The following is a 115,343-nucleotide window of genomic DNA, read 5'->3' on the forward strand; positions in this document are numbered from 1 at the left end:
CGGTTTTTCGGCCCGCCTCCAACCCTTTGGGCTTTCCGTACCCCCCAAGGCGCAGTATCGCCCTTCGGATGCGAGGCCCTCAGGGCCGAAAACCCCGCGGCGCCAGCCGCTCTAACAAGCAGCGCCGAGGGCGCTGAAGGTGTTCTGCAGCAGGCAGGTCACCTTCGCGTTCACGCCCGAGGAGATGGTCGAGGTGCCGGTGGAGGTCCATTCCTCGCCGACCTGGGTGGTGGCCACCGGTGCGGCCTGCTCGTTGTAGGGCTCGAGCTGCAGGCCTGCGGCGGTGGCCGAGCCCGCGCCCGCGGTGATGGCGGCGGCGACGGCGGCGGTCGCGAGGGCAGCGCGAACGGTGGAGATGTGCATCGGGTTGTGCTCCTTCATCATTCTCTTCTGGTGCGGGCGACGCCCCGGGTCAGGGCAGCCGCCAGTCGACGGGGTCGGCGCCGAGTTCGTCGAGCAGTTCGTTGACCCGGGAGAACGGTCGTGAACCGAAGAACCCGCGCGAGGCGGAAAGCGGTGAGGGGTGCGCCGATTCGACGTAGGGCACCTCGGCGTCGACCAGTGTGGGCTTCAGTGAGCGGGCGTCGTTGCCCCACAGCACCGCCACGAGCGGCTCGTCACGGGCGACCAGCGCCCGGATCGCCTGCTCGGTGACCGCTTCCCAGCCCTTGCCCCGGTGCGAGGCGGGCGCGCCGGGGGTGACGGTGAGTACCCGGTTCAGCAGCAGCACACCCTGATCCGACCAGGGGCTCAGGTCTCCGCAGGTCGGCGTATCGAAGCCGAGATCCTTGCTGTATTCGGCGAAGATGTTGGACAAGCTGCGTGGAACCGGCGAAACCTGCGGTGTGACAGAGAAACTCAGCCCCATCGCGTGGCCCGGTGTCGGGTACGGATCCTGGCCGACGATCAGCACGCGCACCGCGTCGAACGGGCGCTGGAACGCGCGCAGCACGTTCTCCCCTTCGGGAAGATAGCCGCGGCCCGCCGCGTTCTCTTCGCGAAGGAATTCGCCCATTTCGCTGATGCGGTCGGTGACCGGCTCCAGTGCCCGGGCCCAGCCCGGATCGATGATCTCCGACAGTGGTTTGGCACCCATGACCGCACAACCTATCGTTCGCCGTCGGTGGGCGTGGCGTCCGCCCCACGGAACGATTCCCAGCCGGTGCCGCCGGTGGGTGTCACGCCGTCGACGGTGACGCCACTGCCTGCGGTTACTACGCCGATCGGCCGCCAGCCCGCGGGGAGCGCCACCTCGGCCGGCCAGGTTCCGGCGAAGGCGTGGTCTTCGCCGCCGGCCAGAATCCATTGCGCGGCATCGGCATCGAGCAATGTCGCGAGGGCCGCCAGTTCGGGGTCGGTCAGTGCCGCGCTGTGCACGTCGATCGCGACGTTCGAGGCGGCGGCGAGATGCCCGAGGTCGGCGAGCAGTCCGTCGGAGACATCGGTGAGGGCGGTCGGGGGGTGCGCGCCGAACGCGTCGATCACCGCCGCGTACGGCGGCTGCGGAACACGATGTGTCGCAAGGGCATAGGTGAACTCGGGATCGGCGAGGTCCGCGCCGCCGGTCAGGACGGCCAGCCCGGCGCCGGACCAGCCGAGTTCGCCTGCCACCGCGACGATGTCACCGGCCACCGCGCCCGAGCGGGTGATCGCGGGCTGTCCGCCGAGGTCGCCGAACGCGGTCACCGAGACGATCAGCTGATCGCTGCGCACCAGGTCGCCGCCCGCGATGGACCCCCCGGCGCGGCCGGCCTCGATCCACATCCCGTCGGCGATCCCTTCGACCACGGACACGGGGGTGTCGGCCGGGCAGCCGAGCGCGACCACGAACGCGGTAGGCCGCGCGCCCATCGCCACCACATCGGCGGCGTTCTGGGCGATGGCCTTGCGGCCGATGTCGACGGGCGAGGACCAGTCGAGGCGGAAGTGTCTGCCTTCGACGAGCATGTCGGTGCTCACCACGAACCGCCCATCGGGCGCCGCGACCAGCGCGGCGTCGTCACCGGGGCCGAGCAGCACGTGCGCGGCCTGCTCCCGACCGGCGTTGATCCGGTCGATCAAGGCGAATTCGCCCAGCTCACGCACCGTCTGCGGACGGCTGTCCTCGCTGATGACCGACCCCTTCCCGCTGTGCTGCTGACCGACGAAATCGCCCCGACGGTACCCTTTCGGAGGCGATCGGGCACCACCGACGGCGCAGGCGAACCAGCGAACGGAAGGACCACACAGCTATGGCGGACTCGACACCGGAGGATCGCGACGAGGCGACCACTCCCGACGACACCGCCGCTGCCGACGCGAAATCGTCCGGCGACGAGCCGACGTCCGACGACACACCGTCGTCCGGCGAAGGCGCCCACCCGGAACCCGCCGCCGAGCCGAGCCTCGCCGCCGACACAGACAGGGACGCGGGCGATTCGGAGTCCGACGACGAGGACGAGGACGAGGACTCCGACGATGCCGACCTCGAGTCACACCACTCTCCCGCGCTGATCGCCACCGCGGTCGCCCTGCCCGTCGTCTTGATCGTCGCCGTCCTGGTCGCCGCCTTCATCGCCCTGCGCGCCCCCGTCGAACGCGAGCCCCTCGCCCTCGGCCCGGTCCCGGCCCCCGCCGCCGACGGCCCCGCCTGTCAAACACTGCTCCCGGCCCTGCCCGCCGAGCTCGGCGACTACACCAAGTCGACCCTCGTCGAACCCGCCCCGCCGGCCACCCGCGCCTGGCAGCTCCCCGACGGCGGCGATCCGATCACGCTGCGCTGCGGCCTCGACCGCCCCCTCGAGTTCAACCGCGCGTCACCGTTGACGGTGATCGACGGCGTGAAGTGGTTTCAGGTCCGCGACGAGGTCGGCAAGACCGGCACCTGGTTCGCCGTCGACCGCGAGACCTACATCGCGCTGACCGTCCCCGACGGCTCCGGCACCAGCGCGGTGCAGACCGTGTCCGACATCATCAACGCGAATCTGCCTGCCCGCGAACCGACTCCGGGCGAACTCTGAGCTAACAGACTGGTGCCGTGGGCTTTCGCGCACAACTCCGCCGAAAGCCCTGCGGCCGAACAGGACTACCGCAGCCCGGTTCCGCGCGCGAGCGCCGTCTCGATCAGCGTCGACACCAGCGTCGGGTAGTCGATACCGGTCGCTTCCCACATCCGCGGGTACTGCGAGATCGGCGTGAAGCCGGGCATCGTGTTGATCTCGTTGATCACCGGACCGTTCTCGGTGACGAAGAAGTCGACCCGCGCCAGCCCCTGGCAGTCGAGCGCGCGGAACGCCCGCACCGACAGCTCCCGGATCTCGTCGGCGACATCGTCGTCGAGCTTGGCGGGCACATCGAATTCGCACACGTCGTCGAGGTATTTGGTGGCGAAGTCGTAGAACTCGGGTGCGGCCGCGTCGGCATCGGGCATGCGGATCTCGGAGACGACGCTGCCGCGCACCTCACCATCGGCGAATTCCAGTACGCCACACTCGACTTCGCGTCCGACGATGCCCGCTTCGATGATCACCTTGGGGTCGTGCGCACGGGCGGCGGCGATGGCCGCGGCGAGATCGGCCCAATCGGTGATCTTGGTGATGCCGATCGAGGAGCCACCGCGCGCGGGCTTCACGAAGGCAGGAAGGCCGATCCGGGTCCGGTCGGCCTCGGACAGGGTCTCGGTGCCCGGCCGCAGCACGACCTGCACGCCGACGGGCAGCGATTCGGCGGCCAGCAATTTCTTGGTGAACTCTTTGTCCATGCCCGCCGCGCTGGCCAGCACGCCCGCGCCGACATAGGGAATCCCGGCCAGTTCGAGCATGCCCTGCAACGTGCCGTCCTCACCGAAGGGCCCGTGCAGGATCGGGAACACGACGTCGACATTGCCGAGGACGTCGCTCGAGTCGAGGGCGACCAGCGCACCGGAGCGGCCGGGGTCAGCGGCGAGGGTGAGGGCGGTTCCAGACGCGTCGACCTGCGGTTGCACGCCGTGGCTCAGCGCCAGCTCGCCGATCCCGTCGGCCAGTACCCAGCCGCCGGTCGGGGTGATGCCGATCGGCACCACCTCGTAGCGGGTGGGATCGAGGTTGCGCAGCACACTGCTCGCCGACACGCACGAGACGGCGTGCTCGCTGCTGCGCCCGCCGAACACCACAGCCACCCTGATCCGTTCCGTCATGAACGTCACCGTAGTAGGTTCTCGCCGCCGTGGCGCTATCGCCCTTATTCGGGCTTGATCCGCCTGCCGAGCAGGCTGCCGACCGCCTCGCTCACCGATAGCCCCTCATGACACACCCTGTGCACCGCGTCGGTGAGCGGCATCTCCACCCCGTGCTCGGCGGCCAGGGCCCGCACCGATGTGCACGACTTCACACCTTCGGCCACCTGCCCATTGGTCGCTTCCTGCGCGGCGCTCATCGTGCCGCCCGCACCGAGCGCGTACCCGAAGGACCGGTTGCGCGACAGCGGCGAGGTACAGGTAGCCACCAGATCGCCGACACCCGCCAGCCCGGCCAGCGTCACCGGCTGCGCGCCCAGCGCCACCCCGAGCCGGATCACCTCGGCGAGCCCACGCGTGATCAGGCTGGCCGCCGTGTTGTCGCCCAATCCCATTCCCGAAGCGATGCCGCAGGCGAGCGCGATGACGTTCTTGCACGCGCCACCGATCTCGCAGCCGATCACATCGGTATTGGTGTACGGCCGGAAGTACCCGGTGGCACACGCGCGCTGCGCGACCCCGGCCCGCTCGGTGTCGGTGCAGGCGATCACGGTCGCCGCGGGCTGCCGTTCGACGATCTCGTGCGCCAGATTCGGGCCCGACAACACCGCGATGCGTCCCGGCTCGGCCCCGGTGACCTCCGCGATCACCTGACTCATCCGCAGCAGCGTGCCGGTCTCGATCCCCTTGGCCAGACTCAACAGCGTGGCGTCGGACCCGATATCGCCCTTCCACAGATCCAGATTGGCCCGCAACGATTGCGACGGCACCGCCAGCACCACCAGATCCGCCCCGTCCAGCGCGACCCGATGGTCATCGGTGCCCCGCACCGGTGGCAACTGCACGCCGGGCAGGTAGAACGGATTGCGGTGCTCGGTATCGAGCGCCTGCGCCACCTCGGGCCGCCTGGCCCAGATCGTCACGTCGGTCCCCGCCTCGGCCAACACCTTCGCGAACGCCGTACCCCACGACCCCGCACCCATAACCGCCGCCCTCGTCATCAGCCCAATATGCCATGCAAGGATCGGAACCATGCACACCGTGCACGCCGTGATGGCGGTCAAACACATCGGCCGGGCCAAGAGCAGGCTGGCGAACGTGCTGAGCACCGAGCAGCGGGCCCAGCTCGTGCTCGCCATGTTCACCGACACCGCCGTTGCCGCCACCGCGGTGCCCGAGCTGTCGTCGCTGACCGTGGTCACGCCCGATCCGCTGGTCGCCGCCCGCGCGCGCGAGCTCGGCGCGCACGTGCTCGATGAGCCACCGGCCGGTGCCGACCCGCTCAACACCGCGCTCGCCGCGGGCGCCGCCCACGTGCGCGATCGCCACGGACCCACCGCGCTGCTCGCGCTGCAGGCCGACCTGCCCGCTCTCCGCCCGTCCGAACTGGCCGACGTGCTCACCGTCGCCGTCAGCGCGCGATCGGTGGTGATCGATCACACCGGTACCGGCACCGCCGCATTGCTGATCCGCGACGCCACCGCACCGCTGTCGCCCCGCTTCGGCGCCGATTCCGCGCGCGCACACCGCGACGACGGCGCCGTGCCGCTGCTCGGGCACTGGCCGGGCCTGCGCTGCGATGTCGACACCCCCGAGGATCTCGATCTCGTCCGCACGCTCGGCGTCGGCGAATTCACCACCTCGACCCTGCGCGAATTCGGATTCTCATCGCACAGAAGTGATCCCGTTCGCACTGTGTGCTAGCTGATCGCCACAATCGGACCGGTCGGAACGAATCGTGCAATGTCGTGATGCGCGGCGCCCGTTCCTCGAGGGATGATTGATCTCGTGAGCGATACGGAAACCATCAAGCAGCTGCCCCCGATTTCCCCGCCACCTGCGGCCGCCCTCGCCTCGGGCGGTGACGCGAGCGCGCAGCGGTTGCCCAGAGATCGCTACCTCAACCGCGAGTTGAGCTGGCTCGACTTCAACGCCCGTGTCCTGGCCCTGGCCGAGGACGCCTCGTTGCCGTTGCTGGAGCGCGCCAAATTCCTCGCGATCTTCGCGTCGAACCTCGACGAGTTCTACATGGTGCGCGTGGCCGGCTTGAAACGCCGTGCCGAGACCGGCCTGTCGGTGCGCTCGGCCGATGGTCGCTCACCGTCGGAACAGCTGGAGATGATCACCGCCCGTGCCCAGGAGCTCGCCGAGCGGCACGCGAAGGTGTTCATCGACGCGGTGAACCCGGCGCTGGCCGTCGAGGGCATCGACATCATCGGCTGGAGCGACCTCGACGACGATGAGCGCCAACGCCTGTCGAACTACTTCACCGACCAGGTGTTCCCGGTCCTCACACCGCTCGCCGTCGACCCGGCGCACCCGTTCCCCTACATCTCCGGCCTGAGCCTGAATCTGGCCGTGACCGTGCGTGATACCGGCACCGGCGGTGAGCACTTCGCCCGCGTGAAGGTGCCCGACAACGTCGACCGTTTCGTGCGCGTACGCCGCACCGGCGCGCCGTCGGCGATCGCGGCGTTCCTGCCGATGGAAGACCTCATCGCCGCCCACCTCGACCTGCTGTTCCCCGGTCTGACCGTGGTGGAGACGCATTCGTTCCGGATCACCCGCAACGCCGATTTCGAGGTCGACGAGGACCGCGACGAAGACCTGCTGCAGGCGATGGAGCGCGAACTCGCCCGCCGCCGCTTCGGCAAGCCGGTGCGCCTCGAGGTCTCCGACGACATGACCGAGCACATGCTGGAACTGCTGTTACGTGAGCTCGAGGTCGACCCCGCCGATGTGATCCAGGTGCCCGGCCTGCTCGACCTGTCCTGCCTGTGGCAGGTCTACGGTGTCGACCGCCCCGAGCTGAAAGACGCGCCGTATGTTCCGGCCACTCCGGCGGCCTTCGGCGAGCGCGAGACTCCGCGCAACGTCTTCGCCGCGCTACGCGAGGGCGACGTGCTGGTGCACCACCCCTACGACTCCTTCTCCACCAGCGTGCAGCGCTTCATCGAACAGGCCGCGGCCGACCCGCAGGTACTGGCGATCAAGCAGACGCTCTACCGCACCTCCGGTGACTCCCCCATCATCAATTCGCTGATCGAGGCCGCCGAGGCGGGCAAGCAGGTCGTCGCGCTGGTCGAGATCAAGGCCCGCTTCGACGAGCAGGCCAACATCAAATGGGCACGCGAGCTGGAACAGGCGGGCGTGCACGTGGTCTACGGCCTGGTCGGTCTGAAGACCCACTGCAAGACCTGCCTGGTGGTGCGCCGCGAGGGTTCCACGATCCGGCGCTACTGCCACATCGGCACCGGCAACTACAACCCGAAGACCGCGCGCCTGTACGAGGACGTGGGGTTGTTCACCGCCGCACCGGAGATCGGCGCCGATCTCACCGACCTGTTCAATTCGCTGACCGGCTACTCCCGCAAGGAGGACTACCGCAATCTGATGGTCGCGCCGCTGGGCGTGCGCGCGGGCATCATCGAGCGGATCGATCGCGAGATCGAACTGGCCGGACAGGGCGCGGCCGCCCGGATCCGGATCAAGGCCAACGCGATCGTCGACGAGCAGATCATCGACGCGCTCTACCGGGCCTCCCAGGCGGGTGTGCCGGTGCAGATCGTGGTGCGCGGCATCTGCGGCCTGCGCGCGGGTGTGCCCGGTCTGAGCGAGAACATCGAGGTGCGGTCGATCCTCGGCCGGTTCCTGGAACATTCCCGGGTCATGGAATTCGGCGCGCAGGAGCAGACCTGGATCGGCAGCGCCGACATGATGCACCGCAATCTCGACCGCCGCGTCGAAGTGATGGTGCAGGTGAAGGATCCCAAACTCGTCGATCAGCTCGCGCAGGTGTTCGATTCCGCGCTCGATCCGGCGACCCGCTGCTGGATCCTGCTGCCGGACGGCACCTGGCAGGCCAGTCCGACCGATGTCGAGGCCGACCAGGTGCGTGATCACCAGGCCTTCCTCATGCGCCGGCGTCGTCCCGATCAGCCGTGAGCGCACAGAGCAAGGATGCGTCGTTGCGTGACCCCCGCGTACGGCCCAATATCCATGCCGCGGGGGCGGTCCTGTGGCGTGCGGGCGCGCTCGGCCCGGAGATCGGCGTGATCCACCGGCCGAAATACGGCGACTGGTCGCTGCCGAAGGGCAAGCTCGATCCCGGCGAGACCCCGGTGGTCGCGGCCGTGCGCGAGGTGGGCGAGGAAACCGGCCTCGCTGCCACGCTGGGGCGCTATCTCGGCCACGTCACCTACCCGATCCCGGGCCACCGTCAGCTCAAGCGGGTCGACTACTGGGCCGCCGAGGCGGCCGACGGCGACTTCGCCGTCAACGACGAAGTCGACCAGCTGCGGTGGTTCCCGTTGGCCCGGGTGATGGACCAATTGTCGTATCCGATGGATCGCCAGATCGTGCGGATCTTCGCGCGGCTGCCCGCCCGCACCAACACGGTGCTGCTGGTGCGCCACGCCAAGGCGGGCAAGCGCAACCGCTTCGACGGACCCGACGAGTTACGGCCGCTCGAGGCCGCCGGGGAACAGCAGGCGAAGGCATTGACGCCGAATCTGCTGGCGTTCGGCGCATCCGAGATCTATTCCGCCGATCCCCTGCGCTGCATCCAAACCGTGACCCCGTTGGCGGAACAGCTCAACACCGAAATCAATTGCGAGCCAATGTTTTCCGAGCAAGGTTACGATTCAGCGAAAAGCACGGCGCGGCAACGATTTCTGTCGTTGGTAACAGATCGGGGGGTGCCGGTCGTGTGTAGTCAGGGCGGGGTGATTCCCGATCTCACCCAGTGGCTGGCCGAGCAGGGCGGACTCACGCTGCCCTCGGCGCGCAATCGCAAGGGCAGCGTCTGGGCATTGTCGTTCGTCGCGGACCGATTGGTCGCGGCGGACCATATGGACCGTTCGTTGTCGACGGCAATCGTCACCACCTGAGTCACCCGGACCGGCTCGGAAACAGCCGAAACGGCCCCGGGATTCCCGGGGCCGTTCTCGGTCCAGTGGTGGGTGATGCGGCCTACGTGCACATTCCCCGACCTGATCCCGCTGCGGCAGGATCAACGAGCACGACGGGCGGCAGTCTTCTTAGCAGCAGTCTTCTTGGCGGCAGGAGCCTTCTTCGCAGCGGTGGTCTTCTTGGCGGCCGTGGTCTTGGCCGCCGTCACCTTCTTGGCAGGAGCCTTCTTGGCCGCCGTCACCTTCTTGGCGGGCGCCTTCTTGGCCGCCGTCACTTTCTTTGCCGCCGTGGTCTTCTTGGCGGCAGGTGCCTTGGTGGCGGCCTTACGGGCCGTGGTCTTGGCCGGACCCTTGGACGGCGTGGCCTTCTTGGCCGCGGTCTTCTTCGCCGCGGTCTTCTTGGCTGCCGCCTTCTTCGCCGCCACCGGGGCATTCACGCCCCGCTTGACGGCAGGCCCGGACGAGGCCAGCTTCTGCTTACCCGCGATGACTGCCTTGAACTGCGCGCCCGGCCGGAAGGCAGGCACCGAAGTAGCCTTCACCTTCACGGTTTCACCGGTACGCGGGTTACGGGCAACCCGGGGAGCACGCTTGCGCTGTTCGAACACACCGAATCCGGTGATGGTGACGCTCTGACCCTTGTGCACGGCACGGACGATGGTGTCGACAACATTCTCGACAGCCGCGGTAGCCGTCCGCCTGTCCGTACCCAACTTTTCGGTCAGAACGTCGATCAGTTCCGCCTTGTTCATTGAATCCTCCGCAGACTAATGGCCCGTCGTCGGACCGACTAGGTACCACGGTAAACCCAGTTTGAGCAAGAGTCTATGTGCCACGCCAAAATTCATGTGGTTTAGCACACGTCCAGCTACCGCCGCCCAGGATGCGCCCCTAAGCGCCCCAGCTGATTACGCCCGTGAAATAGGCTCCGGCAGCGTCACGGGTTTCCATGACGGCCTTCCCTTTTCGAACTCGCTGATCTCGTCGGCGCGGCGCAGCGTGAGGCCGACATCGTCCAAACCCTCCAGCAGACGCCACCGGGTGTAGTCGTCAATATCGAACGGCAACACGACGGTTCCCGCTGTGACGGTGCGCGCGGACAGGTCGACAACCAATTCGATGCCGGGCTGTTCCTCGATCAGCTTCCAGAGCATTTCGACATCGTTCTGTGACATCTGCGCGGCCAACAGCCCGCCCTTGCCCGCATTTCCACGGAAGATGTCCGCGAAACGCGACGAGATGACCACCCGAAAGCCGTAGTCCGACAGCGCCCACACAGCGTGCTCACGCGAAGAACCGGTACCGAAATCCGGGCCCGCCACCAGCACGCTGCCCCGGGTGTACGGCTCGGTGTTGAGAATGAACTCCGGATCGGCACGCCAACCGGCGAACAAGCCGTCCTCGAAACCCGTTCGGGTCACGCGCTTCAGGTAAACGGCGGGGATGATCTGATCGGTGTCGACATTGGACCGGCGCAGCGGTACGCCGATGCCTTTGTGAACGGTGAAGGCTTCCATAACGATTCCCTTTCGATCTGTAGGTGATCGGTGACTCAGGCCAGATCGGCAGGCGAGGACAGGGTTCCACGGACCGCCGTGGCGGCCGCGACCAGCGGCGAGACCAGGTGCGTGCGACCGCCCTTGCCCTGCCTGCCCTCGAAATTGCGGTTCGAGGTCGACGCGCAGCGCTGGCCGGGTTCGAGCTGATCGGGATTCATACCCAGGCACATCGAGCAGCCCGCCTGACGCCATTCCGCGCCCGCGGCGGTGAAAATCTCGCCGAGTCCTTCTTTTTCCGCCTGCGCGCGCACCCGCATCGAGCCAGGCACAACCAGCATTCGTACGCCCTCGGCGACCTGGCGTCCCTTCAAAACATCGGCCACCGCGCGCAAATCTTCGATCCGGCCGTTGGTGCAGGAGCCGACGAATACGGTGTCGACGCTCACCTCACGCAGCGGCATTCCCGGCGTCAGGTCCATGTAGCGCAAGGCCTTCTCGGCGGATTCGCGCTCGTTCTCGTCGGCGATCTGGGCCGGGTCGGGCACATTCGCGCCCAGCGGCAGGCCCTGGCCGGGATTGGTGCCCCAGGTGACGAACGGGGTGAGCGTGTTCGCGTCGATGTGGACCTCGGCGTCGTACTGCGCGCCTTCGTCGGTGACCAGCGCGTCCCAGGAGGCCACTGCGGCATCCCAGTCGGCTCCCTGCGGTGCGTGCGGGCGGCCCTTCAGGAATTCGTAGGTCACCTCGTCGGGGCCGATCATGCCGGCGCGTGCGCCCGCTTCGATGGACATGTTGCAGATCGTCATCCGCGCTTCCATCGACAGCTTGCGGATCGCCTCGCCGCGGTATTCCAGCACATAACCCTGGCCGCCGCCCGTGCCGATCTCGGCGATCACGGCCAGGATCAGGTCCTTGCTCGTGACGCCCGGCGCCAATTCACCGTCGACGGTGATCGCCATCGTCTTGAACGGGCGCAGCGACAGCGTCTGGGTGGCGAGCACGTGCTCGACCTCACTGGTGCCGATGCCCATCGCCAGCGCGCCGAAAGCGCCGTGGGTGGAGGTGTGGCTGTCACCGCAGACGACGGTCATGCCGGGCTGGGTGAGACCCAGCTGCGGACCGACCACGTGCACGATGCCCTGCTCCGCGTCGCCCATCGAGTGCAGGCGCACGCCGAATTCGGCGCAGTTGCGGCGCAGCGTCTCCACCTGGGTGCGCGAGATCGGGTCGGCGATCGGCTTGTCGATATCGGTGGTGGGGACGTTGTGGTCCTCGGTGGCGATGGTGAGATCGGTCCTGCGCACCGGACGGCCCGCCGCGCGTAGCCCGTCGAAGGCCTGCGGACTGGTCACCTCGTGCACGAGGTGCAGATCGATGTAGATCAGGTCGGGTTCACGGGAGGAACCATCGCCTTCACCAGTGACGACGACGTGCTGTTCCCACACCTTCTCGGCCAGTGTGCGAGCGCGCTCGGCCATAGCTTGATCACCTTTCGACGGGCATACTTGGTATCTCAGCATTTGAGACGTTAGTATCGTTCTATGAGACAGCATAGCGGTATCGGTGTTCTCGACAAAGCCGTGGCGGTGCTCTATGCCGTCGCCGACGAGCCCTGCGGTCTCAACGACCTGTGCACCCGCACCGGCCTGCCACGCGCCACCGCGCATCGGCTGGCGGTCGGGCTGGAGACGCACCGGCTGCTGGCCCGTGACGGCAACGGACTGTGGCGGCCGGGGCCCGCGCTCACCGAGTTGTCGGCGGGGGCGGCCGATCCACTGGTGGAGGCCGCCGGTGCCATTCTGCCCCGTCTGCGCGAGATCACCGGCGAGAGCGTCCAGCTCTACTGCCGCGACGGTCACGCCCGCGTCTGCGTCGCCGCGCTGGAGCCGCCCGTCGGCCTGCGCGACACGGTGCCGGTCGGTTCGCGACTACCGCTCACCGCGGGTTCGGCGGCGAAGGTGTTGCTGGCATGGGCCGATCCCGAGTTGCAGCGCACGGTCCTGGCCGACGCGGTGTTCGGCGACCGGGCATTGGCCGAGGTGCGCAAGCGCGGCTGGGCGCAGAGTGCCGCCGAGCGCGCGCAGGGGGTGGCGAGCGTGTCGGCGCCGGTGCGCGATGCGGGCGGGGTGATCGTGGCCGCCGTGTCGGTCTCGGGGCCGATCGATCGAATGGGCCGTAGGCCGGGCGCGCGCTGGGCCGCCGATCTGGTCGCGGCCGCCGAGGCATTGCACAAGCGATTGTAGAAACGAAGAAGGCCCCCGGTCGGATTCGACCGGGGGCCTTACTTTGCTTTGTAGCCCCGACGGGATTCGAACCCGCGCTACCGCCTTGAGAGGGCGGCGTCCTAGGCCGCTAGACGACGGGGCCAGGACGATCTCACAGAGTGAAACCTTGCTGGGGTACCAGGACTCGAACCTAGAATGGCTGTACCAGAAACAGCTGTGTTGCCAATTACACCATACCCCAAAGACCGAAACGCCCGGCCTTGCAATCCCCACCGAGTGGTTGTCGGTGTTGCGAGGCCGTGTTCCGCGGCGATGAGAAGATTACCAAACACTAGGGGGTAAACTACAAATCGCCTGGTCAGAAGCCGCTTTTCGGCCGTTTTCGACCCTGCTGGAGCGGATGCGGCGCAGGGCCGCACCCGCTTCCCACAGCTACTGCGCGGCAGGAGCCCAACCACGGGCGGCACGCAGTCGATCGAGTGAGGCCTCGCGACCCAGCAATTCCATCGACTCGTACAGCGGCGGGCTGATGTGCGAACCCGTCACCGCGACCCGCACCGGCGCGAACGCCTTACGCGGCTTGAGCCCCAGATCGTCGATCAGCGCCTTTTTCAGCGCCTCCTCCAGTGCCGGGGTGGTCCACTCGCCCAGCGGCTCCACAGCGGCGATCGCGGCGTCGAGCACGGGGTCGGCCTCGGCGCCGAGATTCTTGGTGCCCGCCGCCTGGTCGATCGCGAACTCCGCGGGAGCGACGAAGAGGAACTTCAGCAGGTCCCACGCGTCACCGAGCACCACGATGCGGGTCTGCACGAGTTCGGCGGCGACCAGGAATGTCTTCTCGTCGACTTCGGCCCCGATGTGGCCCTTCGCGGTGAGGAACTCACGCAGACGGTGACCGAAATCGCCGGGCTCGAGAAGGCGAATCTGCTCGGCGTTGATCGCGTCGGCCTTCTTCTGATCGAAGCGGGCCGGATTCGAATTCACCGAGGAGATATCGAAAGCCGCGACCATTTCCAGCATGGAGAACACATCGCGGTCCTCGCCGATGCTCCAGCCGAGCAGGGCGAGGTAATTCAGCAAACCCTCGGGGATGAATCCGCGGTCCCGATGCAGAAACAGATTCGATTCCGGGTCGCGCTTGGACAGTTTCTTGTTGCCCTGACCCATCACGAACGGCAGATGCCCGAACTCGGGCGTGAACTCGGCAACCCCGATACGCTGCAGCGCGGCATACAGCGCGAGCTGACGTGGTGTCGAGGAGAGCAGATCCTCACCCCGCAACACATGGGTGATCCGCATCATCGCGTCGTCGACCGGATTCACCAACGTGTAGAGCGGGTCACCATTGCCCCGGGTGAGGGCGAAATCGGGGACGGTGCCGGCCTTGAAGGTAGTTTCGCCGCGAACCAGATCATTCCATCCGAGATCTTCGTCGGGCATCCGCAAGCGGACCACGGCGGGGCGACCCTCGGCTTTGTACGCCGCGATCTGCTCGGCGCTGAGATCGCGATCGAAATTGTCGTAACCGAGTTTCGGGTCGCGGCCGACGGCGCGATGACGGGCCTCGACTTCCTCCGGCGTCGAGAATGCCTCATAGGCCTCTCCGGCCTCGAGCAGCCGGCGCACCACATCCAGATGCTGATCGCGGCGCAGCGACTGCCGGTAGGGCTCGTAGGGTCCGCCGACCTCGGGGCCCTCGTCCCAGATGAGCCCCAGCCAGCGCAGCGCGTCGAGCAGCGCGCGGTAGGAATCCTCGGAATCGCGGGCGGCGTCGGTGTCCTCGATGCGGAACACGAATTTGCCGCCGTGGTGGCGCGCGAACGCCCAGTTGAACAGCGCCGTGCGCACCAGGCCGACGTGCGGCGTGCCGGTCGGCGACGGGCAGAAACGGACCCGTACTTCAGTCATGACTCTCTTCTCCGCTGGTCTCAGCGCTTGGTGGCAACAGGATTGGTGAGGGTGCCGATGCCCTCGACGGTGACCGACACGTTCTGCCCGGCCTGCAGCGGTCCGACGCCTTCCGGTGTGCCGGTGAGGATCACGTCACCGGGCAGCAGGGTCATCACCGAGCTGATCCATTCGATGATCTTCGGAATATCGTGCAGGAACAGCGACGTGCGGCTGCGCTGACGGACCTCGCCGTCGACCTCGGTGACGATCTCCAGATCGCTTGGATCCAGCGCGGTTTCGATCCACGGGCCGAGCGGGCAGAACGTGTCGTAACCCTTCGCCCTGGTCCACTGGCCGTCGTGGCGCTGCTGGTCACGAGCGGTGACGTCGTTGGCGATGGTGTAGCCGAGGATCACCTCGGACGCCTTGGCCGCGGCCACGTCCTTGCACGGACGGCCGATCACCACGGCCAGCTCGCCCTCGTAGTCGACCTGAGAAGAGCTGGGCGGCAGGATGATCGATGCGTTCGGGCCGATGATCGAGGTGTTCGGCTTGATGAAGATCACCGGGTCCACCGGCGCCGCACCGCCCATTTCGGCCGCGTGGGCGGCGTAGTTCTTCCCGATGCAGATCACTTTGCTCGCCAGGATCGGTGCCAGCAGGCGGATATCGGCCAGCGGCCAGCTCCGTCCGGTGAACGTCGGCGAGCCGAACGGATGTTCGGCGATCTCCTTGGCGACGGCATCGCTTCCGTCGCCCTCGATGCTGACGAAAGCGACTCCATCGGGACTGGCAACTCGACCTAAGCGCATGCCCCGGAGTCTATCGAGACGGGGCTACCTGCCCGAACGCACCCGTGATGCGACACCGATCGCTCGATAGCCGCCCGGTGGAAGTGCGGGAAAGATCACACCGGTGTGATTCGAAGCCACTGCCCGCCTGCGGGATTCGCGCGTGCGCCGATGTGACCCGTCAGACACCTCGCCGGTGCGGAAATTCCACGGGTCACCGGTGTAGCGTGATCATCGAAGTTCAAAAAATGAGACATCAATCTCAGATAATGAGATGCAATCGTGCAATCCGGCGAGGTGAGAATCGTGACAGACACGCGGCCGATGGCCCCAGTGACGCGGATCGGTGACGGCAGACGCTGGATGATGCTCGCCCTCGGTGTCTTCGCGCAGACCTCGAGTTCGATCTTCATCCACGGCACCCCGTTCCTGCTGCCCGCGCTCACCGCTCGTGGCGATTCACTCGCGTCCGCCGGAGCCCTGGTGGCATTGCCGACCGTAGGTCTGGTCTGCACCCTGATCGCCTGGGGGTACGTGGTCGACCGGATCGGCGAACGCATCGTGCTGGTGGCGGGGACCCTGCTGATGTTCGTGGCAGGCGTCGCCGCGGCCGTGGTGGACAACCCGGTCGCGTTCGGTGCGCTGCTGTTCGTGGGCGGCATCGGCGCCGCCAGCTCCAACGGCGCCAGTGGCCGGGTGATCGTCGGCTGGTTCCCGCCGGACCGGCGTGGCCTGGCCATGGGTATTCGCCAGACCGCGCAGCCACTGGGCGTCGGCATCGGCGCGCTCACCATCCCGTGGGTGGCCGCGCACCACGGCATCCCCGCAGCGCTGCTGGTACCGGCCCTGATGGCCGGGGTCGCCGCGATCGGCTGCCTGGTCGGCATCATCGACCCACCGCGACCGGCCGCGAAGGCCGCCGACCGCGCCAATCCCTATCGCGGCGACTCCACCCTGTGGCGCATCCACGGCGTCTCGATCCTGCTGGTCGTCCCCCAGGCCACACTGTGGACCTTCGGCCTGCTGTGGCTCCACGTCGACCTGGGTTGGTCACTGGCCGCGGCGGGCGCCTTGATGACCGCCACCCAATTCCTGGGCGCCGCAGGCAGAATCGGCGCGGGAGCCTGGTCGGACCGAGTCGGCTCCCGCCTGGGCCCCCTGCGTCAGGTAGCCATCGCCGCCGCCCTCGCCATGGCCGCCCTGACCGTCACCGCCTGGACCGACTGGTGGTGGGCCGCCGTCCCGTTGATGGTCGCGGCGTCGGTGATCTCGGTGTCCGACAACGGTTTGGCGTTCACAGCCGTGGCCGAGATCGCCGGCCCCTTCTGGAGCGGTCGCGGCCTCGGCATCCAGAACACCGGCCAGAACCTCGCGATAGCCGCCGTCCCACCACTTTTCGGTGCGGTGATCACGGCGACCGGCTTCCCCGTGGTCTACGCCTTGGCGGCGGTCGCCGCAGTGGCGGCGGTGCCCTTGGTACCCAGAGAATCCCGAAAGTAACAGCACGGCAGTCTGGTTCATCGAGACACGGCGCCCCTACCCTGCTCGCACCCCTGCCCGCGAATTACGTTCCGGGACAGTCGAGTAGCCGTATCACCCACTCACCGGACACAATTCGATCCGCGCCACCAACGGCAAAGGCTCGCTCCGGCATTCAGCCGAAGCGAGCCTTGTTGCCGGGCTGTCAGAAGTCGATCAGCTGTTCGGGATCGAAGGACAATCGAACATCGCTGTCTCCCCGCAACACTGCGTCGAACATCGAGCCGGATCCGACCGCCGGATCGGCACGATAGGTACCTGCGCCCGCATCGAGCAGCAGCCGGATGACTCGAATGCTGGGCCGATGCTCCACGATCCAATATTCGGGAATCCCGAGCGCCGCATATTCACCGACTTTTCGCACCCGATCGGTACGTTCGCTCCCGCTGCCCGGCGAGACCACCTCGACAACGAGCAAGACGTCGAGTCCTGGAAGAATTTTCGGCACCTCGTCCACGATCACCGATCGTGCGACGTCACGAGGAACGATGAGAACGTCAGGCTTCCGTACACCGGAAGGGGTGCTGATCTCCCACTCACCGCCGTCGAGGACTACCAGTGAGTCGTTGGGCAGTGCGCCTCGCACTATTTGAGCCAGCCGGTGCGCGATCCAGTTGTGCCGAGCCCCCGCAGCCACCTCGACCAACCACCCGTCCTCGAGTTCGAACCCTTTGCCGTCCTCCGACAGGTCGTGCAGATCGAGCACAGTGTAGGGGCCGAAGCCGCTGTCACCGACAGCGCGGTCAACCGTCATCTCGCCTCCCGATCTGGGGCCTTCCACCCTTCATCTGCCTGACCGCCCGACTGGACACGCCACGATGTGATCAGTCTAATCACCACGGTCCGGGATAGACACCACCGTCGAGTCGCGTACAGATTCAGCGACCAATCACCCGAAACCTGGAAGGGCCTGCACCATCGAGCACCGGTGCAGGCCCTTCCCCGTCGAGTTGTCCTACACGATGGCCGCGATGCGGTCGCCGACCTCCACGGTGGACGCGGTGCCGGTGCGCGAGGCCAGGTCCTTGGCGACGGCGGATTCGATGCGCGCCGCGCCCTCGGTGTTGCCGAGGTGGTTGAGCAGCAACGAGACCGAGAGGATGGCGGCGGTCGGATCGGCCTTGGACTGACCCGCGATATCGGGGGCACTGCCGTGGACCGGCTCGAACATCGACGGGTTCACACCCGAGGCGTCGATATTGCCCGAGGCGGCCAGACCGATGCCACCGCTGACGGCGGCGGCGAGGTCGGTGATGATGTCGCCGAACAGGTTGTCGGTGACGATCACATCGAAGCGGCCCGGATCGGTCACCATGTGGATAGTGGCGGCGTCGATGTGCTGATACGCCGTGGTCACATCCGGGAATTCGACCGCGACCTCGTCGACGGTGCGCTGCCACAGCGAACCGGCGAAGGCGAGCACATTGTTCTTGTGCACCAGGGTGAGGTGCTTGCGACGGGCCCGCGCGGTGGCGAAGGCGTAGCGCACCACACGCTCGATGCCGAAGCGGGTGTTGTTGGAGACCTCGGTCGCCACCTCGTGCGGGGTGCCGACGCGGATCGCGCCACCGGTGCCGGTGTACGGGCCCTCGGTGCCCTCACGCACGACCACGAAGTCGATGTCCGGGTTGCCCGACAGGGGGCTGGTGACGCCCGCGTGCAGCTTCGACGGACGCAGGTTCACGTGGTGATCCAGCGCGAAACGGGTCTTGAGCAGCAGTCCACGCTCGAGCACGCCGCTGGGCACCGACGGATCGCCGATCGCGCCGAGCAGAATCGCGTCGTGCTGCTTGAGCTCGGGCAGCACCGACTCCGGCAGGATCTCCCCGGTGCGGTGGTAGCGCGCGGCGCCCAGGTCGTACTCGGTCTTGTCCACACCGGGCACCACCACGTCGAGCACCTTGAGCGCCTCGGCGATGACCTCGGGACCGATGCCGTCACCGGCGATTACTGCGAGTTTCATGAACTAGCTCCGTTCGAAGTCGGGGCGGACCGTGCCGCGCCGGGATACAGGTGCGCGCCGCCACCGTGAGGTGACGGCGCGCAGCTGCCGATGTCCCGGCTGTACCGGGACGAAACAACTCAGGCCAGGTCGACCAGGACGACCTTCGAGGCGCCGACGGCCTCGGCGATCGCGGTCTGCACCTCGGCGGACACCTCGGCGTTGACGCGCAGCACCACGGTGGCGCCTTCGGCGTCCACGTCCTGGCTCAGCTGCGCGGCCAGGATGTCGATCTCGGCCTCGCCCAGCAGGGTGCCGATCTTGCCCAGCGCACCCGGCTTGTCGCTGTAGTTCAGCACGGCCAGGTTCAGGCCCTCGGCGCGCATGTCGTAGTTGCGGCCGTTGATGTTGACGATCTTCTCGACCAGGTTGGGCTCGGTCAGGGTGCCAGCCACGTTCAGGGTCGAACCGTCGCCGAACACAGCGCGCAGGTCGACGACGCTGCGGTGAGTGGGGCTCTCCGACGCGGTGGTGACGGTGGCGGTGATGCCACGGTCCTTGGCCAGCGCCGGGGCGTTGACGAAGGTGACCTGGTCCTCGACCAGCGCCGAGAACACACCGCGCAGCGCGGACAGCTCCAGCACGGCGACGTCCTGTGCGGACAGCTCGCCGCGCACCTGGACCTCGACACTGACGGGCAGCTCGCTGGCGATGGCGCCGAGCAGCGCGCCCTGCTTGCGGACGACGTCGAGCCAGGGGGCGACCTCGTCGTTCACGGCGCCACCGGTGACGTTCACCGCGCCCGGCACGAACTCACCGGCCAGCGACAGCAGCACCGACTTGGCGACATCGGTGCCCGCGCGGTCCTGGGCTTCCGAGGTCGAGGCGCCGAGGTGCGGCGTCACGACGACCTGCGGGAGGTCGAACAGCGGCGAGTCGGTGCACGGCTCGGTCTCGAACACGTCCAGGCCGGCGGCACGCACGTGGCCGGACTTGATGGCGTCGGCGAGCGCCTGCTCGTCGATCAGCCCACCACGGGCGGCGTTGACGATGATGACGCCCGGCTTGGTCTTGGCCAGCGTCTCGGCGTTGAGCATGCCCTTGGTCTCGGGCGTCTTCGGCAGGTGGATGGAGATGAAGTCGGCGCGCTCGAGCACCTCCTCCAGGCTCAGCAGCTCGATGCCGAGCTGCGCGGCGCGAGCGGGCGAGGTGTAGGGGTCGTACGCGACGATCTTGGTCTCGAAAGCGGCCAGGCGCTGCGCGAACAGCTGCCCGATGCGGCCGAGGCCGATCACGCCGACAGTCTTGCCGAAGATCTCGACACCGTTGAACTTGCTGCGCGCCCAGGTCTTCTCCCGCAGGGTCGCGTCGGCGGCCGGGATCTGCCGGGCGGCCGAGAGCAGCAGCGTGACGGCGTGCTCGGCGGCGGTGTGGATGTTGGAGGTCGGCGCGTTGACGACCATCACGCCACGCTCGGTGGCGGCGGGCACGTCGACGTTGTCGAGGCCGACGCCGGCCCGGGCGACGATCTGCAGCTTCTTGCCCGCGTCGAGCACTTCGGCGTCGACGGTGGTGGCGGAGCGCACGAGCAGTGCGTCGGCCTCGGGGACCGCGGCGAGCAGCGCCGGGCGGTCGGGTCCGTCGACCCAGCGAACCTCGACACCGTCACCGAGTGCGTCGACGGTCGACTGGGCGAGCTTGTCGGCGATCAGAACTACAGGACGGCCTGCTTGGCTCACTGTGGGGTACTCCTGGGGAAGAAAGGGGGTCGGCAGTTACCGCCGACCAGGATAGTCGCCCGGACTTCGGCTGCCCTTACCCCCCTGCCCGAAAACCGGGTGAACCCTGGGCACCCACCGCTCTACGATCACCGCATGTCCTTGCGCACCGTCCCCGAATCGATGGACCCGGCCGTGGTGGCCGCCGTCGAGGCAGAGCTCGATCGGGTGGCTGCCGAGCACAACGTGTCCATCCGTCTGGCGATCGAAAGTGGCAGCCGTGCTTGGGGTTTCCCCTCGCCCGATTCCGACTACGACTGCCGTTTCGTCTATGTGGCCGGCCTGGAGACCTACCTGTCTCCGTGGCGCACCCGCGACGTGATCGAAACGCCGCTGATCGGGCTGCTCGACGTGAACGGCTGGGATCTGGCGAAGGCGCTGCGCCTGCTGGTGGCGGGCAACGCGGTGCTCGTCGAATGGTTGATGTCGCCGATCGTCTACCGCGGCGACGAGGCGTTTCGCGCCCGGCTGCGCGAGGTGGCGAGGGAGGTGGCCGATCGCGACCGGATCGCTCGGCACTACCTGCACCTGGGCGCGCGCCAGTGGGCGCTGTTCGAGCGCAACGGCGGTTTGAAGAAGGTGTTCTACGCGCTGCGGCCCGCGATGGCGCTGCGCTGGTTGCGTGAGCATCCGGGTGCCGCGGTGGCGCCGATGCATCTGCCGACGCTGCTCGCCGAGTGCGAGTTGCCGGTCGACCTGGTGGCGGCGATCACCGAACTGACCGATCTCAAGTCGAAGACGAGGGAGATGGGTTCGGCCGCCCCGCCCGCGTTGATCACGGCGTTCATCGACGCCGAATTCGACAGGGCCACCACGGAATTCAACTCCCGCGGGCCGCGTGATCTCACCGCGTCGATGGCCGTCACCGGCGAGTTCTTCCGCGCCGAGGCGCTGCGGTGACTACCCCCGGATAGCAGAAACTCCGCACCAACTGGTGCGGAGCTTCACATTCGTACGCTGGTCAGCGCAGAATCAGATGGCGCGAACGTCCTGAGCCTGGGGGCCCTTCTGACCCTGACCGACCTCGAACTCCACGCGCTGGCCCTCTTCGAGGGACTTGAAGCCGGAGCCGCCGATCGCGGAGTAGTGAACGAAGACGTCCGGGCCGCCTCCGTCTTGGGCGATGAAGCCGAAGCCCTTTTCGCCGTTGAACCACTTAACAACACCCTGTGCCATTTCAAAAACCTTCTGTAGATGAGCTAGGTCCTAATAGTCCGGCCCTGGTCTCGGTGTCCACCATGCCATGATCCGACGAATTCGGCCACATCGCACAGTGCAAAGTGTGCGAACTGTGAGGAAGGCAACCCCCAGATCCTGCCAGCAGCCACTGGCACGGAGGTGACGCGGGCTGCTTTCGGGATGGATGCTCGCCGTATGCCGAGGTAGTTGCTCCACGGATGCCGGATTAGCCGGGAGCGCACACCAAACCGACTGGAACGCTTCACCATCGAGAGCTCTATGCAATAGAGGCATGTCATCGTCAGCAACCCTAGACATTTTCGAGAAACACAGTACGGCAAATTCCCTACCAGCGTATTTTCCGAGATCGTGAGGGATCGCACGCCTCGCCGAGAAATCACGCTAGGAGTAGACGGTGCTGGATATCAACCATTTCACTTACGGCTGGGTGACCCCCCTGCTGGCCTATGTCATGTCGGTCGTCGGGTCGATGCTGGCGCTGCGTTGCATGGTTCGCTCGCGCGCTTCCGGCATGCACGGCGGTTGGCTCACGGCGGCCGCGATCGCACTCGGTGGCACCGGTATCTGGGTCATGCATTTCATCGCGATGCTCGGTTTTTCGGTACGCGGCGTGACCATCCGCTACAACGTTCCCGTCACCTTGTTCAGCGCCGCTGTCGCCATGGGTGTGGTGTGGCTCGGATTGTCCATCGTGGTGCGCCGCAGCTGGGACAGCGCCGCATTACCGGTCGGCGGCACGATCACCGGGCTCGGCGTGGGGGCCATGCACTACGCGGGCATGTACGCGATGAAAACCGACGCCGAGATCATCTACGACCCCGTCGTGGTCGCCGCGTCGCTCGCCATCGCGGTGGTCGCCTCGATCGCGGCGCTGTGGTTCGCCCTGCACATCCACGGCATCGTCGCCACCGCGGGCGCGGCCCTGCTGATGGGCGTGGCCGTCACCGGCATGCACTACACCGGCATGTTCTCGATGAGCGCGCACACCAGCGCCCACGTGGCCCATGCCAGCGGCGCCACCGCGGCCCAGCTGCTCACACCCCTGATCATCGGCATCAGCATGGTGACCATGATCCTGCTGATGCAGGTCGGCATCACCGAAGCCGAGGACCCCAACCTCACCCGCCCTGTGGACGGTCAACGCGCCAGCCGCTTCTGGCCCAGCGGCCAGAACTGAAACTTGTCGGACCCCGATGCGACAATGAAGGAGGTAGAAAACACCGGCATGAGCTGCGGCTATGCCGATTTCCGGGGGGAGTTACACGATGCCGATCATCATTGTCGCCACCATTGCCTGCGCGGTCCTCGGCGCACTGAGCCTGTACGCCGCCACCGTCGCCGAAACCCGCGCGAACCGCGCGTTGCACGACTCCCGGTCCTGCTTCGTCGGCGACGGTAACCCTACGAATTCCTTCTTCACGCATCGCGCCCGGCACGACCGGCTGCACCGTCGCACCAATCAGCTGCTCATCCTGAGCGCGGTCGTCTCACTGGCGGCAACGGGGTTGGCCGCCTACGCGGTGGCTGTCTTCTGATCACCCGGCCCGCACATCGTGTGCTTCGGGTCCGCGCCGGGTCTCGGTGACGGTGTATTCCACGCGCTGACCGTCGCGCAGCGTGCGGAACCCCGCACCGGCCAGCGCGGTGTATTCGACGAATACGTCGGGTCCGCCGGCGTCGGGAGTGATGAATCCGAATCCCTTGCCGCTGTCGAACCAGGCCACGATCCCGCTCGGCATCCACCGACCTTCCGACTCCTGTGCCTGCCAACCTGATTCGCTAATCGTCGCATGCCGCTGCCCGCGACACGACCGGCATTCGATTCGAGGAGCCGATCGCCCGGTGACGAAGTGGATATGCTCCGGACACGGTCCGACCGGACCGGCTCAGCCGCGAGAACGGGGATTCGGTGCAGCCTTCGACCGTTCGCTGCGCGGCCGAAACCGTGACGATCTTCGTCACCACCTCGGTGGCGGCGCTCGTGATCATGTTGCCGATCAGTTTCGCGTCCTTGGCGGCATCGCTGCACGTCGACCTGCTGGTGTTCAACATTCCGCGGGCGATGACCGGTGCGGCGTTCATCGCAGTGATCACCGCCGCCGTCACGGTGGCGATCGGCAGCGTGCGAACGGCCCGCTGGACCGCGCTGATCGCCCTGGTCGGCATCTTGGTGAACCATCTCGCGTTGCTCCCCGACAGCGCCGACGGTCACCTCGACATTCTGTCGCTGCCCACCTTGAACTTCATCGACGCACTACTGGCGGGGGCTGTCATCGGCGCGCTCGCGGTCGCGGTCTGGAACGAACCGCTCCTGCGCACCGTCTATCTGTTCGGCACACTCGGCGGCACCATCCTGGGCGACCTGACCCAGTCGCCCACCGACCCGAACTCCGACGGTTTCAGCGGTGCGCTCGGCGGCGCACTGCCCCTGTGGTTCATCGCCGCGAGCGTGCTCGCGCTCGCGTACTTCGCGCTCACCACCGTGGCCACGCCCCGCTGGACCACCGAAACCGCCATTCCGCTGGCGCCCGTGTTCGCCGCCGTCGTCGCCTTCACGACGACCATCATCACCGCGCTCGCCGTGGCATCGCACAAGACCAGCGCCCCCTATCTGATCGTCGCCTCGGTCGTCGCCATCGCGGCCGCGGTCGCCGCCGCGATGATCCTGCCGGGACGCGACGGGATTCTGGTCCTGCTGATGAGCAGCTTCTCGGTCGCGGGCAGCCTCGTCATCACGCTGCCGCGTTCCGGCTGGGTCGATCTCGCCACCCTCGCCGCCACCGCCGCAGGCCTACTGATCGGCATCCGCACACCGCGTCCACTGGTAGCCGCGACGAGTGTGCTCGCCCTGGCCTGCCTCGTCCTGGCCGCCGATATCTTCGACCCACCCGCCACGCTCACCGCGGCCCTCGGCTGCCTCGCCCTCGGCGCGGTCGCCGGGTATTGCCTCGGCACAGCTGTTCCACAAAGTCCCACGTCCGGGACCGTCGGACTGGCGATCCTGTTCGTGCCCTCGATCGGTGTCGCTTTGAGCGACACCGACTTCGGCCACCTCGCCTATTCGTCGTCCTGGTACCGCACCACCGATGTCGACCGCGGGATCGGCCCCGGCGCGGTTGCGATCGTCGTGGCACTCGGCTGCGCGATCGCCGTCCTGGCCCTGATGCGCCTGCGCTCCGAGACCTCCGAGATCGTCAGCCCCTAGCCGAATCCCAGCCGTATTCCGAGAACGCTTCCCCTGTCATCACCTTGCCGATCCCGACCCGGCAGTAGTCGACGATCTCCTCGGGCAGCGCTTCGGGCTCGAACCATCCCAGTTCCGAACATTTTTCGGGCTCCCGGTTGGCGACCCCGCCTGTCCAACGTCGTACGGTGAAGAACATCTGGACCCGCTCATCGCTGTGCAGCACATGCGCGAATTCCACGTCCCGAGCGTCGATCTCGACCCCCACCTCCTCGCGAGCCTCCCTGATCAACCCGGCCACCGCCGACTCGCCCGCCTCCAGATGTCCCGCGGGCACATGGAACAACCCATCGCCGAACCCCGTATTCGCCCTGCGCCCCAACAACACCCGTCCCTGTGCGTCGACCAACACGAGATGAACCCCCACGAGCACCCGGTACTTCTCCACTGTCACCCCTCCTGATCGAATTGCCCACCCAAGAACTTCGAGACCGCCGCTGTTGCAGATGTTTTCGGGGTATACCCACATCATGAGTTTCCCGGTTTCCTTCGGGTTCGCCCAGGTCGGTCTCCTGGCATTGATCGCCCTCGCCATCGCCCTACTGGTCATGGCCGCACTGGCCGCCACCCGCCGTCGCGGCCCCAAAGCCGTTCTCGGCCGCGCGGTCCCCGGCACCGCCCTCCTCCTCGTCGCGGTCCTCCTCCTCTGGATCGCCACCCTCCTCCAGACCTATCTCGGACTCACCGGCGAGATCAAGGCCGCCCACGTAGTCGCCAAACCCGTTGCCGGCCAGGAACACCAACTCGACCTCGTCCTCACCCAGTTCGACGAAGACGGAAACGCTGGTCAGCCGACAACCCATCGCATCGAGGGCGACATGTTCGCCCTCCAGTCCAACATCGTCGAACTCGAACCGTGGGTCAACGCCCTCGGCTTCCACTCCGGCTACAAGCTCAGCCGCCTGTACGGCCAGCGCCTCGACGGCAAATCCCCCGCCCAGGACCAGACCTTCCTCAACGGCGGCGACCGCGACTTCTTCGAAGACATGAACAAAAACCGCTGGTACACCAGCCCTTTCATCCGCTCCGCGTACGGCAACGCCACCATCGCCACCCCCGGCGAATACGACGTCTACATCTCCCGAGACGCCATCAAGGTCCGCCAGACGAACTGATCCTGAGACGCTCACGCATGGACCTGGGTGAATGAACGATGTCCGGTCTCGTCATACGCCGATGTAATTGATCCATGACTCAACGCGACTTGGCCATGATGTACGCAGCACACGACGCGTTCCGGCGCGATCTCCGAGCACTCGCCGCCGCCCCGGATCGCGAACGCTGGACGCAATTTCGCACCCAACTCTCCGTCCACCACACCGCCGAGGACGTCGTACTCTGGCCGAGCCTGCGCCGCCGCGGCGTGAACGCGCAGCTGGTCGACGCGATGGCCGCCGAACACGACCGAATCGATCCACTCCTCGCCCAAGTGAACCGGACCTTCGACACTTCAGGACCCGAGGCCGCGCGACCGACGCTCGTGGCACTGTCCGAACTGTTGCACAACCACCTACAGCACGAAGAACAAGAAACACTGCCACTGATCAACGATCGAGAATGGTCGCTACTGGACCGAGAAATGCGCCGCCGCATCGGACTCCGCGGTCTTCGGCCCTATTACTCGTGGCTCCTGCGGGACATCGAGGGTGAACCCCGCCGCAGGGCACTGTCCACGGTCCCCGGTCCTCTCCGCCTGATGTTCTCGTAGACCGAAAGTTGCTCGCTTCGAGCGGGAGGCCGCGTACCGTTTGACCCATGACCGCCTACATTGCGCTGGTCCTGGGCCTGCTGAACATCCTCGTCGGCTGGCTCCTCCACGGTGGCGGTTCCCCACTCAGCTCCCCGAGAAATCCCACCCAACGCCCACCCACCCTGGTCCTGGCCCACCTCGCCAGCGTCACCCTGTGGCTCACGATCTGGATCTCCTACCTCGCGACCGACTTCTCCCCCATCCTCGGCTGGATCGGCTTCGCCCTGAGCCTCACCATCAACGCCCTGGGCGACACCTACCTACTCACCGAAGCCCGCGCAACCACCGACGCTCGACCGCTCCGCCCGACTGGTCTCGACGGCGCCCTCACACCCGTGATCACCTCGATCCACCCGCTCTCGGACGCCCCAGCCGCCCTCGACACCGTCGAAAACGGCCACGCCGCAGGCAAAGTCGTCATTAAGGTGTCATGACAGTTTGTCCAACCGATGCAACCAATCAGCGAGCAAGGCAATCACTTGCTGTGCCGTCGGTCAGTCGAAGATTTCGTCCGCAACGGCCGCGGTCATGGCTTTCACGAGCCATGCGTGGAGCTGATCGAGATCGCCGGTCTTGTTCAAAGTCGTACTCTGTGCGGCGGAAAGTTCGATTCCGCGGGCCGTCGCAACAGCAAGAACCGAGCGAGATGCTCCCATGAGCTGTCCCTGCCGCAACCCCTCTTCGTAGCCTTCGAAGTACGCCTGCCCCGCGAACAGCTCGTCCGCATGGGTCGCGGTCACCGCCCGCACCAACCATCCCCGAAGCTGATCGAGGTCAGCAGTGTCGGCGACCACCTTCAGCTGACCAGAGGACAGCTCGATTCCGCGACCGGCCAGCACGGTAAGTAATGCACGTGCGGCTTCCTCGATGCGGGCCAGCTCACCACCCTGCGCGCGCAACCGCTGGGCAGTCTCCGAGCGGAAGAACGAAAGATCCGTGGCCAATTTGTCGCTCCAAAGCTAGGCGGCGTAGAGCTCGATCTCGTCGTAATATCGCCGCTCGACCATAGTCGCAACGATCGACTCCGCCATCGCACCTGGGCGCGATTCTCCGAACCATGGAACCGAATCGCACCGGCTCGCGTCAAAGAGATCGAGAGGCGTTTCAGGACGGAATGACAGCGGTCTGGCGGCGGCAGGTTTGCCCTGGTCAGGCTTGCGCTTCCGGCAGAGCGATCCGACCGGCGAGAGCCCTTCGGTAAGCTCCCCGGGACAACGACGAGGGGGTGCGGTGACTTCGCCGATTGAAGTGATCCTGCAGGCAGGGGTGTCGGTAGCGGCTGCCGAGCTGGGCAAGCTGGGTGGGGTCCGGTCGCGTTCGCAGGCGATCGAAGCCGCACTGTCCGGCCAAGGCACGAGCACCGACCCGGATTACGCCAAGACTCTCGAGCAGTTCCAGACGATGTCGCATCAACAAATCTACGACGCGGTGCACGGAGCCGGCGGCATGGACGTCGCCGGCCTGCAATCCCTCGGCACGGTGTGGCAGAAAGCGTCAACCGAGCTGACAACAGCAGCCCAGTCGAACGCGAAGGACTTGGCCCGCCTGCTCGGTAATGGCGAGTGGTCCGGTTCCAGCGGTGACGCGGCGCGGGCCGCATCGCAGCGAATGGCGACAGTCATCGACGTCGTCGGACAGGTCTTCGGGGCAGTTGGGACCCGAGTCGAGGGATTGGCCTGCGCAGCCGAGGCCGTTCGGGCCGCGGTACAGGCCCCTAGAACCCTGGTCACAACCCTGAACCCCGACGACCCGATGTCGTCGATTATTCCGGGCCTGGTCAACCCGACAACTGCGACCGACCAGCGGGCCGAGCAAGACCAGGCACTCGCCGCAACCCGCGCGGCGATGGAGCAGATCTACACACCGTCATACCCTCCGAACGGTTCGGGAGTTCCGTCTTATCCGGTGGTGCTAGATGCGTTGGCCGGGGGCGATCAATCCGCGGCGGGCGGCAATGGTGGCACCCAGGGTGAAGGTTCGCCGTCCTCCACCTCTCCGGCCACCAACGGCGAGACGGCGCCCACTGGCGCCGACGACGACACCGCGACCGAGGAACCGTCGAATGTCGATGGTGCCCAGGATGATTCGACCGACCCATCCGGCACCGACGAGGACACGACCGAGCAAACCGAGGACTCGAGCGGATCACCTTCGGAATCGTCGCCGCAAACAACCGCGGCCGGAACACAGTCCGGCCCTCTCGGCGCAGCCGGATCGCCGATGTCGGGCACACCGGGCACGGGTTCGCCAAGCTCGGGCCTGCCGGGCGCGAGTTTGCCGGGCGCCGGTTCGCCGTCCACACCCAACCTCGGCGCTCCGCTGCCAGGAGTGAACGCCCAGTCACCGTCCACCTCGGTCGCAGGATCCGCGGGAGCCGGTGGTGGCCGGGCGGGCGCTCACGGTCCGATGGGGCCGATGGCGCCCGGCGCCGGGCAGCGCAGAGGCGGCAACGACGACGAGCACCAGAGCCCGGACTACCTCCGTCGCGTCCACGACGACTGGACCGAGGGCATCAACAGCCGTCCTGCGGCGGTCGGCGCGGACGCACCATCGGCCCTGCCCGTGGAACACTCCGACGCTCCGCCCGCAAGACAGGCCGCGGTATCCGCGGCGCCGACTACCCCTGCCTCGAATAGTGCTGCTCCCGTAGATAATTCGCGCACTCCAGCTGAAGTGCCACCTTCCACAAGCATCCCGGAGTCCGTTCCCGAAAGCGCCGTGCCCACCCAGGTCGATCAGCCCGAACCGACTCCGGCTGCCGATCCGCCAGCCGAACAACAACCGGCCGGACTCACTCCCGACGTGGCGTCGCTGCTGTCCGCCTACGGGTGGGGAGCATCTACTCCCCCGCCGCCCGCCGCACCAACGGAGCGTGAACGACCGTGACCACATCGAACTGGACCCTCGACTCCAACCAGTTTGCCTGGCTGTGGCGACAATTTCCCGGCCACGACGAGTTCGACTACCCCGACCCGATACGAATCCGCCAAACCCCGACCACCGAGGATGGGGATCGGCACATGAAAGCCGTTCTCGCTGAGGGTTTCCTGCGCGACGAAGACTCCCCGCTGCGCGTGGCCTTCACCGCGCTGGCCAATCCGGAAACTCGAATTCGGTGCTTCGGCACCCTCTCCGATGGCCAAGAAGTCCACTCACACGGCGTGGTCTCCGGCCGGATCGGCGTCGTGGTTTTCCAACGCTGCTCCACCGCCGAGGCCTCCGGCCCGATTCAGATATCGACCGTGCGCCCGCACGCGGTGCCTGTCCACCTCGCGGCCACCCTTCCCCCAACTGAAGCGGGCGGAGCGGGTCGAATGCTCGGTTACACGCCTCGTGTGCGGGGCCTCGAACCTCCCACGAACTGGAATCGCGGCTCCGACGGCCGCCTGCCCGTTGACGAACGCATCCGAACACTGATGCGCAAACCCCGTAGCGCCGAAGGCCAACTGATCATCGAACGCGGCCTCCGTGCCGAATATCCCTCGCCAACACAGTATTTGAACTGGATCGACGTAGTCCCCGGTCAATTCGCATCGGGCCGCTACCTGATCCAGGTCGACCAGGACGATACGTTCGTCGTACCGACCGACCTCCCAAGCCTCGCCGCCGAACTCCACACCCGTGCCGGTTTCGACCGCGTGCCGACACGGTGAAAGAGAGCCACCGATGACCTCCGAAGTACCAGTCAACCTCGACTACGGACAGGCTGAGATCTCGGCCTTCCTGGAGGGGGCGCGCAATGGGCAGTTCAGTTTTGAACGTGACACCGTGCTCGAGATGGTCGGCCAGTACGACCTTCTTCTGAACACGCTGACCACAGTTCGCAAGCAGGTCGGCGACGCCGCGAACTTCAAGGGCTTCGGGGGCCTGCAGTCCGCGCTAGAACTCCAGGACGGCTTTTCCAAGAAAGCCACTGACGGGGCCACCGTTCTCGACCAGATCATCGGTGGGATATACGACATCCAGGAGGGCTACCTCCGGGCTGCAAACCTGGTCCCGGAAATAGATGCCTTGAATCAGAAACGCATCAACCTTGCCGCTGACGGAGTCGACAACCACTCATGACGCTACGAACGACCGCAACCACCATCGCCATCATTGGCTGCGCCGCGCTCACAGGATGCACTCCAGACGGCACGGGCGACTTGACCAGCCCTACCTCCACCGCCGTATCGACCTCGCAACTGCCCGCGAAAGCGGTAACGGTTCCTCCAGCTCCATCCCAGCCAGCGAGATCAGGCTCAACCGTGAGCTACGACCCCTGCTTCACGATCGGAGACGAACCAGCCGCGTCACTGGGGTTTGCTGTCGACACACGTACACGAGCTGACTTCATCGCAGACAACTACGCGTTCATCGGATGTGAATTCAAACGCATGGAAACCATCCGAACCAACACACTTTCGGTCGCGACACTGGCAGTCCGGTCCAGCAACATTCAGCTTGCCGACTACTGGAAACGTGACGACTTCGTAGACAAGCAGACCACGCTGATCAACGGGCGCGAGGCAATCAGCTACCGGTTGCGCGGTCGCACCTCGCGCGAGAGATGCAGCATCGCGATGGCTGGTCCGGACGGCACAATCGACGTCACTGTCGAAAGTGCCGCCGCGCTCACCCTCTGGATGGGTTGCGACCACATCGAGGAAGCCGCTCGAACAATCGAAGCAGTCCTACCGAAGTCCAAGTAACCCAACCCAACACACACTGCAGCCCACCCACCGGGGGACCAACGATGACAGATCTCACCGTCAACAAGGAAATCCTTGTCGGCCTCGGCACGGAACTCAACCGCATCGGCGCAGCACTCCAGGCCACCGACACGCGCGAACCCTTCCGCTGCGGCGTAGACGACCTGCCGGGTACCGCCACCGCGGCGGTCTCAGCGGCAGCCATTGACCAGGTAAAAACAGCCCTCACCTCCGTCGCCACCCGCATCAACGCCATGGGCGACGCCGCGATCCGCTGCTCGGTGAACTACGAAGAAGCCGATCAAGCCTTCGCCGACCTGATCAAAACCACCACCGGAGGCGTGTACTCATGACCATCGGCCTCGCCGCCCTCCGCGGTTTCCATCCCGAAGCGACCACCAGCGCGGTAGCCCGCGGCATCGACACCCTCGTCGCCGACTTCAAGAAGCACATGTCCGACGTCCACACCAAAGTGGACGCGACCCAAGATGATTGGAAAGGCGACGCGGCGCGAGCCGCCAATGAGCGAGCCCTCGGCGAACGCCTCGCAGGCAACAAGCTCGCCACTGAACTCGAAGACATCGCCACTGCTTACCGCACCCACGGATCCGCGATGGACGGCTTCCGAAACGCCGCCGTCAAAGCCGCCGACGACTACCTCTACCAAGGTCTGAACGTCGCCGACGACGGCACCGTCACCGTCCCCGCAGGCAAAAAGGAAGTCCCCGGCCCTGTTCCCGGCCTGACCATCCCGATGTCGGAAGAACAACTCGCCACCTACGCCGTCGAGGGCACCACCCGAATCAAGGGCCTGATCGGCCAATTCGTCGCCGAAGACATCAAACTCGCTCAGGCCGCCGGTCAAGAACTTGTCGACATGATCCAGAAGGCCAACGGCGAATACGGCCTCGGCCCACAAGACCCCAGCAAGTACGGCAAGAGCGGGACCGATGACGGCAAGGCTCTCGCAGAAGCGTTGCGCACCAACGACACCGCAACGATCAACGAGATCCTCGCAAATATGCCGGACAACGCCCTGTCTGACGAAGACAAGGAAGCGCTCGCCAACGGCAAGGAAATCGCGGTTCCGGCTGAGCTGCGCGACTACTACAAGTCGCTGTACCAAGACCTCGGAAAAGACGGATTGCTGTCCCTCGGAACCTATCTCGACACCCAGAACCAACCGGGACTTTCCACCGCACCCGCCGCCGCAGCCGCACAAACCACGCTCGCCAGCGGCCTGATGATGGTTTCCAACGAGCGGATCGGCACCGGCTTCGACAACGGCAAACTCGTCGGCGCCAGCGATTACAACCAGCTGCCTGCCGGCATCCGCAACGTCGTCTCCGGACGCCTCGGCGACGGCGACTGGGGCAAGATCGCACCCCAGGGCCCCTACGACTTCCAGAACCGGCTCAAAGACAAGGTCGGGCTCGCCGACCTCATGTCACACGCCGACTCCGGCATCCAGCCCGGCACCACTCTCGGCACCGAACTCGGCCGCCAGGGCGCCGACCTCGCCGCCTACGTCGACGGCAAGGATGCCCACGTCAACCAGTGGACCAACCAGTGGTGGAACCAAGCAATGCCGGACGGATCTATCGACACCGAAGGATTCTTCCGCGAGCCTGACAAGGACACGCTCGACGCGACGGCGCAGAAGTACATGGACCTCGGAACATCGAATCCCGAAGCTGCGTACCAACTTCTGACTGGCAAGAACTCACACACCGGCGAGCCGCTGCCAGCCGACCTGTCATTCGGTGCAGGCGGCGCCGAATACCAGCCTTCGGGAAATTACGACCCCTCAAAATTTACTTCAAGTGTGTTCTCACACGAATGGGAAGACGAGGGCAGTGCCGCGTCCGGGCTGTACAGCTGGGTCGGCGAGCAAACTCACGAGCCAGGCCGTATGGGCGACCTCGCCCGCGACGCCTACCTCGAACTCCCCGAGGTCTTCGCGCCCCGGGACGAGAGTGGCATGCTCGTCGCAAAGGATGGCAAGTCGGTATTCGAATCGAATGCGGAAAACTTCATCAAGAACCCCGAGTTAGCCACTGGCCTGAGCAAGACTCTTGCACCAAATCTCGACTCGATCGCTGGACACCACGAAACTTCGGGTATTACGAACGGGATTGCATCCGTATCCAACGAAGATGCCGAACGCCTCTTGTTCCTCGGCGCCCACTCACCTGACGGCCAGTTGTACCTCGAGACCGCACGACAAACCTTCGATCTAGCCGTGATCAACCAGATCGCGAACGGGCAAGACACCACGCCGCTCGATACCGCAGCGATGATTGGTGGCCTCGATGCCAGAATCGACAATGCCCTTTACAACGCAGCAACGAACCTGGATGTGTCGGAGGCCTCCGATAAATTCACCCACGCGAACGAAATATACGAAACCAAGCAAAAGGCAGCAGAGTTTGCGACGACGCTCATCAGCGGCGGAACAGACCAAGCTGTCGAACGACTTCCGGGCGGGGCGATTGTCCACGGGATCGTCGGCGAGATGCGCGACAAGGGAATGGAATCCGTCGTCGAGAAATGGAATCCCGAGCCCGATCCTCAACCGGTACAATTTCCCAATGTGGAAACACTCCAAGGCAGGGCATGGGAGAACTTCCGAACTCAACTCGACACCGCCAATTCAGCTGGCGGTAGCCAACTCCCGACGGTCATCACAGACCAGTACCGGCGAGACTACAGTGGAGCGTACAACGATCTTGATACCGGATTTGCCGGAAACCCTGACCGCCTGAAGCAGTTCCTGGCCGGAAATACCGCATATATCGGCGACAGCGGGAAAGCAGGGAAATGAGACCAACGAGAATCGGGCGATCATTAGCCCCAATCATCCTGCTCTTCTGCAGCGCTGGCTGCACAATAAGCGACGACCCAGTGGTGAGATCTTCAACCACACCCCCGATGCAACTGAGCACAGCCGACCTCCCCTATGATCCTTGCGACCGATTGCCTCCCGAGCTACTGACCGCCGAGGGTTTACGGATTCAAATGGCCAAGAGGTCAAACCCAGCAACCCCCACCGACCCTGGTGTGCGTTATAGCGGCTGCCTAATTGGCGGTCCCCCATCCTCTGCGGCATTCTATTTGCAGACGACGAATACGACAGTAGATCACTTCCGACAAAGCAAAATTTCCGGCAATTACAACTTCACAGACCGAACAATCGACAACAGAACGTCGACCATCGCCAACAACAAGCAGTTCCCGGGAACGTGCAAAATATTGGTTCAGGTGGACCAATACTCAGTTCTCCTCGATGGCCGTTTCAGCGATGAGACGTGCGAGAATGGCGTTAATTTGGCTGAGAAATTCTTGGTTGCGCTCGAGGGCTGAACCGATGCGATAACCAGAGCGAGTCCGGTCAGCCGAACCTGTGATGGCTAGATTGGACCTCGCATGGTGATCTGACGGTCGGGTCCCCAAACCCGGCGTGCACGCGACCGCGCGGCCCGGACTCGACGCCGCCACCGGCGAACCTGAACCACCACCGCGACCGGACCCACTGACCGGTCAGATTGGGCGCGCGACGGCTCACATGTATCCCGTGGTTAGGAATCCACCGTTCGGATCAGAAACTGTGCCTACAAGCGTCGCCCTGTCGAGGTAGCCATTCATCAGTTCGCAGGACACCTCGGGAACCAAGAGACACGAATGGCACGCCGCAAGGTTCCTCGCTCCGGCGCCGGTAGCCAGGGATTCCAGGCAGACGGGATCTGCTGCACACCACTGGGAACGTTCAGTCGCGGCTTCGAGGACACCGCGCATGTTATCGACTGTTCCCCGCGCACATAGGCCACCTAGGCTACCCGCTGAATCGGCGGTCGCCGTGTAGAGCAAGATTCCGGCTTGGCCGGGCTCGGTGTACAAGCGCTCACGAATCGAAGACGCGGGGTAGCCGGTGTCGATCGCAAGCTCATTCAGTACCGCATGCGACAGAGAATGGGTCAGTAGCTCGCGGGGCGATACTGGTTGCACTGCTTCCACCCACTCAGGAGCGGCAGCTTTAAGCGATTTGTTCAGCAGTGATACGCGCGTGAGGGCAAATGCGGACTGCTCCCATTGGGCGACCGCCTCCTCGTCGAGGCGGAGGAAGATTCCTTCCCCGAGCACTTCGATGGCCGGTAGCCATCCGACCCGCTCTGTTGAGAGCTTTGCGCGTGGTGACTTCGATTCTCCGGTAGCGACGCTCACGCGGGAGAAGCCTTTCAAAGCGCGGACTTCACGCAGCTTCGACACCTTCGAGACGACGTCGAGAATACGCCCCGCTTCGGTATCGGCTTCGACGACCTGGGGCTCACATACGAAGGTTTCGAATCCGTCTTCCTCGGCGTGCTCGCGTCCCAGTGCACCGTATTCGTCGCGCCGAAGCTGTAGAAATGCTTCGCGGCCGTTGGGCTCCTCTTCCGATTGTCTACGAACGGCCTCTTTAAGTTCGTCGAAGTCAACGCCGTTCGTTCGGGCGAGTATCTCGAGCACCGCGTCGAGGTCGGTGCCTGTCAAATTCTCGAGGGTGGAGCGGCTCCGCTCGAGCAGTTCCTCGGCTGGGCTGACAGCGTGATCGAGGGTGAGCGCAGATCGGACATCTGCGAACCACACGTTGGACGCGCCTCGTTGGAGGCCCACGAGTGATTCCGAGCATGCATCATCGTCGCGCCCCAGCCAGGGGGACGAACCGCTGCAGCGCTTGGTGAGCGATCCTCGGCCCAGCGCTCCTTCGAGAGTTCGAGAGACTCCACACGTGCAGGTGACTGTCACCCCGGCGAGGGTCGAGTTCCGTGAGTCCGTTCTCAACGAGAGTGAGTGTTTCTCCGCGGATTCGCGTACTGCTCCGCGGTGGACCCAGGAATCGTAGGGGAAGTCCTCGATGTGACCGTTGATGCAGCACGCCACGAATCGAGAGGGGACGAGTCGCGGAGTGATGCAGTGACGGCACCGGTTGATGTAGTCGCCCTTGCCGTCCTTGTCAGCGATACGCCAGAAGCGGTCGAGGCGTGTGCATTTCGGGCAGTGTACCCATTCAGGGAATCGGACCATCGGCACCATGCCGGCGGACGCTGGTGGTGCGAAAAGGCTGGTGGCACCCAATGAGCGACTGAGCCGCGGTTCGTGAATTCGATCGGACTCCTTGGTGTTCCACAGGTCGAGCCCCGCGATCATGAAGCTCTCGGACTCCACCGGAATAACTGAGCCGACTCCGAAAGTAGCGATCAGCTGCGATCTCCGCACGGTCGTCTTGACCGGTGGCGTGTTGCCCTGCTTGAGTTTTTTCGTAACGGGCGGCACCGTCAGTCCTTCCGCTTCAGATATTTGACGTATAGGCCGGTCTCTGCATCGACATCACGCATGCTGGTCATGGTGGGCCACGGAGCGCCGCGGACTGGAAAGCTTCCGGCGCCGACATCCTCGGCCGGATTGATCAGTGGCTTGTCACCCAATCGCGTAGTTGCCTTGGGGGGCCGCATCGACCCATAGCGCTTGACTGCATCGAGACCGGCGTCGTTCTTCCAGCGTGCTAGCAACTCACGCAGTTGTTCGCCGAATGGGCCGGCCTCGGCAGGGGCAATCCGGTCTGCCCGATCGACCAAACGGTCAATGACTGCCTCGATTTGACTCAAGTAGTCGGCGACATTCTTCGCTGATTCATCGGTACTCAGTTCCGGAACCATCAGGCGAGTCGATGCGACAAGCACACCGTGGCCTGCACGATCGCGAGCACGAGGGGCAAACGGCGTCGCTGTCGTCGATTCGACTTCACGATACAAAGCACGGTGGAACGGGATGAAGGACGCGTAGTGTGAACTGTCCCGAGATCTCTGACTATTCAATGCCGTGATCACTAAGCCGGGGTTGCGACGGCCAACGCGGCTTGTGGACTGGATGTACTCGGAGGCGCTTTGGGGCTGACCAGCGACCACCATGAGACCTAGTCGGTCGATGTCGAGGCCGACCGAGATCATGTTGGTGGCAAGAGCCACGTCCGGGCTTTGGGGGTCCGGGTAGCTGGTCTCAAGCCGCGCCATCGAATTGGGGATCTCCATCTGGTCGACGCGCGATGTGAGCTCAACAGGCTCCTGAGAGATCTCCCGGACGGATCGTTGTCGTCTAGCAGCGAGGACTTCCATTCGGTCAGGAACGTCGTCGAGCACCTGTAGATATGCCGATCCGAGTACTCGTAGGGCGTTGAAGTAGCCGAGTAGGGTCCAGTAGCTGTCACGTACTTCGTCTGGCGAGTCAAGGTCACCGACCGCCTGGAGCAGAACTGAGTAGATACGGACAAGCAAGGTGGACTGGCTTGTTCCGGGGGCCATCACTCCGACGTAGCGCCGCGTACCCTTCTCCTGCGTGGATGCATTCACAGCGAAGTAGTTGTCCGACGGCGTGAGCCCAGGCGGAGGGAATTGTGCTGTGTCCCGGTCGAATACCGCACGAACCTGCTGTGCGGCACGACGGACTGTCGCGGTGGATGCAAGGACCTTGGGTCGGCCTTCCCCGGTGCATGCCATATCGATCGCCGCTTCGTTGAGACCTACGATCGTGCCGAGTGGTCCAGAGATCAGGTGCAGTTCGTCCTGCACGATGAGGTCCGGACGGGAGTCCGCAGGGCCATTGGTGCCGAGGAGCAGACCCACCTCACTCTTCCACGTCATTAGGGCAAACTTGTCGACGGTGCTGATGATCAATGACGGACGATTCGCGTAGACGTCGGAATCGAGAACGTACAGTGGAAGACCATCTCGGAAATTGCAGCCGGATTCACGGCACGCGATGATCATTGACTCACCGGATGCGTCGTAATGCTTGTGAGTCAACTGGACACCGCACCATGGGCATCTGACGAGCTGCATGGGCGTAGAGCCCTGGACGTGCTCGCCGTCAGCGATCTTGCGGAGAATCCCTCGCGCTTCTTTTGTGTCGGCCGGTGTGGCCGCATTACCCACCCAGAGGCCCAGCGAGATCGGCGGAGCATTGGGAATTTCGGTGCGGCGCACGAGTTCCAGAGCGCAGATGAGACCAGCTGCACGTTCGAACTGCTGCCGAGTCAGGAGTCGTAGTGTGTACCGCATAATCGCGGATACGCCGCCGTTGTCTTCCCGCCGAAGCCGCCGGAGTAAGACGGTAAAACCGATGCAGCCGAGGTACGCCTCGGTCTTGCCACCGCCGGTGGGAAACCAGAGTAGATCGGCGACATCGCGGTCGGGGTGGCCTGGATCGGAGAGAGCGGGAATATTCATCAGGATGTACGCCAGCTGGAATGGACGCCATCGTTGGGTTTTTGGCACCTCACCTCGCGAGCGGTCCTGTGCATGGCGCTGGTCCAGCATTGCACGGTTCATCAGTCGAAACGCCCGGTCGACTTCAGGATCGTCAAGCGCCTTAACGCCTGCCCGGATACGTCCGGCGCACTCCGCGGCCCTGTCCATGTGTTCGAGCGCCACGGACCGATGTGCGGGCGTGTCGATGCTTTCGGCATCGTTGCGTCGGGTCGATATCCATCGCTCGTAGGCATCTGCCATCGCGTGGAGTTGCGTGCGGTCGGAGGTATCGGAGAGCTGATCCATCCGGAGGTCGTACCGGCCGAAGTCGTCCTGCTCGTCGCCGCCTGCCGGGCGAGCGAGATGAACTTCCTGGCTCGGAATGAACGTCGTCCGGATCGAGTCAGGACTGGGCACGTGCTCGTCCCAACTTGCCGCACAGCCATGCCCAATAGCCAAGACCGGTTCGTCGCGGTAGAGAAATCGTGATGAGCGATCATCGGCATCGGCACTCACGCGCGAGGGGTCGATGCTGCGGTCGACGAATCCACCATGTGGCGTGGAAACAGTGATTGTCGGCCGAAACCACGACAATCCATCAATCGCCCCTGACGTATCAGTGCGGGTGTGACCGTTCACGAGGGACACCGAGATCCGCACGTGCCCCGCAGTGGTCGGGGCGCGAACCACACCGATGATCCGCAGCATCTCTCCATCTGCGACTGGCTCATCGATCCGACCCGCCATCGTGCTGTCGACCACGATATCCGTATCTGTCGCTACCTCGTGCGGATACCAAATGTCCTCGGATTCCGTGTACTTCCGTGCAGACGCGCAGATCGTGATTTGTGGCGTCTGCACAGAATCGACAGTGAATGTGAGCCCGACCGATGAGGGCTTGTGTGCGTGAGAGAGCGAAACAGCAACTTCGGTTGCAGTGTCGTCGGCGATGCTCCCTGCTTCTCCATCCGTGTCCTCTGACAGGCCGGGCTTGTAGATGTCCGACAAATTCTCGACTCGGGGATAGAGCACGCCGACGATGATGCGATTGAGTGGTGGTTCGTGTAGCGGCTCCGGCTCCCGCGGGCCCATCAATTCCTCTTCGAGTGACTCTACGAGGCTGTCGCGGGCCTCATACCAGGGAGCGAGGTCTTCGGCCATCAGCCTTCCTTCTTCCACACGACCGTGGCGAACCCCAACGGCCGTGGCTTGATCCAGAACGATGTGCCCTCGGTCGTGTTCCAGCAGGTTTCGGTGCCCTCGAGAAGTACCGAGCCGAGGTCAGGCCAGCCGGTCGTGTGGCCGGACTTGCCGATAGCGTGTGCGAGTCTGCGTCCGAAGTCTTCGGTCGTCGAGCCGACAGCATGGCCGTCGATGAGGCAGCGGTATGCGGGCCACTCCGCACCGCCGGTCGACAACCGTTCGAAAGTGAGTGGTTTGGATTGTCCCCTGCTGCGCAACGCTCTTTGACCTTCCTCACCCCCGACAGGTCGTTCCGACTGTAGATGGTGGGGCTCGATCGCAACAGCCGTGGCCTTTTGCGTCCGCGGGTGTGGCTGATAAAGGAACCCACCGCATGGCAGTCTGCGAGTGAACGGGGATTGGTGATTCAGAACGACCACCTTCTGGCGTCCCCGGGACAGGGCGACGAGCAGCAATTCGTTCTCCGGTGTGCCTTTCGAAGGCCTGAGCATGGCCGATGAACCCGCGACCGCAACGTTGTCGAACTCGAGGCCCTTCGATTGGTGAATCGTAGACACCTTGACCGTGCCCGCCTCCTCACCGTTGAACCAGGGCTCGATCGGGTCTGTGCCACCGGAGAGCCTGCGCGCGAACGACCGCCAATCGATGTACGGACCGGCATCGGTTGCGTGCACGAGGTCGCGGAATGCGTCCTCGGTTAACGAGCAATGCAGTGAGACAAACTCATTGAATATGTCTCGGGTAAACGGCATTCCTGACGTGAACTCCCACAATTCAGCTACCCAGGGCGCGACCCTGCGTTTCCGTCCAGGACTCAGCCAGGTGCAGGGAAGTCCGGCGCGCCCAAGTCTGTCGAAGAGCCAGATAACATCGGCGTTGGCACGAGCGAGTACAGCGGTCGAACCGCTCCACACGCTTGCCCTGAGTGCCAACTCGTCCAGGTCTACATGGGTTAGGTCGGAAACCAGTTCGTCAAGTAGCGCGGTTCTCGTCGCCGAGTTCGCCCCTCGAAGGAGACGTTCAGTGCGCACAACGTCGCGCGCAGACTTCCGTTGCGCTCGGTAGTTGTTCTCAAGGTAGCAGATCTCGGTGATCGACCGCTCCGCGAGCGCCTCACAAAGCAGATCCCACGCCGACCGTTCGCAGCCGACTGTTTCCTCATCGTCGAGAAAATCGTAGATCGACTGCAGAGGGTCGCCGAATATGGTAACACCCGAAGCGATTGGAAGCGCGTCGATGATCGTCAGCAACAGTTCGCGTCGGACTGCGGAGAGGTCCTGCGCTTCGTCGACGATGAGGTGTACAACATGATCGAGTTCGCCAGCGTAGCGATCCCGTAGTTGGTGAGTTGCGGCCCTGATTCTTCCATCGAAGTCCGGTGCTGCCGAACCGGACTCGTCAAATTCATTATCCGTGATCTGCCATGCAAGCGAATCGAGAGTCATAGCTGCGACTTCGCTCCGGTAGTCGTCATCAACGGACGCAAATGCATCGAAGGCCGCCCGAACAGCCGCCCGGGAGAACGAAACGAAGATGATCTGATCGTCCGAGTCGGGATTAATCTCCGAGTCGAGCCTATTAATCAGCTTTACGCTTGTCGCGGTCTTTCCGGCACCGGGTCCGGCAACGACGATGCGGCGAGCATCGACGTCCCCATAGATAACTCGCTGCTGGAACTCATCGAACTCCACCCCTGTATCAGCCCTCTTCGGAGTTGATCACATTGCGTTCAAACGACTCGTAGGCGATGCTGTCACCGAACTCGACGATATTGTCGAGAACGTTGACGACGAGCACATCCTGGCTGCCGCCGTTCTTCGGGCCACGCATTCCTCGACCGACCATCTGAAGATACCTTGCCTTACTCGAAGTGGGGCGGGTGATGTAGACAGCACGTGTCTTAGGAGCGTCGAAGCCCTGGGACAGAACGTTGTAATTCGTCAAGACCTTGAGATCACCACTCTTGAACCGATCGATCGTAACCCTTCGATCGTCGGGGCTGGTGTCGTTATCGATTGACGCTGCCGGGCGACCGCGCAACGTCAGGAGCGTTGCAAGAGTCTGCGCATTCTCAACAGACGCGGCGAAAACGACAATCGACCATTCCTCCGGCAGGTCGATTATTGAATTAACGATCTTCTGCGTGCGCTCCTCATTCTGACCGAGTCTACGTTCAGCACCTTTGGGCAGCCAGTACTTCTCTCTGAAATCCTCGAGCTCAGCGACACTCAGGTCGATGTTGACGCCGTGCAGAATTTTAAGCTGCGCACGTGCGAGTACTTGGTCGCGCTGAAGTCGGCGCTGCGGAACTTCGTCCCCGAAGACACCAGCGTCGAGCAGGTTGTTGTCGAATCGGTTGAGCAGTCGCTGTGTTTCAGCGCTGTCGTCTCGCCCGCGAAATGGTGTGGCGGTCAGTCCAACGAGCGGCAACGTGCGCTCGTAGAGTCCCCGTCCCGTCCAATTGAGAATCTTTGTGTAAGAGGGTGTCGTCGCTCCGTGCGCTTCATCAATGATGACGAGGGGAGTGTCCGCAAGCCAGTCAAATTCATTGTTGCCCAATGCATTGGACACCAGCTTCTGCCATGACGCGACAACAACCTGCACTCCGCCGAGCTCCTCCTCGACCGAGTAATTCGACCAGAACCGACTGAGGATGAGTTGAGTGTCGTGACGTCCCTTCGCACGCCAGAGGAAGGACCACGTGTCGATCGCCTGCTCGCACAGTTCTTCCCCGTCAGCGATCCACAGGATGGGCCCGCGCACCTCGCCGTCGGGGCCGAAGTCTTTGGCAGCAACGGCCTCGATCACCGTCTGAACAGCCACGCGGGTCTTACCTGCACCAGTGGGCAGGGAGATGATTCCGCGACGAGGGCTGCCATCCGTCCCACGAATCAATGCGCGGAGCCGCTCGGAAACCGTCTCCTGGTAATCGTGCAGCTTCTTCAGGACGGCTGGACCGTCGATGTACTCCGTTGGCTTATTTCGCTGCGGCGCCTTCTTGCCAGCCCACTCCTCACTGAAACCGCGTTCCCGCACCCAGTTTCGGGTGGCGTGAGAGCCGGACCACCGGGCAGGCGGGCTGATGGGCAAGCCAGACGGATCGACCCGGCACGCACGCTCAAGGGCTTTAGTCCCTAGCATGCCGATACACAACTGCGCTAATGCGACACCATGTGGTGGCGCTTCGCCATTTCGCTCGAGGTAGTTCAGCGCATCCACAGGGATCAGAGCCCGCAGTCGCTCTTCCCCTACGAACTCAAGAAGGCGCTCCGCGTCGTTCGGCGCATTGCGGACCCTCAAAAGCTTCTTGTTGTTTTTGCGTTCCGCGAGGTTCATCAACCGGGCGTCGACTGCCTCGTCGGAATCATCGAGCTCAAGACTCGAGAGCGACTGTTTCAGGATCTCGCGGTCGTTCGTACCGGTGACGAGGAGGGTATCGCCATCGCGCCCCCACGCGACATCGATGCGAACTTCGGGACGGCCTGCGATGGCGGCAACCTTGTTCAGGGACAAGCACTTCTGCACGACGAGGTCATCCGGATCGATGTCAAGGTCGTCTTCGCGGAAGACGTCGAAGAGTTCAGTGAGGCCGGAAGTCTCCGCACTCGACTCGTACGAATAGGTGACGGGCAGGTCGTGGTCAAGGCACCCCCAGTTTGCCCGGAGGATCGCCGCATCCTCAGGCGTGTCTACCTGAAGACACGGAATTCCGAACGTTGAAAATTCACGGAGGTTCTCCGCTGTGGCGGCCACGGCAATCTCGCCGGCGGGCACTTGAACCCACCCCTCCGGGGCGGAGCACCACAGAAGTTCTGGTGCGGAATCGGGTTTCAGATATGCCCACCATGCATATGCACGGCCGACCATCGATTTGTCTTTTCGCTCTACATGCTTGCCGACGATCCACTCGAAGCGCTCACTCGTGAGGCTCTCGAGATCAGTGAGTAGTTGAAGGCGTTCGACGACGTCGTCACCGATCTCGACACCCGATAGAACAGGGAGCAGGCCCTTGACCTCAGGGTAGGCCTCCTCAACGGTCGGTGCGAACGTCTGATCGACGGGGACCGGGCCGAGAACAGTGGGAAGGAGACCTTCCTTACGCACCCACCAAAGTTCCGGCGCGATGAAACGACCATACTTGTTCACCGAGGGATGGCCCACACGGATCAGCGGGTCCTCGAGGGTCCGCAGAACCTCACATGTCAGTGCGGTGCGGTTGGTTTCCGAGAGGGAAGGCAGACATTGTAGCGGCCCCAGAACGGAACGATCCGAGGTAATCCGAAGATCTTCCCGCTGGCGGGGGCCGAGGCACATCTCCTTTGCGATGAGGTCGGTCGCAAGCTTCCAATACGTCGTGAACCATTCCTCGTTTCGCGCGGCATCGTCCAGCGACCTCCGCTTCGGAGCAGTGTAAACGCCGAGAAATCCCAGGATTTCAGTGTCGGATGCGTGATAAGACCGATCCACTAGAAACTTGGCGTCGCTCTTCCGATCTTCCAGGAGATCCTCCGGGATATACATATTCTCAGGATAGACCCAGGCGCCCTTCCCATTTCGTACCTTGACAAGCCGGTGTGCCTGTCCCTCGAGGATCCGTTCGAACCCCTCCGCGACTGCGTCACCGCCGGAACCACGCATCGCGGTCCACAGGGCATCGAAATTGACATCGGCCTTCGTCCTGAGATCTGTGAGGAGCTGGAGCATCTCACCGCCGTCATCGAACGCGGCAATCCCAAGCGATTCCAACGCCGCTACGGTTGACGGCCGCGCCGTGACGTCCTTGTCGATAAACGCTGACCCCCTTTGGGCAGCGTCGGACCGGATGAAGCATCGTCCCGGCAGCGGCTGCTGGAGCTCTCCGTTCTCGAGGAGGACAATCCGAGAGTCCCGTACGTCGCTAGTGGCATTTTCGCGAAACTTCGCATCCACTCGAGTAGGCATCTGAGCCGCGATTTCGATTACGGTAGATGAGCTTCTAGCGGTCTTGTCAGCGACCGCTGCGTGGAGCCAATCCAGGACTCTGCCCTCGGCGCGCGGGTTCTCCTCCATCAAGCGCCTGACTTTTGCGCGGCGCTCTCTGGTCAGGCAGTCGGGATGGACCCAGACGTCCCGTTGGGTAGTCACGGTCATCCAAGATCTGACCCAATCCATGGCAGGTTCTGGGATCATCTGGACCGATGTGGGAGAACGTAGCTCGCCGTCGAGGGTGGGGATCGACCGCGTTTCCCGAAGGCGTTGTATCACAGGCTCGTTCAGGACGGTATCCGCCCAACTCCGACTCTCCTTACCACGTGCGGGAAGGACGTCGATGTATCGACCGTAGGCGCCGTCCTGTACGAGTTCGAGCCGCGCGGCGTCGACAAGTTCGGGCACGACCTGGGTCAGTATCTCGTAGTTGAACCGGCATTCGATCACGTTGATGCGATCGTCGGAGAGTTTCCACGGGGCGTTGAGCCGCCCACTCAGCGTGACTTCTGATTTGACCGGAAAGTACGCGAACAGGCGACCCACACCGGTGGCACCAGTCGCGGGGACCGCCCAGGAAACAGGGACAGCATCCCGGCGTGCCGCGTAACCGGCAGACTCAAGAGCCTCGGGCGAAGGGTGATGGAGCTTTGAGACGACCAACCAGGTCTGCTCGCCTTCGTCGGTAGCCAGAACCACCCGCTTTCCAGTTCGTCTCGTCGAGATCGTCCGATCAGCAGCGCCGAGCTCATCGCGGAGGCGAAGTTGTTTGACGCTAGGCGCAAAGAGGTTGAACGAAGGGTCGAACTCCGAGATCTCCTCGGAGAGCTGAATGGCCGCACCGTCCTTGAGTGGAACCTTCACAATGGTGGCTGCCCAGAGCGAAAGCTCCTTGAGAGTCGAGTCGCTCGCGAATTCGATCGTCGGGTCGAGCACCCAGGCGAGGCGTAGCGAAGGAACCTCTGCCGGATCGAAGTGTCGCCCTGTCTCGACCGTCAGCTGCCTCGCCGACTCAGCGCGACTGAACTCGAAGGAGATTGACTGGCTGAAGATCTGGGGTTCGTCAGAGATCCCACTGATCGACTTGAAGCCGAGCCCGAAGCGACCGATCTCCCCGCCCGTCTTGTTTGATAGATGGGTGTAAAGCAGTGCGCGCACACCTGTATCGACGAACGGGTGTCCCTCGTTGGCTACGTATAACGTGTCGTCGGTGAGAACAACCTCGATCCGGCCTCCCGCCTCAGGAAGCGCGTCGGCTGCGTTCTGAACCAGCTCCTGGATCTGCTTGCGCCCATAGCCGCCTTCCGCGATGCCGCGTTCCTTACCGGCGTCCTCGGCGATCCGGTCCGGGTCCTTCCGATACACCTCGATGCAAGTGGAGTGGTACTTGTTGACCAGGTTGACCAGGCTCGGGTCCGGACGGGACCACTGTGCGGTGTTCATCGGGCCGTCCGAGTGTCGGGGAACTCAAACACCTTGTACTGCCCATCAATCAGATCAATCATCGAACTCCCACCTGCGCACGAACCACCTGGTTGACGATAGGAGGTTTCACTCCCCCACGTTATGGGTAACAGTATCGGCTCGGTACGACCAGTTGGAAGCGAGTGCGAAAGTTTGTTACCCGGCCGGTGGAGCTATCGGTGAGCGACCGCAGTTCGCTACACCTCAGCTGAAGAGCAAGCCCATCCGCTGCAGGTGATCGAGCGGGGCGGAGTCACGGGTGTCGAGCCAGGGGCGATCGACGACCTTCGCGGCTTCCTCGTGGCTCACCTGACTCCCCAACGCCGCCGAGAGCACATGCAGTGCCAACACCGGCGGGATCGCGTTGCCGATCTGCTGCGCGATATCACCACCCGACCACGGGTAGTCCAGCGGGAAGGTCTGCAGGCGACCGGCCTCGGCCGGGCTGAATCGAGGGCAGGGAAATCCGGTGCTGTCGACGATCTGGTTTCTCGAGACCTTCCCCGTGATTGTCGCCGAGGGTTCCAGCGAACTACGGCGTCCACGCAACTTCGGGTCACCACCAGTGCCGTAATTGGAGATGACCTGAAAGTCGTAGCCGCGATTCAGAGCATCCCCCATCGTCTCCCACGGAAGAAGAGTCTCCGCGCCCAGCGCTCGGCCCACTCCCTTGCGGTAAGGACGATGGGTGGCATTCGGGAGTTCGGGTTCGCCTCTGAGCCGCGCGATCAGAATGGCACGTCTGCGCGTCTGTGGAACTCCGAACTGTTCGGTGCGAAGAACATCTGCGGTGACTTGATAGCCGATTCCCTCGAGGACCTTGCCCATCTGTCTCCAGATCGGCAGGACCGCCGGAACCTGTTCCAGCACAATAACTTTGTAGGGATTCCCACGACCGTGTGCTTCGAGAGCCCATCGCAGAGGCTCGAGGACGAGGCCCGTTCGCTCGTCTTCGAGACCATCGAGATCCTCGGATATGTTGTCGGCCCCACCCATCCGGTCGACGAAGCTCAGTACTTCGTCCAGCGCCTTTCTGCCCGCCCCGGCACCCGCGACGGTGAAGGTCTGGCAGGGTGGTCCGCCCGTGAGAATCCACGCACCCGGCACGTCCGCCGGACCGAAGTCACGGACATCGTGCGGGCGCTCGTTCAAACTCGCGGCTGCCCTGGTCGCACACGCATTGCGGTCCCACTCGAACCCGTAGACGTCCAAACCCAGCCATCGCGCGGCGACATCGAGTCCCCCTGGCCCGGCGAAAAGGTCGACCATGTCCGCTCGGCGTGGCAGCGTCGGCTCGCGGTCGGTGGGCATGACACGAGATCTTAGCCGGCACGAGGCACCTCGTGATACCAGCAGTTAGCCGGCTGACAGGGTTGTCCTCAATGCGACTCCCAGCGCATGCGCGAACGGCGGCGGTGTTGCGTTGCCCACCTGCCGATACCTGGCAGTCTTTCGACCCTCGAACGTCCAGGACGGCGGGAACCCCTGCAGTGCGGCGACCTGGTCGACGGTGAGTTTGAGCATGTGGCCGACGCCCTTAGTTGGATCCCAGTCGAAGTCTGCCGATGGCACGTCGTCGGCGAGCGCACGCCCATTGACCCCGAACTTCGCCCATGCGCGGACCGAACCCTGTGGGCCCAAGTCACCGCCACCCCGATCCCACGACCCTCCAACGATCGTCGGCGAGATCCCATCGGCCTTGGCGGCCCACTCCGCGGCCTGCGGCCACCCACGTGCGCCCATCGATCCGCGCAGAACTGCTCCGACTGTCAGACCTGGCGCAGGCAGGACCGAATGCAGATTCGCGGTAAAGGTATCGATGCCACCGTCGCGCAGGGCAACCAGGACCGCGTACTCGCGGTGCTGCGGAACGCCGAAATCGCACGCATCGACAAGCAACCAACAGTACTCGTAGCCTGCGTCCTCGAGATGCTTGGTAACCCGGGCGCGACTCGATGCGTATTCGTCCCGTTTGAGCAGGTCAGGAACATTCTCGATCAGCAAGGCGCGCGGGCGTAGTTCCACCGTCAACCGTGCGGTCGTCTCGAACAGCTCCAGTTCCCAGCTACTTCCCCTTGGCCGTGATGCGGTCGCTGCCGATTTCACACGCGGCAACCCTGCGGCGAGAACGTCGATTTCACGGTGTCCCGGTAGGTCGAGTCTCGGCTCGAATCGGAGCAGGTCTTTGTGCAGGACGTTCCAGTCGGGGCGGTTTGCTCGCAGCGTCGCGCAAGCCACGTCGCGGTTGTCCAGCAGAAGCACTGAATCGAAGCCGGCTTGTTCCAACCCGAGCGCGAGTCCGCCTGCGCCGGCGCACAACTCGATCGAGGTAAGGCGTCCTGTTCGGAATAGGTTGCCCATTCCGCTATCCAGTTCGGCCCCCATCGCTGCCCCCCTCGCTGCCGCAGTGACTGCAATTCGATCAAGAATAGCGTCCGAAGACCGGCAACGCCCGCGCCTCTGCGCATACTGTGACGCCGTGACCGATTGGGTGCCGACGCGGTACGTGTCTCCGGATGAGCTGATGGCCAACCAGACGCCGAAGGGTGGGTTCACGCAGGCGAAGTTGGCGGAGTGGGGTGTGACGTGGCCGCCGCCGAAAGGGTGGAAAAAGGCTGTGTCAGACCAGGATCGGTGGTCTGAGGATTTAACGACGTTTCTTGGATAGCCGACGGCTATGGTACGATTCGCGCATAAGTCAGGCCCCGGAGGTGCTGTAACACCGCCGAGGCCCTGGGCGAGAATCTGGGTTCAGCAGACTCACCGCCGTAGGCAGGAAGCCTACCGATGATTCTGGCGTCTCCGCCAACCTCCCCCCTTGCCGCTGTGCGCCCGGGCGAGTTTGTGCGGGTGATGCGCCTTACCCGCGCAGTCGTCGCCCGTCAGAGGGGCCGATGCATCTATTCCGATGACACAGGGTCGGCCGGTAAAGGCGGACTCGGACGGCTCCACCGTGGTTGGTGGCGTGGATACCAGGGCTTCCCTGGGTGTTCCTGACTCTGTGCAGCAACCCAGTCCCGGCCCTTGCCGAGTAATGCCCGGCGGGCGTGCATCACCAAACGACCGTAGCGACGACCGACCGGCGGACCTCGCGTCACGGGTGCATCCGTACCTCGCGGTACCGGGGTACCCCTGCACTCCCTCCGCTCTCCCACTCCCAGCGGGACGGGCAGTCGCGCGTTACCAAAAGTGGTACGTCTGTTCACATGTACCTGGGCTGGGGTTTTCGTTGCCATGCACAGTGATTCGGCGAAGTTCTGGCGCGTGGCGGCGGGAAGGGGGACCCTCGGAGTAGAGGATCGCGTTACCCAGGAGCCGCATGACTGTCAGAAGTGACCGTGAAGGTGGCTTGCCGGAGACATTGCCCGCGCTGGAGCAACTGCCGGCGGATGAGGCTCGGGATCTGTTCGAGTTGATGAGGGCCGCGAGTACGTTCGAGGCGGCCGCGTTGGACAAGTCCATCGATTCGATGGTCTCCGCGTTGCCGCGGCCGTTGCGCCGGGTGACGAAGAAGATCATGTTCGGCGGCAGATGACGGACCTGACTACGCGGGCGCAGTTGATTCTGCTGGCGCGGACATTGCATGTTCATCCGCAGCGGTTGGATCACCTGCGGTATCTGGGGGCCGATCGGCTGCATGCGTTGCATCAGCAGATCTCGGGGGTGTTGTTCGATCAGCACACGGACACGTTTCGGCGGATCAGCGCGCTGGTGCCGTTCATTCCGTTGACGATCTCGATTCCGCTGGTGCAGAAGCTGGTTCCGCCGATGATGACGGGGCGGGCGGCGGGGTCGGTGGGGTTGGATCATCCGGGCAAGGCGGCGGAGACGTTGACGATGCTCGAGGCGGGGTACGCGGCGGATTGTGCGCCCTATCTCGATCCACGGGCCATCGAGCAGCTGGCCGATCAGATGGCGCCGGGGCCGATCGTCGACATCGTGAACGAGTTGCTGCGGCGGCAGGACTATGTGACAGCCGGTCCGTTCTTGTCCTGTGCGACACCGGAATTGATCGCCGCGGTCGAGGCCGGGGTGCGCGATGACGCGGGGCTGATCTTCTCGGCTGCGTTCTCCTACGACGTCGACGTTCTCAGTGCGGTGGTTCGCCAACTGCTGGATGGGCCGCATCGGCGGGTGCCGCGGATGACGCAGACGGTGTTGGCGGGTTCTCCCGACCTGCAACATGCTGCGCTGTCGGTGTTTTCGCGGTGCGCGCCCGATGTGATCCGCCGAGTCGGTGACATTCTGTTCGGGAATGCGCAGCCCGGTGATGTCGCGCGGTTGGTGCGCAACGCGCTCGCGCTCGGGGCGGTTCCCGAATTCCTCACCCTGGCCGGATATCTCACGCCGCTGGGGCTGTGGACGCTGGTCGGCAATCCGGTGTTCAGCGATCCGGATGTCGGGGTGGATCTGGTCGCGCCGATGGATGGGCGCGGCGATGCGGAGAGTTGGCGTGGGTTGTTCACGTTGATGTCGCGGATGGATGACGATGTCAGGAGCGCTGTGGGGTACGCGCTGGCTCTGCTCTCGGAGTCCGCGGTGGCGGAGTTGCCCGCGCGGGCGACCGAAACCGGTTGCTGGCCTGCGTTACTCGATCTGGTGGCGGTTTCCGGGGAGCGGGGGCAGTCGCGGTTCGGGTCGATCTGGGCGCAGTTGGGGCCGGAGCGACGGGCCTATCTGCATCGGTGCATCACCGAGCTCCGATACGACACCAGGTTGGCCGAGATCACGGCACTGGTCGAGCCGGTGGAGGTGGATCTGCTGTTCTATCAGCGGCGGCAGAAGGGGCGGTATCGAGGCTGACTCGGGTCAGCCCTGCCATCGGCCCCAATCTCTTTGGGCGTGCAGCACAGCGGGGTCGACGACACCCCAGATGCGGATCTCGAACCGATAGTCACCGGGCTGAGGCTCGAGGAGACCTTCCACCGCATGCACGCCGGGGGTCGGAGAGAACACCCGGCGTAGTCCGAGGACATCGGCCCATTGATCGACCACCCGGCCCGGGTGCTGCGAAAGATGGCTACCGGCTTGACCTTCCACAGACAGGACGGCCTCCATGCTGTCATCGCTGGTCACCGACGGCGCCACGAACCAGGTCAACGGCAACAATCCGACCGCTTTGCCGAGTTCGTTGAGATGTTGGGCGACAGCCGCCTCGATCGCCGAGCTCAGCTGGGACAGATTCATGGGTTAGGTATAGCGCGCCGACGCAGACGGGGCGAACTCATGGCTGAGTGCGGGTGAAGCGGCTCCCCCACTCCCGCAGCTGCGCAACCAGTTCCGGCGGGCCGAGAACGCGGAAATCTGCTCCTACCTTGCCCAGCAACAGGATCGGCCAGTCGAGCTCGTCGACGGTCATTTCTATGTGGGTGCGGTTGTCGGGGAGGGCGGTGATGGTGCACCAGCGGCCCACTCGGGCGTGGACGTCGGTGGCCGGGGCTGCTATTTCGGCGGTGACGATATAGCCGGAACGGCGGGCGCCGATGGCGTTGTGGACGAAGGTGGCGGCGTCCGGGGCCGGAAGGGTGCGGGGGCGGAAGCGGGCGCCGGTGCTCGCGGAGCCGGTGAGGCGGTCGACCCGGAAGGTGCGCCAGTCGTGGCGGGTGAGGTCGTAGGCGACGAGGTACCAGCGCCGGCCCAGGGATACGAGACGGTGGGGTTCCACTTCCCTGGTACTGGTGCGGCCGTCCGCGGCGGTGTAGGTGAAGGTCAGGCGTTCTTCGCGACGGCAGGTGAGGGCCAGATCGGTGAGGACGGCGGGGTCCACGTCGGAAAGGGGGACGGCGGTCCAGGCGGTGGATTCGGTCATGGCGCGTAAGGCGTCGACGCGGCGGCGTAGGCGGGCGGGCAGGACGGTCACCAATTTGCCGAGTGCGCGGATGGACGGTTCGGCCAGGCCGTCGCCCGCACCCTGGGAACCGGCTTGCAGGCAGACGGTGATGGCGACGGCTTCGTCGTCGTCGAGGACCAGGGGTGGCATGGCCGCGCCCGCGGCCAGCTGGTAACCGCCGTCGACGCCGGGGCGGGCATCGACGGGGTAGCCGAGTTCGCGAAGGCGGTCGATGTCGCGGCGCAGGGTGCGGGCCGAAACACGCAGGCGTTCGGACAGTTCCGTGCCGGACCAGGACCGGTGGGTCTGCAGCAGCGACAGCAGTCGGAGGGTGCGTGCGCTCGTATCGGCCATATTCCGAGTATCTCGCAATTGCGGTCAGAAACTGGCCGCAATGGGTTCTACCTTGGGTTTCACAACACCGACAAGCAAAGGATCCGGACATGACCACGAGCACCCAGATCGACACCGAGCGCACCGACATCCTCGAGATGCTCGCCAAGCACCGGCACTTCCTGCGCTTCACTGTCCGCGACCTCACCGACGAGCAGGCGGGTCTGCGCACGACCGTCAGCGAGCTGTGTCTGGGCGGACTGATCAAGCATGTGGCCGCGGTGGAAGCGAATTGGGCGGGTTTCATCCTCAACGGGCCCGCGGAAGCCCCCGATTTCTCCTCGATGACCGAGGAACAGCTCGCGCAGTGGGGCGAGATCTTCCGGATGCTGCCGGGCGACACGCTCGAGGGCGTCCTGGCCGAGTACGAGCGGGTGGCCGCACGCACCGACGAGCTCGTGCGCACCCTCCCGGATCTGAACGTGAGTCAGCCCCTGCCGGAGGCCCCGTGGTTCGAGCCCGGCGGACGCTGGACCGCCCGCCGCACGCTGATGCACATCATGACCGAGACCGCCCAGCACTCCGGGCACGCCGACATCATTCGTGAATCGCTGGACGGAGCGAAGTCGATGGGGTGATCTCGGCGAACAGGGACTCGGCCGCCGCACGGTGTTCGGTGGCGGCAGCCGGGTCCGTCGCGTCGAGAACATCGGCAATGCCCTGGTGGGCTGTCGCCTCCTCGAAGCGGTGTCCCAGTCTCGGTGCCAGGGCCAGGGTTTCGCGGTAGAGGTCGAGGGCTTGTTCGGGAAGTCCTGCGAGGCGGCAGGTTTCGGCGTAGCCGTTGAGGAAGTGGATCTTCCAGTGGTCTTCGAAAAGGGCGTCCAAGAGGGCGAAGGCCTCTCGGTGGCCGGCGAGGGCTTCGTCGTAGCGACCCATTTCACGCAGGGCGACGCCCCGGCAGTTCAGGCACCAGGCTTCGTTGTGTTTGTGGCCGTCCTCGCGAGCGAGGGCGAGGGCCTGGTCGAGGTGGTCCAGGGCTTGCGCGGGTTCGTCCGCCGCGATCGCTACGCCGAGCGTGATCTGGGCCTGCAGCGAGGGGTTGACCGCGGGAATCGCGAGGGCTTCGCGGGCGAGTTGGACGGCTTGTTCGCGATGACCCAATTGGAGCAGGGCCCAGGCTTCGCTGGCGATGGCGTCGGCGGCGCTCGTCGGGCAGCCGCCGGTGGTGTAGAGGTCGCGGGCTCGGCGGAACAGTTCCAGTGGTTCTTCGATACTGCCTTCGTCCCAGCGCAATTGGGCGCAGCGCATCGTCAGTTCGGCCCGGGGTAGCGGGTCACCCACTGCGGCCACCAGGGGTGCGGCCGCGGCGTACGCGGCGGCCGCTTCGGTCATCCGCCCTGCGTTGTATCGGGCGAAACCCAGGTCACTGTGAGCTTCGGCGAGTTGGCGTGGGTCGCCGAGATTCTGTGCGGCGGTGAGGGATTGCTCGAAGAGCGCGTTGAGATGTGTGGTGCCGCACCGGCGGGCGAAGAACGCGCGCATGAAGCGCGGCAATTCGCAGACGTGGGTGTCGGCGCCGACTTCGACGGCGGCGTAGAACACGGCCATCAGGTTGGTGTACTCGGAGACGAACCAGAAGAACGCGGCGTCGCGGCCGGGGAACCGCGGCAGTTCGGCGGGCGGTGCGCCGGCCGAGACCGGGCGGGTCGGCGACAGGAACGGCATGGCGCCGTCGGCGGCGGCCGCGGTGTGCACGTAGTAGTCGAGGATGCGGTGTAGTGCGCGTTCACGGTCGGCGGGGGTGTCGTGTTCGAAGGTGGCGGTGCGGGCATGCTGGCGGACCAGGTCGTGGAGGCGGTAGCGGCCGTCAGCCGGTTGCTGGACGAGGTGCGCGTCGAGGAGGTCCTCGAGCATGGCGCGGGCGCTGCGCAGCGAGACGTCGGCCACGGCGGCGGCGACGTAATCGGTGAACGTGGAGCCGGGGATCAGGCCGAGCAGCCGGAACAGGCGACGCTGGTCCCGGTTCAGCTGACGAACCGACATGCCGAAGGCGGTGTCGAATTCGCTTGCCCCCTCGGACATCCGCTCCACGAGAATGCCGATCGACCAACCCGGGCGATGACGCAGACGAGCGGCCGCGAGGCGCAACGCCAGCGGGAGATTGCCGCACAGGCGCAGCACTTCGGCGGCCTGCTCGGGTTCCTTGGCGAGCCGTCCGGCGCGTGCGTCACCGCTGGCCCGCACCAGCAGTTCGGCGCTCTCTTCGGGAGTGAGTACGTCGAGGGTCACCGGCGGGACCTCGTCGAGCTCGAGCAACCGGTTGCGGCTGGTGATGATGGCGACCGACTCGCCCGCACCCGGCAACAGGAGGCTGACCTGCGCGGCGTCGGCGACATTGTCGAGCACGACGACAGCGCGCAACCGCGCCAGCTCCGAACGCCAACAGGCGGCGCGCAATTCGACTCCCCCGTCCTGCGGCACCCTTTCCGAAGGGACCTGCAACGCGGCCAGCAGCGCACGGAGGGCGGCGTCGGGGTCGAGCGGCTGACGTCCGTCGGTGAAGCCGTGGAGGTCCAGGTACAGCTGGGCGTCTGGGTATTCGGCGGTGAGCTGATGCGCGGCGTGCACGGCCAGTGAGGTCTTCCCGACGCCTGCCATGCCGTCGATGGCGACCACGCGATCGGCACGCACGGCGGCGATCACCTCGGCCAGTGCCTGCTCGCGGCCGGTGAAGTCGGGCACGTCGCGGGGCAGGTCGTTGCGTGGCGGCGGTGGGGCGTCGGCCGGCGGGCTCGGCGGGGCCGGCTGGCGGCTGGTCTTCGGCGGGGCCGGCAGAGGGTTGTTGGCGCGCTCCCAGAGGGGACGCAGCGGGCGCGGGTCACGTTTGACCAGGCGGCACAGCTCGATGACCGCCGGCCACGGCGGGACCGTCTGGCCGCTGAGATAGCGCGAGAGCGAGGACGAGCTCAGGCCGGTGTCGCGGGCCAGGGCGCGCACGCCACGACCGGACAGTTCCTGGATCAGGCGCAGGCGCGACGCGAGCTCGTCCTGCGGGTACGCCCGTGCCGTCTGCTGTTGCACAACCACCGTATTCCACTCCCGTTGTCCCGGCCTGAACCAGAAATCTCACGACCGACAAGCCGGTGGTCAGGGCCGTTTTCAGCTGTCCCACAGTGTCCCATAGCCATTCTGTTCCAGCGCCGGACGGGCTGTTATTGGGTCACACCGCAAGCAGCGGAGAAACACCGAACAAGGAGAACGACATGCAGTCTCGGATGAAGAACCCCGCCATGGTCCTCACCGACGCGATGGGCCCCATCCAGCAGGTACTCAAGGCCGTGGAGACCGGTGGCGTGGACAGCGAGATCCTGGAGCTGGTGCACCTGCGGGTCAGCCAGATCAACGGGTGCAGCGCCTGCGTGCACGGCGGCACCACCACCGCACGCAAAGCGGGCGTCAGCGAAGACCGCCTCGCCACCGTGGTCGCCTGGCGCGAGACCCCCTTCTTCTCCGAGGAGGAGCGCGCCGCCCTCGAGCTCGCCGAGGCCGCTACCCGGCTGGCCGACCGTCCCGACGCGGTTACCGACGAGATCTGGGACAGCGCCGCCAGCTACTTCGACGAGAAGCAGCTCGCCTCGATCGTGCTGATGATCGGCGTCACCAACATGTTCAACCGGCTCAATGCCACCACCCGTCAGATCGCCGGCGCCTGGGGCTGAGGCGCCCCCTCCTCGAAAGGAACAGTGACGATGTCCGCGAATCAGCAAGCGAGCAAGAGTAATTCACACGGCGGGTTCTCCCGGTGGATGCAGCACCGGATGAACGCGCGCATGAACCGCAAGATCCGGCGCGGCAAGGGCACCTTCATGGGAATGGACGTGCTGATCCTGCACACGGTCGGCCGCCGCAGTGGCCAGCCACGCGATACCCCGATCAGCTGGTTCCCCGGCGAGGACGACTCCTGGCTGCTGGTCGCCTCGGGCGGCAAGGACGGGCACCCCGACTGGTTCCTCAACCTGATGGGCCATCCCGATCAGGCGACCGTCCAGCTGCCCGACCGCGACCCGGTCGCCGTGACGCCTCGGGTACTCACCGGCGCCGAGCGGGCGACGGCCTGGGACCACATCGCCGCAGCCCAGCCCCGCTACGACAAGTACCAGGCCAAGGCGGGCCGGGAGTACGCGGTCGTGCGGCTGGCGGCCACCGCTTGAACGCTCATGTCGAAAGCAGAGGGCCTGCCGAGGCGTTTCATACTTCTCGGCAGGCACGGGGGACCGAGCGCCCCACGAGGACGCCTCGGCGCGACCATCACCCCCAGTCAGCGTCGACCTGGCCGAGCTGAATCAGGCGGGCAGCAGTCTGCCGATCACCTCGGCGAGCTGGGCTACATTGCGACATTCGTGCATGGTGACGATGTCGGTGTAGTCCTCGGCGGCCGAGTCACCGGTCGACCACGAGCGCGACGGCTCCGGGTTGAGCCAGTAGACGGCCTTCGCTCGCTCGGTGATCGCTTGCAGCGCGGCCAGATTCGGATCGGTGCGGTTGGTGCGGGCGTCACCGAGGATCAGGACACACGTACGGGGGCCGACGGCGTCGAGATAGTGGTCGACGAAACCCTGGAGGACCTCGCCGTAGTTGCTGGATCCGAACCGGGCGACGCCACCTTCACGGACGATGTCCTGCGCGAAGCCCGGTGACGGCGGCTCACCGGGAGTGAAGTACTGGGTGATCTCGGCACAGGTGTCGACGAAACCGAAGCTGCGGACCTTGCTGAACTGGTCCTGCAGCGCCTGAACCAATTGCAGCGTGAATTCGGCGAAACCGCTGACCGAGCCCGAAACATCGGCCAGCACAACGAGGTCGGGCCGACCGCGCTTGCGGGCCCGCAGCACCGGATCGACCGGGACACCACCGGTGGCCATCGATCGGCGCAGGGTGCGGCGCAGATCGATCTGACCGCGCACCGCCTTCCTGCGACGCACCGCCAGCCGGGAGGCGAGCTTGCGGGCCAGTGGGTGCACCAGGCGGCGCATCTCGGCGAGGTCCTGCTCGCGAGCGCCGAGGAAATCCGTTCGGTCCGCGGAGTTCTCGACGCCGCGCCGGGCGATGTAGTCGGTGCCGCGCAGTTCGGCCGAACGCAGGCGCGCTTCGGTTTGCACATCGGTGCGGAACTGGTCGACGCGACGACGGGCCTCGATGGTACGCACCGCCGTATCGAACTGCCCCGAGCCACCCATGGTTCGGGCGAGCTGCTCGGAGATCTCATCCGGGCGTAGCGATTTCATCGTCAGGTAGGAGGACCAGCCGGCGCCCGAAGCCTGGGTGACCCGGCCCGCGCTCTCCCCCGCACCGCCGTAGGCACCGAAGGTGTCGAGTGCTTCGCGGGCCAGCTCGGCAGTGTCCTCACCCTGGACGAGGGTGGCCAGCAGACGCTCGCGCAGGTCCTCGGCGCTCTCGCTCGGGCGCGCGGGTGGCAGCGAGACGCCGAGGAAGTACAGGTCGAAGAGTTGGTCGAAGACCTTGCGTTGGCCATTACGGCGCAGCAGGCAGGCGGCCAGGCCCGAGCGCAGGACGCGGGGGTCGGTGGTGCCGAGAGCTACCACCGCCGCGGCCGCGTCGATGGTTTCGCTGGGGCCCGCGTGAATGTTGTGCTCGCGCAGCAGAGTGACGAAATCGACGAGCCGAGCGCCCGTGGGGGCGAAGCGCGAATCCGTTGCCGCGACAGGCGCCGAGCGGCCGAGGTGATCGCGGCTCGTCACCGCACACTGCCGTCCGTCTGGTCGTCGAGGCCGAGACGGTCGATGGCCACGCGATGGTCCGACTGATACTTCAGCAGGACTCCGAGTGTCGAGCGGACCACGCCGCCGGTCAGCGTCCGCGTTCCCAACGCGACCAAAGTTCTTGCCCAGTCGACAGTTTCGGCAATCGAGGGTGCTTTGCGCAGCGAGAGCTGCCGCAGTGCGCTCACCGTCGCCACCACCGGTTCGGCCAGCGACGCATCCAGCTCGGGGACTTTGAGCGCGACGATCGCCTTCTCCAATTCCGCTGTCGGATAGTCGATATGGAGATACAGGCAGCGGCGCTTCAACGCTTCGGACAGGTCGCGGTGAGCGTTGGAGGTGAGGATGACGAAGGGCTTGCGGACGGCGGTGACCGTGCCGAGCTCGGGGATGCTCACCTGGAAGTCGCCGAGGACTTCCAGCAACAGACCCTCGAGCTCCACGTCGGCCTTGTCGAGTTCATCGATGAGCAGAACCGTGGGGTCGGGGTTGCGGATCGCCGCCAGCAGCGGGCGGGCGAGCAGGAACTCCTCGGTGAACACGTGGTCGCGGGTGCTGTCCCAGTCCTCGCCGGACGTGGCGGTGATGCGAAGCAGCTGCTTGGCGTGGTTCCACTCGTACAGGGCACGGGCTTCGTCGACGCCCTCGTAGCACTGCAGGCGGATGAGCTCGGCGCTCACCGCGGCGGCGATCGCCTTGGCGAGCTCGGTCTTGCCGACACCGGCGGGACCCTCGATCAGCAGCGGTTTACCGAGGCGATCGGCGAGAAAGACCGCAGTCGCGATATCGAGGGACGGCAGGTAACCGGCGGCCGTCAGCCGGTCGGTCACCTGGTCCACCGAGGAAAAGAAGTTACTCATCGGTAATGAGTGTATCGAGTGTTGCCGGGAGGACGGCGACGCGAGCCCCTGTAGCTCCGACGCCGCCTGTTCGGCCTCAGTACGGGTTGTCGGCCACCTCGACCCGGCCGTCCTTGATCGCGGCCTGTAGCAGGCCGTAGTCGGCTTTGCTCTGATCCGAATACGACATCGCGAAATCGCTCAGAGCCGTGTCGAACTTCTCGCTGCCGCCGATATAGGCGTCGATGGCCAGCGGATCACCGGAACGACAGTGGGCCCGAGCCAGCACGCCACCGCAGACGGCGCCATAGTTGGACAGTTGCCGGTGGGTCAGATTGTCGATATCGACGGAGCCCTTCATGTCGCGGAACTGACGCCAGTAGTGATGCACGCCCTCGGGGCCGGTGGCCCAGCCGAGGAAGATGTCGCTCGACGCCTGCATCAAGCGCTGACCGGCGACGACGCGATGTCCCTGGTGCTTGTACCGGCTCGCCTTCTGATACGGCGCCAGCACCGACGTGTCGGCCTCCTTCAACTGCAGGAACAGCGGAGCGCCGGACTCCTTGTCCATCAGCAGCGCGATGAAGCACCGGGTGCCGACACTGCCGACCCCGACGACCTTCACGGCGGCCTCGACGAAGGTGTAGCGGTTGAGCAGCACGCGCATGTGGTCGGGCAGGGTGCGCCGATATTCGGCGAACAGCGCCGTCACGGTCGCCGCGTCAGGGGTGGTGATGGGTACCAGCAGTGGCGGCTGATTCTTGATCCGCGGAATGCCGTCGGCATCGGGTTCGGTGAGTTTGTCCAGCGCTTGCAGGCTGGTGCGCTTCTTGGCCGAGGCGATCGTCTTCTCCGCCAGCTTGCGGCCCTTCTTCTTCTGGACCAGCTCGAGGACCATGTCGGAGTCGACCCGGTCGTACCAGACCTCGAGACTGTCCTGCTCAGCCATCGCCTCGATGCCCTCGCGATAGCCGCGGGCGGTGGCCTCCGCCGCCGAGGCCGCGTCCTCATCGGAACAGCCGTTGCCCAGCGCCGCGACCGCGACACTGGCGACCAGGCGTTTGACGTCCCACTCGAACGGGCCGGGCAGCGTCTCGTCGAAGTCGTTCACATCGAACACGAGATTGCGTTCAGGAGTGCCGAAGAGCCCGAAGTTCGACAGGTGCGCGTCACCGCACAGTTGCACGGTGAGCCCGGTATCGGGACCGGATCCGAGGTCATTGGCCATGACCGCCGCGGCACCACGCAGAAAGGTGAACGGCGACACCGCCATTCGCGCCATCCGGATCGGCACCAGGCTCGGCACCCGCTTCGCGTTCTGCTTCAGCAGAATCGCCACCGGGTCCTCCCTGCCCGGCTCCGGTTTCCACTCCCCCAACGCGGTACGAGAAACCCGCTTCCGCGCCGCTTTACCGACCTCCGCCGCCTGCCGATCGAAATCCTCAACCGTCGTCATCGAGCAAGTCTCGCGCTACTGGACCACCACGGCAAGGACCAGCGGGTAACCATGCGGTGACAGAGTACGACACCGCCCAGCAAACACCAGTCACTCATCGAGCGAGACTCCCGCTATCGACCGCCGACAGCAAGGGGGCCGGTGGCGCTACGGACCAAGGCGCTTGCGCCACTCGTCGACTCGGCGGACGAGCTCCTGCCACCAGGTCCGATGCGGGTCCGGTGGTGGAGTCGGCCAGGGCTCGGGCGTCGGTTCGGGGTCAGGGGCCGGGACGAGCACCTTCCGGCGAATCCCGGTGCAGGTGAATTGGGTCGCCCGATAGGGATTCCCGTTCTGCGCCCACTCGGAGACGATGAGGGTGAACTTGCCGTCTTCGAGCCTGCTGTAGGGGTGTATGTAGCCGCCGTACAGGCGCGCGACGGTGTCGACACCGCGCGGCATCCCGGTGATCGGCCGGTGTGTGGGGGTCGTGATCCAGTTCGTGTTGTCGATGCGGTCGCCGACCTTGACGAAGATCGAGTAGTCCCCCGCGTCGAATCCGGAGATCACGGCCCTGTTCTCGACATAGCGCAGGCAGATCTCGCCGAACTGCCAACCGGGCAGGATCGGTGTGGGCTCACGGTTCCAGGCCCAGTTGCCGCCGTCCCAGCCCCAGCCCTGCCAGGCATGCGGATCGGACAGGCCGTCGACCGTCGCGCGCCACAGCAGCATGTCCTTGTTCCTGGCCAGGCCGCCGGTGGAGATGATGTGCACCCAGTCGCTGTGCGGGTCCTTGGCCCAGGAGATCATGACCCGCTTGCCGTCGAACGCGCCGCACCAGAACTTCGACCCGCTGCGCGCCCAGGTGACACCGCTGTCGTCGGATGTCCATACCTCGCACCACTTCTCGTTGCCCAGGCCCTGGGTGTACATGACCCACAGGTAGATCCGGCCGTCGATGGTCATCGCATCGCACGGCAGGACGGTGGAGTACTCGGCGTTGTCGTGCTGGTAGTCCCACAGCTGGCGGCCGTCGGTACCCGGCGCGGTGGCCATGACGATCGGCTCGGCAGGGTCGCGTTGAGACGTGCGAGTGATGATGGGGGAACGCCAGTTCCCGATGCCGCCCATCGGTGGGCCGTACGGGCCGTCCCCGGAGAACGAGTCCCCCCAGATGAAGCCGACATCGCCGTCGGGCAGCTCGAACGGAATCGCGAGATCGCCGCCACCGAGGTCAGCCGAAGGCACAGGGTTCAGATCCGTGACGCGAATGACACACCCACCCCGGTCGGCTCGAACCAAAATCGTTGGGCTGGTTTCACTTCCGTCACGCCACCAAGCTACGTCACAATGCCGAAAGGCCCGCTCGCACGTGGCGAACGGGCCATTCGAGACGCGGTGGAACCTTACGCGGTTTCGGTGATCGGGCGGTCGACCCAGCTCATCAGGCCGCGCAGCTTGGCGCCGGTGACCTCGATGGGGTGCTCGGCGTTCTCCTTGCGCAGACCCTCGAGCTCCTTGTTGCCGCCTTCGACGTTGGCGACGAGGCGCTTGACGAAGGTGCCGTCCTGGATGTCGGTCAGGATCGCCTTCATGCGCTCCTTGGTACCGGCGTCGATGACGCGCGGGCCCGACAGGTAGCCACCGAACTCGGCGGTGTCGGAAACCGAGTAGTTCATGCGGGCGATGCCGCCCTCGTACATCAGGTCGACGATCAGCTTGAGCTCGTGCAGAACCTCGAAGTAGGCCATCTCGGGGGCGTAGCCCGCCTCGACCATGACCTCGAAACCGATCTTGACCAGTTCCTCGGTGCCGCCGCAGAGCACGGCCTGCTCACCGAAGAGGTCGGTCTCGGTCTCTTCCTTGAAGGTGGTCTTGATGACGCCGGCGCGGGTGCCGCCGATGCCCTTGGCGTAGGACAGCGCCAGGGCCTGGCCCTCGCCGGTCGGGTCCTGATCGACAGCGATCAGAGCAGGAACACCCTTGCCGTCGACGAACTGACGACGCACCAGGTGGCCGGGGCCCTTCGGGGCGACCATCGCGACGGTGACGCCGGCCGGAGCCTTGACGAGACCGAAGTGGATGTTGAGGCCGTGGCCGAAGAACAGCGCGTCGCCGTCCTTCAGGTTGGGCTCGATGTCGTTGGTGAAGATCGACGCCTGCGCGGTGTCGGGCGCGAGCACCATGATCACGTCGGCCCAGGCGGAGACCTCGGCGGGGGTGCCGACGGTCAGACCGGCCTCTTCGGCCTTCGGGCGAGACTTCGAACCCTCGGCCAGGCCGACGCGGACGTCGACGCCGGAGTCGCGCAGGCTCAGCGAGTGCGCGTGGCCCTGGCTGCCGTAACCGATCACGGCGACCTTGCGGCCCTGGATGATCGACAGGTCAGCGTCGTCGTCGTAGAACATCTCGACTGCCACTTTGGTTGGTCCCTTCTGAATGAATGCGGTTAGGAAAAGTTATCGCGGAGGTTGCTGAAGGAGGATCAGCGGGTCGCGGTGATCGATTTGGGGCCCCGGCCGACGGCCACGACACCGGACTGCACGATCTCGCGGATCCCGTACGGCTCGACCATGCGCAGCAGCGCGTCGAGCTTGGAACGGGTGCCGGTCGCCTCGATGGTCAGCGCGTCGGGCGACACGTCGATCACCTTGGCGCGGAACAACTGCACGGCCTCGATCACCTGCGTGCGCACCGACGCGTCGGCGCGCACCTTCACCAGGATCAGCTCGCGGGCCACCGAGGCGTCGGCGTCCTGCTCCACGATCTTGATGACGTTGATCAGCTTGTTGAGCTGCTTGGTGACCTGCTCGAGGGGCAGATCGTCGACGGTCACGACGATCGTCATCCGCGAGATCTCGGGGATCTCGGTGCCACCGACGGCCAGGGATTCGATATTGAAGCCACGGCGCGAGAACAGGCTCGCGACTCGCGCCAGCACGCCCGGCTTGTCCTCGACGAGGACGCTCAGGGTGTGGGTGGTGCTCATTCGTCGTCGCCCTTCTCGGAGGTGGCCTGCTCGCGTTCCATCGCCTCGTGGATGACGGCCGGTTCGGAGACCGACTCGTCCTCGTCGAAGAGCGGACGGATACCGCGGGCGAACATGATCTCGTCGTTGCTGGTGCCCGAGGCGACCATCGGCCACACCTGGGCGTCCTTGCCGACGATGAAGTCGATCACGACCGGGCGGTCGGTGATGGCCTGGGCCTGGCGGATCGCGTCCTCGACCTCGGACTCCTTCTCCACCCGGATGCCGACGCAACCCAGCGCCTCGGCCAGCTTCACGAAATCGGGGATGCGCAGGGAATGCGTGCCGAGATCGGTGTTGGAGTAGCGCTGTTCGTAGAACAGGGTCTGCCACTGACGGACCATGCCCAGGTTGCCGTTGTTGATCAGGGCGACCTTGATCGGCACCCCTTCGATCGCGCAGGTGGCCAGTTCCTGGTTGGTCATCTGGAAGCAGCCGTCACCGTCGACCGCCCAGACTTCCTTGTCGGGCGCGCCCATCTTGGCGCCCATGGCAGCGGGCACCGAGTAGCCCATGGTGCCGAGACCGCCCGAATTGAGCCAGGTGCGCGGGTTCTCGTACTTGATGAACTGCGCGGCCCACATCTGGTGCTGGCCGACGCCGGCGCAGTAGATGGCCTCGGGGCCCGCGAGACGGCCGAGGGTCTCGATGACATATTCCGGCGAGACCGAGCCGTCGCTGGGCGTCTTCCAGCCCAGCGGGTAGTTCTCGCGGATGCCACTGAGGTAGGCCCACCATTCGGTGAGGTTCAGCAGCGGTGCGTCGCCGGCCTGCGGATCGGCCTTGAGGGTTTCGATCAGCTCGACGATCACCTCACGCGCGTCGCCCACGATCGGGACATCGGCGTGGCGGTTCTTGCCGATCTCGGCCGGGTCGATGTCGGCGTGGATGACCTTCGCGTCGGGCGCGAAGGAATCCAGCTGACCGGTGACGCGGTCGTCGAAACGGGCGCCGAGGGTGATCAGCAGGTCCGACTTCTGCAGCGCGGCGACAGCACCGACGGTGCCGTGCATGCCGGGCATGCCCATGTTCAGGGTGTGGCTGTCGGGGAACGCGCCCCGCGCCATCAGCGTGGTGACCACCGGGATGCCGGTGAGTTCGGCCAGCTCGAGCAGTTCCGGCGAGGCGTCGGACTTGATGACGCCACCACCGACGTAGAGCACCGGCTGCTTGGACTCCAGGATCATCCTGGCGGCCTCGCGCACCTGCTTGCCGTGCGGCTTGGTGACCGGGCGGTAGCCGGGCAGACGCATCTCCGGCGGCCACGAGAACGTGGTCTGGGCCTGCAGCGCGTCCTTGGTGATGTCGACCAGGACCGCGCCGGGGCGACCCGAGGCGGCGAGGTAGAACGCCTCGGCCAGGGTGCGCGGGATCTCGGCGGCGTCGGAGACCAGGAAGTTGTGCTTGGTGATCGGCATCGTGATGCCCGAGATGTCGGCTTCCTGGAACGCGTCGGTGCCGACCAGGCTCGACGGCACCTGACCGGTGATCGCCACGATCGGGACCGAGTCCATCTGGGCGTCGGCCAGCGGGGTCACCAGGTTGGTCGCGCCGGGGCCGGATGTGGCCATACACACACCGACCTTGCCCGAGGCCTGCGCGTAACCGGTCGCCGCGTGACCGGCGCCCTGCTCGTGCCGGACCAGGACGTGGCGGACCTTCTTCGAGTCGAACAGCGGGTCGTAGACAGGAAGGACCGCGCCGCCGGGAATGCCGAATACCGTGTCGACGTCGAGCTCTTCGAGGGACCGAACCACCGACTGGGCGCCGGTCACGCGCTCGGGCGCGACCTGGCGGCGGGCGGGGTTGGTCGCCGGGCTACCAGGGGTAGCTGAAGGCGCTGACCTGCGGGCCGATGGCCCGGGTCGTGCGGTTGGTGCACTCACCGTCTTCGTTCCTCACTGTCTCGTTCTGACTCGGACTGACCCGACAGGGCCGCTGGCATTCGCCCGAACACAAAAAAGCCCCCGCCCAGCGCATGGCTGTTCGAGGGTGGCGCGTCGCAAACGCGAGCTGACGTATTGACTAGGTGTCAGGCTCAGCGCTGGACGCGCCGGCCGATTACGAGCTCGTTTCGAATCACGCATACGACGTTAGGCGCGCGTAGTGCGTCGAGTCAAACAGGCTTTCCGCTCCGGTCCCATTCTGTGGGACTCGAGTGGTTGCGTGGGTCCGTGTACCAAGATGCGAGGATAGGAGGGTGTCATCACCGCATCAGTCCGTGCCACCGGCTAAATCGTCCCACACCACCGACGAGGGAACCGATACGGGTCGCCCGTCGCGACCCGGCGGCCTGCGCTCGGCCAGTCCGGGGCGGCTCGCGGCGATCGGCGCGGTGGTGCTGGCCTACCTGGCCTTCGTCGTCGTCGGCACGGTGCAGGACTGGTCGCTGGGGGTGCGGATCGGGCTGATCGTGCCCGTCGCGGTGGTCGTCTGGCTGCTGATGCCGCGCCGGACGAACACGCCGACGCCGGGTGTGCACGTGATCGGCGTTCCCCGCCTGGCCTATATCGGCGTACTGGTGCTGGCGTTCTGCGTGTTCTTCCCGTTCGTCGGGTGGCCGGCCGTCCTGTGGCCGCTGCTGCTGGCCCCGGTGATCGCGGTGTGGTGGGTGGTGCGCACGCACACGACCGTGTCCGAGTCCGGGCTGGATCTGAGCTCGATGACCAGCACGAAGCACCTCGACTGGGCGCGGATCAAGGGGATCAGCATTCCCAAGCGCGGCTCTGTGCGCGCCCGGCTCGACGACGAATCCGAGGTGAAGCTGCCTGCCGTCGGTTACGACCGGTTGCGTGAGCTGATCGAAGCGTCCGGCGGGCGCCTGCCCGATGTGTTCGCCGCCGCCGAAGCGGCCGAAGCCGAGCGTCTCGCCGCCGAGCGGGCCGCGGCGAAGGCGGAAGCCGACGCGAAGGCCGAGCCCGAAGCTGCAGCGTCGGAGGCGAAGGCCGAACCGGATGCGGAGCCGCAGACCGAGCAGTGACCGTGGGCACTGTGGGAATGAGCACGTCGGCGCGATCCTTGTACCGGTAAGCTGACGGCGACCGGGCACCCCGCGCCGACGGCACCACCGCGGCGACACCTCACGGAGCGACACTCCCGCCTCGAGCCCCGGTTCCCGCTCCCCCGCACGCCACCACCGGCGCGATGCGACCATCGCTCGCCGGAGTAACGTGAAGGGCTGCCGGACGCACCGCGATCGCGCACGTGCCACGCAGGTCAGCCCCCTGTGCGCACGCTCGCCACGCACCCAGCGACATCACGAGGACTTCCATGCCACCGCTTCGCTCACGCACCACCACCATCGGCCGCAATGCTGCGGGCGCGCGCTCACTCTGGCGCGCGACCGGCATGACCGATTCCGATTTCGGTAAGCCGATCATCGCGATCGCGAACTCCTACACCCAGTTCGTGCCCGGTCACGTGCACCTCAAGAACATGGGCGAGATCGTCGCCGAGGCGGTGGCCGCCGCCGGTGGCATCGCGCGCGAGTTCCACACCATCGCCGTCGACGACGGCATCGCCATGGGTCACGGCGGCATGCTCTACTCGCTGCCCTCGCGCGAGATCATCGCCGACTCCGTGGAGTACATGGCCAACGCCCACACCGCCGACGCGCTGGTGTGTATCTCCAACTGCGACAAGATCACTCCCGGCATGCTCAACGCCGCGATGCGTCTCAACATCCCCGCCGTGTTCGTCTCCGGCGGGCCGATGGAGGCCGGTAAGGCGGTGATCGTCGACGGTGTCGCGCAGGCGCCGCTCGACCTGGTCAGCGCGATCTCCGCGAGTGCGAACCAGGCCGTGTCCGACGAAGGACTGGACGAAGTCGAGCGGTCCGCGTGCCCGACCTGCGGTTCGTGTTCGGGCATGTTCACCGCGAACTCGATGAACTGCCTGACCGAGGCGCTCGGCCTCGCGCTGCCGGGCAACGGTTCCACCCTCGCCACCCACTCCGCGCGCCGTGCGCTGTTCGAGCGGGCGGGCACGGTGATCGTCGATATCGCCAAGCGCTGGTACCAGGACGACGACGCCTCGGTGCTTCCCCGAAACGTGGCCAACGCCAAGGCTTTCCGCAACGCGATGGCCCTCGACGTCGCCATGGGCGGCTCGACCAACACCGTGCTGCACACCCTCGCCGCCGCACAGGAGGGCGAGATCGACTTCGACCTGCAGACCATCGACGACATCAGCCGCAAGGTGCCGTGCCTGTCGAAGGTGTCGCCGAACTCGGATTACCACATGGAAGACGTGCACCGTGCCGGTGGCATCCCGGCCATCCTCGGCGAGCTGCGTCGCGGTGGGCTGCTGGACACCGACGTCACCACCGTGCACACCGCCTCCTTCGAGGAATACCTCGACACCTGGGATGTGCGCTCGGGCAAGGCATCCGAAGAGGCCATCGAGCTCTTCCACGCCGCCCCCGGTGGCGTGCGCACAGTGGAACCGTTCTCCACCAGCAACCGCTGGTCCTCGCTCGACACCGACGCCGCCGGTGGCTGCATCCGCGACGTCGAGAACGCCTACACCGTCGAAGGCGGGCTGTGCGTGCTGCGCGGCAATATCGCTCCCGACGGCGCGATCCTCAAGACCGCGGGCATCGACGAAGACCTGTTCACCTTCGAAGGCCCGGCCGTGGTGGTCGAGTCGCAGGAGGACGCGGTGTCGATGATCCTCGGCAAGAAGATCCAGCCCGGTGACGTGGTCGTCATCCGCTACGAAGGCCCCGCCGGCGGTCCGGGCATGCAGGAGATGCTGCACCCGACCTCGTTCCTCAAGGGTCTCGGTCTCGGCAAGGTGTGCGCGCTGATCACCGACGGCCGCTTCTCCGGCGGCACCTCGGGGCTGTCGATCGGTCACATCTCTCCCGAGGCCGCCTCGGGCGGTGCCATCGGCCTGATCGAGAACGGCGACCGCATCCGCATCGATGTGCACACCCGCGCGCTGGAAGTGCTTGTCTCCGACGAGGTCATGGCCGAACGCCGCGCGAAGATGGAAGCCTCGGAGCGCCCGTGGCAGCCCGTCAACCGCGACCGCACGGTCACCACCGCCCTGCGTGCCTACGCGGCGCTGGCCACCTCGGCGGACAAGGGTGCCGTTCGTCAGGTGCTGTAGCCGCCTCCCCGCGTATTCAGGCCAGATTCAGGCTCGCCACCGGTCGTTGATGCGACCGGCGGCGAGCCTGTTATCGGGTAGCCCGATCCCGGCAAGTTACCCATGTTCTTGCGAAATCACGGGTTGCGATTCGCGGGCGGGGCGGACTGTCCTGCTGTCAGACGAGCGCGGGTTGTGTTGTCGACGTCGACGACTCGTCGTCGCGGCCGGTTCGGGAGGGAATCAGGGCCGTGGCCACGAGGCCGAGCAAGACGAAGCCCGCGGCCAGGTAGGCGCCGAGGTTGACGCCGGCGGTCATGGCGGATCGACCGGCGGTGGCTACCTCCTGCGTATCCGGTTGGGCGGCAATGCCTTCGATCGCCGCGCCCGCGCTGCCGGTGATGGCGTGCGCGTATTGCTGGGCTTGCGCCGGGGGCGTACCGACCGCGGTGAGGTCGTCTTCGACATTCGAGCTCAGCGTGGTGAAGAAGATCGTCGTGAGCAGTGCGATGCCGAGGGCGGAACCCAGTTGACGAAAGGCGCTTTGGATACCGGACGCCTGGCCGTTGTCGGCTTCGGGGATGTCGGCGAGGACGACGTTGGTCACCTGCGCCGTGGCGAAACCGACGCCGATGCCGTACACACACAGGACCAGTGCGATCGACCACCATGAGCTGTCGGTGGCGGCGAAGAAGCCCAGCGCGGCCAGGCCGACGACCTCCAGCCCCAGACCGAGGCGGACCATGTTCAGCGGCGAGGCCTTCCCTGCCATCCCGAAGCTGGCACCACTGGCGATGAAGCTGCCGATGGCGATCGGCACCAGGGCCAGACCGGATTGCAGTGCGCTGTAACCGAGGGTGAACTGCAGCCACAGCGGGAGCACGGCGACGATGCCGAACTCACCGAGGCCGATGATCAGCGTCGCGATATTGCCGTTGCGGAACGAGGCCAACGAGAACAGGCTCAGGTCCATCAGCGCCTTGTCGGCATTGCCGCCGCGGCGCAACAGCACCTGCCGGACGACGAACCCGCCCAGCGCGAGCACACTCAGCACGAGCGCGACCAGCACCGGCGACGGCCCGCTCTCCCAGGTGAATCCGGCGATCCCCATCGGATGGACGGTGGTGATCCAGCCGTAGGTGCGGCCCTCGACCAACCCGAAGGCCAGCAGCCCGAGGCCGAGCACCGACAGGATCGAGCCGAGCACATCGAGTCGACCGGCGACCTTCGGCGACGGCGCGATGCACGCCAGCACACCGACCACGATCAGCACAGCCAGAGGCACATTGATGCCGAACGCCCAGCGCCACGACACATGCTCGGCCAGCCAGCCACCGAGTAGCGGACCGAGCGCGGCGGCCGCACCGATCGTGGAACCCCATACCGCGAAGGCCTGACCACGGGCTTTGCCGGTGAAGGTGGCGTTGAGCAGGGCGAGCGAGGTCGGCAGGATCATCGCCGCGCCCGCGCCCTGCAGGAATCGGGCGATGACGAGCAGCCCGCCGTCCGGTGCCAGCCCGGCCAGGATGGAGGTCGCGCCGAACACTACGACACCGGCGACGAACACCCGGCGCGCCCCGACCATGTCCGCTACCCGGCCGACCACCAGCAGCAGCGCCGCGAAGACGATCGCGTAGGACTCCTGAATCCATTGCGCCTCGGTGGAACCCGTGTCCAGGTCTTCGATGATCGACGGGATGATCACGTTCACGATCGTGGTGTCGACCACGATCAGCGCCACGCCGAGGGCAATGGCGATCAAGCCGAGCCATCGACGAAGGGACGACTCTTGACTCATCGCACACTCCTATTTCCATGGTGGAATATTTCCATGGTCAAAGTATATTGAGGGCAATAGGATGTCAAACGATGCGAAAGGAACCTATGAGCCAGTCGGACGCTCGCGCCCAGTACGAACGAATCCACGAAGGAATGCGGGCCTACGGCGCGAGTTACCGGGAACTCGCCCGCCGATTCGCGACCTGGCTCGGGTTGCACTCGACCGATGCCGAGGCCCTGATCGAGATCCTCACCGCCGAGGAACGCGGGACCACACTGTCACCGGCACGGCTCAGCGAACGGATCTCGCTGTCCAACAGCGCCACCACCGCACTGCTGAACCGGCTGGAACAGGCCGGTCATATCGTGCGCAGCCGAGAACACGACGACCGTCGCGTGATCACACTGCGCAGCACACCCAGCATCCACACCCTCGCCAACGATTTCTTCGGCCCACTCGGCACGAAGGTGGAAGAGTCGGTGATGGGGAAATACTCCCCCGAGGAGCTGCGACGATTCGAGTCGTTCCTGGCCGACGTGCACGCCACCATGACCGCCCACCTGACTGAACCCGCACCATCGCGACCACTGATGTCGTGAGGACATCGGCAACTCACCGGGTACCGGCTCACCGAGTTGCCGCGCGACCGCCCGCCGCGTCATCGACGCACCGCGCCCCTGGATCTGACTGAAAGACGCGGAAAGGCGGATCAGAAGGGGCCGATGCCTTTCAGGGGGTTGCCGCCGTGGAGGAACCAGAAGGTGAGGATGGCGGCGGCGACAGCCAGGACGACGACCCCGAAGGAACCGTAGGAGGGGCGGGTGGCCCAGCCTCGGGTGCGGTCGAAGGACCAGCGGCCGGGGCCGGTGAGGATGATCGCCAGGGCGGAACCGGCCAGGACGGAGTCGAGTTCGACGCCGGTGGGGGTGCCCGCGTTGTACTGGAAGCCGGGGACCATGCCCTGCTTCCACATCCACGCGTTCAGGATCGTGGCCAGGACAGCGCCCGCGGCGAGCGGGGTGGCCAGGCCGATCACCAGGAGGATGCCGCCGCCGAGTTCACCGGCGATCACCAGCGCGGTCGACAGTGACGGGTAGTCCCAGCCGCCGCTTTCCATCATGGTCTTGGTGCCGTCGAGGCCGGGTCCGTGGAACCAGCCGGTCAGCTTCTGCAGACCGTGGTAGATGAAGGTGTAGCCGACCACCAGGCGCAGCACGAACAGGCCGAGGTCCAGGGTGCCGCGGCGAGCCTCGCGGTTGCGGCGCTGCAAGCGGACGGTGCCCGCCGAGGCCGCCGACGCGGGCGGGATCGTCGCGTACCCGTAATCTTCGTCGCCGCCGCCACGACCGGTTTGCGCGGTGCTCGCACCGGGAACCTCATCACCGGGGTCGAGACCGAGATCCTCGTCGGTGCGGGGGATGTCCTTCGGATCCGGCTTGCGCATCTGCGTCGTCGGCGAATCGAACGGGCTGGTCACCGGGCGACCCGCCGCCGACGCGCCCTGCCCGGCCGGTGCCGAACCTTCGGCCTTCGGAGTGTCATTCGACTTGTCGGTCACCGACTCACCTTATGACGTGCCGTCCCGGTGTGCCGCCCTTCCTCGCAACGGGCGTGTCAGCCCCGCTCGACTTCCGGTCGCGTCCGGGCAGCCGCATTCGGACGCGACGGGCGTGTCAGGCCCGCACCGCTGCCGGTAACGTCTGACCTATGAGTTCGGGAATCGCGGGCCGCGTGGCAGTCGGGGTGGCACTGAGCGCCGTTTTGCTAGCCGGGTGCGCCCGTTTCGACGAGTCGGCGTCGAGTCCGTTCACCACCGAACCGCAACTGGGTGGGTCCGGCGCGGAACCGAAGAAGCCGCAGGAGGACCCCTCGCAGCCGCCGCGACCGACCGGACCGTGTATCGATCCCGATCCCAATGTCATCGCCACCTGCATGGAATCGGGGGCCGGGCTGATCGCGGTGGGCGAGGGCGCCTTCGTCGCGGAGCGAAAGACGGGGCGGATCCTGCAGGTGAAACCGGTCGACGCGAGCACACCGCAGGAGACGCCGGTGGAGATCGCCAGCGTGCCCGTCGACGGGTCGGCCGACGGCGGCATCTCCGATATCGTGCTCTCCCCCACCTTCGGTGAGGACGGGCTGATGTACGCCTACATCACCACCGGCAGCGACAATCGGGTCGTGCGGCTGTCCAAGGGCGGGGCGGCCAAGCCGATCCTCACCGGGATTCCCAAGGGCGCCGACGGAAATCGCGGCGCACTGGAATGGTCGACGCCGACGCAGCTGATGATCCTCACCGGTGACGCCGGAAACCCCGGCGCCGCGGCCGATCCCGGCTCGCTCGGCGGCAAGCTGCTTCGCCTGGAGTCGCCGTCGGCGGGTACGAACAACCCACAGGTGGTGGCGTCGGGCATCGGTTCGGCCGGCGACATCTGCCGCGACGGCAAGGAAGGCATGTGGGTCACCGACCGCACCGCCGCCGAGGATCGGCTCCAGCACCTGAGCCCCGACGGCACCCTCAGCGTCTCCTGGACCTGGCCCGACCGTCCCGGCGTCGGCGGCTGCACGGCCACCGGTGACGGCGTCGGCATCGCACTCAGCGAGGGCAAGGCGCTGGCCGCCGTCGCCGCGGACCCCACTACGTTCGCCGTCACCACCGCCCCCACCCTGATCGCGCAGGACAAGTACGGCAGGTTCCTCGGCGCCACCGCCAGCGCCGACGGCAGCATCTGGGTCACCACCACCAACAAGACCGACGGCGAGCCAGGCGAATTCGACGACCGCGTCGTCCGCATCCCACCCCCGCAGGGTGGAGCAGGCGGCCCGGACTAGGAAAGGAAGCGGCCGCCCGTACTGCGAAAGCAGTACGGGCGGCCGTTTCTCATCCTCAGCTACAGGCGGCGATGACCAGGTCGCGGACGCGGGCGGCGTCGGCCTGGCCGCGCGTGGCCTTCATGACGTCGCCGACGATCTTGCCCGCGGCAGCAACCTTGCCGGAGCGGATCTTCTCGGCGATGTCGGGGCTGGCGGCGAGGGCCTTCTCGACCTCGGCCTGCAGGGCCGAGTCGTCGCTGACCATGCCGAGACCCTTGGCCTCGACGATGGCGGCGGGCTCGCCCTCACCGGCGAGGACGAAGTCGACGACCTGCTTGGCGACCTTGTTGTTGACGGTCTTGGTTTCCACCAGCGCGATCACCGCGGCGACCTGGGCGGGGGTGATGGGTAGGTCGGCGAGGGCGATGTCGCGTTCCTTGGCCTTCTCCGTCAGGTAGGCGACCCACCAGGAGCGCGCCTCGTTGGCGGGGGCGCCCGCGTCGACGGTGGCGATGATGAGGTCGAGGGCGCCCGCGTTGACGAGGTCGCGCATGACCTCGTCGGACAGGCCCCAGTCGGCCTGGATCCGGGCGCGCACCAGCCACGGGTATTCGGGGATGGTGGCGCGCAGCTCCTCGACCCACTCGGCGGCCGGGGCGACAGGCTCGAGGTCGGGCTCGGGGAAGTAGCGGTAGTCCTCGGCGGTTTCCTTGCGGCGACCAGCGGCGGTGGAGCCGTCGGCTTCCTGGAAGTGGCGGGTCTCCTGGATGATCTCGCCGCCGGCGGTGAGCACCGCGGCCTGACGACGCATCTCGTAGCGCACCGCGACCTCGACGCTCTTGAGCGAGTTCACGTTCTTGGTCTCGGTGCGGGTGCCGAATTCCTTGGCGCCGACCGGCATCAGCGACACGTTGGCGTCGCAGCGCAGCGAACCCTGCTCCATCTTCACGTCGGACACGTTCAGCGAGCGCAGCACCTCGCGCAGCGCGGTGACATAGGCGCGGGCCACCTCGGGCGCGCGCTCACCGGCACCGGTGATGGTCTTGGTGACGATCTCGATCAGCGGCACGCCCGCGCGGTTGAAGTCGAGCAGCGAGTGGCTCGCACCGTGGATGCGTCCGGTCGCGCCGCCGACGTGCAGGGACTTGCCGGTGTCCTCCTCCATGTGCGCGCGCTCGATCTCGACGCGGAAGATGGACCCGTCGTCGAGGGTCACGTCGAGGTAGCCCTCGGTGGCGATCGGTTCGTCGTACTGGCTGATCTGGTAGTTCTTCGGCTGATCGGGGTAGAAGTAGTTCTTGCGCGCGAACCGGCCCCACGGGGTGATCGAACAGTTCAGCGCGAGGCCGATCCGGATGGCCGATTCGATGGCCTTCTCGTTCACCACGGGCAGCGAGCCTGGCAGGCCGAGGCACACCGGGCACACCTGGGTATTGGGTTCGGCGCCGAACTCGGTGGGGCAACCGCAGAACATCTTGGTCGCCGTGGACAACTCGACGTGGACCTCCATGCCGAGCACCGGCTCGTACCGGGAGATGACATCGGCGTAATCCATCAACTCGACCGTGGGTGCACTCATGACGCCCAGTCTAGGTAAGCCCGCTGACGCACTCGGCCGGTGGTCCTAGCGGGGCGGGACGCGCTGGGTTAGCCACCCGGTGACGTAGGTGAGCACCGCCGGGTCGATGGTCGTCTCGATGGTCGCGTACTCGCTCGGCTTGCCGGTGGCGGTGGGCTGCATCAGGTGGTTGAGGCCGGGAAAGGTGTGCACGGTCGCGTCGGGAGCGGCGGCGAGGTTCTCGCGCATCGGGCCTTCGTTCTGGGTGGCGATGACCTGCTGGTCCTTGTCGCCGAAGAACGCCAGCACCGGCACGCGCAGCGCCTGCAGCGTCGGTTTCGGGTCGTGGGTGATGAACGAGGTCATGTACGGGGTGTTGAACCCGTCGACCACCTCCTGGGGCGCGCGTTCGGCCACGGGCAGGGAGTCGTTGTGCCGCTGGGTGAAAGCCCGCGCGCCCTCGATATCGCCCGCGCGCAACAGCCTCGACCATTCACTGACGTAGGCGACCTGCTGGTCGATCTGGTCCTGCGGTGCCCCCGTCGAGGCCATGATCACTTTGTTCTGCTCGATCAGCACGTCGGCGCCGGGTACCGACGGGCCTGCCATCAGGACCGCGAACGCGACATCGCTGCCGGGCAGCGCGGCGACCATCGGGGCGAGGTAGCCGCCTTCGCTGTGCCCGAACAGACCCACTCGGGCGGGATCGATCTCGGGGCGGGTACGCAGGAACGCGAGGCCCGCGGCCGCGTCGGCGGCGAGGTCGGGGTAGGTGGCGTCGTCGAGAGTGCCGCTGGTGCCGCCGACACCACGGTCGTCGGTGCGCAGCACGGCATAGCCTGCGCGAGTGAAGGTGTCGGCGAGCAGTTGGAACGGGCGGTGGCCCATCAGCTCTTCGTTGCGGTCCTGCGGGCCACTGCCCGTGATCAGCAGCATCGCCGGAAACGGGCCACTACCTTCGGGTTCGGTGAGCGTGCCCGCGATGGTGATGTCGCCGTTGCGATAGGTGACGTCCTCGCTGCGGTACGGGTATGGCGGTTTCGGGTCCTGCGGGCGGGGCAGGTTCTCGATCTTGCCGCGCTGCAGCGTGACCGGAGCCTTCTCCCCGGACTGCACCCAGTCACCGGTGAGCCGGTCGCCGTCGAGCTTGCCGCGGAAGCCGGGGTCACCCGGCGCGTCGGGGATGGTGAACTCCACCCGGTCCGGTTCGGTGCGTACATCTTTCAACGGCGCGTCGCGCACGCCCTGTGCCGGGATGTCGATGGTGGCCGATCCGTCCTCGGCGATGCTCACCCCGATCGCGATCGGCTGCCCCGGTACCTCGATGTCACCGTGCCAGCTGCCCCGCACAGTGGGGGCGGCCGCGTCGTCCGAGGACTCCGAACACCCCGCCACCAGCGCGGCGACGACGACAAGAACCGAAACGATCACTCGACCGGTGCGCATGAACCCACGGTACCGACGCGCACCGACAATGTCGGAGGAACCCGCGCCGATATCAGCCGAAGAACGCCGACGCCTCGCTGAGCCGTTCCGGCGGAACGCGTTTGAGCTGCTTGGTCGCCTCCGACAGCGGAACCAGACCGATATTGGTGCCGTGCAGTGCCACCATCTGACCGAAATGCCCCGCGTGCACCGCCTCGGCCGCGTGTACGCCGAACCGAGTCGCGAGAATGCGGTCGTAGGGTGTGGGGCTGCCACCACGCTGGATATGGCCGAGCACCGTGGTGCGCACCTCTTTGCCGATGCGGCGCTCGATCTCCGACCCCAACTGCTGGGCGACGCCGGTGAACCGCTCGTGGCCGAACTCGTCGATCCCGCCCTCGCGCAACGCGAATCCGGATTCCGGCGCGGGATGCGCGCCCTCGGCGACCACACAGATGAAGCTCTTGTCACCGCGCTGGAAGCGGGCCTTGATCATCGCGCACACCTGCGACACGTCGAACGGCTCCTCGGGCACCAGGGTCAAGTGCGCGCCCGCGGCGATCCCGGAGTTCAGCGCGATCCAGCCGGCGTGGCGGCCCATCACCTCGACCAGCATCACCCGCTGATGGGATTCGGCGGTGGTGTGCAGACGGTCGATGGCCTCGGTGGCGATCGACAGCGCGGTGTCGTGACCGAAGGTGACGTCGGTGCAGTCGATGTCGTTGTCGATGGTCTTGGGCACGCCGACCACCGGCACACCCTCGTCGGCGAGCCAGCTCGCGGCGGTGAGGGTGCCTTCGCCGCCGATGGGGATCAGCGCTTCGATGCCGTTGTCGTCAAGGGTCTGCTGGATCCTGGGCAGGCCTGCGCGCAGCACCTCGGGGTTGGTGCGTGCGGTGCCGAGCATCGTGCCGCCCTTGGTGAGCAGGCGGTCGGTGCGATCGTCGTTGTGAATGCGGATCTTTCGATCCTCGAGTAGGCCGCGCCACCCGTCCTCGAAACCGACGATGGCATCGCCGTAGCGTCCGTTCGCGGTGCGGACCACAGCCCGGATCACCGCGTTCAGACCTGGACAATCTCCGCCTCCGGTCAAGACTCCGATGCGCATGGCGTTCATCTTGCCGCACCGGCCTCGATCAGGGGCAGTGACCTCCGGCCAGCTCGCTCAGGTGCCCCGAGATGAGCGTCGCCATCTTGTCGAGCATGGCCATTCCGTCGTTGAAGCTGCCCGAATCCGGTTGTGCGGCGAAGGCGATCGCGATCCGGCCGGTGGGCGAGTCGATCAGACCGAACTGACGGACCAGGTACTTCCCCGCCGGGTCGGGCCCCCACCCGCCCTTGAACTCGGCACTGCCGAACGCGCCCAGACCCCAGTGGTGGCTGGCGATGATCTGCTGCATCAGCCCGACCACGCGCTCGCTCTGCGGGATGCACGGCAGCTGCGAGGCGAAGCGCACCTGGTCGGCCAGTGTCCACTCGGCCTGACCGTAGACCGACGCGTCGGCGCGGGTGCGCGTCGCCGGCACGGTGGTGCGGGTGTCGCTGCCTTCGCGCAGCACGCCCTCCACCGCCTTGGCCGCGTCGGCACCGCTGCCGAGCGAGGCCCACAGGGTGTCGGCGGCGCCGTTGTCCGACGCGGTGATCGCCGCGGAGGCATACGACGAGTAGGAAGTGCTGTTGCGCAGGGCCGCGATGGCCAGCGGCACCTTGATCGTCGACCAGGCCGGACCGGAGGACCAGTTGCCGAAGGTGACCATCTTCTTGCCGCCCACCGGCATGATCGCCAGCCCCGCGCTCCCGCGGAAACCCTGCTGGAGCTCGCTGAAATCGGCAGCCAGGCTGCCGGGTACCGCGATCGAGATCGTGCCGTTGTCGGCGCCGGGATCGGCGACGGGAACCGTGGTGGTCACGCTCGACCGGGCGGCCTTCGGCTCGGTACCGCAACCCGCGGTAGCGAGCACGACCACGCCCAGCAACGCGGACAGCACCACCCGGACGTGATGGCGTCGTTCATTATTCATTATGTGAAGCATTTTCGTTTGTAAACTCCCCCGGGGCGTTCGGTGCTGGCGACCCGTACCGTTACCGTACTGCGACATATGCCGATCGCCCACTTCGAGCACCGAACCCTCAGGTCAGACGGTGTTCGCCCGTATAGATATTCATCGTTTCGGCACGCAGGAAGCCGACGAGTGTGAGGTCGGACTCGGCGGCCAGGTCAACGGCGAGCACGCTCGGCGCCGATACCGCGGCCAAGATCGGGATCCCGGCCATCACCGCCTTCTGCGCCAGTTCGAACGACGCGCGACTGCTCACCACCAGCACCAGATCGTGCGCGGGCACCCGGTTCTCGCGCACGGCCCAGCCGATCACCTTGTCGACGGCGTTGTGCCTGCCGATGTCCTCACGCAGGGCCAGCAGCGTGCCGTCGGTGGTGAACAGACCCGCCGCGTGCAAGCCCCCGGTGGCCTCGAACAACTTCTGCCCGGCGCGTAGCTGTTTCGGCAGGTCGGTCAGGGTGTCGGTGCTGATCGACACCGAATCGTGCGGGATCGCGAAGCGGGTGCGGGTGCGCACTTCGTCGAGCGCGGTCTTACCGCAGAGGCCGCAGGCGCCGGTGGTGAGGAAATTGCGGGTGTGGATCGGTACCGGATTGCGCAGGCGCAGATCGAGGACGTTGTAGGTGTTGCGACCGTCGCTGTCGGTACCCGCGCAGTAGCGCGCGGTGACGATGTCGTCGGCCGAGCCGATGATGTCCTCACCGAACAGGAAGCCGTGGACGAGGTCGATGTCGTTGCCGGGGGTGCGCATGGTGACGGTGAGCGATCGGCCGTCGACCCGGATCTCGAGCGGCTCCTCGACGGCGAGAGTGTCGGGTCGCTGAATCCGCCCGGCCGAGGACAGGCGGGTCGTCTGGCGCCGTGCGGTCACTCTGCTCATCCCATGACTCTGCTCACTGTGCGGGTTCTGATCAAACACGGGTTGCCGATCAGGTGATCGGCGCAATGGATCAACGCTCAACCGGTGGCGAGTCCGGCGACGAGATTGATCGTCGTCGCCAGGATGACCGTCCCGAAAATGTACGACAGCAGGCAGTGCCGAAGGGCGATGGCGCGAATCTTCTCATCGGAGACATTGGTGTCGGAGACCTGGTAGGTCATGCCGAGGTTGTAGCTGAAGTAGAAGAAGTCGCGGTAGTCCGGCTGCGCGGTGATGTTGAAGTCGATCCCGCCGCGTGGCTGCTGGTAGTAGATGTAGGCGTAGCGCGCCGCGTACATCAGGTGCACCGATGCCCACGCCATGAACACTCCGCCCAGCGCGACCGCCGCCGCGATGTTCGACGCGTTGGAATGGCGCAGGACCAGGACCACCACGATGCCGACCAGTCCGCTCAGCGCGGCGGCCACCACCGACAGCTCCTCGATGAACGGCTGGAAGTCTTCCCGCCGCGCGACCCGCTCGGTCTCCCCGGGGCTCATCGGCCACAACACGAACCACCCCGCGATGACGAATACGGTTGCCGCGGAGGCAATTCCGGAGAGTATTCCCAGCGGCGCCTCGTGCCCCACCCCGACGGCCAGCCCGACGATCACGCCGATGACCGCCGAGCCGACAAGGCGCGTGACAGCCGACAGCAGTAACCGGGTGGTCATGGTCGTGCACAGTACCCAACGGGTTGCCCGGTCATAGCTGAATGGGATCAGCCCGCTGTCGGGCGCGGCGCGACGGCGAATTCGGTGGTCCGCGCGGTGCCGATGAGCGCGGTGGTGAGCACCGAGCCGGGTTCGACCGCCGCGGTGACGAGCACGATCTGCGCGGTGACTACCGGGTCGGCGAGTTCGAACACCCGGATGTCGGCGGTGGGTCCCAGCGCCGCGACCCACGGCTGCGGCACGATGCACGCCCACCGCCCGGTGCGGGCGTGTTCGAGCAGTGTCGCCACCGAGTCGCTCTCGAGTTGGGGTGCCGCGGTGAGGCCCAGTGTCGCGAGCGCGTCGTCGATCAGCTGACGACCGCGCATCCCGGGTGGCAGTAGGCACATCGGCAGTTCCAGCGCGTCTGCCCAGGAGATCTCGGTGCGGCCCGCGACGAGCGCGCTGCGCGCGACGAGAACGTGGCGTTCGGCGTAGAGCGGGGTGAGGGTGAGGCCCGAAGTGTCGATACCCTGCGCGTAGACGATGCCCGCGTCGAGCTCGAATCGGCGAATCCGTTCGACGATGTCGGGCGAGCGCAGACTCGTCTCGACCCGCACCCGCATCAGCGGATGTTCGGTACAGAAAGGGTCGGTGAGCAGCGCGACGGTGCTCGACGCCGCGGGCACCACCCCGATCCGCAGTTCACCGGTGAGACCGGTCTGCAATGCGCGGACCTCGTGTTCGAGTGCCTCGCGGTCGGCGATGATCCGCCTGGCCCACAGCACCAGCCGCTCGCCCTCGGGGGTGAGACCCTCGAACGTGCGCGCGCGGCGGACCAGCGGCACGCCGAGTTCGTGTTCGAGTTTGCGGATCGCCTCCGACAGCGCGGGCTGCGACACGTAACAGGCCTTCGCCGCCCGGGCGAAATGCCGTTCCCGGGCGAGCGCGACGAAGTATTCGAGCTGACGGAACAGCATTCGGAGAGCGGGTCAGTCGTCCTGGTCGTCGGCTGCTTTGTTGCGCGCCTTCGCGATCTCGAGCGCCTTCTCGGCGGTGGCCTGGTCCGGGTAGGGGCCCATCCGGTCGCCGTACCAGCAGGCCTTGCCCTGTTCGGCCTTGTGGTGCTTGAGGCAGTAGTACCACTCGTTGTCGTCAGCCATGCCGACAGTATGCAACGTTTCGCATACCGGCGTCTCGAAGGTGGGTAACGCGGGGGTAGCGGGTTCGCGAATGAGCAGGGCGACAGCGATTCCCACCGCGACGCCGATCACCGTGTCGACTCCGCGTTCGGTGAGCAACGTGAGCGGATCGGACGGATCGGCCAGTTCGGTCATCGACATGATCAGCGGCGTGAAGAAGCCCATCGCCACCGCGTAGTGGCGGGCCATGAACAATTCGGTCGGGTAGAGCAGCGCGATGATCGCCAGGCCAAGCATCGCCGGGCTCGGACCCGGGATCAGCAGCGGCGCGGTGACCGCGAGTCCGATGAACGTGCCGACCACCCGGTGCATGCCGCGGGTGATCCGGTCACGGGAGCTGGCGGCGGCCAGCGGCACCGCGGCGCCCGCCATCGCCCAATTGGCATGGCCGACGCCGAGCAGCAGCCCGATCCCGCCGGCGATCGAGATCGCCAGCGCGTAGCGTCCCGCCTGCACGTACGACACCCCTCCGGTGCGATGCGGCGGGATCGGTATCCGCATCGCACACATGCCGGCCCGGCGGACTCGCCGCGTCGACTCGAGATAGCCGACGATCACGCACAGCACCGCGGTGCCCGCGCACAGCACCAGCGCCAGGAGCGGATCGCGCTGCGCCCCGGCCACCATGGCGATGGCGCCGAACGCGAAGATCCCGAAGAACGGCCCCTCCGGCCGCAAGCCGAGGCGGTCGGTGATCGGCGAGGCGACCGCGGCGAACACCGCGACCGCCGACACCAGCACCGCGGGAGAGGCGTGCAGGCGCGCGAGCAGGATGCCGGCGCCGACGGCGCCGACCAGCATCACCGCCGCTTCGCTCTGGTGGATCAAGCGCCGGCGCGGCGATTCCGCGAAGCCGTACATCCCGGTGAAGGAACCGAAGACCGCGTAGATGAGCAGGTCGGTGCGGCCCACCGCGATCAGCACCAGGCCGGGGATCGCGAGACCGACGAAAACGCGGGCGGCGGGCAGATGATCGATCTCGGTGACGAACCGTCGGTAAATCTGGCGCGCCCGTGTTCGCGTGGTGCGCAAAGGTTCCTCCGAAGTCGGTCGCGGGACATGCCCGTAGGGCCGATGATCAAGCCTGCACGATCCGCGCGCACGCCGTCAACCTGCGGTGATCCCGGTCGCACCGGCGAAAACGGCGCTATGGCGGGGGTGATAAGCGCGACCGATCGACCGGTCGGAAATCGGACTTGGACGCCGCCGAGCGACACGACGAAAGTTACCTACGCCCTTCCGTGATCTCGACGGTAGAGAATCCAACCGAGGCACTGGACAGGGCACATCTTTCTCGACCCGCATTCACCGCGAAGGGAAGATCTGACATGGCTGACGGTCCGCACACCATCTGGGATCCCGATCGGGGCCCGAGCGAAGCAGCAGACCGGGCGGCCGTGCCGAAGGCCGAGCCCTACCACCATCCGGCGGCGGGCTGGGGCGCGGCGATCGCGGTCGGAAAGTTCATGGTCGGCAAGGAACACGAGCCGTTCATCGGCACCAAGGCCATCCTGAAGATGAACCATCAGGAACGCGGCTTCGACTGTCCGGGCTGCGCGTGGCCCGACGCCACCGACGGCTTGGTCCTCGACGTGTGCGAGAACGGCATCAAGCACGTGACCTGGGAGATGACGCACAAGCGGTGCACTCCCGAATTCTTTGCCCAGCACACCGTCACCGAGCTGGCCACCTGGAGTTCCTTCGACCTCGAGGACCAGGGCAGGCTCACCGAGCCGATGGTCTACGACCCCGAGACCGACCACTATGTGCCGATCAGCTGGGCCGACGCGTTCGAGATGGTGGGCAAGGCGCTGCGCGAGCTGCCCGACCCGAACGAGGCCGCGTTCTACACCTCGGGCCGACTCGCCAACGAGGCGACGTTCCTCTACCAGTTGATGGTGCGCGAGTACGGCACCAACAATCTGCCCGACTGCTCCAATATGTGCCACGAAGCCAGCGGCCGAGCTCTACAGGCCTCGCTCGGCACCGGCAAGGGCACCTGCGACCTCGAGGACTGGGACAAGGCCGACGCGCTGTTCGTGATGGGCCTCAATGTCGCCTCGAACGCGCCGCGCATGCTGACCTCGCTCGCCGAGGCCTACAAGCGCGGCGCCCAGGTGGTGCACGTCAATCCGCTGATCGAAGCGGGCTCGCGCAACACGATCATCCCGCACGACTTCCTCGCGATGGCCACCTTCCACCCGACCAAGACCGGCACGCTCAACCTGCAGGTGCGCATCGGCGGCGACTTCGCGCTGATCCGCGGCATGGCCAAGGCCGTCCTCGAAGAGTCCGCGACCGACGAGAAGGCTCTCGACCACGAGTTCATCGAGCGCTACACCGTCGGCTTCGACGAGTACGTGCGCGAAGTCGAGGCGACCACCTGGGCCGATATCCAGACCGAGTCGGGCCTGAGCGAGGCCGAGGTCCGCAAGGCCGCCCGCATCTACTGCGACTCCGACCGCAGCATCATCAGCTGGTGTCTCGGCGTCACCCAGCACGAGCACGGCGTGGAGACGATCCGCGAGATCGTCAACCTGCTGCTCCTGCGGGGCAACCTGGGTCGCGAAGGCGCGGGACCGTCGCCGGTGCGCGGGCACAGCAATGTGCAGGGCAACCGTACGTGCGGCATCGACAACAATCCGCCCGCCGCATTCCTCGACCGGCTGGCCAAGGTCTGTGAGATCGACGTGCCGCGCGCCAACGGCTACGACGTCGTCTCCGCCATCGAGGCGCTGCAGAAGGGCAAGCTGAAGTTCTTCATGAGCATGGGCGGCAACCTCGTCCAGGCCGCGCCCGACAGCGAATACACCTTCGAGGCGTTCCAGAAGGCCGACTTCACCGTCATGGTCTCCACCAAGCTCAACCGCAGCCACGTCGTGCACGGCAAACGCGCGCTGATTCTGCCCTGCCTCGCGCGCACCGAATACGACGAGCAGCGCAGCGGCCCGCAGGTGGTCTCGATGGAGAACGGCATGGCCGTGGTGCACCTGTCCAAGGGTATGAAGAAGCCCGCGTCGCCACATCTGCTGTCGGAGCCCGCGATTCTGGCGGGTATCGCCAAAGCCGCACTGCCCGAGACGAAGACGCCGTGGGAGTACTACGTCGAGGATTACGACCGCATCCGCGACACCATGTCGAAGGTCCTGGACGGTTTCGAGGACTACAACCGGCGGGTGCGACTGGGACTCGGATTCCGGATCCGGCAACCCGCGCGGGAGCTGATCTTCCTCACCCCGTCCAGCAAGGCGGAGTTCTCCGCCGCGACGCTGCCCGACACAACCAACCCGGCCGGGGTGCTCACCCTGGCCACGCAGCGCTCCCATGACCAGTGGAACACCACCATCTACACCAGCAACGATCGCTATCGCGGGGTGAAGAACCTGCGCACGCTGGTCTTCATGAACTCTCGCGATATGCGCGACCGCGGCCTGAAAGAGTTCGACGAGGTCGACATCACCAGTACCGCCCGTGACGGGTCGACGCGGTCGCTCTCCAAGTACAAGGTCGTCACCTACGATATTCCGCCGGGCTGCGCCGCCGGGTACATGCCGGAAATGAATGTGCTGTGCGCGATCGGCGACTACAGCACCGAGAGCGATCAGCCGATGATGAAGAGCGTGAAAGTGACTGTCACACCGTCGAGTTGAACTCTGTCGAGGAGATGACAATGAACCAGCACCCGCGAAAGACACTGGCGTCGATCGGCGATTTCGAGCACGCGAAGTAGGGGGACAACCGATGTCATATCTGCTCGCACTCATCGCCGAACCCGGCGAGACGTCCACGACGCAGCAGTTGGCCACCGAGGCCCAGCAGGTCGCGATCCGCAACAACATCGACGTGGTGAGCCTGGCCGAGCTCGACACCCTGCCCGCCTACAGTGCCGCGATCGACACCGAGGACGGGCGGCCACTGATCGCCAACCAGCTGCGCCGCTCCACGCTGGAAGCCGACGGTGTGCTGATGTTCGCGGCCGAGGGCGAGACCGTGGCGCCGCTGGCGGCGAGTGTGATCGCGTGGCTGGCCAATCCCGACTCGGCGCCGGCCGTCGGGGGCAAGCCGGTCGCGGTGATCACGGTGGGGCCCGGTGAGGTGATCAATCAGGACTTGGCCGATCGATTGCGCAAGGCGGGCGCCGAGGTGGTGGCCGACGGTGTGTCGATCACCGGGTCGTGGAGCGACCCGGACACCGTGGCCCGGCTCGGCGACACAGTGATCGCGGTTGCTTCGGCTAGCTGAGGTTCCTCCGCGACCGCGGCCCCCGAGATATCGGGGGCCGCGGTCGTTTCGGGTCAGTAGACGTAGACCACGGCGTTCTCACCGCCGGTGCAGGTGACGAGTTTGCCCTCGGGTGCGCACGTCATCGTGTAGGTGCGGCCGGTCACCGGGCTGGTCGCCACCACTGAGCGGGCTCCCGTACCGCCGCCGGCGTAGGCCTCCCGGACCGCTTCGGCGAAACCGCAGCTGGTGACCGCGCTGCCGACGGCGACCTTGCTGTAAGAGCCTGTGGCGGTGCCGGTTTCACAGGGCTGCGCACCCGCGGGCAGGGTGGCCGGTCCCGCCGAGGTGGTGGGAGCGGCCGTGGTCGCGCGCGGGGTCGTGCCCGCGGGTTGGCCGGAACCGCCCGGCGCCTGCGAAATCGGTGCGGCCGTGGAGGTCTCGGCGGGGTCGGCGGCCGACATCATGCGCCAACCGATCGCGCCACCGACCGCGAGTACCAGGACGGCGAAGACACCGGCCAGCACCGGCAGCAGAACCGATCGCCTACGCTCCGAATCCTGGTGCGCCCAGGCCGGATCGGGACCGTACGCGGGGTCGGGTCCATAGGCCGGGTCAGGCCCGTAGCCGGGGTCGTATGCCGGATCGCGATAGGCGTGATCGCCGTAGGCACTGGGCGGTTCGTCGTAGTCGGAGTACGCGTTCTCCTGACCCACGTACTGCCGGGTCGCGGCCGCCCTGGCCGGATCCTCGAACTCCGGCGGGGCCTGATGGGCAGCGAAAGGCGCGGCACCGCCACGGTATTGATGTGTCGGCTGCGAGCGCTGCGGATCGAGTTCGTCGGCCCCGTAATGCTGGGTCGGCGCCGACCGTTGCATGTCGGCGGGGTCGTACTGCTCGGTCGCCGGTGCGTACTGCGCGGGCGGGCCACCGTACCGGTCGTCGGCGTCCTCGTCGAAACGCTCGGGGGGACCACCGAATCGGTCTCGCGGATCGTCGAGATCGCCGCCGAACTTCTGCGTCGGCGGCGCGAAGGCGGCGGGGTTGTACTGCTCGGTCGGCGGGCCGAACGCATCGCCTCGGGCATGGCCGGGAGCGCCGTCGAATCCGTCGTCCGGCGGGCCACCGAAAGGTCCTGCGGGACTGGCGAACCGGTCCTCGGGAGCGTTCTGTTCCGCACCGAACCGCTGGGTGGGAGCCGCGAAGGGGGCAGGCGAGTTCGGGCGGGGGGCGTCGAATTCCGGTGTGGGGGCGGGGAACCGGGGGTTGGGGTTCGATGCCGGCGGGAGGTACTGCTCCGTGGGCGGGGTGTAGGCCGCCGGGAGGGGATGTTCGCCGGAGTAGCGCTGGGTAGGGGCGCCTCGGTGGGGATCCTGCTGCGGCGGGAGACGGTGCGGTCCGGTGGGCGCCGGGTAAGGGGTGGCCGACGCGGGACGCGGTGGCTGCAGGAGGGGAGCAGACGTTTCGCCCGGCTGCGCACCGTCGTAGAGGTGCGCGTCCGGGAAGGGACGCATCCGCGGGAGGCCCTGGTCGGGGGTGTAAGCCGGGGGCGGCTCGGGGGCCTCCGGCTCATCGGCCGACGGCAGGGGCGCGAAGTAGGTGTCGGCGGGCCGGATTTCGGCGGGGCCGGTCGGCTGGATCACCGCGGGTATCGAGATCTCGCCGGTGCCCTCGGCGGGAACACGGCGGAAACCGGTGGTGTCCGATGCCCCGGGGCGCGCCTCGGGCGGGCGGATGATCAAGGTGGGCTGGGCGCCGGTCGCGGTCGACTGGCTGCGCGAGGTCTCCACACCGCCGGTCGCGGTCACCGCGCCGATCACGCGGAACTCCCCGGTCGGCGTCGGAACCTGCTCGACGTCGGCGGGCTCCTCCGAGTCGGAGGCGCCCTTGCGGGCTCCACTCGCGGCACCGATGGGCACCGCACGCGCTGGACCGGTCGCGGACCCCGCGTGGCCACCACGCTCGGCACCGGCCGGTCCGCCAGGAGCACCGGTCGGCGCCCCGGCGGCACCGCGTCCCACACCGGCGGCGAATCCGGCGGCGGCGGCGAAACCGCGCCCGGGAGCCGAGCCCGGGCCGCCTTGCGGGGCAGCCGCCGGCGCGCCTGCGGAACTGCGGAGCGTGGGACCGGACGAAGAACCTGGAGTCACATCGTGGCCACCGGGGACGCGGCGGGCCCCGTCGTACGACGCGAAAGCGCCCGATGGCGCGGGCGCACCGGCTTCCCGCACGGCCGAAGCCAGCGCTCGCCGAGCGGCGACAGCCAACGCACCGGCCGACGCGTAGCGATCGGCCGGATCCTTGGCCATGCCGGTCCCGATGACGTCGTCGAGTGCGCCGGGTATCCCGTGCAACAGCTCGCTCGGCCGCGGCGGGGCCTCGGACAGGTGCGCGCGGACCAGCACGCTCATGCTCGCCGCGGGGAAGGGCGAAGCACCGGTGAGGCATTCGTGCAGGACGCAGGCCAGTGAGTAGACGTCGGCGCGGTGGGAGATCGGGCCGACATCGAAGCGCTCCGGCGCCATGTAGATGTAGGAGCCGACCGCCATCCCGGCCTGGGTCACCGCGCTGTCGCCCTCGGTGTGCGCGATGCCGAAGTCGGCGAGGTAGGCGAAATCGGCGGGCGTGACCAGGATGTTGGCGGGCTTCACATCGCGATGCACCAGCCCGCCCGCGTGTGCGGCGTCGAGCGCGGCGGCGATCTGCTCGACGACGGCGACCGCGCGTTCCGGGCTCATCGGCCCGCCTCCGCGCAACACGGTCCGTAGATCGGAGCCGGGAACCAGGCGCATATCGATGAAGAGGACCCCGTCGATCACGCCCCAGTCATGGATCGGGATCACGTGCGGTTCGGCCAGCTTGGCCGCGGCCTGGGATTCGCGCCGGAATCGGACCTGATAGGCCGGGTCTTGCGCGAGCTCCTCGGCCAGCAACTTCAGAGCGACCACTCGGTCCTTGCCGGTGTCGTAGGCCTCGTAGACCTCGCCCATCCCGCCTTTGCCCAGCATCGACCGCAACTCGTACGGGCCGAATCTGCTCCCCGTCCGTGACCCAGGTGCCTGCACCAGCGTCCGCCTCCCACTTCTGGCAGGCCCGTGGACCTGCTTCTCAGTAGGAAGATTCTCCCGGTGTCACTACGCCGTGGTCAAACGCGAACACGATCGCGGCAGCGCGATCGCGCAGGTCGAGCTTGCCGAATATGTGTCCGACGTGGCTTTTCACGGTTACTTCCGAGATACCGAGTTCGGCGGCGATCTCGCTGTTGACCCGGCCCGAGCCGATCAATTCGAGCACTTCGTACTCGCGGGCGGTGAGTTCGCCGAGCCGGCGATCGGTTCGGGTACCGACCGGTTTCACTGTTCTGTACGCCGTGAGCACCCGTCCCGTCACCGAGGGATCGAGCCACGCGCCACCGCCGGCCACGGTGCGGACCGCGCGGATCAGATCCTCCGCGGGCGAATCCTTGAGCAGAAAGCCCGCGGCGCCCGCGCGCAGCGCGCCGGAGAGAAGTTGGTCGTCGTCGAAGGTGGTGAGCACCAGCACCGGTGGGGCGTCGGGGCGGGCGCGCAGCAACCGGGTCGCATCTATGCCGCCGACCCGCTTCATCCGCAGATCCATCAGCACCACATCGGGTCGTTGCGCGGCGACGGCGGCCGCGACCTCGTCGCCGTCGGCGCACTCGTTGATGGTGAAACCGTCGCGACGCCGCAGGATGCGACGCAATCCGCCGCGTACGAGTTCCTGGTCGTCGACTACGAGCACTGTCACCAGCTGCTCGATCGGCGAAGCGGTCGTCACGTGTCCTCCTGGGGTTTGTGCCAGAGCTTGCCCGGCAGCACGGCCGAGAGGGCGGCGCACGAGCCTGCTCGCAGCGGGAAGCCGACCCGCACGGTCCAGCCGTCGTCGCCGGTGCCCACGATGATCTTCCCACCGAGCAGTTCGGTGCGTTTGCGCATGCCGCGCAGTCCCATCCCGGTATCGCGGCGCAGCGCGGGCCCGAACGGCAGCGGATTCGACACGACCAGCGTCGCCGCCTCGGCCGAGACGTCGAAGCGCACCGTGGCGGGCGCGCCCGGCGCGTGCTTGATGACGTTGGCCAGCGATTCCTGACCGATCCGGTAGAGCGCGTGGCCGATGGCGCCGGAGACGGTGGCCAGGTCGCCGGTGCGCGCGTAGTCGACGGTGAGCCCGGCGCGGCGGAAGTCGCCGACGAGTTCGTCGATATCGGCGGCGCCCGGCTCGGGAGCCAGTTGCGCCGGGCCCGCGTCGAGCATGCCGACGGTGCGCCGGATGTCGGCCATCGCCTGGCGGCCGAGGCGTTCGGCCTCGACGAGCGCTTCCACCGCCTCGGTGACGTCGTCGTCGGTCTGGAGCGCGCGGCGGGCGGCGGTCAGGTGCAGCAGGGTGATCGAGAGCGAATGGGCGATCACATCATGGACTTCGCGGGCGATCCGGCGCCGTTCCTCGTCGGCGGCCTGACCGGAGCGGATCGCTTGATTCTCGCGCTCTTGATACAGGAAACGCCGCTGATACTGCAGCATCACCCCGACGAACATGCCGAGCAGGATGCCGATCACATACATCGGTAGTCCTTGCAGCGGCTGCTCACCCCAGTGCACGTGCCCGGCCACGTCGAACGCGACCAGTTCGAGGATCGCGAGCAGGGTGAATCCGATGGTCCACCCGCGCGAGGCGACCGCGGCCACCTCACCGGCGACGATCACCAGCACGAACGGCGCGAAGTCGGCGTTGACCGGCTGCAACAGGAACAGGGCGCAGGAAGCCAGCGCGCTGCCCTTCAGCAGCACGGGGTGCGGATTCACCCGGAAGATCGCGAACAGCGGAATCGGCAGGAACGCGGTGGCCATCGCCAGCAGCGGCAGCACACTCGGGAAGTACGCGTGCCGCTGGATCACCGCCGCACCGGTGACCACCAGCAGCGCGAGGTCGGCGGCCAGAATCACCGCGGGCGGATAGTCGTAGGGCAACGATTCGATGCGTTCGCGGACGGTGGTGAGCAATCGTGGCACCACGGCTCTGGCCGCGAACCGCTGCCGCAGGCTCACTCGGCCCGGCGCCTTCGCGGGGATGGCGTGGCTCACATCCATGATGTAAGGCTAGTCGCCACCTACCGGGCGAGCATCGTCCCGCGAACGGTACCGATCTCCTACCTGGGTAGGAGAAGAAGTCGGGTCCCCGGGACGACGATTCGGCCGTTCGCCGCCCGTAACGTTCGATTCACCCGCTCACGGAAGGTGAAGCCCATGACCTGGACCGATCTACACCACCGCACCGAGATCGTGCACACCGTGCTCGCCAGGGCAGCGGTCGACCCGAACGACCCGGCCCTGTTCGCCGGCCTCGCCGAGCTCGACACGCTCTTCGGCGGAGTCGACGGCCTGCTACAGGCGCTGGCCAACCGCTGGGACAATCATCTGCGCGTCAAACTCGAACTGGCCGAGATCGACGGCCGCACCCCGATGGAGGCCTATCTCGAGCTGGCCGCCGAACAACCGGCCCTGCGTGGGCTTCTCGACGCACGCCCGGCGATCGGGCAGACTACCCGCGACCGCGCACTCGCACGCTGAAACCCGAAACTCCCTGGGGGACAAGATATGCCCGACATCGAATCGCCACAGCAGCCGATGCTGGAGTTGACCCGGGTGGTCAAGCAGTATCGCGTCGGTGATCAGGAAGTCCGCGCGCTCGACGAGGTGAGCATGCGCATCGAAGCAGGCCAGTTCACCTCGATCATCGGGCCGTCGGGTTCCGGCAAGAGCACCCTGCTACACCTACTCGGGGCGCTCGATCGTCCCGATGAGGGCTCGATTCGTTTCCGCGGCACCGAGATCGGCGATCTCGACGAAGACCAGCAGGCCGCGTTCCGGCTCGAGCAGGTCGGCTTCATCTTCCAGTTCTTCAACCTGCTCCCCACCCTCTCGGCCTGGGAGAACGTCGCCGTGCCGAAGCTGTTGGACGGCACCGGCTTACGCAAGGCCAAGCCGCGCGCGCTGGAACTGCTCGATCTCGTCGGCCTCGGCGATCGCGCGCAGCACCGGCCCGCGGAGCTCTCCGGTGGGCAGATGCAGCGCGTGGCGGTGGCCAGAGCGCTGATCATGGATCCGCCGCTGATCCTGGCCGACGAACCGACCGGCAACCTCGACTCCAAGACCGGCGCCGCGATCCTCGCGCTGCTGGGCGACATCACCGCGCAGGGCAACTCGGTGGTGATGGTGACACACGACATGAGCTCCGTCGACTACTGCGACCGGGTGATCACCTTGCGCGACGGTCGGATCGGCGCGGACGAGCGCGTCGCTTCGCGAGTCGACGCATGATCGCCGCCGCCATCGATCGATTGCGGCTGTTCAACTTCGGTGAACTGCTCCGCCATCCCGGTCGCACCCTGATGTCGGGAGCCGTGATGGGAGTCTCGGCCGCGCTGATAGTCGCGGTGCTGAGCATCTCCGGGTCGGTCACCGGGTCGGTCGACAAGCTCACCAAGGGTCTGGCGGGCACCGCCGAACTCGAGATCACCGGTATCACCGACGCGGGCTTCGAGCAGTCACTGCTACCCCGGATCGCCGCGACACCCGGGGTGGCGACGGCGGTGCCGATGCTGCGCGGCACGCTCGGCGCCGGCCCTGACCGGGCACTGCTGATCGGCGCGGATCAGAATATCGGCGCGCTCGGCAGCGATCTGGCCGGACCGATGTCGCAGTACACCACCAAGCTGCTCAGCACCGAGCGCGGCGTGCTGGTCGGCGCGGCCATGGGTCTGCGCGAGGGCGACCCCGTACCGATCGGGGCAGGCACGGCGAAGGTGGCTGCCGTCCTCGACTCCGAGGCGACCGACCGGCTCAACAGCGGACACGTGGTGGCGGGTCCGCTGCCGCTGATCCAATTCCTCACCGACCGGGTGGGCAAGCTCGATTCGGTGCAGATCGTGGTGCGGCCCGGCACCGATGTGGCCGCGCTGCGCACCGCACTCACCGATGCGGTGGACGGCCGGGCAGTGGTGGCCGAGCCGGGTCTGCGCACCGCGCAGGCCGGTGGCGCGATCCAGATCATGCGGTATTCCACGCTGATGTCGTCGGCGGCGGCGCTGATCGTGTCGGCCTTCTTGATCTACAACGCGATGAGTATGGCGGTGGCGCAACGCAGGCCGACGCTGTCGCTGTTGCGGGCGATCGGCGGCAAGCGGGCCCCGATGGTGCGTGATCTGCTCGTCGAGGCCGCGATGCTCGGGCTGATCGGCGGGGCGATCGGCGCGGGAATCGGTGCGCTGATGGGGCGGTTCGCGATCGACAGGCTGCCCGCCGCGATCGTGCAATCGGTCGAGGCGCGCACCGAATTCCAGGTGCCGAACTACGCGATCCCCGTCGCGATCGCCGCGTGTGTGGTGGCGACGGTGCTGGCGGCGTCGATCGCGGCCAGACAGGTGTACAAGGTCGCCCCGGTCGAGGCGTTGGCGCCGGTGGAGGCCAGCGATGCCGCGGCGACCAACTCGGTGTTGCGCTGGGTCGCCCTCGCCGCGGGTGTGCTGCTCGGTGCGGCGGCGGTGGCTATCGCGTTCGTCGACCTCGGGCGACTGTCGCTGGCCGCGATCACCACGTCGTTCACCGCGACGGTGTTCCTGTGTTTCGCCGCCACCGGTCCGATCGTGCGCGGATCCGCGGCGATCGCCCGCTGGTTCGGCGCGCCGGGCGCGCTCGGGGCGACGACGCTGGAACGCGCGCCGCGCCGCGTCTGGGCCACCGCGATGACGGTGATGATCGGCGTCGCGGCGGTGGTCGCGCTCGGTGGGGCATCGGGCAACATGGTGAAGTCGGCGACCGATTCGTTCCAAAGTCTCGGCGACACCGATCTTTACGTGAGTCCGAGCCCCGTCGAGCAGTTCCCGACCGGGCCGGTCCTGCCCGACGGCCTGGCCGCCCGGGTCGCGAACGTCCCCGGCGTGGAACGGGTGAGCCCCGCCCAGATGGCCTTCGCGACCATCGGCAGCGGTCGGGTGATGTTGCAGGGCTATCCGCCGAGTACCTCCGATACCCGTCTCGGCGCGGTCGATCGGGCGGTGATCGACCGGATGGAGCGGCGCGAAGGTGTGGTCATCACCCGTGACGTGGCACGGTCGCTCTCGCTTGCCGTCGGCGACGAGATCACCATGCCCACCCCCTCCGGTGAGCGCAAAACAGCTGTGCTGCAAGTGATTCCGTACTTCACCGCCGTCTCCGGCGTGGTGATGATGAATCTCGACCAGATGCGGGAGTGGTATCAGCGACCCGGCGAGACGATCCTGTCGATCCAGTATTCGCCCGGCGCCGACCCCGACACGGTGCAGGCCGCGGTCCGCGCGATGGTTCCCCGCGAAATCCATGTCGACACCGGCGCCGACATGGTCGACGCGATCTCCTCGAGCGTCCAGCAGGGTGCGGCGATGAGCAACATGATCCTGTGGATCGTCGTCCTGGTGGCGACGGTGGCCTTGCTGAACACCCTGATGCTGTCGGTCCTGGAGCGACGCAGGGAGCTGGGGGTGCTGCGCGCCATGGGCACCAACCGCAAGTTCCTCCTGCGCTCGGTGCTCGCCGAAGCCGCGGGCATCGGATTCATCGGCGCGGCCATCGGTCTGCTCGTCGGCGTCGCGGTGCAGTATCTGGCCACGGTGGCGATCGGGCATGCGATGACCATCGACATCGTCTACCGGCCGAGCCCGCTGATCGCGGTCTACGGTGCGGTCGCGCTGGGCCTGGCACTGCTGGGCTCGATCCCGCCCGCCCTGCGCGCGGCGCGGATGCCGATCGTGGCCGCGCTGGCAGTGGACTGACCTCGGTCGCCGCGGCGCCCGGCATCTCAGCCCGGCGCCGCGGCGACGCCTTCCCTCGCACCGTCACCTCGGTATCGCGGGTCTACCACCCCGGGGTCGGCCCCGTCATCGATCAGAGCGGAACTTCGTCCCACCACGCGATGACCTCGTCCTGCGCCGAGGGGCGGGTGGCCCCGCCGGTGCCGCTGCTGCCCCGGCGACTCACCACGACAAGGTAATTCGCGCGGGCGGAGTCGCCGGGGAAGCTCAACACCTGGTGCGCGGTCTGGACGCGGATGTTCGCCGGATCCGGAACCACCCACCGCTGCAGCGAGAACGGCACTTCGTCCTTGCTCCCCGCGTAGCGAACGGTCGCGGGCAACGCCTCCAGCACCGACCGCGCCTGGCTCGCGTTCGCGTACTCGAGCACCAGGTAGCTCAGCGCACCCGCTTGATTGTCGGACCGCTCGCACTGCCACCCGGTCGTGATCGGAGTCCACTGCAACGCAGGCTCTTTCCACGCCAGCTCGCTGACATTGCGCACCCCCACACACCGCGCCCCCCGATACCCCACACCATCACTCATCTGCCCCTGCGGAACCAAGGTCGGGAAAACCCGCCGACTCTCCGCGAACGAATCCGCCACCTCGGCCGCCGAATTCGACGGCCCGCTCGCGCCGTCTTCCACGTCGGGACCGTCGTCGTCTCCGGGCAACACCACCACGACCAACGCGACAACCAACGCGACCAGCACCAGAACCAGTGCCACCAACACAACCCACCCGAACCGCTGCATCCCCGACACCCGTCGAGGCACCGGCCAATACCCCCGATGCGGCACCATCCAGGGCCCCCGCGGCCCGGACCGCACCACCCCGTGCTGCTGACCCGCACCACCCGGCACGACCGGACCACCCGACTGCCCCGCCGCCGCCGACTGCCCCGCGTCTACCTGAGGCCCTGCACCACCCGGCTGACCTGGGCTGCCCGGCTGACCTGGGCTGCCCGGCTGACCCGCGCTGCCCGGCTGACCCGCACCACCCGGCTGACCTGGGCTGCCCGGCTGACCCGCACCGCTCGGCTGTCCGGCAATGCTCGGCTGAGGCGCATTGCTCGGCTGACCGGCATTGCCCGGCTGACCGGCATTGCCCGGCTGACCCGGATTGCTCGGCTGACCGGCAATGCTCAGCTGTCCGGCAATGCTCGACTGTCCGGCAATACTCGGCTGAGGCGCATTGCTCGGCTGACCGGCGTTACCCGGCTGACCCGGATTGCTCGGCTGACCCGCATTGCTCTGTGCTGCGCTACCAGGCTGTCCCGGCTGGCTGGACTGCCCTGCGGCCCCCTCCGGCGCCACAGGCCCGGCTGGGGCCGCGTTCGAGGCCCCAGCGATCGAGGTCACCTCGGTCAAGGCGGCCGCGTTCGCCGCGTCCAGCTCGCCCGCGTCGCGCATCGACACGACATCGGTTGCCGCAGTGGCCGATACCTCGCCGGACTCCGCACCGCCGGTCGCTGCGGCGGTGTCCGATCGAGCCGCCGTGGATGACGGCTTGTCGAGAGACACTGGGCTGGAAGATATTCCGGCATCGACCACGGGCACCGCCACAGCTTCGGCGACCCCCGGCGCGGGGCGCTGCACGCCCGCGGATGGCGGCACGGCAGCCGAGGCCGCGACCGCAGGCGCAGCGGCAGCCAGGGGCGCCGCACCAGGCGCAGCGGACCCGGATCGGCGCGCATTCGGCTGTCCGGCAGCGGAACTCGCGGCCGGACGCTGGGCCACCGGAGGTACTTCGCCGGGCGGCACCACACCACTGGGCGCGGCCGGGCGCGGGGCGACCGGCGGGACAGCTCCGAAAGGCCGTGAGGGTGGTTGCCAATGAGGTTGTGGCGCAGGCTGTCCGGGTGCGCCTTGATACCCGGGCGGTGCCATACCGGGCGGCGCGAAAGGCGCGGCGGGCCCTTGTTGCGGGGCGGGCGGGTAGTAACCCGGCACCGGGTTCGCGGGCGGGCGCGGCAGGACCGGTGGGGTCGTGGAGGTCAGCGCCTGGCGGGCCGCCTTGGCGAACGCGGCGCAGGAATCGAACCGTGCCGCAGGATGTTTCGCCATCGCGGCGGCGAGGACGGCGTCCATGATCGGCGGCAGACCCGCGCGACGCAGCGCCAGGGGCGGCGGCGGGGCGTAGAGGGTGCCGCGGATGATCTCGTTCGGGTCGGCGGAGTCGAAGGGCGCCAGTCCGGTGAACAACCAGTACAGCGAACACGCCAACGAGTACTGGTCGGAGCGATGGTCGAGCTCGGCGCCGGTCATCTGCTCCGGTGACGCGTAAGCCAGTGTCGCGGTGAACATTCCCTGCTGGGTGAGGTGGGTGGAGTCGGCGCGGAGCCGGGCGATGCCGAAGTCGGTGAGGAAGACCCGCTCGCCCTGGCCGCCGGTGGAGCGGGCCAGCAAGATGTTGGCGGGCTTCACATCTCGGTGCAGCACTCCCCTGCCGTGCGCGTAGTCCAGCGCGTCGGCGACCCCTTCGACGATCTGCACGGCCCGCTCGGGTGGCAGCGCCATCGGGTCCACCGTCGCCGCGTCGATCCCGTCGACGTACTGCATGCTGATCCAGAGTTGTTCGCCCTCGGTCCCCCGGTCGAAGACGGTGACGATGCCGGGATGGTCGAGCCCGGCGGCGAGATCGGCCTCCCGTTCGAACCGCGCGCGAACGCGCTCGTCGGCGAACAGATCCCGGTTGAGCAGCTTGAGCGCGGTGAGCCGGTCCAGGCGCGGATGCCGGGCCAGATACACCGTGCCCATGCCGCCCTGGCCCAGCATCGCCTCGATGGTGAACCCCGCGAACACCTCACCGATGTCGTGCACTACGACCCCCTTCCGACCGTGTGACCACGTTCATTCGAATTCTCGCCGAAAATCGGTGAAACTTGCTAACAGTCGTCCGGGTGTGACCGGACGCGTTCGACGAGAAGTTTGCACCGCCGGAGCACGCGCAATGGGTGGTGGGGAGGATTCGGTGGTGAAGTCGACCGGAACGACGGCTGCCTGTCGCAGGCTGCTGCTCTGTGGGGTGCTGGCAACTGCCGCACTGTCCACCTCGTGTGCCACGCCGGGCACCCCGACGGCGGTGAGTGCGCCCACGGTTACCGTCAACAGCGAAGACGCGTGGCATCCCGGTCTGTCGATCGGGCTGCCCGATTCGCTGGCCGCGGAGTTCACGCTCTTGCAGTCGAAGCTGCCTGGCCAGGTCGGCATGGCCTTGATGCCGGTCGGCGGCGGCCGGATGACGATCTACGGCGACTGGACCACCGGCATCGCCTGGTCCACGATCAAGATCCCGCTCGCGGTCGCCGCGTTGCGCCACGACCCCGACCAGTCGATCTTCGAGATGGTGGAGGCCGCGATCACGGTGTCGGACAACGACGCCGCCGAAGGCCTGTGGGAATCCCTCGGTGACGCACCGGAAGCCGCCGACGCCGTGCAGCAGATCCTCGACGAGGCGGGCGACGCGGCCACCGGTAAGTCGGGCACCCGCACCGAACTCGACGGCACCTCCTTCGGCGGTACCGAATGGTCGCTGGCCAACCAGGTGCGGTTCGCGTCGCGACTGCCGTGCCTGCCGCAGGCCGAGGTCGTCACCTCGCTGATGGGTGAGATCACCGAGGATCAGGGGTGGGGTCTCGGCCTGCTCGACGACACCGAGTTCAAGGGTGGCTGGGGTCCCGACGACGTCACCGGGGTCTACACCGTGCGCCAGTTCGGACTGGTACCCGTGGGCAGCGGTCAGCTCGCGGTCGCCCTTGCGGCACAGGCCGATTCGGGCTCGTTCGACGACACCACCGCACTGCTCGACCGGATGGCGCTGCTGCTGGCCCGGCACCTGCCGAACCTGCGCGGCGGCGTCTGCCCGCGCTGAGCGCACCGGCTCAGCCGGGAACGACCAGGCCGGATTCATACGCCAGGACCACCGCCTGGGCGCGGTCGCGCAGCCCGAGCTTCGAGAAGACCTTGGAGACATGGGTTTTCACGGTCTGCTCGGCCACGAACAGCGCCGCGGCGATCTCGGTGTTCGACAACCCCTTGGCCACCAGTTCGAGCACCTCGCGTTCACGCGGGGTCAGGGTGCCGAGCGCGGGCGCCGGGGCGGCCCGCACGGTATTGCGCCTGCGGGTGACGTCGGCGATGAGCCTGCGGGTGATCGTCGGCGCGAGCAGCGCCTCACCGTCGGCGACCACCCGCACCGCACGCACCAATTCCTCGGCGGGCGCGTCCTTGAGCAGGAACCCGCTCGCCCCGATGCTCAGTGCCTCGTAGACGTAGTCGTCGATGTCGAAGGTGGTGAGCATGAGCACCCGCACCGGCGGATCGAGATTCGCGGTGAGGATCGCGCGGGCGGCGTCGAGACCGTTCATCTCCGGCATCCGCACATCCATCAGCACCACGTCGGGACGCAGCCGCTTGGCCTCGGCCACCGCCACCTTGCCGTCGGGCGCGTCGCCGACGACGCTGATATCGGTCTGCGCACCCAGCAGGGCGCCGAAACCCTGGCGCACCATCGCCTGGTCGTCGGCGATCAAAACGGTAATAGCCACCCAGTCACCCTAGTGGGTGGGCAATGTCACCGAGACCTCGAATCCGCCGCTGAGCGTGGGCGCCGCGTGCAGCTCACCGCCGACCGCGACAACGCGGGTGCGCATGCCGTCGATGCCGTGACCACCGCCAGCACCGGGCTGGGGCACCGTGGCGGTCGCCGCGTTGTGCACGGTCACGCTCACCTCCCCGGGATCGACCGCCACCGCGACGTGCACCGCGGCACCCGGTGCGTGCCGGGCGCAGTTGGCCATCGACTCCTGCACGACCCGATAGACGACCAGCCCGGTCGTCTCCGGCACCGATTCCAGATCCCCGGTCACCGTCCAGTCGACGGGCAGACCCGCACGCAGAGCCGACGCGCACAGAGCGGGCACATCCGAGGCGCGCGGCTGCGGCGCGTGTTCGGGCAGCTGGCCGTCACTGCGCAACACCCCGAGCAGGCCCCGGATCTCGTTGAGCGCGGTGCGGGCGGTGGCGCCGATCGACTCGAACTCGGCGCGCGAGGCCGGGTCGAGGTCGTCGATCCGGTACGGCGCGGTCTGCGCCTGCACCACGACCATCGACATGTGGTGGGCGACCACATCGTGCAGGTCACGGGCGATGCGGGCCTTCTCCTCGAGGATCGCCCGGCGCGCGCGCTCGAGCTCGGTCACCTCTTCCTGCCGCTCGAGCTTGCGCCGCGAGGCCAGCAGGATCCGCACGAGATAGCCGAACAGGGCCAGCGCGCCGAACCCCATCGCCCAGCCCCACAGCGGACCGGTGTCCGAGCCGGGCATCGTCGTGGCGAACAGCATCGAGGTGGCCGCCCAGGCGACGACCACGATCGGCACCGCGGCCCGCAGCGCCACCGCGAACAACAGCACGAACAGCACGATGATGTGCACGACCTGGAAGGGCAGATCGTTGTCGGCACCCGGCTGCATGCCGATCGAGAACAGCAGCGCAGCGCCGGCGGAGATCGCCCACCCCATCGCCGGGTTGACCCGCACGAACAGGATGGGGAAGGCCGCCAGGGCCGACAGCAGGGGCGCGGTGACCGGCGAGACCTCGTGGGTGACGAACAACGTCGGCCACGCGATGCTGTACAAAATCAGCGCGACCAGCACCGTTGCGAAGTCGAACCAGGTGCGCGCGGGTATTCCTCGCGCGGCGGGGCGCAGTGGTGCGGTCATGACAGTGAGCCTACGAACCGTCCGGTCAGCGGACCTCATACCCACGAACCGAATACGACCCCCTACCCTGGTGTGACCCCGGCGCCGGGCCTGCCACCCGCGCGCCCCGATAAACAAGTCCGTAGCGGGATGCCCGCCGCGTGACCCGCTCCTTACCGTCGGAGGCCATGAACACCCCGCTTCGCCCGGTACCCGCCGCTGCTCGGGCCCGTACCGCAGATTCCGCCGCCTCCGCGCCGTCCCCCGATTCCGCGCAGCACCGCCGTCGCAGCGGTGTCGCGCTGTGCACGGCCGGGCTGGCCATGGCCGCCGCCGTGGTCATGTCGGCACCGGGCGCCATGGGCGGCACCACCCCGACCGGCAGCGAGAACGTCGCGGCCGCCGCCGCGGTCCGCGCGCTCATCGACGACAGCCCGGACGCCACCTCGCTCATCCCCCGCGATTTCGGCTACAAGTTCGGTTACGACCCCGTCCAGCTGGACGGCCTACTGGTGAACCCGAACGGCGGCTGCTCCTCACCGGTGACGCTGCCCGCCGAGTTCGAGTCGGCGTGTAAGGCGCACGACCTGGGCTACGACGTACTGCGCTACGCCGAGCGGGTCGACGAACCCCTCGGCGGGTGGGCGCGCCGCTCGGTGGACGCGGCGCTGAACCGGCGTATCCACGCCTCGTGTCAGCTGCGCGACGACGAGTTCTCCCGTGCTCGCTGCGGCGTGATGGCCGATATCGCGTTCACCGCCGTGGACGTGAACTCGCGGCGTCAGGAGTACGGCGCACCGGTGGTCGAGAACGTCTTCGCCCAGACCGACCCGGCCGACCGGCCCAACCTCTGGCCGCTCGCGCGCACCGTCCTCGGCTTGTTCGCGGTGACAGCGGCCTCGGCCGTGATCATCGACGCGCTGCGCAAGTTCCGCCGGCGCTTCGTCTGATGCGGTTGCCGAAAACTAGAACATGTCCTAGTTTTCACACATGTCTCTAGTCATCGACGAAACGATCGAGATCGACGCCCCCGCCGCGAAGGTGTGGGAGGTGCTCACAGATTTCGAGCGCTACGGCGAGTGGAACACCTTCTGCTACGAGGCGTCGAGCACGCTGGAACCGGGCTCGACCATCGACATGCGGGTCCAGCTGGGCAGCAACCGCCGTCCGCAGCGGGAATGGATCCGCAGCCACACCCCGGGCGTCGAGTTCAGTTACACCATGAAGCCGGTGCCACTGGGCGCGCTGCACAGCCTGCGCTCACACACCGTCGTCCCGCTGGGCCCCGACCGGTGCCGCTACGAGTCCCGGTTCACCCTCGCCGGTTGGTTGAGCCCCCTGGTGACGGTGGCGCTCGGCAAGCACCTGCGGGCCGGCTTCACCGCGATGACGGCGGGCGTCGGCCGCCGCGCGGTGGCGTAAACACCCACCACCGGCGGGCACACCGCCACAAGCGGGGCGTACCAGGTTCTTTCGAACCGGCACGCCCCGCTCGGGGAGAATTTCTCAGACCGCGCTCGGGCTCGGCAGCGCGCCACGGGCCACCTCGTAGGCCGCGCCCACCCGGTACAGGCGGTCGTCGGCCAGCGCGGGCGCCATGATCTGCAGACCCACCGGCAGGTTGTCGTCGGCCGACAGACCCGACGGCACCGACATGCCGGGGTGACCCGCCAGGTTGGTCGGCAGGGTGCACAGGTCCGACAGGTACATGGCCAGCGGGTCGTCGACCTTCTCGCCCAGCTTCCACGGGGTGAACGGGCTGGTCGGCGAGACGAGCACGTCGACCTGCTCGTAGGCGGCGTCGAAGTCGCGCGCGATCATCGTGCGAACCTTCAGCGCCTGGCCGTAGTAGGCGTCGTAGTAGCCCGCCGACAGCGCGTAGGTGCCGATCATGATGCGGCGCTTGACCTCCGGACCGAAACCGGCCTCGCGGGTCAGCGACATCACCTGGTCGGCGCTGTGGCTGCCGTCGTCACCGACGCGCAGGCCGTAGCGCATGGCGTCGAAGCGCGCCAGGTTCGACGACACCTCCGACGGCATCACCAGGTAGTACGACGACAGCGCGTACTCGAAGCTGGGGCACGACACCTCGACCACCTCGGCGCCCAGTTCCTTCAGCACCGCGACGGCGGCGTCGAAGGAGGCGATGACGCCGGATTGGTAACTGTCGGAGTGCAATTCACGCACCACACCGACGCGCACGCCCGTCAGGTCACCGTTGGCGCCCTGCTTGGCGGCGGCCACCACCGGCGCCACCGGAACATTGCGCGAGGTGGAGTCGCGCGGGTCGTGCCCGGCGATCACCTCGTGCAGCAGCGCGGTGTCGAGCACGGTGCGACCACACGGACCACCCTGATCCAGCGACGACGCGCACGCGATCAGGCCGTAGCGCGAGACGGTGCCGTAGGTGGGTTTCACCCCGACCGTCGCGGTGACCGCGGCGGGCTGACGAATCGAGCCACCGGTGTCGGTACCGATCGCCAGCGGCGCCTGGAACGAAGCCAGCGCCGCCGCCGAACCGCCACCGGAACCACCGGGGATGCGGGTGGTGTCCCACGGATTGCGGGTGGGACCGTAGGCGGAGTTCTCGGTGGAGGAGCCCATCGCGAACTCGTCCATGTTGGTCTTGCCGAGAATCGGGATGCCCGCGGCCCGCAGCCGGGCGGTGACCGTCGCGTCGTACGGCGACATCCAGCCCTCGAGGATCTTCGAGGCACAGGTGGTCGGCATGTCGGTGGTGGTGAAAACGTCCTTGAGCGCCAACGGAACTCCCGCCAGCGACGAGGCGGGCGTTTCGCCCGCGGCGAGCGCGGCGTCGACCACGGCGGCCGCGGCGAGGGCTTCATCGCCCGCCACGTGCAGGAAGGCGTTGAGCTCACCGTCTACCTTGCCGATGCGATCCAGGTGCGCCTGAGTGACCTCGGTGGAGGACACCTCGCCGCCGTGGATCTTGCTCGCCAGCTCCGCGGCCGACAGCTGCGTCAACTCGCTCATTCGCCCTCTCCCAGGATCTGCGGGACCAGGAAACGCTGTTCTTCCACGGCGGGCGCCTGGTCCAGCGCCTGCTCGGGGGTGAGGCCGGGCGTGACCACATCGGGCCTGGTCACATTGGTCGTCGGATTCGGCGACGCGGTGGCGGGGACGTCGGCGGCGACCTCGGTGATGGTCTGCACGTGGCTGAGGATCGAATCCAGCTGACCGGCGAACTGGTCGAGTTCGGCGTCGGTCAACGCCAGCCGGGACAGCCGGGCGAGGTGAGCGACCTCGTCACGGGAGATTGCGGGCACCGCGGGACCCCTTTCGGCTTCGGTGGGCAGTATCGGTACAGCCTAATTCACACGGTCGCGAAGCAATCCACAGCCTGCGCATGGCCGGAGCGCAGGCGGAGGTACGCCTGATCGGCGCGTCATATCGGTTTCGACGCGCCCGCCCCGCGGCTCGGACGCACCCGCTGCACACGAAAGTTCGCGCATGTCGCGCCGATGGGGTCATACTTCGGGTCGAGAACCCGCGTTCAGGGGTGTAAGTATTGCTTCACCGGGTATTCGTCTCGAACAGCCCCGGCCGTTATGGAAAGGAACGCACGTGTCATACCTGCTCCGCGTGCAACTTCCGGATCGACCGGGAAGCCTCGGCTCCCTCGCACTCGCCCTCGGCGGGGTCGGCGCGGACATTCTCTCGCTCGATGTCGTGGAACGCGGCGCCGGGTTCGCGATCGACGATCTCGTCGTCGAAGTGCCTACCGGCGCACTGCCCGACACCCTCATCACCGCCGCGGAGTCGGTGCGCGATGTGAGCGTCGACTCCATTCGCCCGTACTCCGGCGTGCTCGACACCCACCGCGAGCTCGAGCTGATCGACCAGGTCGCCAGTGCTCGCGACGACCGGCTCCAGGTACTCGTCGACGGCTGCCCGCGGGTGCTGCGCGTCGGCTGGTCCACGATCATCGGCCTCGGCCCGGCAGGCGCCTACCGCATCGTCGGTAGCCCGAGTGCCCCTGAGACACAAGCGGGTTCGGCCCCGTGGATGCCCATCGAGAAGCCGATGTGGCTCGACGGTGAGGCCGAATGGGTGCCCGAGATCTGGCGCGACATGGACACCAAGCTGGCCGCCGCGCCGCTGGGCAACACCGGCAGGGCACTACTCCTCGGTCGCCCCGGTGGGCCCGACTTCCGGCCGTCGGAGGTGGCGCGGCTCGGCTACCTCGCCGGCATCGTCGCCACCGTCCTGAACTGATCGGGTCAGCGCAGCGCGAGCCGCATCACGAACAGTTGCAGTCCGTCGTGGGTGGCCCAATCACGTTCGGGCACACCGACGAAGCCGAGGCGCTCGTAGATTCGGTGGGCGTCGACCATCGAGAACATCGTGGTGAGCGCGACTGCGTCGAAACCGCCTGATCTCGCCTCGTCGACGACGGCGCGAACCAGCGCGGTGCCGACACCGAGTCCGCGTGCCCGCTTGGATACCGCGAGCATCCGGAACTCGAGTTCGCCGGGCTGAGCGATCTCCGCGTAGGGCGTGCCGGGCTTCGCGACGGTGAGCGAGCCGACGACCGCACCGTCGTGCACGGCCACGAGGACCTCGGACTCGGCGGCCCGGTGCGCCACGTCGGCGAGTTCCCGCACATAATCGTCCCCGTCGGGGACATAGCCGTCGCCCACGTACACCTCCACAGTCAGCGCGGCGACCGCGTCGTATTCGTCGGGGTGGGCGGGGCGGATCAGAAGTCCGGTGGTCTGCTCATCGGTACCGTGCATCCCCGAATGCTCCCATCTGGACGCTTGTGAGCTCCGACTCACCCATGCCCGGCGAGGTCGGTGAGGTCGCTCAAGAGCCGAGGTAGGGGCGCAAGCCGGGGTGCTCGGCGTGCCAGTCGTCGGGGTTGTGCGGTGGGTAGGCCACGGCGAGGTGGTCGCCGGGTGCGGGCCAGTGTGCGGCGTCCCAGGCGAAGCGGCGGTAGACGACCTTGCCGGTGATCGACGGACCGGTGACGGTGCCGGTGATCGTCACGTAGTGCTCGCCGGTCATCGCGGGCAGCGGGCTGACACCGGTCACATAGAGCGACCCGTGTTCGAGGTTCGCCCTTCCCCGGCCGGTCCGTCCGGAGACGACGGCCGCGATCGTCACCACCAGCATCGTCACCAGCGCTACCGCCATCACCACTTCGAGCATGCGCCCATGCTATGCCCCGCTCACAGCGGCGTGAGTTCGCTGACCCCCAGTGCACGGCGCACCTGCCACACCGCCGTGCGGGTGCGCTGGGAGCGGCCGTTGCCGCGGTCGATCAGCGCTCGATCGGCGGTGGTGTAGATCAGTTGTGCGCCACGGGAATTGGTCTCCGGGTTCTGGAACAACTGGACGAGGCGGTCGGTCTCCTCGACCGGCAGGCCGACGCCGAGATCGTCGACCGCGAGCACCTGGCCGGTGTCGAGAGCCTCCAGCATGGCGGGCAGTACGCGCAGCAGCGAACGGGTGGCGGTGGATTCGTCGGCCAGTTCGAACGGGACGTCGATGCCCTCGTGCACCAGGCTCAGCCCCGCGCCGCGGCGGTCGACCATGCGCCGGTACAGCGCGTCCCGCGCCGCGCGCAGGGTGCTCAGCTCGCGATCCACGAGAATCTGCTCGGGGTGGTCGAGATGGCCTGCCAGCGCGCCGATCTCGGCGTCCAGATCACGCAGGTAGTCCGCGTACATCGGATCGTGTTCAGCGACGAGCAGATCCTCGATCCCGAGATCAGCGGTGCGCAGCAGCATCAGCAGACGCGCCGCGTTGTCGGGCGAGCGGGAGATATGGCTGCCGAGATCGTGCGCGAGCGCGTCGGTGTCGACATCGCCCTGCTGCACAGTCAGATTCGCCGCGAACCACCGGTACGCGGGCACGAGTGCCTCGGCGTACATCTGCCCCGCCAAACTCAGCAGCAGCGCGTTCGGCCGCAGCAACGGCACCAGCGCCGCCACCCCGTACCGGGCCGCTTCGAACATCGGCCCGATCTTCACCTCGTCACCCCGGCGTTCGAACACGATCCGCTTGCGCGACCGTGGATGGGTGTAGAGCCACTCCGCGACCACGTCGGCGTTGTCGAGCCGGAACCCGTAGGTGTAGGGCACGCCCTCGGCGACGAATCCGGCGACGAATTCCGTCGGCCGCTCGGCGAACCCGAGATGCGGTCGCCGCACCGGGCCGGCGTAGGGGTCCCATCCGCTCACGGAATTCAGGACCGCGTCCCGCATCTGCCCGATCGCGTCGATCACGCTCGTCTTCCCGGCCGCCGCCACCCCGTGCACCGCGGTCACCGGCACCGCCAACGGCCCGCCTGCCCCCTTGGTCAGCCGCAACTGCTGAGCCTCCGCCAGCGATCCATGATTGGTCACCTGAAAACTGCGCAGCAAGGGTCCGCCTCTCCGAGATTCTTGGCAAGACTAAGGGACACGGGGGCTCGCCCACGCGGCAGCCTGATCCGGCGAACGGCGGCACCGATCCCGCGCGTGTTCGGTTCGGACGCACTAAGGTGCTGGACACTGCGGCTGGTTCGTCGCAGGTTCGGCGGTCGGCGATGAGGGATGGGTGCGCGTAATGGCGGTTCGGGTAATTGTTCGCGGAGTTGTCGTTGCCGCGGTGACCGCGGGAGCGCTCGTGCCCGCGGCGCTGGTGAGTGCGCCCAGTGCGCTGGCCGATCCGTGCCCGACGGGAACCGCGCGGGTGTTCCTGGGGAACTCGACCAACTCGTGTCAGGGTGCGGGGTCGGTGTCCTACACCGACGCTCCGGTGTCGAAGGTGTGCTCGATGACGAGCACCGATGTGACGGTGGAGATCCAGACCAACATCAAGAAGCGGCCGTTGCGTACCCAGGAGCTCAGCAACGGGCAGTGCGCGTCGTTCGACATGAAGACCCAGATCGGCAACACGGTCACCGTCACCCCGAACTGACGCGAACCCGGCTGTTCACGTCGCCGGGCTCGGCTGGTCCGCCACGACCGGATCGGCCGGTGCGACCCTGACCGCGTCGGGGCCAGCCTCGAGGAGCCGCCGGAAGCCGTCTTCGTCGAGGATCTGGACGCCCAGCTCTTCGGCCTTGGCCGCTTTCGAACCGGGCGCCTCGCCGATCACCACGAACGCGGTCTTCTTCGACACCGAGCCCGCCGCCTTGCCGCCGCGAACGAGGATCGCCTCCTTCGCGCCGTCGCGGCTGAAGGTCTGCAGGGAGCCGGTGACGACGATCGACAGGCCGTCGAGGTTGCGTTCGATGGATTCGTCACGCTCGTCTTCCATCCGCACCCCGGCCGCTCGCCACTTGTCGACGATCGCGCGATGCCAGTCGACGGTGAACCATTCCACGACCGCGGCGGCGATAGTGGGGCCGACCCCGTCGGTGGCTGAAAGCTCTTCTCCTGTCGCGGATTCGATGCGCTCGAGGTCCGCGAACTCGGCGGCCAACGCACGGGCCGCGGTCGGGCCGACATGGCGGATGGACAACGCGACGAGCACCCGCCACAGCGGAGTGTCCTTGGCCGCTTCGAGGTTCGCGAGCAGGCGGGCACCGTTGGCCGAGAGGGTGCCGTCCTGTTTGGTGAACAGCGGCACGCCGAGCAGATCCTGCGCGTCGAGGGCGAACAGGTCGCCCTCGTCGGTGATCGCGCCCGAGGTGAGCAGGTCGTTGGCGGCTTCGTAGCCGAGGGCCTCGATGTCGAAGGCGCCGCGACCGGCCAGGTGGAAGACGCGTTCGCGCAGCTGGGCCGGGCAATGCCGCTGGTTGGGGCAGCGGATGTCGGCGTCGCCCTCCTTGGCGGGGGCGAGTTCGGTGGCGCACTCGGGGCAGTGCGTCGGCATGACGAATTCGCGTTCGGCACCGGTACGCGCGTCGACGACGGGCCCGAGGACCTCGGGAATCACATCACCGGCCTTGCGGATCGTGACGGTATCGCCGATGAGCACACCCTTGCGCCGCACTTCGGAGGCATTGTGCAGGGTCGCCATCGACACGGTCGAGCCGGCGATCGAGACCGGCGCCATCACCGCGAACGGGGTGACCCGACCGGTGCGGCCGACGTTGACCTCGATGTTGAGCAGCGTGGTGGTGGCCTCTTCGGGCGGGTACTTGTAGGCGATGGCCCAACGTGGGGCACGGGAGGTGGAGCCGAGGCGGCGTTGCAGGGCCGTCTCGTCGACCTTGATCACCTGACCGTCGATCTCGTGCTCGATGTCGTGGCGATGTTCGCCCCAGTAGGCGACCCGCTCGATGACCGCGTCGATGCCCTCGACCAGGCGGGTGTGGGCCGAGACCGGCAGGCCCCAGGCAGCCAGTGCCTGGTATGCCTCGTGCTGGGAGGCCGGGCGGTATCCCTCGATGCGGCCGAACCCGTGGCAGATCATCCGCAGCCGACGCTGGGCGGTGATCGCGGGATTCTTCTGGCGCAGCGATCCGGCGGCGGTATTGCGCGGATTCGCGTACGGCGGTTTGCCCTCGGCGACGATCTGAGCGTTCAACGTCTCGAAGTCCTCGAGCCGGAAATACACCTCGCCGCGTACTTCCAGGAGCTCCGGGATCGGGAATTCCTCGGTCGGGGTGAGCTCGGCGGGGATGTCTTCGATGGTGCGCGCGTTGAGGGTGACGTCCTCCCCTGTGCGCCCGTCACCGCGAGTCGCACCGCGCACCAGCTTGCCGTTCTCGTACACGAGGTTCAGCGCGACGCCGTCGATCTTGACTTCGCACAGATAGTGCAGCCCGGACCCGGTTTCGGCTTCGACCCTGCTCGCCCAGGTGCGCAGCTCGTCGTAGTCGAACACGTTGTCCAGCGACAGCATCCGCTCGAGATGATCGACCGCGGTGAACTCGGTCGCGAATCCGCCGCCGACCAGCTGGGTGGGCGAGTCGGGAGTCCGCAGATCCGGATGCGCGTCCTCGAGAGCCTGCAATGCGCGCAGCAACGCGTCGAACTCACCGTCGGTGATGATCGGTGCGTCCCGCAGGTAGTAGCGGAACTGATGCCCACGCACCTCGTCGGCCAACTGTTGCCACTGCACCCGCTGCTCGGGCGTAGCCGCTTCGGCACTCACAGAAACCGCGCTGTCGCTGTCACTCACCCACCAGAGATTAGTCGAGCCCACCGACACATCCATGCACGTCGCAGCCGTGCAGGAACGAGATTTCGTGGAGATCGGCGGGAACTACGTCACCGACGACCGCGGCCCGAGCGCGACTGTTCCGGCCGCTCGACGGTGAGCGACTCCGGGTCCTCGGCGAAAGCGCGGGCAACGTCGGCGGCCAGCGCGAGGGCCTTGCGAGACCACGCGAGCGGAGCGCCCGCCAGACCGCAGGTCGGGGTGACCAGGACTCGAGTGAGAGCCGCACGGGGGAAGCCGAGATCGTCCACGAGCCGGACCGCGGGCTCGGCGGCGGTGCGCCAGGTGAGCGGGCTCGTGGGCGGTTCGGTGGGGACGAGTCCGAGGGCCAGCTTCTTGCCGGAGTCCACGGCTTCGCCGATGTCGTCGAAGTCGGCGGTGGTGATGGCCGACGCGTCGAAGGACAGGGCGGCGGCCGCCGTGCGGCGCAGGGTGGGCAGGGCCGGGCGGGCTGCGCAGGTGTGCAGGATGACCGGTCCCGGTTGGGCGTTGATCACGACGTCGAGAAAGTGGATCGCCTCCGGCCCGGGCAGCGCGCGGACGGTGTTGAGCACGCTCGGGCCGGTCAGCGATCCGTCGAGAACCGTCGTCAACTGCGGTTCATCCAGTTGCACAACCACGTTCGCCCCGAGTCGTTTTCCGATCTCGGCGGCGTGCAGGGCCAGGCCCTCGGCCAGCGAGTCCGTGAGGTCGCGCAGCGCACCGCGATCGGTGAGAATGCGATGGCCGCCGGGCAGTTCGACCTCGGCGGCGAGGGTGAGCGGTCCGACCGACTGGATCTTGATCGCCCGGCCGGAACCGACGAGACCCGCTGTCTCCCAGGCTTCCTCGATCGCGTCGAGATCTACGCGCACGAAGTCGCGGGCCTTCCGCGAGACCGAACCCGGGCGGTCGGCGAGCCGGTAACCTCGGGTGGTCGCGTCGAACCGCAGATCGACCAGGAGCGCGGAGGCACGTCCGATCATGTCGGCGCCGATCCCGCGTTCGGGGAGTTCGACGAGGTGGGGCAGTTCCGGCAGTTCACCGACGATGGTGGTCGCCGCCTCGAGTGGATCGGTGCCCGGCCAGGAACCGAGACCGGTGGCGAACGCCCCGGCGAGCAAGTCCACCGGCTCCGCCGCGGCCGGGTCGCCGGACTGCTCACTGCCACGCCACAACGTCACGCGCTCAACACCTTTCGTGTCGTCTGGGTCAGTGGTCCACACCGGATCGGCGTCGACCACCACGAACCGTGCGCCGCACCACGGCGCGGGCCGTCACCCGTCATCCTGCCGTGCGCGCCGACCGCCGGCGCACCCGCCACGACACGATCAGGCTGACGCCGCCGACGAATCGGACTCGATGCCCGCGGCACGGTCGGTGCCGTTGATGGTGCCGCTGCCGATCACGGTGTCGCCGCCGTCGGCGTCGGGCAGGTACAGCACGATGGCCTGGCCCTTCGCGACGCCGGTGAGCGGCTCGCGCAACCTGGCGACGAAGCCGTCGCCCTCGGGCTCGACCACGGCCGGCGCGGTCCCGCCGTGCGCGCGCACCTGCACGACGCATTCGACCGACGAGGCCGGGCGCACGCCGGAAGTCCAGATCGCGCGGTCGGCGGTGACGACGTCGACCTGTAGATCCTCGACCGAACCGACCTTGACGGTCCCCGAATCGGGATCGATCCCGGTCACATACCGCGGCTTGCCGTCGGCGGCGGTGTGGCTCAGGCCGAGGCCCTTGCGCTGACCGACGGTGAACCCGTGCACACCCTCGTGACTACCGAGCACAGTGCCGTCGGAATCGACCAGCGCACCGGGCCGGATGCCGATCTTGGCACCGAGGAAGGCGCGGGTATCCCCGGACGGGATGAAACAGATGTCGTGACTGTCGGGCTTGTTCGCCACCGCCAGCCCCCGCTCGGCGGCTTCCTCGCGGATCCGCGGCTTGGGGGTGTCGCCGACCGGGAACATCGCCCGCGCGAGCTGCTCGGCGGTGAGCACCGCCAACACGTAGGACTGGTCCTTGTCCGCGTCGACAGCACGACGCAGCACGCCCTCGTCGAGCCGCGCGTAATGCCCGGTCACCACCGCGTCGAAGCCCAGCGCCTGCGCGCGATCGGCCAGCGCGGAGAACTTGATCTTCTCGTTGCAGCGCAGACACGGGTTGGGGGTCTCCCCCGCGGCGTAGGCGGCGACGAAGTCGTCGATCACGTCTTCCTTGAAGCGATCGGCGAAATCCCAGACGTAGAACGGGATTCCGAGCACATCGGCGGCGCGACGCGCGTCACCGGCGTCTTCCTTGGAGCAGCAACCACGCGACCCGGTGCGCAGCGTGCCCGGGTTGGCCGACAGCGCCAGATGCACCCCGACCACCTCGTGCCCGGCGTCCACGGCCCGCGCCGCGGCCACCGCGGAATCGACACCACCACTCATCGCGGCGAGAACTCTCATCAGGCACCTCCTCTAGCGCCGGCCAGGCCCGCGGCCCTGGCCCGATCGATGACCTGCGGCAGCACGGTCAACAGTGTTTCGACATCGGCTCCGGTCGACGTGTGACCGAGCGTGAAGCGCAGCGAACTGCGCGCCTGCCACGGTTGCACACCCATCGCGATCAGCACATGGCTGGGCGAGGCGACGCCCGCGTTGCAGGCCGAACCGGTGGAGCATTCGACACCGGCGGCGTCGAGCAGCATGAGCAGCGAGTCGCCCTCGCACCCGGGGAACGTGAAGTGAGCGTTGCCGGGCAGTCGTTGCGCGGGCCCGTTGAGTACGGCATCCGGCACCGCGGCCCGCACGCCGTCGATCAACTCGTCGCGCAACGCCCGCAATCGCTGAGCGCGCCCGGGCAGGTCGGTGACGGCATCGCGCAGCGCGGCGGCCATCCCGATCGCCGCGGCCACATCGGAGGTACCGGAGCGCAGGTCGCGTTCGTGCCCGCCGCCGTGCACCAGCGGCACACACGGCACACTTCGGCCCAGCAGCAGTACGCCGATCCCGTGCGGACCGCCGACCTTGTGTCCGGCCACGCTCAGCGCGGCCAGCCCGCTCGCGGCGAAGTCGACCGGAATCTGGGTCACCGCCTGAATGGCGTCGCTGTGCATCGGGATGTCGAATTCCTGTGCGACAGCGGCCAATTCGGCGATCGGCTCGATGGTCCCGACCTCGTTGTTGGCCCACATCACACTGACCAGCGCCACCTCATCGGCATGCGCGGCGAGTACCTCACGCAACACCTGCGGCGACACGACACCCTCGGCGTCGACCGGCAGCCAGCTGACCTGCGCACCCTCGTGCTTCTCGAGCCACTCGACCGCGTCGAGCACCGCGTGATGCTCGACCGCGCTGGTGACGATCCTGGTACGCCGCGGATCCGCCGCCCTACGCCCCCAGAAGATCCCCTTGACGGCCAGATTGTCGCTCTCGGTGCCCCCGGAGGTGAAGATCACCTCGGACGGTCGAGCACCCAGATCAGCCGCGATCGACTCGCGCGCCTCTTCCAGCGACCGCCGCGCCGCCCGCCCCGAACCGTGCAGCGAGGACGCGTTGCCGACCGCCCCGAGGGCAGCCGTCATCGCCTCGACGGCGGCGGGCAACATCGGAGTGGTCGCCGCGTGATCGAGGTAGACCGTCTTGGGCGCACCGCTGACCGGACCCGAATAAGCCGACTTCATGACCGACAAAGCCTATACCACCGTTGACCTGGTCATCTTCGGGGTCCACCCCTGCTTCCTACGATTTTTCTACGATTTACCCAGGATTTTCAACACCTGTATCACCTACTTTCATTCCCAAATCATCGATGAGCAGGCCAGGGAGACGGTCGAGCCAGCTGGGAGCGAAGGAGCCGAGCTGGCGGATGACAGCCGTCCTGGGGACCGCAGCCGTCCGGCAAACCCGCCAGACAGATGAATGCGAGATTCCGCGCCCGGGCAGTTGCTTCCTGGACCGGCAGACGGCCGTCTGCAGCGCATCCGCCCGCTATCCGGGGCCGCCGCGTAACGGCCGCTAGCGGCGCCGCTAGCGCGATAAACCCAATAATCCGCACGGGGGGGCACTGGTGCGCGCACGGGGCGGGTTCGAGACCGTCTGCCGAACACTCCGGTCGCGGTCGGGCGTCGGCGGCGGACTCGCAGGCGCGGGTGTTCGGGAACTCGTTCAGCATCGGCAGTCAACTGGCTCGACCCACCACGCACTACTGGCGGGAGCCCTCAGAAGGACTGCTCTCCGCCCCGGCTATACGGTGCCTCGGTGACCGAACTCCCCCGCGCCGCCTACATCCCCTTCGACCCTGAGCACGGGTACAACCGAGCAGTCGAGATCGCTATCGCCTACCTCGACCGTGTCGGTGCCCGCGGCACGATCGTCGTTGTCCCCCAGAAGAACGCCCTCACCGCCTGCCCGCCGTTGAACGCCTACGCCACAGGACGTCCTGTCCTGACTCCGAAGAACTCGAACCAGTCCGGGATCGGCTACGGCCGTCCCGCTCTGGTGTATGCACCGGGACAGCGGGAACTCGCGCTTGCCACCGAGTTCGCGCGGAACGCGCCAATCGCGGTCGTGGAAGACGCGGGATTCTCGGCCTCGCGGTGGGCTGACGAGATCGGGGCAGCCAACGTGATCGAGCAGAAGATTCACGCGGTCGACCGTTCGGCTGAACACCAGCGGCTGCTGGAACGGATCGAATTCGCGGGCAACAACGGCTGGGGCGACGCCTACGGACTACGGGATCTGCGCAACCTCCTAGGTGAGCTGCAGGAGCGGTCCTTGCTCGACAAGGACGAGGTCTTGGCCTACCTGATCGTGCACGGCAAGGCCCATCATTACGACGCTCTCGTTCGCGTCGGCAAGGAGATCGACAAAATGCAGGCGAGCTGAACTCGCTGACACTGACCAGCAGTTAGGCCATATCCGTTGGTTGTCCGGCGGTTACTACCGGAACCCCCATCTAGCGGCTCGGCGTGAGGGTCGGGATCTTGCACTGGAGGCTCTTGCACCCCTTGTCGTTACCGTGCGCGCCGCACGCCCGAAAACCGTTCTGACCAGCGATCCGCAGACAGGCCGGGCGTGCCGCACTCATCAACGGATCGCGAAGAAGGAGAACACGATGGACATGCCCTTGCTGGAGTCGGTGAAGGACGCGTTCAACAACGACAGCGCGGTCAAAGCGCAACAGGCGCGGATGCTCGAAGACCTCTGCGAGGTGCTCCGGCCGCAGCTCAACGAGGTCGGGCAGCTGGTGGCAGCGAAGCTGCAGGCCCCGGATATCTCCTGGCTGCCGCGTCCGGGCGAGCGCGGTAGTCGGTAGTTGGTAGTCGGGGTGTTGCACCGGGCTGGTGCAACACCCCGGCGTCCAGTAGTCGAAGTCGGGATCGGCGAACAGGCGGCAGGCGAACAGGACGTCCGCACGGAAGTCGTCGCTGACGCCATTGGCCAAAACCATTGCCGCGGTGTACGTCAACGAACCGTACTGATCCGGGCTGACGCACAACCAGGAGATTGTGGTCCGTCTGGGGCCGCAGTCACGTCAACGAGCGATACCGCACTGCTCGATGTCAACCGCATCACAGGGTGCATCCGCGATGTTGCACCGTAATGTTTGGGTCCATCCCCCACGTGAGACCGGAACCGGAATGTTGGACGCATGCGGCCCGGTCTCCACGCGAGGGTGTTCCACCTCCCCGCGAACAAGGAGACAGACAGTGAATTTACACGCCCAAACCGAGAACCGGCAGAGCGCCGATAGCGAACTGAAGCGAGCCGGTGTCGCCGATGTGGTGGCATTGGTTGCGATTCTCACCACCACTGTCGCCTTGGTGGTCATTGTCGGACCGGCGGCAGGGGTGGTGCTGGGCGCCGCCGGTGGATTCGTTGCAGTGACCCTCAAGATCTTCTTGTCCCGCAGGTAGCAACCTCGACGGAGTTGGTCGGCGTAGCACTTCGGCTGCGCCGCCGACGACCGGTTGCGAAGAGCGGTAAGAGATTACGCTTTGTCTCGTGGGCATGGCAGACGAGGTTCGGCGGCAGCAGCAGCAATGGGATGCCGAAACGCTTAGCAAGGAAAGCGAACGTCGCAAACGCGTCGCAGCGTACACAGAAGTGCTGAACCGCAACATCCCGGAGTTCGCGCAGGCTGCCACAGAGCTCGGTATCGAACAGGTCGGAC

Annotated in this window: 102 protein-coding genes and 2 tRNA genes (1 of these 104 running past the window's edge); 44 read left to right on the forward strand and 60 right to left on the reverse strand. The window is 66.7% G+C overall.

Annotated elements, in window-relative coordinates:
* Positions 1-111: 111 nt before the first annotated feature.
* The 3 genes from ACWFRF_RS28340 to ACWFRF_RS28350 are packed head-to-tail and all read right to left on the reverse strand — an operon-like array spanning position 112 to position 2,112.
* Entirely contained in the window at positions 112-363 is a 252-nt protein-coding gene (locus ACWFRF_RS28340) for a hypothetical protein (RefSeq protein ID WP_266291645.1), read from the reverse strand.
* Between the two features lie 49 nt (positions 364-412).
* Positions 413-1,096 carry a uracil-DNA glycosylase gene (locus ACWFRF_RS28345; protein WP_358064032.1) on the reverse strand — a complete coding sequence of 228 codons (684 nt, stop codon included), beginning with the start codon at positions 1,094-1,096 and terminating at the stop codon, positions 413-415.
* A gap of 11 nt (positions 1,097-1,107) precedes the next feature.
* Positions 1,108-2,112, reverse strand: coding sequence for a thiamine-phosphate kinase (locus tag ACWFRF_RS28350; RefSeq protein ID WP_452453340.1), 1,005 nt, complete (start codon positions 2,110-2,112; stop codon positions 1,108-1,110).
* A gap of 119 nt (positions 2,113-2,231) precedes the next feature.
* Here ACWFRF_RS28350 and ACWFRF_RS28355 point away from each other — a divergent pair, with 119 nt between their 5' ends.
* Entirely contained in the window at positions 2,232-2,999 is a 768-nt protein-coding gene (locus ACWFRF_RS28355) for a DUF3515 domain-containing protein (RefSeq protein ID WP_452453110.1), read from the forward strand.
* 65 nt (positions 3,000-3,064) lie between these two features.
* Here ACWFRF_RS28355 and ACWFRF_RS28360 read toward each other — a convergent pair whose 3' ends face one another.
* Complete coding sequence (locus ACWFRF_RS28360; protein ID WP_452453112.1) at positions 3,065-4,156, reverse strand: D-alanine--D-alanine ligase family protein; 1,092 nt, start codon at positions 4,154-4,156, stop codon at positions 3,065-3,067.
* A 44-nt stretch (positions 4,157-4,200) separates the two neighbouring features.
* Positions 4,201-5,196 carry an NAD(P)H-dependent glycerol-3-phosphate dehydrogenase gene (locus tag ACWFRF_RS28365; protein ID WP_378992122.1) on the reverse strand — a complete coding sequence of 332 codons (996 nt, stop codon included), beginning with the start codon at positions 5,194-5,196 and terminating at the stop codon, positions 4,201-4,203.
* Positions 5,197-5,227: 31 nt separating this feature from the next.
* On the opposite strand from ACWFRF_RS28365, the gene cofC reads away from it, so the two are divergent.
* The 3 genes from cofC (at position 5,228) to ACWFRF_RS28380 (ending at position 9,084) form a co-directional block, all read left to right on the forward strand.
* Positions 5,228-5,899 carry a 2-phospho-L-lactate guanylyltransferase gene (gene cofC / locus ACWFRF_RS28370; protein WP_378992120.1) on the forward strand — a complete coding sequence of 224 codons (672 nt, stop codon included), beginning with the start codon at positions 5,228-5,230 and terminating at the stop codon, positions 5,897-5,899.
* Between the two features lie 72 nt (positions 5,900-5,971).
* Positions 5,972-8,140 carry an RNA degradosome polyphosphate kinase gene (locus tag ACWFRF_RS28375; RefSeq protein WP_378992119.1) on the forward strand — a complete coding sequence of 723 codons (2,169 nt, stop codon included), beginning with the start codon at positions 5,972-5,974 and terminating at the stop codon, positions 8,138-8,140.
* 23 nt (positions 8,141-8,163) lie between these two features.
* The gene (locus ACWFRF_RS28380; protein ID WP_452453115.1) at positions 8,164-9,084 is read left to right on the forward strand and encodes an NUDIX hydrolase; all 921 of its coding nucleotides are present in this window, start codon (positions 8,164-8,166) and stop codon (positions 9,082-9,084) included.
* A gap of 122 nt (positions 9,085-9,206) precedes the next feature.
* On the opposite strand, the gene ACWFRF_RS28385 is transcribed toward ACWFRF_RS28380, so the two are convergent.
* From ACWFRF_RS28385 to leuC, 3 genes are all read right to left on the reverse strand, one after another.
* Positions 9,207-9,857 (reverse strand): HU family DNA-binding protein, encoded by a 651-nt coding sequence (locus ACWFRF_RS28385; protein WP_358105333.1) that lies wholly within the window; start codon positions 9,855-9,857, stop codon positions 9,207-9,209.
* Positions 9,858-10,013: 156 nt separating this feature from the next.
* Positions 10,014-10,622, reverse strand: coding sequence for a 3-isopropylmalate dehydratase small subunit (gene leuD, locus ACWFRF_RS28390; protein ID WP_378626302.1), 609 nt, complete (start codon positions 10,620-10,622; stop codon positions 10,014-10,016).
* A gap of 35 nt (positions 10,623-10,657) precedes the next feature.
* Complete coding sequence (gene leuC / locus ACWFRF_RS28395; RefSeq protein WP_378992116.1) at positions 10,658-12,082, reverse strand: 3-isopropylmalate dehydratase large subunit; 1,425 nt, start codon at positions 12,080-12,082, stop codon at positions 10,658-10,660.
* A gap of 63 nt (positions 12,083-12,145) precedes the next feature.
* Here leuC and ACWFRF_RS28400 point away from each other — a divergent pair, with 63 nt between their 5' ends.
* Entirely contained in the window at positions 12,146-12,847 is a 702-nt protein-coding gene (locus ACWFRF_RS28400) for an IclR family transcriptional regulator (RefSeq protein ID WP_101466364.1), read from the forward strand.
* Positions 12,848-12,898: 51 nt separating this feature from the next.
* On the opposite strand, the gene ACWFRF_RS28405 is transcribed toward ACWFRF_RS28400, so the two are convergent.
* The 4 genes from ACWFRF_RS28405 to ACWFRF_RS28420 form a co-directional block, all read right to left on the reverse strand.
* Positions 12,899-12,971, reverse strand: a tRNA-Glu gene (locus tag ACWFRF_RS28405).
* Positions 12,972-12,998: 27 nt separating this feature from the next.
* Positions 12,999-13,070: transfer RNA gene (locus ACWFRF_RS28410), tRNA-Gln, on the reverse strand.
* A gap of 191 nt (positions 13,071-13,261) precedes the next feature.
* Positions 13,262-14,737 (reverse strand): glutamate--tRNA ligase, encoded by a 1,476-nt coding sequence (gltX, locus tag ACWFRF_RS28415; protein ID WP_379221351.1) that lies wholly within the window; start codon positions 14,735-14,737, stop codon positions 13,262-13,264.
* Between the two features lie 20 nt (positions 14,738-14,757).
* Positions 14,758-15,531 (reverse strand): fumarylacetoacetate hydrolase family protein, encoded by a 774-nt coding sequence (locus ACWFRF_RS28420; RefSeq protein WP_378626299.1) that lies wholly within the window; start codon positions 15,529-15,531, stop codon positions 14,758-14,760.
* A gap of 303 nt (positions 15,532-15,834) precedes the next feature.
* On the opposite strand from ACWFRF_RS28420, the gene ACWFRF_RS28425 reads away from it, so the two are divergent.
* On the forward strand, positions 15,835-17,010 hold the full coding sequence (locus ACWFRF_RS28425; RefSeq protein WP_378992391.1) for an MFS transporter: 1,176 nt from the start codon (positions 15,835-15,837) through the stop codon (positions 17,008-17,010).
* 184 nt (positions 17,011-17,194) lie between these two features.
* On the opposite strand, the gene ACWFRF_RS28430 is transcribed toward ACWFRF_RS28425, so the two are convergent.
* From ACWFRF_RS28430 to serA, 3 genes are all read right to left on the reverse strand, one after another.
* Complete coding sequence (locus ACWFRF_RS28430) at positions 17,195-17,803, reverse strand: Uma2 family endonuclease (RefSeq protein ID WP_378992112.1); 609 nt, start codon at positions 17,801-17,803, stop codon at positions 17,195-17,197.
* A 201-nt stretch (positions 17,804-18,004) separates the two neighbouring features.
* The gene (locus ACWFRF_RS28435) at positions 18,005-19,012 is read right to left on the reverse strand and encodes a 3-isopropylmalate dehydrogenase (protein ID WP_387442084.1); all 1,008 of its coding nucleotides are present in this window, start codon (positions 19,010-19,012) and stop codon (positions 18,005-18,007) included.
* A gap of 119 nt (positions 19,013-19,131) precedes the next feature.
* The gene (gene serA / locus ACWFRF_RS28440) at positions 19,132-20,730 is read right to left on the reverse strand and encodes a phosphoglycerate dehydrogenase (RefSeq protein WP_378626296.1); all 1,599 of its coding nucleotides are present in this window, start codon (positions 20,728-20,730) and stop codon (positions 19,132-19,134) included.
* A 135-nt stretch (positions 20,731-20,865) separates the two neighbouring features.
* Between serA and ACWFRF_RS28445 the strand changes: the two genes are divergently transcribed.
* Positions 20,866-21,669 (forward strand): nucleotidyltransferase domain-containing protein, encoded by an 804-nt coding sequence (locus tag ACWFRF_RS28445; protein WP_452453119.1) that lies wholly within the window; start codon positions 20,866-20,868, stop codon positions 21,667-21,669.
* Between the two features lie 72 nt (positions 21,670-21,741).
* Here the strand turns inward: ACWFRF_RS28445 and ACWFRF_RS28450 are convergent, their stop codons facing one another.
* Positions 21,742-21,945, reverse strand: coding sequence for a cold-shock protein (locus tag ACWFRF_RS28450; RefSeq protein ID WP_056812000.1), 204 nt, complete (start codon positions 21,943-21,945; stop codon positions 21,742-21,744).
* Between the two features lie 418 nt (positions 21,946-22,363).
* On the opposite strand from ACWFRF_RS28450, the gene ACWFRF_RS28455 reads away from it, so the two are divergent.
* Both ACWFRF_RS28455 and ACWFRF_RS28460 read left to right on the forward strand, forming a co-directional pair.
* Entirely contained in the window at positions 22,364-23,146 is a 783-nt protein-coding gene (locus tag ACWFRF_RS28455; protein ID WP_452453122.1) for an MHYT domain-containing protein, read from the forward strand.
* Between the two features lie 88 nt (positions 23,147-23,234).
* Entirely contained in the window at positions 23,235-23,504 is a 270-nt protein-coding gene (locus tag ACWFRF_RS28460; RefSeq protein WP_452453124.1) for a hypothetical protein, read from the forward strand.
* Here the strand turns inward: ACWFRF_RS28460 and ACWFRF_RS28465 are convergent, their stop codons facing one another.
* On the reverse strand, positions 23,505-23,708 hold the full coding sequence (locus ACWFRF_RS28465) for a cold-shock protein (RefSeq protein WP_358063985.1): 204 nt from the start codon (positions 23,706-23,708) through the stop codon (positions 23,505-23,507).
* Positions 23,709-23,878: 170 nt separating this feature from the next.
* Between ACWFRF_RS28465 and ACWFRF_RS28470 the strand changes: the two genes are divergently transcribed.
* On the forward strand, positions 23,879-25,174 hold the full coding sequence (locus tag ACWFRF_RS28470; RefSeq protein WP_452453126.1) for a hypothetical protein: 1,296 nt from the start codon (positions 23,879-23,881) through the stop codon (positions 25,172-25,174).
* On the opposite strand, the gene ACWFRF_RS28475 is transcribed toward ACWFRF_RS28470, so the two are convergent.
* Complete coding sequence (locus ACWFRF_RS28475; RefSeq protein ID WP_378992103.1) at positions 25,164-25,607, reverse strand: NUDIX hydrolase; 444 nt, start codon at positions 25,605-25,607, stop codon at positions 25,164-25,166. The genes ACWFRF_RS28470 and ACWFRF_RS28475 overlap by 11 nt on opposite strands.
* Before the next feature lie 76 nt (positions 25,608-25,683).
* Here ACWFRF_RS28475 and ACWFRF_RS28480 point away from each other — a divergent pair, with 76 nt between their 5' ends.
* From ACWFRF_RS28480 to ACWFRF_RS28490, 3 genes are all read left to right on the forward strand, one after another.
* Positions 25,684-26,328: a hypothetical protein gene (locus tag ACWFRF_RS28480; RefSeq protein ID WP_378992102.1), complete on the forward strand. Its 645-nt coding sequence runs from the start codon at positions 25,684-25,686 to the stop codon at positions 26,326-26,328.
* 74 nt (positions 26,329-26,402) lie between these two features.
* Entirely contained in the window at positions 26,403-26,921 is a 519-nt protein-coding gene (locus tag ACWFRF_RS28485) for a hemerythrin domain-containing protein (protein WP_379292668.1), read from the forward strand.
* Between the two features lie 47 nt (positions 26,922-26,968).
* Entirely contained in the window at positions 26,969-27,397 is a 429-nt protein-coding gene (locus ACWFRF_RS28490; protein ID WP_452453128.1) for a zinc-binding dehydrogenase, read from the forward strand.
* Between the two features lie 60 nt (positions 27,398-27,457).
* Here ACWFRF_RS28490 and ACWFRF_RS28495 read toward each other — a convergent pair whose 3' ends face one another.
* Positions 27,458-27,907 (reverse strand): hypothetical protein, encoded by a 450-nt coding sequence (locus tag ACWFRF_RS28495; RefSeq protein WP_379221329.1) that lies wholly within the window; start codon positions 27,905-27,907, stop codon positions 27,458-27,460.
* A gap of 286 nt (positions 27,908-28,193) precedes the next feature.
* Here ACWFRF_RS28495 and ACWFRF_RS28500 point away from each other — a divergent pair, with 286 nt between their 5' ends.
* From ACWFRF_RS28500 to ACWFRF_RS28530, 7 genes are read left to right on the forward strand one after another with little or no spacing between them, the layout of a single operon-like run.
* Positions 28,194-29,849, forward strand: a complete 1,656-nt coding sequence (locus ACWFRF_RS28500) for a hypothetical protein (RefSeq protein WP_452453131.1) — start codon at positions 28,194-28,196, stop codon at positions 29,847-29,849.
* Positions 29,846-30,616: an ESX secretion-associated protein EspG gene (locus tag ACWFRF_RS28505; RefSeq protein WP_379292665.1), complete on the forward strand. Its 771-nt coding sequence runs from the start codon at positions 29,846-29,848 to the stop codon at positions 30,614-30,616. The genes ACWFRF_RS28500 and ACWFRF_RS28505 overlap by 4 nt, the downstream gene beginning before the upstream one ends.
* 13 nt (positions 30,617-30,629) lie before the next feature.
* Positions 30,630-31,028: a hypothetical protein gene (locus tag ACWFRF_RS28510; protein ID WP_452453133.1), complete on the forward strand. Its 399-nt coding sequence runs from the start codon at positions 30,630-30,632 to the stop codon at positions 31,026-31,028.
* A complete protein-coding gene (locus ACWFRF_RS28515) occupies positions 31,025-31,654 on the forward strand; it encodes a DUF3558 family protein (RefSeq protein ID WP_452453135.1) in 630 nt (209 codons plus the stop codon). Before ACWFRF_RS28510 ends, ACWFRF_RS28515 begins: the two co-directional genes overlap by 4 nt.
* Before the next feature lie 44 nt (positions 31,655-31,698).
* A complete protein-coding gene (locus tag ACWFRF_RS28520) occupies positions 31,699-32,007 on the forward strand; it encodes a hypothetical protein (RefSeq protein ID WP_452453137.1) in 309 nt (102 codons plus the stop codon).
* Positions 32,004-34,478 (forward strand): WXG100 family type VII secretion target, encoded by a 2,475-nt coding sequence (locus ACWFRF_RS28525; protein WP_452453139.1) that lies wholly within the window; start codon positions 32,004-32,006, stop codon positions 34,476-34,478. Before ACWFRF_RS28520 ends, ACWFRF_RS28525 begins: the two co-directional genes overlap by 4 nt.
* On the forward strand, positions 34,475-35,017 hold the full coding sequence (locus ACWFRF_RS28530) for a DUF3558 family protein (protein WP_452453140.1): 543 nt from the start codon (positions 34,475-34,477) through the stop codon (positions 35,015-35,017). The genes ACWFRF_RS28525 and ACWFRF_RS28530 overlap by 4 nt, the downstream gene beginning before the upstream one ends.
* Positions 35,018-35,215: 198 nt before the next feature.
* On the opposite strand, the gene drmB is transcribed toward ACWFRF_RS28530, so the two are convergent.
* The 6 genes from drmB to ACWFRF_RS28560 form a co-directional block, all read right to left on the reverse strand.
* Positions 35,216-36,967 (reverse strand): DrmB family protein, encoded by a 1,752-nt coding sequence (drmB, locus tag ACWFRF_RS28535; RefSeq protein WP_452453142.1) that lies wholly within the window; start codon positions 36,965-36,967, stop codon positions 35,216-35,218.
* A 2-nt stretch (positions 36,968-36,969) separates the two neighbouring features.
* On the reverse strand, positions 36,970-40,098 hold the full coding sequence (locus ACWFRF_RS28540; RefSeq protein ID WP_452453144.1) for a helicase-related protein: 3,129 nt from the start codon (positions 40,096-40,098) through the stop codon (positions 36,970-36,972).
* Positions 40,098-41,831 (reverse strand): UvrD-helicase domain-containing protein, encoded by a 1,734-nt coding sequence (locus tag ACWFRF_RS28545; RefSeq protein ID WP_452453145.1) that lies wholly within the window; start codon positions 41,829-41,831, stop codon positions 40,098-40,100. The genes ACWFRF_RS28540 and ACWFRF_RS28545 overlap by 1 nt, the downstream gene beginning before the upstream one ends.
* Positions 41,832-41,838: 7 nt before the next feature.
* Complete coding sequence (locus tag ACWFRF_RS28550) at positions 41,839-46,548, reverse strand: DEAD/DEAH box helicase (protein ID WP_452453146.1); 4,710 nt, start codon at positions 46,546-46,548, stop codon at positions 41,839-41,841.
* A gap of 225 nt (positions 46,549-46,773) precedes the next feature.
* Positions 46,774-47,880 (reverse strand): DNA cytosine methyltransferase, encoded by a 1,107-nt coding sequence (locus tag ACWFRF_RS28555; RefSeq protein WP_452453148.1) that lies wholly within the window; start codon positions 47,878-47,880, stop codon positions 46,774-46,776.
* A gap of 45 nt (positions 47,881-47,925) precedes the next feature.
* Positions 47,926-48,954: a DNA cytosine methyltransferase gene (locus ACWFRF_RS28560; RefSeq protein ID WP_452453150.1), complete on the reverse strand. Its 1,029-nt coding sequence runs from the start codon at positions 48,952-48,954 to the stop codon at positions 47,926-47,928.
* 934 nt (positions 48,955-49,888) lie between these two features.
* Here ACWFRF_RS28560 and ACWFRF_RS28565 point away from each other — a divergent pair.
* Both ACWFRF_RS28565 and ACWFRF_RS28570 read left to right on the forward strand, forming a co-directional pair.
* Positions 49,889-50,104 (forward strand): hypothetical protein, encoded by a 216-nt coding sequence (locus ACWFRF_RS28565; protein WP_056812051.1) that lies wholly within the window; start codon positions 49,889-49,891, stop codon positions 50,102-50,104.
* Positions 50,101-51,372 (forward strand): hypothetical protein, encoded by a 1,272-nt coding sequence (locus ACWFRF_RS28570; protein ID WP_379314806.1) that lies wholly within the window; start codon positions 50,101-50,103, stop codon positions 51,370-51,372. The genes ACWFRF_RS28565 and ACWFRF_RS28570 overlap by 4 nt, the downstream gene beginning before the upstream one ends.
* Before the next feature lie 6 nt (positions 51,373-51,378).
* Here the strand turns inward: ACWFRF_RS28570 and ACWFRF_RS28575 are convergent, their stop codons facing one another.
* Both ACWFRF_RS28575 and ACWFRF_RS28580 read right to left on the reverse strand, forming a co-directional pair.
* A complete protein-coding gene (locus ACWFRF_RS28575; protein ID WP_378626273.1) occupies positions 51,379-51,756 on the reverse strand; it encodes a hypothetical protein in 378 nt (125 codons plus the stop codon).
* A 37-nt stretch (positions 51,757-51,793) separates the two neighbouring features.
* A complete protein-coding gene (locus tag ACWFRF_RS28580) occupies positions 51,794-52,753 on the reverse strand; it encodes a helix-turn-helix transcriptional regulator (RefSeq protein WP_452453153.1) in 960 nt (319 codons plus the stop codon).
* An 89-nt stretch (positions 52,754-52,842) separates the two neighbouring features.
* Here ACWFRF_RS28580 and ACWFRF_RS28585 point away from each other — a divergent pair, with 89 nt between their 5' ends.
* A complete protein-coding gene (locus ACWFRF_RS28585) occupies positions 52,843-53,370 on the forward strand; it encodes a DinB family protein (protein WP_379314804.1) in 528 nt (175 codons plus the stop codon).
* Here ACWFRF_RS28585 and ACWFRF_RS28590 read toward each other — a convergent pair.
* Positions 53,330-55,819 (reverse strand): tetratricopeptide repeat protein, encoded by a 2,490-nt coding sequence (locus tag ACWFRF_RS28590; protein ID WP_452453155.1) that lies wholly within the window; start codon positions 55,817-55,819, stop codon positions 53,330-53,332. The two genes, ACWFRF_RS28585 and ACWFRF_RS28590, sit on opposite strands and share 41 nt — an antisense overlap.
* 176 nt (positions 55,820-55,995) lie before the next feature.
* Between ACWFRF_RS28590 and ACWFRF_RS28595 the strand changes: the two genes are divergently transcribed.
* Together ACWFRF_RS28595 and ACWFRF_RS28600 are read left to right on the forward strand one after the other, a co-directional pair.
* The gene (locus tag ACWFRF_RS28595) at positions 55,996-56,451 is read left to right on the forward strand and encodes a carboxymuconolactone decarboxylase family protein (RefSeq protein WP_378992078.1); all 456 of its coding nucleotides are present in this window, start codon (positions 55,996-55,998) and stop codon (positions 56,449-56,451) included.
* Positions 56,452-56,481: 30 nt separating this feature from the next.
* Positions 56,482-56,943: a nitroreductase family deazaflavin-dependent oxidoreductase gene (locus ACWFRF_RS28600; protein ID WP_452453157.1), complete on the forward strand. Its 462-nt coding sequence runs from the start codon at positions 56,482-56,484 to the stop codon at positions 56,941-56,943.
* A gap of 132 nt (positions 56,944-57,075) precedes the next feature.
* On the opposite strand, the gene ACWFRF_RS28605 is transcribed toward ACWFRF_RS28600, so the two are convergent.
* From ACWFRF_RS28605 to ACWFRF_RS28635, 7 genes are all read right to left on the reverse strand, one after another.
* Complete coding sequence (locus tag ACWFRF_RS28605; protein WP_452453159.1) at positions 57,076-58,491, reverse strand: vWA domain-containing protein; 1,416 nt, start codon at positions 58,489-58,491, stop codon at positions 57,076-57,078.
* The gene (locus ACWFRF_RS28610; protein ID WP_387442036.1) at positions 58,488-59,372 is read right to left on the reverse strand and encodes an AAA family ATPase; all 885 of its coding nucleotides are present in this window, start codon (positions 59,370-59,372) and stop codon (positions 58,488-58,490) included. The genes ACWFRF_RS28605 and ACWFRF_RS28610 overlap by 4 nt, the downstream gene beginning before the upstream one ends.
* A 76-nt stretch (positions 59,373-59,448) precedes the next feature.
* Positions 59,449-60,807: a DUF2252 domain-containing protein gene (locus tag ACWFRF_RS28615; protein ID WP_452453161.1), complete on the reverse strand. Its 1,359-nt coding sequence runs from the start codon at positions 60,805-60,807 to the stop codon at positions 59,449-59,451.
* Positions 60,808-60,954: 147 nt separating this feature from the next.
* Positions 60,955-62,034, reverse strand: a complete 1,080-nt coding sequence (locus ACWFRF_RS28620; RefSeq protein ID WP_452453163.1) for a DUF4185 domain-containing protein — start codon at positions 62,032-62,034, stop codon at positions 60,955-60,957.
* Between the two features lie 158 nt (positions 62,035-62,192).
* Positions 62,193-63,194, reverse strand: a complete 1,002-nt coding sequence (gene ilvC / locus ACWFRF_RS28625; protein ID WP_174551969.1) for a ketol-acid reductoisomerase — start codon at positions 63,192-63,194, stop codon at positions 62,193-62,195.
* Between the two features lie 77 nt (positions 63,195-63,271).
* Entirely contained in the window at positions 63,272-63,775 is a 504-nt protein-coding gene (gene ilvN / locus ACWFRF_RS28630) for an acetolactate synthase small subunit (protein WP_019048314.1), read from the reverse strand.
* Positions 63,772-65,700, reverse strand: a complete 1,929-nt coding sequence (locus ACWFRF_RS28635; protein ID WP_378992061.1) for an acetolactate synthase large subunit — start codon at positions 65,698-65,700, stop codon at positions 63,772-63,774. Before ACWFRF_RS28635 ends, ilvN begins: the two co-directional genes overlap by 4 nt.
* Before the next feature lie 314 nt (positions 65,701-66,014).
* Between ACWFRF_RS28635 and ACWFRF_RS28640 the strand changes: the two genes are divergently transcribed.
* Complete coding sequence (locus tag ACWFRF_RS28640; protein ID WP_452453165.1) at positions 66,015-66,794, forward strand: PH domain-containing protein; 780 nt, start codon at positions 66,015-66,017, stop codon at positions 66,792-66,794.
* Positions 66,795-67,084: 290 nt separating this feature from the next.
* Positions 67,085-68,926 carry a dihydroxy-acid dehydratase gene (gene ilvD, locus ACWFRF_RS28645; RefSeq protein ID WP_452453167.1) on the forward strand — a complete coding sequence of 614 codons (1,842 nt, stop codon included), beginning with the start codon at positions 67,085-67,087 and terminating at the stop codon, positions 68,924-68,926.
* 157 nt (positions 68,927-69,083) lie between these two features.
* Here ilvD and ACWFRF_RS28650 read toward each other — a convergent pair whose 3' ends face one another.
* Positions 69,084-70,703, reverse strand: a complete 1,620-nt coding sequence (locus tag ACWFRF_RS28650; RefSeq protein WP_452453168.1) for a DHA2 family efflux MFS transporter permease subunit — start codon at positions 70,701-70,703, stop codon at positions 69,084-69,086.
* A gap of 86 nt (positions 70,704-70,789) precedes the next feature.
* Here ACWFRF_RS28650 and ACWFRF_RS28655 point away from each other — a divergent pair, with 86 nt between their 5' ends.
* Positions 70,790-71,284, forward strand: coding sequence for a MarR family winged helix-turn-helix transcriptional regulator (locus ACWFRF_RS28655; RefSeq protein WP_378997061.1), 495 nt, complete (start codon positions 70,790-70,792; stop codon positions 71,282-71,284).
* Between the two features lie 110 nt (positions 71,285-71,394).
* Here the strand turns inward: ACWFRF_RS28655 and ACWFRF_RS28660 are convergent, their stop codons facing one another.
* Complete coding sequence (locus ACWFRF_RS28660; RefSeq protein WP_378997063.1) at positions 71,395-72,243, reverse strand: DoxX family protein; 849 nt, start codon at positions 72,241-72,243, stop codon at positions 71,395-71,397.
* A 149-nt stretch (positions 72,244-72,392) separates the two neighbouring features.
* Here ACWFRF_RS28660 and ACWFRF_RS28665 point away from each other — a divergent pair, with 149 nt between their 5' ends.
* Positions 72,393-73,514, forward strand: a complete 1,122-nt coding sequence (locus tag ACWFRF_RS28665) for a PQQ-dependent sugar dehydrogenase (protein ID WP_387442016.1) — start codon at positions 72,393-72,395, stop codon at positions 73,512-73,514.
* Positions 73,515-73,569: 55 nt separating this feature from the next.
* Here the strand turns inward: ACWFRF_RS28665 and gatB are convergent, their stop codons facing one another.
* The 8 genes from gatB to ACWFRF_RS28705 all read right to left on the reverse strand — a co-directional run bounded on the left by gatB (position 73,570) and on the right by ACWFRF_RS28705 (position 82,345).
* On the reverse strand, positions 73,570-75,075 hold the full coding sequence (gene gatB, locus ACWFRF_RS28670; RefSeq protein WP_452453171.1) for an Asp-tRNA(Asn)/Glu-tRNA(Gln) amidotransferase subunit GatB: 1,506 nt from the start codon (positions 75,073-75,075) through the stop codon (positions 73,570-73,572).
* A gap of 45 nt (positions 75,076-75,120) precedes the next feature.
* Positions 75,121-76,500 (reverse strand): alpha/beta hydrolase family protein, encoded by a 1,380-nt coding sequence (locus ACWFRF_RS28675; RefSeq protein ID WP_452453172.1) that lies wholly within the window; start codon positions 76,498-76,500, stop codon positions 75,121-75,123.
* A gap of 52 nt (positions 76,501-76,552) precedes the next feature.
* Positions 76,553-77,587 (reverse strand): ATP-dependent 6-phosphofructokinase, encoded by a 1,035-nt coding sequence (locus ACWFRF_RS28680; RefSeq protein ID WP_378633402.1) that lies wholly within the window; start codon positions 77,585-77,587, stop codon positions 76,553-76,555.
* A 28-nt stretch (positions 77,588-77,615) separates the two neighbouring features.
* Entirely contained in the window at positions 77,616-78,500 is an 885-nt protein-coding gene (locus ACWFRF_RS28685; RefSeq protein ID WP_452453174.1) for a hypothetical protein, read from the reverse strand.
* Between the two features lie 109 nt (positions 78,501-78,609).
* Positions 78,610-79,419 carry a formate dehydrogenase accessory sulfurtransferase FdhD gene (fdhD, locus tag ACWFRF_RS28690; RefSeq protein WP_452453176.1) on the reverse strand — a complete coding sequence of 270 codons (810 nt, stop codon included), beginning with the start codon at positions 79,417-79,419 and terminating at the stop codon, positions 78,610-78,612.
* A gap of 77 nt (positions 79,420-79,496) precedes the next feature.
* Positions 79,497-80,132, reverse strand: coding sequence for a DUF1345 domain-containing protein (locus ACWFRF_RS28695; RefSeq protein ID WP_452453178.1), 636 nt, complete (start codon positions 80,130-80,132; stop codon positions 79,497-79,499).
* Between the two features lie 47 nt (positions 80,133-80,179).
* Entirely contained in the window at positions 80,180-81,091 is a 912-nt protein-coding gene (locus tag ACWFRF_RS28700; RefSeq protein ID WP_452453180.1) for a LysR family transcriptional regulator, read from the reverse strand.
* 12 nt (positions 81,092-81,103) lie between these two features.
* On the reverse strand, positions 81,104-82,345 hold the full coding sequence (locus ACWFRF_RS28705; RefSeq protein WP_452453182.1) for an FUSC family protein: 1,242 nt from the start codon (positions 82,343-82,345) through the stop codon (positions 81,104-81,106).
* A gap of 296 nt (positions 82,346-82,641) precedes the next feature.
* Between ACWFRF_RS28705 and ACWFRF_RS28710 the strand changes: the two genes are divergently transcribed.
* Together ACWFRF_RS28710 and ACWFRF_RS28715 are read left to right on the forward strand one after the other, a co-directional pair.
* On the forward strand, positions 82,642-84,963 hold the full coding sequence (locus tag ACWFRF_RS28710) for an FdhF/YdeP family oxidoreductase (RefSeq protein WP_452453184.1): 2,322 nt from the start codon (positions 82,642-82,644) through the stop codon (positions 84,961-84,963).
* A 91-nt stretch (positions 84,964-85,054) separates the two neighbouring features.
* Entirely contained in the window at positions 85,055-85,555 is a 501-nt protein-coding gene (locus ACWFRF_RS28715; RefSeq protein WP_452453186.1) for an NADPH-dependent FMN reductase, read from the forward strand.
* Positions 85,556-85,608: 53 nt separating this feature from the next.
* Here ACWFRF_RS28715 and ACWFRF_RS28720 read toward each other — a convergent pair whose 3' ends face one another.
* The 3 genes from ACWFRF_RS28720 to ACWFRF_RS28730 all read right to left on the reverse strand — a co-directional run bounded on the left by ACWFRF_RS28720 (position 85,609) and on the right by ACWFRF_RS28730 (position 90,642).
* Positions 85,609-88,542: a protein kinase domain-containing protein gene (locus ACWFRF_RS28720; protein WP_452453188.1), complete on the reverse strand. Its 2,934-nt coding sequence runs from the start codon at positions 88,540-88,542 to the stop codon at positions 85,609-85,611.
* Between the two features lie 100 nt (positions 88,543-88,642).
* Positions 88,643-89,332 (reverse strand): response regulator transcription factor, encoded by a 690-nt coding sequence (locus tag ACWFRF_RS28725; RefSeq protein ID WP_358063879.1) that lies wholly within the window; start codon positions 89,330-89,332, stop codon positions 88,643-88,645.
* Complete coding sequence (locus tag ACWFRF_RS28730; protein WP_452453190.1) at positions 89,329-90,642, reverse strand: sensor histidine kinase; 1,314 nt, start codon at positions 90,640-90,642, stop codon at positions 89,329-89,331. Before ACWFRF_RS28730 ends, ACWFRF_RS28725 begins: the two co-directional genes overlap by 4 nt.
* 156 nt (positions 90,643-90,798) lie before the next feature.
* Between ACWFRF_RS28730 and ACWFRF_RS28735 the strand changes: the two genes are divergently transcribed.
* From ACWFRF_RS28735 to ACWFRF_RS28745, 3 genes are read left to right on the forward strand one after another with little or no spacing between them, the layout of a single operon-like run.
* On the forward strand, positions 90,799-91,122 hold the full coding sequence (locus ACWFRF_RS28735; protein WP_449964479.1) for a hypothetical protein: 324 nt from the start codon (positions 90,799-90,801) through the stop codon (positions 91,120-91,122).
* 27 nt (positions 91,123-91,149) lie between these two features.
* The gene (locus ACWFRF_RS28740; protein WP_452453192.1) at positions 91,150-91,872 is read left to right on the forward strand and encodes an ABC transporter ATP-binding protein; all 723 of its coding nucleotides are present in this window, start codon (positions 91,150-91,152) and stop codon (positions 91,870-91,872) included.
* Positions 91,869-94,361, forward strand: a complete 2,493-nt coding sequence (locus ACWFRF_RS28745) for an ABC transporter permease (RefSeq protein ID WP_452453194.1) — start codon at positions 91,869-91,871, stop codon at positions 94,359-94,361. The genes ACWFRF_RS28740 and ACWFRF_RS28745 overlap by 4 nt, the downstream gene beginning before the upstream one ends.
* A gap of 112 nt (positions 94,362-94,473) precedes the next feature.
* On the opposite strand, the gene ACWFRF_RS28750 is transcribed toward ACWFRF_RS28745, so the two are convergent.
* Positions 94,474-97,203 carry a serine/threonine-protein kinase gene (locus ACWFRF_RS28750; RefSeq protein ID WP_379316093.1) on the reverse strand — a complete coding sequence of 910 codons (2,730 nt, stop codon included), beginning with the start codon at positions 97,201-97,203 and terminating at the stop codon, positions 94,474-94,476.
* Between the two features lie 154 nt (positions 97,204-97,357).
* Here ACWFRF_RS28750 and ACWFRF_RS28755 point away from each other — a divergent pair, with 154 nt between their 5' ends.
* Entirely contained in the window at positions 97,358-98,254 is an 897-nt protein-coding gene (locus ACWFRF_RS28755; protein WP_452453197.1) for a hypothetical protein, read from the forward strand.
* Between the two features lie 10 nt (positions 98,255-98,264).
* Here the strand turns inward: ACWFRF_RS28755 and ACWFRF_RS28760 are convergent, their stop codons facing one another.
* Entirely contained in the window at positions 98,265-98,930 is a 666-nt protein-coding gene (locus ACWFRF_RS28760; RefSeq protein WP_358105204.1) for a response regulator transcription factor, read from the reverse strand.
* Between the two features lie 9 nt (positions 98,931-98,939).
* Entirely contained in the window at positions 98,940-100,103 is a 1,164-nt protein-coding gene (locus ACWFRF_RS28765; RefSeq protein ID WP_452453199.1) for a sensor histidine kinase, read from the reverse strand.
* Positions 100,104-100,270: 167 nt separating this feature from the next.
* Here ACWFRF_RS28765 and ACWFRF_RS28770 point away from each other — a divergent pair, with 167 nt between their 5' ends.
* Both ACWFRF_RS28770 and ACWFRF_RS28775 read left to right on the forward strand, forming a co-directional pair.
* Entirely contained in the window at positions 100,271-101,032 is a 762-nt protein-coding gene (locus ACWFRF_RS28770) for a hypothetical protein (RefSeq protein ID WP_452453201.1), read from the forward strand.
* Between the two features lie 40 nt (positions 101,033-101,072).
* Entirely contained in the window at positions 101,073-101,504 is a 432-nt protein-coding gene (locus ACWFRF_RS28775; RefSeq protein WP_452453203.1) for an SRPBCC family protein, read from the forward strand.
* A gap of 84 nt (positions 101,505-101,588) precedes the next feature.
* Here the strand turns inward: ACWFRF_RS28775 and gatA are convergent, their stop codons facing one another.
* A complete protein-coding gene (gene gatA / locus ACWFRF_RS28780; protein WP_452453205.1) occupies positions 101,589-103,076 on the reverse strand; it encodes an Asp-tRNA(Asn)/Glu-tRNA(Gln) amidotransferase subunit GatA in 1,488 nt (495 codons plus the stop codon).
* Positions 103,073-103,369, reverse strand: coding sequence for an Asp-tRNA(Asn)/Glu-tRNA(Gln) amidotransferase subunit GatC (gene gatC / locus ACWFRF_RS28785; protein WP_101466314.1), 297 nt, complete (start codon positions 103,367-103,369; stop codon positions 103,073-103,075). Before gatC ends, gatA begins: the two co-directional genes overlap by 4 nt.
* A 298-nt stretch (positions 103,370-103,667) precedes the next feature.
* Between gatC and ACWFRF_RS28790 the strand changes: the two genes are divergently transcribed.
* The gene (locus ACWFRF_RS28790) at positions 103,668-104,318 is read left to right on the forward strand and encodes an ACT domain-containing protein (protein WP_358105186.1); all 651 of its coding nucleotides are present in this window, start codon (positions 103,668-103,670) and stop codon (positions 104,316-104,318) included.
* A 5-nt stretch (positions 104,319-104,323) separates the two neighbouring features.
* Here ACWFRF_RS28790 and ACWFRF_RS28795 read toward each other — a convergent pair whose 3' ends face one another.
* The 3 genes from ACWFRF_RS28795 to ACWFRF_RS28805 all read right to left on the reverse strand — a co-directional run bounded on the left by ACWFRF_RS28795 (position 104,324) and on the right by ACWFRF_RS28805 (position 106,453).
* Positions 104,324-104,839: a GNAT family N-acetyltransferase gene (locus tag ACWFRF_RS28795; protein ID WP_452453207.1), complete on the reverse strand. Its 516-nt coding sequence runs from the start codon at positions 104,837-104,839 to the stop codon at positions 104,324-104,326.
* Between the two features lie 70 nt (positions 104,840-104,909).
* The gene (locus ACWFRF_RS28800; RefSeq protein ID WP_378991589.1) at positions 104,910-105,254 is read right to left on the reverse strand and encodes a hypothetical protein; all 345 of its coding nucleotides are present in this window, start codon (positions 105,252-105,254) and stop codon (positions 104,910-104,912) included.
* Between the two features lie 20 nt (positions 105,255-105,274).
* Positions 105,275-106,453: an AAA family ATPase gene (locus tag ACWFRF_RS28805; protein WP_378991587.1), complete on the reverse strand. Its 1,179-nt coding sequence runs from the start codon at positions 106,451-106,453 to the stop codon at positions 105,275-105,277.
* A 202-nt stretch (positions 106,454-106,655) separates the two neighbouring features.
* Here ACWFRF_RS28805 and ACWFRF_RS28810 point away from each other — a divergent pair, with 202 nt between their 5' ends.
* Entirely contained in the window at positions 106,656-107,009 is a 354-nt protein-coding gene (locus tag ACWFRF_RS28810; protein ID WP_452453210.1) for a hypothetical protein, read from the forward strand.
* Between the two features lie 15 nt (positions 107,010-107,024).
* On the opposite strand, the gene ligA is transcribed toward ACWFRF_RS28810, so the two are convergent.
* The 4 genes from ligA to ACWFRF_RS28830 all read right to left on the reverse strand — a co-directional run bounded on the left by ligA (position 107,025) and on the right by ACWFRF_RS28830 (position 112,851).
* Entirely contained in the window at positions 107,025-109,163 is a 2,139-nt protein-coding gene (gene ligA, locus ACWFRF_RS28815) for an NAD-dependent DNA ligase LigA (protein ID WP_452453212.1), read from the reverse strand.
* 89 nt (positions 109,164-109,252) lie between these two features.
* Entirely contained in the window at positions 109,253-110,311 is a 1,059-nt protein-coding gene (locus tag ACWFRF_RS28820) for a methionine synthase (protein WP_452453343.1), read from the reverse strand.
* A 201-nt stretch (positions 110,312-110,512) separates the two neighbouring features.
* Positions 110,513-111,631 carry a tRNA 2-thiouridine(34) synthase MnmA gene (gene mnmA / locus ACWFRF_RS28825; RefSeq protein ID WP_452453214.1) on the reverse strand — a complete coding sequence of 373 codons (1,119 nt, stop codon included), beginning with the start codon at positions 111,629-111,631 and terminating at the stop codon, positions 110,513-110,515.
* On the reverse strand, positions 111,631-112,851 hold the full coding sequence (locus tag ACWFRF_RS28830) for a cysteine desulfurase family protein (RefSeq protein ID WP_452453216.1): 1,221 nt from the start codon (positions 112,849-112,851) through the stop codon (positions 111,631-111,633). The genes mnmA and ACWFRF_RS28830 overlap by 1 nt, the downstream gene beginning before the upstream one ends.
* Between ACWFRF_RS28830 and ACWFRF_RS28835 the strand changes: the two genes are divergently transcribed.
* The 5 genes from ACWFRF_RS28835 to ACWFRF_RS28855 all read left to right on the forward strand — a co-directional run.
* Positions 112,850-113,089 carry a hypothetical protein gene (locus tag ACWFRF_RS28835; protein ID WP_452453218.1) on the forward strand — a complete coding sequence of 80 codons (240 nt, stop codon included), beginning with the start codon at positions 112,850-112,852 and terminating at the stop codon, positions 113,087-113,089. The two genes, ACWFRF_RS28830 and ACWFRF_RS28835, sit on opposite strands and share 2 nt — an antisense overlap.
* Before the next feature lie 339 nt (positions 113,090-113,428).
* On the forward strand, positions 113,429-114,055 hold the full coding sequence (locus ACWFRF_RS28840) for a hypothetical protein (protein ID WP_452453220.1): 627 nt from the start codon (positions 113,429-113,431) through the stop codon (positions 114,053-114,055).
* Positions 114,056-114,284: 229 nt separating this feature from the next.
* On the forward strand, positions 114,285-114,485 hold the full coding sequence (locus tag ACWFRF_RS28845) for a hypothetical protein (protein ID WP_452453222.1): 201 nt from the start codon (positions 114,285-114,287) through the stop codon (positions 114,483-114,485).
* Between the two features lie 394 nt (positions 114,486-114,879).
* The gene (locus tag ACWFRF_RS28850; RefSeq protein WP_452453224.1) at positions 114,880-115,086 is read left to right on the forward strand and encodes a hypothetical protein; all 207 of its coding nucleotides are present in this window, start codon (positions 114,880-114,882) and stop codon (positions 115,084-115,086) included.
* A gap of 88 nt (positions 115,087-115,174) precedes the next feature.
* A protein-coding gene (locus tag ACWFRF_RS28855; RefSeq protein WP_452453226.1) for a hypothetical protein crosses the window boundary here: on the forward strand, positions 115,175-115,343 show its beginning. It continues 263 nt past the right edge of the window; only the first 169 of its 432 coding nucleotides appear in the window; it begins with the start codon at positions 115,175-115,177; its stop codon lies beyond the right edge, outside the window.

Source organism: Nocardia sp. NPDC055165, assembly GCF_053606985.1.

Coding starts and splice junctions, on each gene's coding strand:
- ACWFRF_RS28340 (WP_266291645.1), bottom strand. CDS start 363: ATGCACATCTCCACCGTTCGCGCTGCCCTCGCGACCGCCGCCGTCGCC.
- ACWFRF_RS28345 (WP_358064032.1), bottom strand. CDS start 1,096: ATGGGTGCCAAACCACTGTCGGAGATCATCGATCCGGGCTGGGCCCGG.
- ACWFRF_RS28355 (WP_452453110.1), top strand. CDS start 2,232: ATGGCGGACTCGACACCGGAGGATCGCGACGAGGCGACCACTCCCGAC.
- ACWFRF_RS28360 (WP_452453112.1), bottom strand. CDS start 4,156: ATGACGGAACGGATCAGGGTGGCTGTGGTGTTCGGCGGGCGCAGCAGC.
- ACWFRF_RS28365 (WP_378992122.1), bottom strand. CDS start 5,196: ATGACGAGGGCGGCGGTTATGGGTGCGGGGTCGTGGGGTACGGCGTTC.
- cofC (WP_378992120.1), top strand. CDS start 5,228: ATGCACACCGTGCACGCCGTGATGGCGGTCAAACACATCGGCCGGGCC.
- ACWFRF_RS28375 (WP_378992119.1), top strand. CDS start 5,972: ATGATTGATCTCGTGAGCGATACGGAAACCATCAAGCAGCTGCCCCCG.
- ACWFRF_RS28385 (WP_358105333.1), bottom strand. CDS start 9,857: ATGAACAAGGCGGAACTGATCGACGTTCTGACCGAAAAGTTGGGTACG.
- leuD (WP_378626302.1), bottom strand. CDS start 10,622: ATGGAAGCCTTCACCGTTCACAAAGGCATCGGCGTACCGCTGCGCCGG.
- leuC (WP_378992116.1), bottom strand. CDS start 12,082: ATGGCCGAGCGCGCTCGCACACTGGCCGAGAAGGTGTGGGAACAGCAC.
- ACWFRF_RS28400 (WP_101466364.1), top strand. CDS start 12,146: ATGAGACAGCATAGCGGTATCGGTGTTCTCGACAAAGCCGTGGCGGTG.
- gltX (WP_379221351.1), bottom strand. CDS start 14,737: ATGACTGAAGTACGGGTCCGTTTCTGCCCGTCGCCGACCGGCACGCCG.
- ACWFRF_RS28420 (WP_378626299.1), bottom strand. CDS start 15,531: ATGCGCTTAGGTCGAGTTGCCAGTCCCGATGGAGTCGCTTTCGTCAGC.
- ACWFRF_RS28425 (WP_378992391.1), top strand. CDS start 15,835: ATGGCCCCAGTGACGCGGATCGGTGACGGCAGACGCTGGATGATGCTC.
- ACWFRF_RS28430 (WP_378992112.1), bottom strand. CDS start 17,803: ATGACGGTTGACCGCGCTGTCGGTGACAGCGGCTTCGGCCCCTACACT.
- ACWFRF_RS28435 (WP_387442084.1), bottom strand. CDS start 19,012: ATGAAACTCGCAGTAATCGCCGGTGACGGCATCGGTCCCGAGGTCATC.
- ACWFRF_RS28445 (WP_452453119.1), top strand. CDS start 20,866: ATGTCCTTGCGCACCGTCCCCGAATCGATGGACCCGGCCGTGGTGGCC.
- ACWFRF_RS28450 (WP_056812000.1), bottom strand. CDS start 21,945: ATGGCACAGGGTGTTGTTAAGTGGTTCAACGGCGAAAAGGGCTTCGGC.
- ACWFRF_RS28460 (WP_452453124.1), top strand. CDS start 23,235: ATGCCGATCATCATTGTCGCCACCATTGCCTGCGCGGTCCTCGGCGCA.
- ACWFRF_RS28465 (WP_358063985.1), bottom strand. CDS start 23,708: ATGCCGAGCGGGATCGTGGCCTGGTTCGACAGCGGCAAGGGATTCGGA.
- ACWFRF_RS28480 (WP_378992102.1), top strand. CDS start 25,684: ATGAGTTTCCCGGTTTCCTTCGGGTTCGCCCAGGTCGGTCTCCTGGCA.
- ACWFRF_RS28485 (WP_379292668.1), top strand. CDS start 26,403: ATGACTCAACGCGACTTGGCCATGATGTACGCAGCACACGACGCGTTC.
- ACWFRF_RS28490 (WP_452453128.1), top strand. CDS start 26,969: ATGACCGCCTACATTGCGCTGGTCCTGGGCCTGCTGAACATCCTCGTC.
- ACWFRF_RS28510 (WP_452453133.1), top strand. CDS start 30,630: ATGACCTCCGAAGTACCAGTCAACCTCGACTACGGACAGGCTGAGATC.
- ACWFRF_RS28515 (WP_452453135.1), top strand. CDS start 31,025: ATGACGCTACGAACGACCGCAACCACCATCGCCATCATTGGCTGCGCC.
- ACWFRF_RS28520 (WP_452453137.1), top strand. CDS start 31,699: ATGACAGATCTCACCGTCAACAAGGAAATCCTTGTCGGCCTCGGCACG.
- ACWFRF_RS28525 (WP_452453139.1), top strand. CDS start 32,004: ATGACCATCGGCCTCGCCGCCCTCCGCGGTTTCCATCCCGAAGCGACC.
- ACWFRF_RS28530 (WP_452453140.1), top strand. CDS start 34,475: ATGAGACCAACGAGAATCGGGCGATCATTAGCCCCAATCATCCTGCTC.
- ACWFRF_RS28540 (WP_452453144.1), bottom strand. CDS start 40,098: ATGGCCGAAGACCTCGCTCCCTGGTATGAGGCCCGCGACAGCCTCGTA.
- ACWFRF_RS28550 (WP_452453146.1), bottom strand. CDS start 46,548: ATGAACACCGCACAGTGGTCCCGTCCGGACCCGAGCCTGGTCAACCTG.
- ACWFRF_RS28555 (WP_452453148.1), bottom strand. CDS start 47,880: ATGCCCACCGACCGCGAGCCGACGCTGCCACGCCGAGCGGACATGGTC.
- ACWFRF_RS28560 (WP_452453150.1), bottom strand. CDS start 48,954: ATGGGGGCCGAACTGGATAGCGGAATGGGCAACCTATTCCGAACAGGA.
- ACWFRF_RS28565 (WP_056812051.1), top strand. CDS start 49,889: ATGACTGTCAGAAGTGACCGTGAAGGTGGCTTGCCGGAGACATTGCCC.
- ACWFRF_RS28570 (WP_379314806.1), top strand. CDS start 50,101: ATGACGGACCTGACTACGCGGGCGCAGTTGATTCTGCTGGCGCGGACA.
- ACWFRF_RS28575 (WP_378626273.1), bottom strand. CDS start 51,756: ATGAATCTGTCCCAGCTGAGCTCGGCGATCGAGGCGGCTGTCGCCCAA.
- ACWFRF_RS28580 (WP_452453153.1), bottom strand. CDS start 52,753: ATGGCCGATACGAGCGCACGCACCCTCCGACTGCTGTCGCTGCTGCAG.
- ACWFRF_RS28585 (WP_379314804.1), top strand. CDS start 52,843: ATGACCACGAGCACCCAGATCGACACCGAGCGCACCGACATCCTCGAG.
- ACWFRF_RS28595 (WP_378992078.1), top strand. CDS start 55,996: ATGCAGTCTCGGATGAAGAACCCCGCCATGGTCCTCACCGACGCGATG.
- ACWFRF_RS28600 (WP_452453157.1), top strand. CDS start 56,482: ATGTCCGCGAATCAGCAAGCGAGCAAGAGTAATTCACACGGCGGGTTC.
- ACWFRF_RS28610 (WP_387442036.1), bottom strand. CDS start 59,372: ATGAGTAACTTCTTTTCCTCGGTGGACCAGGTGACCGACCGGCTGACG.
- ACWFRF_RS28615 (WP_452453161.1), bottom strand. CDS start 60,807: ATGACGACGGTTGAGGATTTCGATCGGCAGGCGGCGGAGGTCGGTAAA.
- ilvC (WP_174551969.1), bottom strand. CDS start 63,194: ATGTTCTACGACGACGACGCTGACCTGTCGATCATCCAGGGCCGCAAG.
- ilvN (WP_019048314.1), bottom strand. CDS start 63,775: ATGAGCACCACCCACACCCTGAGCGTCCTCGTCGAGGACAAGCCGGGC.
- ilvD (WP_452453167.1), top strand. CDS start 67,085: ATGCCACCGCTTCGCTCACGCACCACCACCATCGGCCGCAATGCTGCG.
- ACWFRF_RS28650 (WP_452453168.1), bottom strand. CDS start 70,703: ATGAGTCAAGAGTCGTCCCTTCGTCGATGGCTCGGCTTGATCGCCATT.
- ACWFRF_RS28655 (WP_378997061.1), top strand. CDS start 70,790: ATGAGCCAGTCGGACGCTCGCGCCCAGTACGAACGAATCCACGAAGGA.
- ACWFRF_RS28665 (WP_387442016.1), top strand. CDS start 72,393: ATGAGTTCGGGAATCGCGGGCCGCGTGGCAGTCGGGGTGGCACTGAGC.
- gatB (WP_452453171.1), bottom strand. CDS start 75,075: ATGAGTGCACCCACGGTCGAGTTGATGGATTACGCCGATGTCATCTCC.
- ACWFRF_RS28675 (WP_452453172.1), bottom strand. CDS start 76,500: ATGCGCACCGGTCGAGTGATCGTTTCGGTTCTTGTCGTCGTCGCCGCG.
- ACWFRF_RS28680 (WP_378633402.1), bottom strand. CDS start 77,587: ATGCGCATCGGAGTCTTGACCGGAGGCGGAGATTGTCCAGGTCTGAAC.
- ACWFRF_RS28685 (WP_452453174.1), bottom strand. CDS start 78,500: ATGAATAATGAACGACGCCATCACGTCCGGGTGGTGCTGTCCGCGTTG.
- fdhD (WP_452453176.1), bottom strand. CDS start 79,419: ATGAGCAGAGTGACCGCACGGCGCCAGACGACCCGCCTGTCCTCGGCC.
- ACWFRF_RS28695 (WP_452453178.1), bottom strand. CDS start 80,132: ATGACCACCCGGTTACTGCTGTCGGCTGTCACGCGCCTTGTCGGCTCG.
- ACWFRF_RS28700 (WP_452453180.1), bottom strand. CDS start 81,091: ATGCTGTTCCGTCAGCTCGAATACTTCGTCGCGCTCGCCCGGGAACGG.
- ACWFRF_RS28710 (WP_452453184.1), top strand. CDS start 82,642: ATGGCTGACGGTCCGCACACCATCTGGGATCCCGATCGGGGCCCGAGC.
- ACWFRF_RS28715 (WP_452453186.1), top strand. CDS start 85,055: ATGTCATATCTGCTCGCACTCATCGCCGAACCCGGCGAGACGTCCACG.
- ACWFRF_RS28720 (WP_452453188.1), bottom strand. CDS start 88,542: ATGCTGGGCAAAGGCGGGATGGGCGAGGTCTACGAGGCCTACGACACC.
- ACWFRF_RS28730 (WP_452453190.1), bottom strand. CDS start 90,642: ATGGATGTGAGCCACGCCATCCCCGCGAAGGCGCCGGGCCGAGTGAGC.
- ACWFRF_RS28735 (WP_449964479.1), top strand. CDS start 90,799: ATGACCTGGACCGATCTACACCACCGCACCGAGATCGTGCACACCGTG.
- ACWFRF_RS28740 (WP_452453192.1), top strand. CDS start 91,150: ATGCCCGACATCGAATCGCCACAGCAGCCGATGCTGGAGTTGACCCGG.
- ACWFRF_RS28745 (WP_452453194.1), top strand. CDS start 91,869: ATGATCGCCGCCGCCATCGATCGATTGCGGCTGTTCAACTTCGGTGAA.
- ACWFRF_RS28765 (WP_452453199.1), bottom strand. CDS start 100,103: ATGACCGCACCACTGCGCCCCGCCGCGCGAGGAATACCCGCGCGCACC.
- ACWFRF_RS28770 (WP_452453201.1), top strand. CDS start 100,271: ATGAACACCCCGCTTCGCCCGGTACCCGCCGCTGCTCGGGCCCGTACC.
- ACWFRF_RS28775 (WP_452453203.1), top strand. CDS start 101,073: ATGTCTCTAGTCATCGACGAAACGATCGAGATCGACGCCCCCGCCGCG.
- gatA (WP_452453205.1), bottom strand. CDS start 103,076: ATGAGCGAGTTGACGCAGCTGTCGGCCGCGGAGCTGGCGAGCAAGATC.
- ACWFRF_RS28795 (WP_452453207.1), bottom strand. CDS start 104,839: ATGCACGGTACCGATGAGCAGACCACCGGACTTCTGATCCGCCCCGCC.
- ACWFRF_RS28800 (WP_378991589.1), bottom strand. CDS start 105,254: ATGCTCGAAGTGGTGATGGCGGTAGCGCTGGTGACGATGCTGGTGGTG.
- ACWFRF_RS28810 (WP_452453210.1), top strand. CDS start 106,656: ATGGCGGTTCGGGTAATTGTTCGCGGAGTTGTCGTTGCCGCGGTGACC.
- mnmA (WP_452453214.1), bottom strand. CDS start 111,631: ATGAGAGTTCTCGCCGCGATGAGTGGTGGTGTCGATTCCGCGGTGGCC.
- ACWFRF_RS28835 (WP_452453218.1), top strand. CDS start 112,850: ATGACCGACAAAGCCTATACCACCGTTGACCTGGTCATCTTCGGGGTC.
- ACWFRF_RS28830 (WP_452453216.1), bottom strand. CDS start 112,851: ATGAAGTCGGCTTATTCGGGTCCGGTCAGCGGTGCGCCCAAGACGGTC.
- ACWFRF_RS28845 (WP_452453222.1), top strand. CDS start 114,285: ATGGACATGCCCTTGCTGGAGTCGGTGAAGGACGCGTTCAACAACGAC.